The sequence below is a fragment of the Butyrivibrio sp. XPD2002 genome, from assembly GCF_000423945.1.
GTDB lineage: Bacteria > Bacillota > Clostridia > Lachnospirales > Lachnospiraceae > Butyrivibrio.
In genome coordinates this window covers 1-97,524 of sequence record NZ_AUIY01000024.1, presented here as the reverse complement: position 1 = coordinate 97,524, position 97,524 = coordinate 1, and the positions used below count along the sequence as shown (strand labels likewise).

Here is a 97,524-nt window from a genome sequence, read left to right as displayed (position 1 = left end):
TGTGCAGATACAATCCGTTTGAAACTGATCAAGATTGCCGTTAAGGTAGTCAGATCAGGTAGATATATTTATTTCAAGCTGTGTAGCAGCTGCCCTTACATATCTGAGTTCTATGAAACACTTACAAATATAAGCAGCTTAAATCCACAGTTGGAATAGCAACTATTGATGTACCTTGATAACTTAAAAGTCTGTATTTCTGATTCATAGGGACAGTCTACCCATTTTTAAGACTGATTCCCGCTTATTCTAGGCATCCATTTCAAAAAATCGGATTATGAGTCTGATTTCAGAGGTTTAAGTTGTCATGAATAATTCAGGTATAGTATAGATATCTTATCCAAAAATATATGTACTGACAAGAAATATGGCTGCAATATGAATTGTTATTTATTTTCCGGTACTTCCGTTTCTGTTCTGGGTAATCCATTTAGTGGCAAAATCCACTAGTTTTCTCTGACTCATAAGGCGAAGCTGCGCATTACCCAAAATACATTTATTTACGTCCGTTTCCTGCTCGAAAGCAGCACCTATGTCTACAAAATCCTCTCCGTCAACAAAAAGGGTCTCATAGGCCTTCCAGACGCGTTTTCCGCCCTCCATAACCGCACTGTGTTCAACGCAGTTATGCTTTCCGGGATATGTGGCACGGACATCAGCAAGATGAATTGATGTGTTTTTATCATAGTCTACGCCTATAAGCAGCACATCTCCGTCCAGCTCATAGAGCTTACCTATTGGAGAGCCCTCCCCGAAAATATTGGAAAGATCATGATCTTTAGTGAGATATTCTGCATTTTTGCCCCAGGCTGCCACGGATCTTGCCGGATGATCACTTCTAAGAGCCCCCGGCCAGCTTCTGAACATCTCTGCCACGGCTCCCATGGTATTTGTAGGGGTTATATTCTTGTCATAGGCAGGCCAGTTGTCGCGGATAATCTGCCAGTATTCCTCGGGAACAGTCCAGTGAACGCCATCCTCGGGATCTAAGTTTTTCCAGGACTGAGTGGGCATCATGATAGTGCCCTCAGGCCCTACTGTCTCAGTAAGCGCCTCGATGACTGTCTGAGCGCCGCCGCATACATACCCGATAGAGCTGAGGGATGTGTGTACCATAAGAGTCTGCCCCTTATGAAGGCCAATCTCTGAAAATGCAGCCAAAATCTCGTCTTTTGTAATTGGTTTCATTGTGTTCTCTCCGCTTACTGTTTAACCGCTCCATCCGACACTCCTGCCACAAGGAATCTCGATAATGAGAAATATAAAATAACAATTGGTACCGCTATAAATATGGCTCCTGCTGCGAATCTTGAGAATTCTGTCTCGCCAAGATGTGTAAGTCCAACCGCCACAGTCCACAGATCACGGTTTTTAAGCAGCATGTTAGGTAAAATGAAGTCACTCCAGGGCCATGCAAAGGAGGTAAGTGCCGTATACACCAGTATTGGCTTGGAAAGCGGCATTGTAACCTTCCAGAAAATCGTCGGATTCGAAGCTCCGTCAATTCTTGCAGCCTCATAGATAGAGTTACTTATAGTGTCAAAATAGCCCTTTTGCACAAGATATCCCATGGGTGCACCGGCTGAATAAACAAGTATAAGGCTCCAAAGGTTATTTATCAGATTGAAATTGATCATAATGAGGTAAACAGCCGTCATTCCCATAAAGCTGGGGAACATGCTGAGCACAAGGGTTGTTTTCATCAGCGGTTTTCTCATCTTAAATCTGAATCTGCTCATGGTATAGGCAGTAAGTATGACAAGAACCGTGGACAGCACACAGGAAAACACTGCAACAAACAGCGTATTCCTGAGCCAGCTGGGATAGTCATACATCTGTGTATCCGAAAAGAGCTTTATATACGTACCAAGGCTATAGCTCTGGGGGAAGAATCCCTCATAGTCATATATTGAACCTGAAGCTGAAAATGACGCAAGTACAAGCCATAACACCGGGAAGAAGAATACAAAGGAGACAATAATCAGGACTATATGCGTTATTACTGCCTCTGAGAGTCGTTCCTTTCTCATCTGAATGTATCCTCCTTTTTAAATGCTGATGAATTCACGTATGCTGTTAATGATATAACAGATGTTATTATGAAAATAATGAGACTTACTGCGGCTCCTATCCCATAGTAGTTATTATCAATTGAGAGATTGTAGAGCCAGTTAATGAGCAGATCCGTATCGCTGGCAAGGAAATAATCGTCCAGATACAGTCCGCCTCTCAGGAAATAGAACACTCCAAAGTTATTGAAGTTACCTACGAAGCTGGTTATTAGCGTAGGGGTAGTAGAAAATACCACAAAGGGAAGTGTAAGCTTTGTAAACTGCTTCCATCTTCCTGCTCCATCAAGACTTGCGGCTTCATAGAGCTCATTATTCATATTTGACAGTATTCCTGTCGCAAGGAGCATGGATGTAGGAATTGATATCCATGCATTTACCAAAAGTCCTATTATTCTGGCCTTCCAGCCCGCATCAATGTCCAGAAATCCCACGGCCTGCAGCCCAAAAGCCTTAAGATAGTAGTTTATGGGGCCGCCATAGGAAAACATGAACTTGAAGCCAAGAAGCGTGATAAATCCCGGTACAGCATAGGCAAGAATAGGAAACGCCCTCCAGAAGGTTTTTCCCTTTACACACTTTTTATTTAAAAGAAGCGCCAGGAAAAGCCCGCCAAAATAGTTAATTATTGTAGCGCTTACCGCCCAAATAATGTTCCAGCCAAGTATCCTTACGAAGGTGTCCTTGATTCCGGAAAGAGACAGTATCTGAGCAAAATTGCTTAGTCCCACCCAGTCAACAAGCTTAGGCGGAACGATATCTCCGCCATAGTTGGTGAAGGCTATAAGAATCATGAAAATGATCGGAAGAATGTTGAATACTGCAACCCCCACCACCGGCAAAAACAGCGCAACAACATAGAATTTCTTATCCACAAAGGACAGAAGTGAAGCGTAGAAGCCGGGAACAGGCTTACCCTGTTCCACCAGCTTTTCCGTATTTTTAATGTCTCTTATATTGGAAAAATAGAAAACAATTACTGCTATCAGAATGAGAAACGACAGTATTCCCTTAAGCATCATGATGATGGAGTCATCACCGGCAACGCCCAGCCAGGGATCGCCCTCCACGGTACCGAGGGTGAAAAATCCCACAATATCAGTGATTCCCGCACTAAACAGGTACCAAATATACAACCCAAGGACCGCCATATACAAAAGGCCTTTGATCCTCTGCCCGTACAGGAACTGTCCAAGTCCCATTACCACATAGGAGCACTTGGTTTTAACGTTAGTAGATTTCATTTCATGGCTCCCTTATTTTGACAAAGTAAAAATTGCATCATAGATGCTCTGTGATGCCTTATCCAGGGCTTCCTGCATAGCAGCTTCGTCGCTGTACTTCACCTCTTCGCCCTTAATCTCTCTGAATGCATCCTTAGCCACATCACTAAGAAGTGTGCGCATGGGATCCCAGATCTGATCAACGGCCTTCACTGAAGGCATAAGACTGATATGTCCGGCATTAAGGCTCTCAAAAATCATACCTGTTACGCCGCCGATCTCCTCAGCCACATCGGATCTTGTAGGTGCTATTCCGAGGATTTCAGCTCTTTTCTTGATCATCTCTCTGCTGGTTGCAAAGTTAACAAACTCTATGCACGCTTCCTTGTGTTCAGTGTAGGCACTGATTCCGTAGCCGTTGACACCACCCATGACAACTGTGTCAACTTCTGTGTCATTACCTGAAAGATTGCCGTCTGCAGGCATTTTTCCGGGAAGCTCTATCATTCCAAGATTTTCAGTTGCCTTATCGGAAGCCTCTGCGTCGCTAAGCCCCTCTGCCTTATATACATCAGCAAGTCTGTCGTGGAAAAGAACATAGGTATCCGGCGTTGATATAGAGCAGAAATATGTGCCATCCGCAACCTTGGAGTATCTGTTCTGACCGATGGAGTCATCGATACACTCCTCGCTCATAACTCCCGCAAACTGCCTGAGTCCCATCATTCCCTTTGCAGCGTCAGCCTTGCCAAATCCCACATCCTCGGGGTTTGAGATGCCGTTTTCATCCTTCCCGAATACATAACCGCCGTAAGAGAACATAAACTCTGCCATCATATAAAGGTCATTGCAGGCTGCCACAAGGCCGTAATTCTCGCCGTCAGAGTCATCCTGAATCTGCTCGGAATACTGATATAAGCTGCTCCAGTTCTGGAAGAAATCCGGAGTCTTGTCGCCATCCTTATCCCAGTCGGTTTCCCAGTTTTCCGGAAGCTTATCCTTTCTGTAAAAAAGCATGGGCTCCTGAACGTTTACAGGAATCGCGCAGGTGTACTGTTTTCCGTCGACCACGATGGTAAATGCATCCCAGGCCTCCTCCGGAATGAGCTTTGCACACTCGAAATCATCCCTGTTAAGGGCCAGAATATGCTTATCCTCAGCATAGGTCATAAGCTTGTCATTTGCCTGATACAATACGTCAGGACCATAGCCATAAGGGCCGTTTTCCGCAAGATTACTGTACTCATCCATGTTTGCATCAACCGCAACGATTCCCTTATCCTTGTAGGCTTCGTTAAACTCATTAAGGAGTTCATCAAGATAACCCTCTGATTTTGCTGTATCATTCTCAAGTATTCTTAAGGTTATGACTCCATCCTCGGATTTCTCACCTGAAGCCTTGCCGCTGCTGCTTCCGCAGGCTGTAGCACCGGCCGCCAGTGATGATATTAATAACAGGCTAAGCGCCTTCTTCATATACTTCATATTACTTCTCCTCCGTCTACGAACAGTCTGTATTTACCGGGTTCCACCTGGATTTCTCCGTCTTGACCCATACAGTCAGTCTGATTTATATATAGTGCCATATCAGCATTTTCGCCGTGTCTTTTCATACACAGCAGCTTCTTGTCTTCAGATGGATATATTGATGTCCCACTGAATGAAAATCTGCCCTTTTTCCTGATATCCGAGAGCCGCCTGATGAGCTCTCCAAGGCTCTTTTCAGGGGTATTCTCCCAATCCATGCATCTTCTGCAATCTGGGTCGTAGCCACCAACAGTATAGCACTCCGTACCATAAAAAATCGATGGCGCTCCCGGGAACAGATACAGCAGCGTAAGTGCGGCCTTCAGTCTGTCCTTGTCCTCATGAACCTCGCTGAAAAACCTATCAGTATCATGGCTATCCAGGAGGTTCAACATCATATCGTTCACCGTATCAGAGTTTCTTGCAAGGATATCATTTAGTTTAAACGCCATGCCTTCGGCGTCGAACTTATCATACGCGAAATAATCAAGAGCCGCCTTGGTAAACGCGTAATTCATAATGCTGTCGTACTGATCGCCCTTTAGGTAATTGCTGGCATCGTGCCAGTTTTCACCGATTATCACCGCTTCCTTCTTGGCAGCCTTCACCTTTTTCCTGAACCTCCTCCAGAAATCGTGGCTTATCTCATCGGATACATCAAGCCTCCAGCCGTCTATGTCAAACTCATTTATGTAATAGGTGGCGATGGATATGAGATAATCCTGCACATCCGGGTTGGAGGTGTTCCACTTTGGCATATATTTGCAGCCGGCGAAAACCTCGTAGTTGAGCGGTTCCTTGTTGGGATAATCCTCCCTTATCACAAACCAGTCATAATACTGCGATTTTCTGCCGTTTTTGACGACATCCTGGAACTTATCGTTTTTCTCACTCACATGGTTAAATACCGCGTCGAGAATTATCCTCATTCCTCGTCCATGGAGGTCCTTTACCAGCTCTTGCAGGTCTTCCTTAGTTCCAAACTCCCTGTCTATCTCGAAATAGTCCACAATATCGTACTTGTGATTGGAGGGAGACTTGAAAATCGGCGTAAGATACAGGGCATCACACCCGAGCCTTTGTATATAATCGAGTTTATTTATGATGCCCCTTATATCGCCGCCTGCAAAGCTCCTGGGATTGGGGATATCGCCCCATTTGAGGTTTATGTAGTCCTTGTCCTTCTCTTCATCCCCGATGCAGAATCTGTCTATGAATATCTGATAAAAACAGGCCTGTGACAGCCACTCCTCCTTATCAAAGACATCTGCATTATTTATGTATGGATACTGGAAAAAGTTGTAATATCCCTTGGTAAAATCATAATCAGCGGTAGCTCCGTCCTCTGAGAAATAGTAGTAATCCTCTCCGTCATACAGGTAAAATACGTAAGCAAGCCTCGTATCCTGAAGATCAAGTGTTATTGAATAATAATCGTATAATTCCCCGCGAAGCTCCCTTTTCATCAGAGCCTTCCTCTGACTCTCACCGATCACATATTTACTCTCATATACGATCCACGCCTTCTTGATGTCGTCCCTTGCTGTTCTTAGTCGTATTACAATTTCATGCTCAGATATCGGAAAACAGTACGCCGAATCCGTTATATGCAACAGTGCAAATTGGTTCATTTATACTGCCCCTTTACTCTGAAACTTCTTCAGTAGCTACCGGATCAGAGTTTCTGACTATTGAAAGTGTATCCTGAGCCTGATTATCGGGATTTGTTATTAATGTAATGGTGTAATTTCCATCAACTACAACCTCAACATTAGCTGTATCATCTGTTCCGCCAAGGCCTCCGGCATTTTTCATCTGAGTCTCATCAATATCTGTAAACTTACCAAAGCCCTTCTGTCCATCCCATGACCAGTCATGAATAACCTGGAACTGATCGCCTTCAAACAGGTCGATTGTAAGTGAAAACTCATTTGCATTTACGCCTGTGGGAACAAGCTCAAATTCTGCCTTTTCCTCATCGCTAAGATCAGCTGCCCAGTTGTTAACCTGTAGAGAACCCTTTGTTGAAGTTCCTGCTATATACCAGTGTCTTGTGTCCTCTGCCGCTGCTTCAGCTCTGAAATCTCCGTACAGGGTTGTGTCCTTATCAAAAGTATCTGTTGAAGGATCCTTCTTACTGGCTTCAACAAATGAAGGTGTTTCGAACCATCCGTTAAACTCTGCGCCATCTGCCTGCTCATAAGCTTCGTATGTGGCCTTATCAAGAGCTTCACCAGCCGTTCCTGTCACAGTACCAAGGGTTTCATCCTGGTTCATGAAGGTAACTGTGATCTCTTCTGCCGGCTTACCTGCAGCCTTGGAGCTGCCACAGCCTGACAGACTTCCTATAACCAGCATTGTTGTCATTGATCCAGCCAGCATTTTTGTGAAAAATGATCTCTTTCCCATAATTTTAATCCTCCGCGTTTTGTTTTGTTAAACTTGTTAACTTAACTGTTAAACTAGTAATAGCACTTTAAATTTCTCTTGTCAACACCGAGATGCTTTGCTATCATTAGGTTAACTTGTTAACCCAAATATAAAATGTAAAGGACGGAGCAAAATGGCTAACGAAAAAAAAGCAACTGTCCGCGATATAGCCGCAAAGGCAGGCGTTTCAGTTGCTACTGTCTCCTATGTACTTAACGATAAAAAGGATACAAAAATAAGTGACGCAACCAGGAAGAAGGTTCTTCAGGTTGCAAATTTGTTAAACTACAGTATTCCTGAAAAATATAGGAATATAGACGTAAGAAAGAGTACCTACACCATCGGCGTTATGTATCAGCTCAAGGCAGATACTCCCTCCAGAAATATGGAGATTATGACTCTTATTAATCTTCTGGCAGAGAGATTTATAAGGATAGGCTTTAACTGCCAGCTTATTCCTATCGAATCTGAGGCTGAATACAATAAACCGGTACAGGGACTTGATGGAATAATCGCGATCGACCTCGAAAACAGCATCTTCAAGCAGATGTCCGGTCATTACTTCATCCCCATCCTCTGCCTCGACATGATCATCAACGATTTCCTTTTCTATCAGATCCATACTGACATGGAGATCCTGGTATCTCAGGCAAAGGAGCACCTTGGTGATGATTTCTACCTCGTTACTGATAAGTACAATAATGAAGGCTACAGAAATTACATCTCCTCTGTAGTCCCGGATGAGAAAACTTTATATTTCTCCGATCTGGAAAGAGAGGGCTTTTCCAAATTAAAAGGCAAAAAAGCCCTGGTTTTCGGCTCACACCTTGGCATGATCCTCATGCAGTATGCAAATTGTAAGGAAATAGCCATCATTTCCAGCAGCGATGCCCCAAATAGCTATTTTAAAGCCAAAAACATCCACCACGATATCGAGAGAAAAGCCAATCTCGCCATGAATATCATGATGAATGCGCTCGAGAAAAAATTCGATGTAAAGCACGAATATAAAGTATAAACGGTAAAAATTTAAAGCAGATAATATCCTCGCAAAATTGCCTAAAGCTTTCCTTACATCTCTGATGGCAGGGTTTCTGCTCTATTAGCGATATTCTGCTTGAAATTGATGATGTCATGGTTATATTCCTCGTCCATATAAGTTGAATGAAGAAGGAAATCAGCTGTAGCTTTATTATTGGCGAATGGAATATCATAAACCTGTGCAATTCTCATAAGCGCCTTTACATCAGGATCATGAGGTGCTGCTGTAAGCGGATCGGAAAAGAAAATTACGAAATCAACCTTTCCCTCTACTATCTTGGCACCAATCTGCTGGTCGCCTCCAAGCGGGCCGGAGTTGTAGCCTCTTACAGGAAGTCCTGTGGCATCTGTAATCATGCGGGCTGTTGTCCCTGTTCCGCACAGGAAATGATTCTTAAGTGTCTCCGCATTATCCTTACACCACTTTATAAGCTCTGCTTTCTTACCATCATGGGCGATAAGTGCAATATTTTTCTGTTTTCCAATTGTAAGTGTAATTGTATCTGTCATATCTGTCCTCCCAAGTTGTTTTTTAATGCTAAATTAGTCTTTATCGAAAAAATCTGTAGCGGTAAAAACGCCGCTAATGTGGATTATTATACCATTTCTGGCTGTTTTGGGTAGACTTTATCATATTCATTTCGCCTTATACATCATGACATCATTACATCATGATGTTGTATCATCAAATTGTTTTGTCTTGCAAAGTCCTTCAAAAAAGAGGCTTGCTACTCCCCTGAAACATAGCTATTATCATAGTATTGGCTGTAAACCCGACACAATTATATTGCATATCTTTTTTAGAAAGTGAAAACAAAATGAGAAAAAAAATATCCTTTTCAAGTGATTACACAAAAGGCGCTCATCCTAACATATTGAAGCGCCTCCAGGAAACCAATTTTGAACAGTTAGATGGCTACGGCACCGACGAATACTGCAAAAGCGCAGCTGATAAGATAAGAGAAGCCTGCGATGCAAAGGACGCAGATGTGTTCTTTCTGGTGGGCGGAACCCAGACCAATCAGATCATTATCGATATGCTTCTTGAGCCCTATGAGGGCGTTGTGGCTGCTCAGACAGGACATGTGGCAGCTCACGAAGCAGGTGCCATCGAGTTTTCCGGCCATAAGGTGCTTACTATCCCCGGATTTGTAGAGCCCAAAGAGTTATCTGGCGAAGGTACTTCAAAAAAACCGGTTTATTCCGATCAGATCGGTAAGATCAGAGCCTGTGACCTCAAAAAGCTCCTCTCTGATTTTTACGCAGATGATAACCATGAGCACATGGTATTCCCAGGAGCAGTGTACATTTCACATCCGACAGAGTATGGCACTCTTTATTCCAGGTCAGAGCTTGAAGAGCTCTCAGCCATCTGTAAGGAATATGAGATACCGCTTTTCCTTGATGGTGCGAGACTTGGCTATGGTCTCATGAGCCGCAGAACAGATGTGACTCTTCAGGATATAGCAAGGCTCGTTGATGCATTTTATATCGGCGGAACCAAGGTTGGCGCACTGTTTGGAGAGGCTGTCGTATTTCCGAAAAAAGTGCCCACAAAGCACCCTGTTCCCATCATCAAGCAGCATGGTGCCCTTCTTGCAAAGGGATGGCTCCTTGGACTTATGTTTGATACTCTTTTTACTGATGATCTTTACATGAACATCAGCCGCAATGCCATTGATATGGCAGAGGAGCTTCGCGCAGAGCTCGTTAAAAAGGGCTATCAGTTATTCATCGATTCTCCCACCAATCAGCAATTCATTTTGATGGATGATGAGAAATTAAAGGAATTATCAGAGCATGTAAGATACGGCTTCTGGGAGAAATATGACGATACCCACACCGTAATAAGGCTTGCCACGGACTGGGCGACCACTAAAGAAGACATCGATGAGCTTATGAAGTTTTTATGATATACAGGCGCTGATCATTGATAAATACAGCATGAAAAATCCCCGATTCAGATACCTGAACCGGGGATTATCTTTAATTATTCAGTTTTAATTTACCTCGTCAGAAGTGCCATCCTTTTTAACTACGATGAGCTTGCATCCAAGACCGAATGCTGCAACTGATCCGGCGATGAGTGCCCAGGGAGCTGCTGCAAGTCCAACGATACCGCCGATGATACCTACATTAACAGGTACGCTAAGGACAATCTCATCATCCTTTTTAATCTGGATACGATCAACATTTCCCTCTTCAACAATCTTTTTAAGCTTGTCAATGAGGTTCTTAATGTCATCCCCGATGTCCTTTGTAGCGGGCTGTATAAGCTTTACTGCCTCATCAACATCTCCGTTAGTCTTTTCAAGTGCTTCTTTAGCTGTCTTATACTCTACCCCTGTAAGTTCCATTACTTTTTCAATAGCTTCAAGTGTTATATTCATTGTCTCTCCTTTCTGTTCTTATGCGTTTTGCAATAAGACTGGCAATGCCAACAACAATTGTTTTGTTTATGCTATTACTATAATGTGTCTAATCTATCTGTTACATATCATATAGAGCAAAACCTGATATTCTATTTCTCTATTTTAGCAAAAAAATTATCAGAATTCAGCGTTGATTCTGATAAAAAAATGCAAAAAAAGCTGGTTCTCCGAAGAAAACCAGCTATATTCTAATCTTCTCTTGCCATCTTGCTCTCAAGCTTGTTTTTATACATGAGATCATCGGCACGTTTAAATACATCATTCATTGAGGTGTCTATATACTGATCGTATACCGCAAGTCCAAGGGCTGCTGAATATCGCTCCCATGGCTCTTTACTCTTATCCAGGGCACTCTTATCGAATTCCTCTTTTAGCTTGGCAACCAGCTTATCTCTGTTGCGATAGTCGATATTTTCAAGCAGTACAACAAATTCATCACCGCCAATTCGGAATACGGGAGAATGGTTGAAAACTCTACAAATAATGCGACAGGCTCCCAGAAGAAAATCATTTCCATGCTCATGACCATAATGGTCATTTATCTTCTTCAGATTGTTTACATCAGCCATCAAAATGGCAAAGCTGGCAGTATTATTTGCGATATTTTCGTTAATACGCTCCTGCGTCTTGTCATACCAGGCCTTGTTCTTAACGTTTGTGAGAGCATCCTGATATGCAATCATATCCATACGATTGACCTTGCTCTTCATATCCTCGACCATGCCTTCGGCTTCAAGGATGTTATTTACATACATGCGCATATCCATCGCCATCTGCGTTATGGCTTTCGATAAGGATTCCACTTCGTTTTTGGTGTGAATATCCGGCGCCTTGTAATTTAACAGGTTCGGATCCTTTTCTTCCTTTGAATGACTAACCTTTGCAAACACACCAACACTTTTTTCAAGCTGCCCTATAGGTTCGGTGACATTACTGCTCATCCACATGGTAAATACTGTAATGAAAACCATACCCATAACCATAATAAGTACGACTGTAATGGCTGTATGGGCTGTTATTGCGAACTGAATATCTTCGACATTGATATCAACGCACAAAAGTGCAATATGCTCTCCGGCATCATTGATAAGTGGCTGTGCTGCCGTATAATCATATCCCCAGGTTGAAAAATTTTTGAAATGAGATATAGTATTCCTCTCCAGAGCGGCCTGATAGGTCTGTAAATCCTCTTCTGTGTATACATCATACATCATATAATTCAGATAATAACCATCCGGATCTGTTGCTCTGCCCTCAGCAGTATCTGCTGAAAAAATATTCATCATCCCATGCTCAGCATCGCCCAAAACAGGTTTTACTATATATAAATAATGGATGTCAAAATCTTCCATAATGGAGTCCATAAGGAGCCCCATTTCTTTGAATTTTTCTGTTTCAACACCTGTTTCTATACACTTGGTAAGATCCTCGATATCGATATGGCCTTCTACATACTCAATGATGTCTGAAGTCCTCTTGTCATAAGCACGATAAAGGGAACTGGAAAATGTAGAATATGCCAGAATACTAAGTGTCACGCATAACAAAGCTATGAATGCAATTGTAAATATTAAGATGCTTCGTTTTAAGGGTTTCTCAATAGTTTTCACGCTTTTCTCCTGTTCGTCCCAGAATCGTAAAAAAGCATAGTTATATACATAATTTTATCATTATACTTAGTCAAATAATTATAATAACTTAGTAAATTTGTATAAAATAATAATAACCTGACCTTGGCGAGATCAGGTTATCATCACATATTATAGGAGGACTAAAAAAAGGAAAAAAACTTTTTTAACTTACTATTCTTAATACATCCTCTGAAAGCTCGGGCTTTCTCGGGAGGTGCCCATACAGAAACCGGAGGCTTGTCGCGTTCCCTGTATGTTCTTCTTTCTGATATATATTTCGGTGAATTCTTAGGTCAGATAACACATTTTTCTCAAAAAATCCCTGATATTGAACTTTTATTCCAATAAAAGAGTCAGAACATGAAAATACATTACAAAATTAATCTCAATTCTAAAAAAATGATTAAATTTGTCATCTTGCAATAACGCGTCAAAGTGATAAAGTGTTCGGTAAGTTGATTTTGCATAGTATTATTTGATTATTTTTAAGGAGTAGTCCATGAGTTTTACTGATTCATATTTGAAAGAGCTTCTTCGTCGTTACCAGGCGAACTTCGATATAACAGAAAACTTCAAATTAGGCGATAAACTCTATCCCGCATACGCGTGGTTTTACTCGCTTAGTGAAAAGTATGTCCTTAAGAAGGAAGCAAAGCTCTGGGCTATAAGAGCTTATGAACACGTTCTTTTTATAGAAGAGGACCAGCTTACACAGGAAAAGCTCTTAGATCTGATGGATGTCATTAAGGATTACGCAGAGCCTGAGCTTGTAAGGAAAAACAACAAATATCCTGAAAAAGATCACATGTGTTCCTATATCACCTTTGTTGTACTTACATCCAGAGATACTGATGCCCAAACCGCTAAGGCTATAAAAAAATTCAACTATGATAAGGGATATCTGTTTAATTTCAGAGGACACTGCGAGGCAAGGCTTGCGGCAGTATCCATGGAGAGCGGTCAGGTAATAACCAATCGTTCCGGAAAGGATATGAAATCCCTTCTGGAGGACGCACATATCAAAACAGTTGATATTGTAAAAACTCAGACAGAGGCTGCGACTGACGATTCCTACGAATTTGTCAGTTGATATATACCCTATGGGGAAAAAAGGAGGAGAAAAGTATGAATGCAGCATTATTACTTATTGTAAGTATTGCAATCCTTGCTGTCGGATATGTTTTCTATGGCGGCTGGCTTGCAAAGCAGTGGGGAATCGATCCCAGCAGAAAGACTCCCGCTCACGAATTAGAGGACGGTATGGACTATGTTCCTGCAAAGACACCTGTCCTTATGGGTCACCATTTTTCATCTATCGCTGGTGCTGGCCCTATTAACGGACCTATCCAGGCCGCAGTATTCGGTTGGGTACCGGTACTTCTTTGGGTTCTTATTGGAGGTATTTTCTTTGGAGGCGTGCATGATTTTGGCGCACTTTTTGCTTCCCTTCGTCACAAGGGACAGTCAATCGGCGAAATCATAGACGATTCCATGGGAAGAACAGCTAAGAAGCTTTTCCTTACCTTCGGTTATCTTACACTTCTTCTGGTAGTAGCTGCTTTTAGTTCAATTGTTGCAAGTACATTTGGTACAACTACTGCTGCAGGTGTTGCTGTAGAAGGTGCTACACTGGCTGCAAACGAGTCTACAGCTATGATTTCACTTCTTTTCATAGCGCTTGCTATTATTTTTGGTTATTTTGTTTATAGAAAGAATGCAAATATTGCACTGGCATCTGTACTTGGTTGTGCAGGCATTGCTGCTATCGTAGCAATCGGTCTTAACTTCCATCCCGTTGCTCTTTCTTACAACACATGGATGTGGGTACTTGGTGCATATATCCTTGTGGCTTCAGTTACTCCTGTATGGATTCTTCTGCAGCCCAGAGATTATCTCAGCTCATTCCTGCTTTATTTCATGATCGCTGCAGGTGTTATTGCAGTAATCGGTGCAGTTGTAACAGGTAATGGACAGTTCGCTGTACCAGCAATGGGAGATGCTTCACTTAAGGGAACAGGCGTATTTACAACAGGCACAGCCTTCCCTGCATTGTTTGTCACAATAGCTTGTGGTGCTATTTCAGGCTTCCACTCACTTGTTTCATCAGGAACAACAGCTAAGCAGCTTGATAACGAGAAAAATGCCCGTCCTGTTGCTTACGGTTCAATGCTTATCGAGTGTATTGTTGCTGTTATCTCACTTTGTGCAATCGGTTTTGTATGGTCAGCAGCTTCAGACGGAACTTATGCAAGTCCTACACAGGTATTTGCAGGCGGCCTTTCAGCTATGATCGGAAGCTTCGCTCCCTCTGTACAGAACACAATGTATCAAATGCTTATCCTTGCTGTTTCAGTATTCTGCCTTACATCACTTGATACAGCTACACGTCTTGCAAGATACATGTTCCAGGAGTTTTTCCTTGAGCAGGGTCAGACAGCAAAGGATGCAACAGGTTACAAGAAGGTTCTCGCTAATCCTTACGTAGCAACAGCAATCACAGTTGTTCTCGGTGTAAGCCTTGGTATGACAGGTTACACCAAGATCTGGCCTCTCTTCGGTGCTGCAAACCAGCTCCTCGCTGCTGTAGGTCTCATCGCTGTTTGCACATGGCTTGGCGCAGTTGGTAAGAACAACAAGATGTTCTATATTCCCATGGTATTCATGCTTGTAGTAACCATCTGCTCACTGTTCCAGACAATCACAGCTAAGCTTAACGCTTACACATCAGGTGCTGCCGATGTATGGGCACTTATCCAGGCTGGTATTGCTATTCTGCTTGTAGTATTATCACTTGTTTTATCAGCTATTGCAGCTAAGGTTCTTGTTAATCAGTACAAGGAAAACAAGAAAAAAGCAACCAAAGAAGATGCAGCTTAATTCAAGCTTCATTATAGCCATTAAAAAAGGTCCGATACTGTTAACAGTATCGGACCTCACTTTTTATCAGCGTTTATAAAATATCAAGCGTTCTGCATAGCCTGCTCGATCGCATACGATAACTGATCGGGACATGATGTGTTCTTAAAGCCGCATTTTATTCCTCTAAGCTTACTGATAGCGTCCTCAGCCTTCATTCCTTCAACAAGTCTTGAAACTCCCTGAAGATTACCGTTACAGCCATTTGTAAACGCCACGCTCTTTATAATTCCATCCTCAACCTCAATATCTATCTGTGTTGAGCAGGTGCCCTTTGTCTTGTAAATCATTGTGTATACTCTCCTATCCCTGATATTTCTCAGGTATTCCACGTATTTATGTTTCAGAGACATAGTATACCACATAAAATCAGATTGTATAATAGTTGTTAATGTACAAAATTCGCCGGATTTTTACTGTACAAGTATAGTTATTACCCTTGTAAATGAAGGAATATAGGGTAAAATAAAGCGATAGCATTTTTAAAGGAGATAAATATACTATGAACATTAATCCTATGGCCATTATGGCACTTCAGCAGAAATTAGGCACCTTTAAGCAGGAACACCCCCGTGTTCTTCCCTTTTTAGGCGCAGTTAAGGATAGCGCTATGGATATAGGCACTATCATCGATATGAAGGTCACAACTACAGATGGTGTTGAGAAGCAGTGCAATATAAAAATCACTCAGAATGATATAGACATCTTCCAGACTCTTATGAATATAAATAACGCACAGTAAAATTGACTTTTTGGGGAGAATCGGTATGAAAAACTATGACATGACAGAAAAACTTGCAGCTATTGATAAAGTTATTAGCAATGGTCCTTACGCTGACACATGGGAGTCCCTGTCAGCCTACAATGTTCCGAAGTGGTACAACGGTATGCGCTTTGGAATCTTCATTCACTACGGTGTATTTGCGGTTCCCGCTTATGATAACGAGTGGTATTCACGCAACATGTATGAAAAGGACTCTGTAGCCTACAAGCACCACATCGAAACCTATGGAAAGCACACAGATTTTGGCTATAAGGATTTCATTCCTATGTTTAAAGCCGAGAATTTTGACCCGGACAAGTGGGTGCACAGCTTCAAGGATGCAGGTGCACAATATGTTGTGCCGGTCGCAGAGCATCACGACGGTTTTCAGATGTATGATTCCGATTTATCCTCATTTAATGCCAAGGATATGGGTCCTCACAGGGATATACTCGGCAGCCTGAAGAAAAGCTGCGAGGATGAAGGTCTTATTTTCGGTACATCTTCCCACAGAATTGAGCATTTCTTCTTCCAGAGCGGCGGAAGGGAATTTGAGAGCGATATAACAGGTGAATTCCACAGAGGAGACCTCTATTGGCCTTCCATAAAGGGTCCCAGGGACTTTGATGCAATTGATGGTGAATGTGTTCCCACAGAGGAATTCATGCAGGATTGGCTCGTAAGAACCTGTGAGATCATAGATAAATATCAGCCTAATATTCTTTACTTTGACTGGTGGATCCAGCGCGTGGAGCTTAAGCCCTATTTGAGAAAACTTCTTGCATATTTCTACAACCGTGCTGCATCCTGGGGCAAGGAGGTTGTAGTCAATTACAAGCACGATGCAATACCTTTTGGCATTGCTGTACCGGACATTGAACGTGGTCAGCTTGCGGCTCAGAAGCCTTACCGCTGGCAGAGTGATACCGCTATGTGCTTTAATTCCTGGTGCTACACCGAGCAAAATAAGTACAAGGAAGCAAAAGATATCCTCTGTGATCTTATAGATATCATATCCAAGAATGGTACAATGCTTTTGAACATAGGTCCCAAGGCAGATGGTACCTTCTCTGATGAAGAAACCGCTATCCTTAAGGAGATCGGATCCTGGCTTAAGACCAATCATGAGGCTGTTTTTGACGCAGCACCCTATCGCACCTACGGTGAGGGTAATGTATCCATCGTTGAAGGAGCCTTCCAGGATGGTAATGTAAAGGCATTTTCATCTGAGGATTTCCGTTTTCTTGCAGGAAACGGCCATATATACGTAATAGCAATGCGTCCCTCCAAGGACGGTAATTATGCTGTTAAATCCTTCGCAAAAAAACAGGGGTTATTTAATAGCCCCATCGCAGAAATAGTGCGTCTTGGGGATAATTCACCCTTAGAATTTACTCACGATGGTGATGCACTCCGCATTAAATGTAACAGCTCAGATTCAGATGATCTTCCTGTGGTATTCAGGCTCAGCATCTAAAAGTGTGCTATACTGACAAAAAACAATGAAGAAGGCACCGGATTTTGAAGAAATTTAAGAAGTTTTTAAAATGGCTGATAATACTTATAGTTGCTATTGTAGTAATCTCCGTGGTGGGCTTTAAAATATACACCAGCAGTTACTACAGAGCAGATATCGGTATTATCGATAATATTGAAAAGCTCCTATCGGGTGAAGTTATGTCCTTTTCAGACAAAAACTGTACAGTTTTTATCCCTGCTAAGCAGGAACGAAAGGCTGTAATCGTTTTTTATCCCGGGGGAAAGGTTGAATATACTTCTTACAACGGGCTTATGTACGAGCTTGCTGCAAGGGGATATGTATGTCTTTTGACCAGAATGCCGGAAAATCTTGCTGTTCTTAACATAAATGCCGTGGACAAGCTGACATCAAAATATCCTGAGTTCACTAAAGAAGCTGAGCATCTGGACTGGTATCTTGCAGGTCATTCCCTTGGCGGCGTGGCCGCCAGCGTACACCTTGAAAAGACCTTATCTTTAGCAAAAAGCGGCGAAAATTCAACAATCCCGTCTGAATATAAGGGAATCATTCTCTGTGCCTCATATCCGTCTGTAGATTTTTCCGACGCAGATATTCGTCTTCTTTCGATTTACGGATCAAATGACGGGGTTTTGGACATGAAACAGTATGAAGCCAGCAAAAAGCTCTGGCCTGAGAATTCTGAAGAATATGTAATCCAGGGCGGAATACATTCATATTTTGGAAGCTATGGAATCCAGGATAAGGACGGAAAGCCCCAGATAACCAACTTTGAACAAATAACCCAGACAGCAGATATAATTGCCGACTGGGTTAGTCATTAAAATTTCTATTATTTTTTAAGAATACCTGAGAACGCGGAAAGCAGAGCAATACTGATGAATATTCCACCCATAATGTCGGTGAACCAGTGAACTCCGCAGATCAGTCTTCCCAATACAGTAATAACCATAATTATTGCACAAGCGACTTGTAGGATAGATGCAAGTCGTTTGTTTTTTATGTACTGGTTTAACACCATTATTGTGCTACCCATAACAACACAGATAAGCATTGTGTGTGATGATGGGAAGGAAGCCTCAGGCTCTGAAGAATCATACATTATCATCGGTCTGTAATTTATTATTACCTTCTCGAACAAAGCATAGAGCCCAAGCACTACTGCATATAAGCAGCCCAATTTGATTATTGTAGCATCAACCTTAAAAACACTTTTTCTCTGCACAAGCTGGATAAGACCTACCAGTGCAAATATTGCACAAACAAGTAATGCAAGTATTCCGAACACCTCAGTTATTGTATACCAAATGATATTTACTCCAAAAAAGTCGTGAACACCGCCGTTTATATGCGAAAAACCAATGGATGTATCCATGGGTCCTATCTGTGCAACATCATAGGTTTTGACCAGGATGATCAACAACACTGTAAGTATGGCAAAAATGCCTGAAACAACAAAACTTTTCTTATTATTCATAACTTTGTACTTCTCCTATCTAAATTAACAGCATTAACGATCGCTGTTGGCTTCTCTTAGTTCAGCAGCCGTAACGTTTATGAAGTTCGCAAGTCTTCTGACCATGGATATCTGTCCATGAATCTTCTGCTCCTCGGGAACCTCTATCGCCTTATCTCCTATTCCGGTGGGCTGAGAAAGCGCCTGTCCGCCCTCTCTCATACCAATGGCAATAAGAGTCACATGATGCTCTATTATATAGTCGCCCATATTCATGATCTCACCGCTTGAGTAGAAACCGCTCACCGGCGCGATAAAGCTAAAAGGCCCAGTTTCTTTATTTATAAGATATTTCCAATACAGTCTTCTGACTCCGCAGGAATAAAGAAACACCGCCTGAGGCGCGAAGCTTCTGACATTCCAGACCAGATCCTCCACGTCTGACTTTATCACATCAGGATCACCGTATGAGAGGTTCACGGTTGTACCCTGTCTGATATTTGCCGCAAGATTGATGGAATCATCCTTTGTATCACAGGAAAACGGCAGTCTCAAAACATCATAACCGTGCTGCTTTGACAACAGCGGGAATTCAAGCATGTTTGCAAAGAAATTCTCATCTGCCTGAATATCAAGATATTTACTGTAAATTTTGCCTGCAGGAACACCATCAAGCTCATACAGCTTCTTTCCTACAATTTTTGTAACCTCAAGGTCTTTACCAAGAGGCTTCCAGCCGGTAGCGTGATGTACATCTACATGCAGATCGTCTCCCGCATAAGTAATAAGTACTACTCCGGAGCTACATATTTTATCTCTATCAATAACTTTTGTTTCTGTATTTTCTATTTCACAGCCTGCACTTCCGGCTCCAAAGATTTTGATTTTTTTCTCGAGCTTTTCAACTTCATCCAATATAGCAGTAGAATTAATGGATTTTAAAGTAAGCAATATCTCCGCAGCACAGACCTTATCCGTAGTATCAATTGTGCGCCTTATCCGGGCTCCAATCTCGCTCTCTTCCCCCGGCTTGCACTCAAACAGATACGCCTTTACATCGGAAGTATCAAAAACGGAAACTGCCATTACAAGGCCGTCTTCTGCCAGATGACCATCGCAAATATCACCATTTGAGCTGGTTCCTGCTATTGCTGCCTTGGGATACATCTCCAGGATCTCGCTCTGAACGGCTTTGATATCCTCATCATTAAACTTCATAGTATACAGATGGAAAAGAATTGCGCTGTATGGCTGTCTCTGAGTATAAGCATAAATATCTGTCAGAGCCTTTTGCACATCTGTTACTGCTGTTAATTCAAAATTAAACTGTTTCAATAATATTCCCTCATTAGCATATTTTTACAACATTTTAATAATATATCAAAACAAGTATCTATTAAATAGGCAATTTTCAATTCCCGATATATAGGAGCAAAATACTATATCTAGTATTTTATATGATACCCCTATCTATATATTGACCACCAATATGTTCTGTGATAACTTATAGATATGGGTGTATAAGTTTTATGGGGGTATTCTTATGTATGAAGTTGTAAAACGTGATGGCAGTATCGCCAAGTTCGACATTTCCAAAATTTCTTCAGCTATAATCAAAGCTTTTGTGGCATTAGAGAAGCCCTATCACACAAGTGTGATAGATTTAGTTGCTCTGCGTGTTGCATCTGACTTTGAGAGTAAGATCTCTGACGACAAAATAACAGTCGAGCAGATTCAGGATAGCGTGGAGAAGGTGCTTTCAGAGTCTGGCTACTCTGATGTTGCAAAAACCTATATCTTGTATAGAAAACAGCGAGAGAAGGTTCGTAACGTTAATTCTGCACTTCTTAACTATAAGGATCTTGTCAATGATTACCTGAAAATAAACGACTGGCGTGTAAAGGAGAACTCTACCGTTACATATTCTATCGGTGGTCTTATTCTCTCCAATTCCGGCGCTATAACTGCCAATTACTGGCTTTCAGAGGTTTATGATGATGAGATCGCCAAGGCTCACAGAAGCGCAGCTCTGCATATCCACGATCTTGCCATGCTTTCAGGCTATTGTGCAGGATGGAGTCTTAAGCAGCTGATCCAGGAAGGTCTCGGCGGTATTCCGGGTAAAATAACATCTGCTCCGGCTAATCACCTCTCTACTCTTTGCAATCAGATGGTCAATTTCCTTGGCATCATGCAGAATGAGTGGGCAGGCGCACAGGCCTTTTCTTCCTTTGATACCTATCTTGCTCCTTTTGTTAAGATAGACAATCTGTCACAGGATGAAGTGAAGCAGTGCATACAGTCCTTTGTATACGGCGTTAACACGCCCAGCAGATGGGGAACTCAGGCTCCCTTCTCTAATATTACTCTTGATTGGACAGTTCCCAATGACCTTAAGAATCTCAATGCCATCGTAGGCGGCAAAGAGGTTGATTTCACATACGGTGATTGTCAGCATGAGATGGATATGGTAAACAAGGCCTTCATCGAGATTATGATCGAAGGTGATGCTAACGGCAGAGGTTTCCAGTATCCTATACCCACATATTCAATAACTAGTGATTTTGATTGGAGCGAGACAGAGAACAACAAGCTTCTCTTTGAGATGACCGCAAAGTACGGCACTCCTTACTTCTCAAACTATATCAATTCTGACATGGAACCCAGCGATGTTCGCTCCATGTGCTGCAGACTTCGTCTTGATCTTAGAGAACTCCGCAAAAAATCCGGTGGATTCTTCGGTTCAGGTGAGTCAACAGGTTCTATCGGCGTAGTAACTATTAATATGCCCAGAATTGCATACCAGGCGAAGGATCAGCAGGATTTCTACAACCGTCTTGATCACCTTATGGATATAGCTGCACGAAGCCTTAATACCAAGAGACAGGTTATCAGCAAGCTCCTTGATCAGGGTCTGTATCCTTATACAAAGAGATACCTCGGATCCTTTAGCAACCACTTTTCAACAATCGGTCTTATCGGCATGAACGAGGTTGGTCTTAACGCAAACTGGCTCCGTGCTGATATGACAGATATAAAGGTTCAGGAGTTTACCAAGGAAGTGCTTACACACATGAGAGACCGTCTCTCTGATTATCAGGAGCAGTACGGTGATCTCTATAACCTTGAGGCTACACCTGCTGAATCAACAACATATCGTTTTGCTAAGCATGACAAAGAGCTTTATCCCGATATAATAACAGCCAATATGGATGGAACGCCCTATTATACTAACTCTTCACACCTTCCTGTTGGTTATACTGAGGACATTTTCTCAGCTCTTGATATCCAGGATGAGCTTCAGACATTATATACATCCGGAACTGTATTCCATGCATTCCTTGGAGAGAAGCTTCCTGATTGGAAGGCTGCAGCTAATCTTGTTCGCAAGATCGCGCAGAACTACAAGCTTCCTTATTACACCATGTCTCCTACCTATTCAGTTTGTAAGGAACATGGATATCTTGCAGGTGAGCAGGCTGTTTGTCCTCACTGCGGCAAGAAAACCGAGGTTTATAGCCGTATAACAGGCTATTATCGTCCGGTAGCTAACTGGAACGACGGAAAAGCTCAGGAATACAAGGATAGAAAGGTTTATGACATCGCTCATTCAACCTTAAACCACAAGCGCGGCATTGGTAACCCTACAGGCGAGCCGGTTCAGTCTCCTACCATGGAAACAGTTGTTAAAACCACAGCCGAGCTTGAAAATAATTTAATAAAAGCAACCGATCACTCAGAAAAGTCTATTCTTTTATTCAAGACAGCAACCTGTCCTAATTGTCAGATCGCAGGAGCACTTTTGGATAAAGCAGGAATAAGCTATGAACTGATAGATGCTAATGAAAATGCAGATCTGGCTGAAAAATTCGGAATAATGCAGGCTCCTACATTGGTAGTTGCCAATAATGACAGTTTCGAAGCACATCCCGGCGTTTCCGATATCAAGGAATGGCTGAATTTAGCAAAAAATTCCGTTACTGCATAAAAAAATTCCAATAAACAGTAGGCATATCACATGATATTGTATTAGAATTATTCGCATCATAGTCTTATGGTATGCTTTAAAGTAACGGAGGAACACAAATGGGGAAGAAATCCATCAAAGAGAACAAGAATATTTATTTTGAAAGCCGAGAGGAAGCAGGATTAACAAGAGCTCAGGCCAGTGAACGTATAGGATTCATAAGCGAAAGCCGTCTTGAGAAAATCGAATCCGAAAAGACAGCTATTCAGCCTGAGGACGTAGTTGCTATGGCAGAGGCATACAAAAAGCCTGAATTATGCAATTTTTATTGCACACATGAATGCAGAATCGGTCAGGATTCCGTACCTGTTGCAAAGGAATCTACTTTATCTGAAATCGTACTTGCCATGCTGTCTTCACTTAACTCTCTTGACGAGCAGCGCAACAGACTGATCGACATCACTGCTGATGGAGTTATCTCTGATGATGAGCTTCCTGATTTTGTTAATATTCAGAAACAGCTTGCTATGATAGACCAGACTGTAGAATCCCTTAAGATCTGGATGGCTAATACAGTTGCCAACGGTCAGATCAACAAAGAAAAGCTTGAATCACTTATGAAAAAATAATCATCAATATTTTCGCGTATTTCGCAAGAAAACAGGGATGCACATATAAAAGTGCATCCCATTATTATTGCCCTTATTTCGGTCAAATATTAACTTTTTCGGCCATGTCCTTTGCAAGGCTTTCAATAGTGCCATCTTTGAAGGGACTCTTAAGGCCAACCTCTGCCAGCATGTCCTCATAGAACTCGCTTGCAGATATTTTGCAAAGCTGTAAATAATGTTTCCATGCATCTTTGTAGTCCTTATCCATCCATACCTTGAACTGCATTGCAATAACGCTGGCAAGAACATAATCAATGTAATAGAAAGGACTCCAGAAAATGTGTCCCTGCTTCTGCCAGAAACCACCCTCGTCAAAGAACGGATCTCCATCAAAATCAAGCCAGGGTCTGTAGGTCTTCTCAAGTTCCTTCCATACCTGCTTTCTTTCAGCCGGTGTCATCTCAGGCTTCTCATATACAATATGCTGGAATTCATCGACCATACATCCATAAGGAATAAATGTTACTGAATCCTCAAGATGCATCTTAAAATAATCATCTGCTCTGTCACCGAAGAATTTGTCCATCCATCCGTATGTGAAGAATTCCATGGACATTGAATGAATCTCGGCTGTTTCCATTGTTATGTCATTATGCTCGATTATTTCATCATCTTTAGTTACATAACCCTGGAAAGCATGTCCGCACTCATGGGTTACAACGTCGACATCTCCGCTTGTACCGTTGAAATTCGCAAAAATGAAAGGCACTTTATACTTTGGCAGGAAATCCATATATCCTCCCTGCTTTTTGTTCTTTCTTCCAAGAACATCAAAAAGCTCATTTTCCATCATAACATCGATAAACTCAGCAGTTTCGGGAGACAGCTCTCTATACATTGTCTGTCCAGCCTTCATGATTTCCTCAGGAGTGCCTATCGGTGCGGGATTTCCGTTCTTAAAATAAACCTCGTTATCATAATATTTCAGTTCATCAACACCTATTTCCTGGCGACGCTTTTCCTGAATCCTTGTTACAAAAGGAACAAATGACTCCTTTACCTGCTTTCTGAAGCTCTCAACCTCAGGCCTTCTGTATGAATTTCTAGTCATACGGTTGTAGCCAAGCTCGATATAATTGTCAAATCCCAGCTCCTTTGCCTGCTGTGTCCTGTTTTTGACCAGCTTGTCATAGATATCGTCAATTTCATCGGTTACAGACATAAAATAGTCTGAAAGAGCCTTCCAGGCACGTTTTCTTGTATCTCTGTCGTTACCTGTAAGGAATTTACGAAGAAGTGAGATATTGTACTCCTCTCCGTCAAAAGGAATTCTTGCTGAAGCTATGATATTGTCATATTTATTGATAAGCGCGTTTTCCTCCTGCATAAGAGGCAGTATCTTCTCATCAATTGATGCAAAGTTAAGCTCCATGTTTTTGAAAGCCACCTTGCCGATTTTCTCCTCAAGATATGACTTATAAGGAGAAGCGTACAGTACCTTCTGATAATCATTCTTGTACTGTTCTATTACAGGACTGATCTCATCCAAATACTCCTGCTCTTTTGCGTAGAATTCCTCTTTTGTATCCACATCATGGCGGAATGAGGCAATTCTCATGTTAGTATAGAGGTCATTGTTAAATTCATAGAATTTTTTATGAAGCTCAAACTGCTCCTCTCCACTTTTTGCATTTTTTGAATCCTCTATCAGCTTTTCAAAGAAGCTTTTTACTTCATCCATATCTATATGCTTATATGGCATTTCAGAAAATTTCATCGATTTTTCCCATCCTTTCTCAAACAATCTGCCTTCCAATTATATTCTCTGAAATATGGTTTAACAATATATTTTTTATACATCATGATGTCATGATATATTGATGTGCCGCATTGCATTTTGCTCAATTTTTCTTTTTTAGTCTATTATTTATCATTATTTTATACTTATTTAATCAAATTCCTACGTACTTCCACATATAATTATAAATGGATAAATATCAAAACTATTGTGGAAAGGAAGGTTTTTAAAGGTATGCAAAAAAGGCGCTTTATTTCTTTAATAACGGCACTTGCGCTGATGCTTCTTACTTTTGGTTGTAATAAAGCAACAACAGAAAGTGTCGAAGAAACTGATGCCGGTACCACTGGTTCAATTACCCTGCTAAACATTAAGGGTGAGGTTACAAGCCAGATTGAGGCTCTCGCCAAGCAATATACGCAGGAAACCGGTGTCCCTGTAACTGTAGTAAGCGTTCCTGCTGGTGTTGACGTACAGGCAACCATAAAAGGTTATTATCTTTCAGATCAGATGCCGGACATTATTGCCTGCGAGGCATCCGGATTTGGTAGCTGGGATGGACTTCTTGTAGATCTCAGCGATCAAAACTGGGCTACCAGAACAGATGCTGAGTATATCGATCCCACATATGGCACCTTAGGCTTCCCTTATACTACTGAGGCTATCGGCCTTGCATATAATGGAGATATCCTCGCCAAATGTGGCATAGATCCTGCCTCTATAACAAGTCCTTCCGCATTACAGAGCGCTTTCGAAACCATTGATGCTAAAAAAGACGAACTCGGACTGACAGCTGTTATTGGCTACTGCGCAGAGCCCAATGATGTAGGCTGGTCTAGCGGAAACCATGTCTTTGGAACGTATCTCGATTCTGGTCTTGATCGCTCAGATACCAAATACATCGATATGTTGAATGATGGTGGAAAATTCGATGACGAAAGACTATCAGCCTTTGCTGACATGATCGAGCTATTCAATCAGTATTCAGATCCTGCTGTGCTTACAGAAAGCGCTTATGACGCTCAGGTAGCAGGCTTTGCATCAGGCAAATATGCTTTTGTTACACAGGGTTCCTGGATCGGTGCAACAATGACAGGCGCTGAAGCAGACGCTTATGCTGCAGCCGGCAATTTTGACGTAGGTATGCTTCCTTATTGCTTCATGGATGGTCAGGATACAATCCTTACAAGTGCTCCTTCCTGGTGGGCAATTCCCAAGGAAGGTAACGTCGAAGCTGCAAAGGCATTCCTGCAGTGGTGTTCAGAGGATACCGCACAGAAAATCCTTGTAGAAGATGCTGGATTTATCAGTCCATTTACTGATTGCAAATATGTAGCTACAGATCCCTTTGCTAAGGTTATTTCCAGTTATGTATCTTCCGGAAAAACCTCAAACTGGCACTGGCAGAGCATGCCTGAAGGCTTAGGACAAAAGGGTCTTTCCTTCGGATTCTACAAATTCGCAAGCGGTGAAATCGACAAAGCCGGATTTATTAACGAATTAAAATCAATCGCTTCCGATTGGTATTCAAAACTTTAAGGAGGTGACTAAATTGGCCAATAACACAAGTTATGAAAATCCAGGCAGTGCCGGTATTACCGTAAAAAAGGTTAATTCCATACTTTTTCAGATTATGACACTTAACCTTTTTATGCTCATTGCCTTCGTACTCGTTATGATGCTGGTTATGTCCTCGATGCAGAAAACGACAAATACCAGTATACAGATGTTTGACTCCATGATGAGCCTGACTCAGCATGAAGCGAACCTAAAATCCGATGTAATGTCACTGTATGACCAGACCACCGGATATATCGCAGCTGACGCTGTAGAGACCAAGGAAGCTCTGCTTCCCCAGATTGAAGTGGCAAAGTCAACTATACAGGCTGATATCAATCAGTTAAATCAGGATTTTGCATCCTTTAATGATGAAGAAGCTACGGCTCAGCTTAAGGAAATATCAGACCAATATTCCAGACTTTCCGCACTTATTGATAATGCAATCTCACGCTGTGATTCAGGTGATCAGGCCGGCGCCTATACTACTCTTTTTGATAAGGCAGAAATCCAGAAGATCGCTATCTTCCATTCAACAAAGGCTCTGGATAACGCAATTACAAACGCTGCAAGCGACACAACCAATATGATGAATGAGCTTCTCAAATCAGGACGTGTAATTGTTATCCTTGGTATGGTAGCTATCCTCGTACTTATCATCATTAACTTCCTGATAAGCTATAACAACATCGTTAAGAAGATCAGAAGTATCAGTGATGAGGTTAATGAGATCATTTCCAATATTGAAAAGGGACAGGGAGATCTTACTGCAAGAATCAAGACAAAGACTAAATCTGAGCTCCTATTCATAACATCTGGTATCAATCATTTCATTGAGACATTGCAGGGAATTATGCGTGATGTCAAGAATGGTTCTATCATTCTTACATCCTCATCCGAAGAAGTTGTATCACAGCTACGGTTGGCAGATGACAACGTAACAAACACTTCTGCAGCTCTTCAGGAGCTCTCTGCAAATATGGAGACACTGGCTGACACAGTATCCTCTATTAACGGAAAAGTTGATGATGTTAAATCTGCAGCTCAGGCCATTACTGATGAAGCCTCTAACGGTACTACTACCGCCCTTTCAATCAAGGAAGAAGCAAATACCTTAAAGGCTCGTGTAACCCACAAAAAGGCCGATGCCGGCAATCAGATGGCTACATTGTCAGATACACTTGCCAAATCTGTTAAGGATTCCGAAAAGGTTGGACAGATCAACGAGCTTACCAATGTTATTCTTGATATCGCATCACAGACCAATCTTCTTGCTCTTAATGCATCAATCGAGGCTGCAAGAGCAGGTGAAGCAGGAAAAGGCTTCGCAGTCGTTGCTACTGAGATCAGCGCCCTTGCTGACAACAGTAGAAAAACAGCTGGTACAATTCAGGAGATCAGTAATGAGGTTACTGAGGCCGTTAATGCACTTGCTAAAAACGCTCAGGATGCCCTTGATTTCATCAATGGTACAGTTCTTGGTGATTATGATGAATTCGTTGATACAGGCGAAAAATACGAGCATACAGCCGATTTAATGGACGATATGCTTAATTCCTTCACCGAGAAGGCTGATCACCTAAACGATATCATGCAGGAAATGGTTGAATCCATTCAGATGATCACTACATCAATCCAGGAAAGTTCTTCAGCAATTTCAATGTCTGCTGAGAGTTCTACCGAGATTGTAGGTGGTATCAAAAAGATATCAGTTGCTATTGATAAGAATACAGATGTTACCGAACAGCTCAGTGAAACCACTGAAAGATTCACTTCTCTTTGATTATTTAAATATAATTATATATATTCTTATCAAAATAACCCGTCGCGAAAGCGACGGGTTATTTGTTTTTATATTTTTACGGTTTTATTTTACTGCATCTATCAGTTCTTTTGCCAATTCAGGCTTATTCATTATATAAAAATGAATACCCTCAGCTCCTTTTTCTTTTAGATCCATTGCCTGTCTTATAGCATAATCTATGCCATATTTACGCATTTCCTCCGGATTATCTCCGTGTTTTGATATTATAGAGGATAATTCCTCAGGAACCGTCGTTCCGGATAACGTAACTGTTGTACCTAATTGTTTTGCACTCGTAACAGGCATTATTCCGGCCGAAATAGGCACTTTTTCCCCTAAACCATATAATTTATCCTTAAGACGATAAAAGTACTCATTTTCGAAGAATAATTGCGAAATAAGCACATCACAACCACTCTCAACCTTTATCTTTGTATTAAGAACATCTTCTTCCTCTGTAACAGCCTCCGGATGCTTATGAGGATAACACGCACCAAGCAGGGTGAAATCCATGCCTTTTTCCCTGATAAAGGCCGCCATATCGCTGGCATGAAGGAAATCTCTGGAATTAAACTGTTCGTCTGTCATAGCCTTTGGTCTGTCGCCTCTAAGCACCAGAATGTTATCTATTCCTATTTCCTTAAATTTATCCAGCCCTTCGATTAGTTTTTCTTTGCTGAATCCGACACTTGTTATGTGTGAAACAACTTCTAATCCTGCTTTATTTTTAGCATAATCTGCTATTTCTACGGCTTTTCCTGCATTGGATCCGCCTGCTCCGTAGGTTACACTTACAAAATCTGGTTTTATCTCTGATAAACGCTCCAGCTTTGCATATATGTTTGCAAACTCATCTTCCTTTTTAGGCGGATAAATCTCGCATGAAAGTACAGTTTTACCGCGATTGTAAAGCTCTTTTATGCTCCCCACTTCTTCGTCCTCCTTTTTCGTTTTTATGTATTATAACACGTGAAAGCTGCCAGGGGGCAGCCTGGCAGCTTTCTATATGGTTATCAAGCTTGCGATCCATCCTTTGATCACCGCAACGGGCCTAAAAAAAGGCATAAAAAACCTGTTTCCATGTCGTTTCCCTTCCATGGAAACAGGTTGCTTTCCGTTGCTAATAAATATATCGGTGCATCTGTTAAAAAATATTAGTGCAAATCGGTTGATTTATTTTATTATTTATCCAATCGCCTTCTTAACAGCTTCCAGAACACGATCTGCCTGGAACGGCTTAACGATAAAGTCTTTTGCACCAGCCTGAATTGATTCAATAACCATTGCCTGCTGACCCATGGCAGAGCACATAATACAACAAGCGTTAGGATCTGCAGCCTTAATACCCTTAAGAGCACCAATACCATCAAGCTCCGGCATGGTAATATCTAGAGTTACAAGATCAGGCTTAAGTTCGTTATACTTGTCGATTGCGATCTTTCCATTTTCGGCCTCACCGGCAATCTCATAACCACCCTTTGTCAGAATGTCTTTCAACATCATGCGCATAAAAGCGGCATCATCTGTAATAAGTACTCTCTTAGCCATTATGAACCTCCATATTTTTAATTCCGGACTTATATTTGCGCTCCGGTGTATCTCTCAAATTCAATTTCTATTTTATCATAAATTTATCAAAAAAAACCCTAAATCGTCGCTCAAACAATTAAAAAATGATAAAATTTCGTTCCGTTTCGAAATTATTTCTAAATTTCCTATGTATAATGACATCATCACATCATTATACATATTCATATTGTTGTATCGACAACTAGGATTGTACTTTTTGTATATAATTTATCGGTTTTTTTGTAATTATTTTTCAGATTATTCTTCGATTTCTATGCTTCTGATCTGGATTCCTTTTCCTTTTAAAAGCTTCCCTTTCCTTTCATTACATTTTGGACATCTGTATTTATTATTTTTATCCGGGTGATAAATTGTTTTACAGGCTTCACATTCAATTTCTACTTCAACTTCATTCGTTTCCAGTAAGGTATCCTTTAACTTTGTATCTTTCACCACTTCTGGATAGTATTTGTGCAGATAATATGGTACTACTCCGCTCATTTCGCCAACATCCACTATTATCTTGTTTACACGATCTATTTTTTGTGTTTCCATTTCCTGCACTACTGTATTAACAATATCTATAATATAACTCAATTCATGCAAAATTGTGTATTCTCCTCATATTGTACATATAATATAAACAATTGAAAATTGACCTTTTTAGTCAATTATATACTTAACATTAAGTTGTTATATTTAAACATAATGCATGTTGTTCTATATTTATTTAAATCTATGGATTTCTTGAATAGATAACATATGCTATTTATTTTTATTGACTACAATAGTCTATATTTTTTTATTTTATGATTTTATATATTTATATCTTGTTAGATTATGATATTTATGCTGAATATCGCATTCATAACATCCGAAATATATTAATTGTATGTGTATTTCGTTAAATATCTGTTTATTTAAATATATCCCATATATATACAGACTATTATGAATATTCTATATATGAGCATTATATATTGAAATGTATATTTAAATGAAATAATTTTAGTTTTGCTTTTCTATGCAAATTCAGGCAAAAATCACGGATTTTTTTCAGGATTTTTTCTCGGATTTTATCCTGGATCCAGTCCTCTTTCAACCCTTACTCAATCATGAGTATCAATATGTAAAAGTACACATATATATTATCATCTTTTTCAACTTTTATCAATATATTTTGCTCACTATACATAAATATATAAATATATTTTGCTAATTATATATAAATATATTTATATATTTTACTCTCATTTTATATAAATATATTTATTCTATTTTATCATTACCTAGTTATAATTATATATATTTATATCATATTCCTTTTATATTTATATATTTCGATATATTATTATTCTTCTATTTTTGTATTATATCATCATTATTATAATATATCAATTTATCAACTTCTAATTACATCATCTATCTATATCAACATGTTACATTTATACTATGATGTTATACATAACAATATCAATACATCATGACATCATGATATTCTTATGTATTTTTATCTTTATTATATACATCATGACATCATGTGATAATTATACTTATACATTTAAATATCACATCTTCAAAATATCGTGATACTATGATACTTTATCATTTCAATGTCGCTTTATACAATGACATCATTATACATTTGTACACAAACATCAGCACCTCTAAATACACTTATGTCCACATATCATTATATATCATAATTATTGATTCTTTATGCCAGATCAGATAACAGCATAATACAATTATATATTCACATCTATTAAATTTACGCCCTATATATAGATTTTTATTTCTTCTAACCACAATATATAGAGTATATAATGATGTCATGACATCATTATATACTAGTTTATAGTTGAAATTATATTAATATCCTTGTTCCAACTGGCGTAATTTATGATAGGAATTTTTATAGATATTTCTATCATATCTTCAGTATAATTTATGAGATTATTATATTTATATATTTTTATATTATATTCATGATTTATTAATATATTTATATATTGATGTATTTGTATCATCGTGATGTATTGATGTATAATTATATATGCATCGACATAAATACATCATGTTGTTATGATATAATATATCATGTTGTATTAGCATCATTACATTGTTGATGTATATATATCGTTTACTATTTATATTTTGTTTACATTACATCTTTGTATTTTATTATCTATATATCATTATTACTTTATATTTTATTATTTAGATACATTTATATTATGTTATTCTAATATATATGTATCAGATTATATTATTATATCTATACAATAATATATTGATATTAGATTACATTAATATAGTATTATCACTATACATATATATTCATATATCATGAAACTCTTATATCAATGTATAAAAATCTTTACACATCGAAACATCAATGATAATATAAATAAGAAATAACACGGAAAAAATGGGAGGAAAAAATGAAGACAATCGCATTTTGCAACCAAAAGGGTGGCGTTGCAAAAACAACATCAACTTATGCATTAGCGTCCGGTTTAGCAAAGAAGAAGTATTCTGTGCTTATGATTGACTCAGATCCACAGGAAAACCTTAGCCAGGCCGCAGGAATCGATTTATACAATATACCGGCAGCAACCTTATCAGATGTATTTAAGACAGAAAAAGGTGAGCCTGGAGCTGATATAAATGAAGCACTAATACCTATTAGTGACCATATTGACCTTATTATCGGTGGAATTGAGTTTACATCAGCAGATCTTGATTATTCTGGCGTTACATCCAGAGAATTTATGCTGAAAAGAGCACTTAAAAAACTGAAAAAAAGCTACGATTTTTGCATAATTGATTGCAGCCCTACATTAGCTTTAATTACACAGAATGTACTTGCAATCACAGATAAGATAGTTGTTCCTATGACACCTGAAGCTTTTGCTACAAACGGTGCAAATATGCTGTTTTCATGGATTTCAGTTATGTCAGAGCGTTTAAATAACCCTGATCTTGATGTAGCAGGTATTCTGGTCACAAATTGCAGAAATACCAATAATGCTAACATCTGGCTTGAAGGTATTGAAATGCTCGCAAAAGAGTATGAAATTAAGGTTTATGACACAAAAATACATCAGAATGTAGCTGTAGAAGAGTCGCAGACCTTAAACCAGTCATTATTTGATTATGCTCCAAATGCACGTGCAACTAAGGATTATGAAGCATTTGTAAAGGAATTTTTGAAAGGAGAGTCCAAATGAAGAAGGATCTGAAAACCGCAATGGCAAAAAATTTCCAGAAAATGGTTAATGAGCAGCCTGCGCAGGACACACCTAGTAAAAAATCCGAAACAGTGACAGCAAAAAAAGAAGAGAAGAAAGCTGCAACACTAGAGCCTGAGAAGGTTAAAGAGGTTACGCCTGTTATGAATGAACCCGTTGAAGTAGTTCCTGAACCGGTTCCTCCGGTACAGGTTCAAGCAACAGTAGAGCTTCCTCAGCAGCCTGTTCAACAGCCTATTCTTCAGCCTGTAGTACAGCCAGTTCAACAGCCCGTTGTTCAGCAGATTCCTGAGCCTGTTGCACCAGTTCAGCCTCAGCCTATGCCAGTACAGCAGCCTGTTCCTGTATATGTTCAGACACCTGTTCAGCCTGTAGCTCCTACTTATTTTGAAACTCCTGTAGTTAATCCTACAGTTCAGTCTAATGTAACGCCTGTTATTGATGAACCTCAGACATTTTCAAAGGTTTCATCAAAGAAATCTATTCCTCTTGTTCCAGAAGAAAAGAGTAGTGGAGTATTACATATCCGTTTAGGTGAACTTAGATCCTACGTTGATTTTATGACTCAGTCAGGTAAGATATCTTATCAGCAATATATCAGTAATCTTATTGAACAGGATTATGAGAAAAATAAAGATTTATATCTTAAATATAAGTCTTTCATGGAACAGTTAAATATGTAACAACACCTTGTTGTAACAATATATTAATTAACAACAAATTTCTTATTAATTAGAACTCTCAGAGAAGCAGTAAATAAGCGCTTCCTGGGAGTTTTTTATATAGTTTAATGGGAGAAGAATGATAGAAAAAGGGTCAATGTTTGTTAGAAATATGGATAAAGATGATAGATATAAGGGGCGTATTTTGCGATATTTTTTTAGATATAAAGTATAAGTTAGTAGTTATTAGGGAAAATCGAGCAATTTTATTAGTAGTTTTTGGGATGGTAAATAAGAAATAGGGTTTTTTATCGTAGTTTTTGGGTAGATATAATACGGATAGTACCAGATCCAGAGCCATTAAGCAGTAGATGGTATATTTCAGGTAGAAAAAAGGGTATTATCCATCCTTTATTAGTAGTTAAAGGGGATATATATAGCTTTTTAAGTAGTTATTGGGGATGTTTTTGAATAACATAGTAGTTTTTAGGGATAATAATACGTAAAATACATTAGAAAAGACGATATTAGGGAAAAAATACGAATTCTTATTGACCGGAAAAAGATTAATAATGGCGTACTTAGTAGCAAATGGGTAGATAAATAAGCTTTATTAGTAGTTTTAAGGTATAATTTGAGTGTTTCTTAGTAGTAATTAGGTATATAAATATATAATTTAGTAGTAAAAAGGTACGTAAAAAAAAAATACTTGTTTGGTCAATATAGACGCTGACCGTATCAGTCAACTTAATTATCGCCAAATAGTTTTAATAACAAACAATATCACGTAAGTTATTAGTTAAGGGGTATATAATAGATGTAATTAGGTATAACTTTAATAAAATGAGGGATTTTTGTTTACAGTGTGCTATAATAGCACTATAATAAATTAGTACTAAAAAGGTATGAAAATAGACCTTATGGGGTAAAGGAGGTTGTTTTGGGGAGAAAATCCAAAAAACAGATAGAAGAAGAAACAACTGCTATCGAAAGCTTTTTATCTAATCAACATTACAAAAAAGCAAATACACTTATAAATTCTAAAGGTAGATCTACACTTCTAGTCCAGAAGCTCTTCGCAGTTAGTATTGCAAAGGCAGAGCTTAATCCGGGCGATAACACATTAGAAGCTAATATATATGGAACAGATCTTAAGAAAATCTTTGGTGTAAAGGGTGGCTCCTTCTATGAGCATATCAAATCAGCCATAGAACCGGCTAAATCCAAGCCATCCATATTGGATTGGAGAATTATCTATTCTAATGATGATACCAAGGAAATTGAGGCTATAAATGTTATTACAGACGCTTCTTTTAAGAATGGAGTCCTCAATGTAAGGTATAACAGTAAGATTACTCCGTACCTGGCTAATTTGCAGAACAATTACACGGTATTGAGCCTTGCGGAAGCAGTTCAGCTTAATAGTGTTTATTCCTTCAGACTTTATGAGATTTTGAAGGCTGAGATGGATAAACAGAGGGCTATAACCAAGAAGGAAGGCCCATATTACATACAATATCACCTTACAGACTTAAAGCTCCGCCTGGGAATCATTGACTCACAGGCAGATCCTGCTATTATAAGTGCACTTAAGAAGGGTAATCCTGATTATGATGCTATTGAGAGACAGGCCGATAAGTCAGATGGAGCCGGTAAACTTAAGACCTTTGGTAACTTTAAGAAGTTCGCATTGGATAAAGCTCAGAAAGAATTAAATGAGACCACAAGCATCTGGTTTGATTATGAACCGGTTAAAGCCGGAAGAGGTGGGAAGGTAGTAAGCATCAGGTTTAAGATAGATGTTAACCCTAAGATAAAGAATAAAAATAACACCTATAATGATTTAAATCTCAAGGATAGAAAGGTAAATCCTGCTGAAGAGCTTGAGTATATGGATCAGGTTCAGGATATTATCGATGAGAGAGTTAAACCCTCTGAGATAAGATCAATATTGAAGGCTGCTGATTATAATATAGATAAGATAAAACAGGCTTATGATTTATACAGCAGACAGAGCAATCAGGTTGAGAATTTTGTTGGTTGGATGATATCAGCGATAAGAAATAACTATACTACAGCCGGTTATTCAGCTAAACCCATAGTTGGAGAGTATGTTCAGGGGTCCTTTTCATATGATGATATGGAATCTGAATTACTGGATAACTTCTAATTATCAGTATTAATTCATTAAGAAAAGCACAAATTCCGATAAATCCTCGGAATTTGTGCTTTTTTAGCAAAAATAAAAGAGCTCAGATGAGCTCTTTTTTCATACATTTCAGCCAGTCACTAAATGACATTCCTGATAGCCACTGATAAGATCTGAGATTTTATTAGAATCTCCAATTACAGATACATATAAAGGTTTGAAAAGATTGAGTGAGAGAAGACCAATAATTGACTTACCGTCGATATAGCTGTGGCCGCTTCTTACATCAACCTGGCAAGATGACTTAGAGTTCATCTGCACAAACTTCATAATCTGTTTCTCGTTTTCAAGACTAATAGTTACATCTTTTGTCATGATCTTATTCGCGTATCTTCTACGCATCCCCCTATAAATTATTTTGTATAAAAAAATACAGACACAAAGATATCACAAAGTCATTTAAAATGCAATACCTATATGTAGATATGATAACTATATGAGTACAAAATATCGACATTGTTAGTTCAATATTGCATCAATATGTGTGTTAATTGCGACAAATTCAGAAAAAAAAGGCTGAATTTCATAAAAAATCTATAAAAACACAGATTATTCATAATCTGTGTGGTATATTGTTTTTGTAAACGTAGAAAAATGTTGAAAGGGCTGGGTGACGCAAATGAAAAAGGTTCTTTTTTACGGTGATTCCAATGTTTACGGATTTGATCCCAGAGGAATGATGGGTGGTCGGCTTCCGGAATCTGAGAGATGGACCGATATTCTGGCAAAAAAAATGTACGGTGAATGGCGTGTTTTTGCTGACGGAATGAACGGAAGAGTAATTCCTGATAATGCATACTCGCTTCTTTCACTTGATAAGACTGTACTTGAGAATAGTCCCCTTGATCTATTTGCGGTAATGCTGGGTACAAATGATCTTATAAATATGTCAGTTCCTGATGCAGAGACAGTTGCTTCTAAAATGAGAGATTTTGTTGAGCGTCAGCTGGAGCGTCAGGAATTTATAGATAATAAGACCGGTTTTCTTCTCATTTCTCCGCCAAGAATACTTCCTCATATGGATGAAAATCTTGAAGAAGCCGAGGCTCAGAGGAAGAGATTTTCCGCAGAGCTTGATATTATCGCCCAGGAAGTAGGCATTTTCTTTGCTGATGCCAGTGAATGGGATCTTGAGATGTCATTTGATGGGGTACATATGTCTGCTGAGGGACACGCATTATTTGCAGAAAAAATGGCTGATATTTTATCAAAAATTGATCTTACAGCTGAGAGACATGAAGCAGATGATTATGTTTGTGCATATCTCGCATAAAGCGTTTAGGAATAATTATGGTAATATTTAATTTCAAGAAAATCCACGAAGTTATCGACTTTGTGGATTTTTTATTGCATAATAGATGTATGAAAAATATTCAAATTAATGACTGAGTGAGTCATTAATTTACTTAAATATAGCAAATGATATGTATTTATATTTAGTAGTTTTTGGGGATCAAAATGAAGATAGAAGAGAGAAAAGTAACAACAAAAAGGGGAGAAGAATTCCAGCTTAGAACACCTACAAGGGACGATGCTGAGAAAGTCCTGGCCTTCAGGCGTGATGTGGCCGGTGAGACGATTTATCTGACCAGATATCCCTATGAAATAGAGAATTCAGTAGAAAAAGAGGCAGAAATCCTCGGGAATTATAATAGAGCAGAGCATTTGGGCATGATAGCCATTTTTGATAAGAACAGGATAATAGGAATAACATCAGTCAGTCCTGTAGGAATTACCTTCAAAATGAGACACAGGGCCTCTGCAGAGCTTGTAGTGAGGAAAGAGTACTGGAATCTTGGTTTAGGGGCTCATTTGCTTGATCAGGCCATAGAGCTCGCCGGAATCTGTGGATATGAGCGTCTGGAGCTTAGCGTATTTGCCGATAATGCACGGGCACTGCGATTATATAAGAAAAAGGGATTCATAGAGTGTGGACAGGTTCCGCAGGCATTTAAGATGATGGATGGAACCTATCACGATGAAATCCTTATGTCCAAGAATTTGTGGAGATATTAGAACTATGAGAAACACTTTTGCACCGATGGAAGGCATAACAATTTATTGTTATAGGAATACCCATCATAAATACTTTGGCGAGGGGCTGGATTATTATTACACGCCCTTTTTATCAGTTTATAAGCATCATTCCATTAAAAAGCGCGATATGCGTGAAATACTTCCGGAAAACAATGCAGATAACGGGTTACGAATAATCCCGCAGATTATGGCCAATGATTCCGATGAAATCATATGGGCCTTAAATTACCTTCATGAGCGTGGATATGACGAAATAAATTTAAATATGGGATGTCCTGTCGGAACGGTAGTTAGTAAAAATAAGGGATCGGGCATGCTGTCGGATCCGGACAGGCTCTATGAGATATTTAGCAGAGTTTTTGAAGATAAAATAACAAACGAAATCAAATTTACGGCTAAAACACGCCTTGGATTAACAGATCCTCACGAGTTTGAAAACATACTTCCGGTCCTTAATAAGTTCCCTTTTGCAGCGGTTATTATTCACCCAAGGGTACGGACACAGATGTATAAAGGAACTCCGGATATGGAGATGTTTAAATGGGCATACGATAACAGTACTAATCCCGTGGGCTACAATGGGAATATTTTCGTGCCACAGGACTATGACAATATCATAAATAATTACCCTGATCTATATGAGATTATGATGGGAAGAGGTCTTGTTGCAAATCCTGCTCTTGCACGGGAGATAATTGGCGGTAAAGAGATGTCTCTGGACGAATTAAAGGGATTTATGACGGATCTTGAGAAAAATTATAAGATAGAGATTCCTGCAGACGAATCCATAATGCATAAAATGAAGGAGATATGGTTTTATGTAGGGAATCTTTTGGTAACAAAGGATGGAGCTGAATCAGAACCGCTGATTCATAAGATAAGGACCGCAAAAAATATAGCTGAATACAGAAATGCAGTCAGGAATGTGTACAGAGAATGCGTTATGAAGGGCCACGACAACAAAACATCATGATACTATGATGTCAAAACGGATATAGCTTATTCGGCCCCGGAGTCTTTCATAAGCATCTCATGGATGGCCTTAGCCAATACTTCATCGGGAGCGGCCTTAAGCTTTTTCGCTTTTTCACCCTCCTCAGGCTTGCTAGGAATATCCTGTAATTCAGTATCTTTTTGATTTTCAGCGCCCATAATCCCCCTCCAATTCAGATTATTTGCTATATAAATAATAATAACACTAATCTGTGAAATAGGACATAAATTCATCTAAATGCGAAAAACCGTATAAAAGCGTTGATTTAGATGATAGTTAGTGTTAGAATTGCTTTAGTTTCAAAAAACCTAAAAGGGGGAATAAAAATGAATAAAACAGAACTTGTAGAAGCTATTGCAAAGGAAACAGGCCTTTCCAAGAAGGATTCAGAGAAGGCTGTAAAGGCTTTCATCGATGTAGTTTCCAAAACACTTAAGAAGAAGGATAAGGTTCAGCTCGTTGGCTTTGGTACTTTCGAGACCACAAAGAGAGCAGCTAGAACTGGTAAGAACCCTCAGACTGGTGATACCATCAAGATTCCTGCTTCTATCGCTCCGAAGTTCAAGGCTGGTAAAGCCCTGAAGGATCTTGTAAACAAGAAGTAATTTAGATCATGAACTTAGACCCCGGAGTACTACGGTATTCCGGGGTTTTTCAATGTAAAAGAGGAAGTATTATGAAAAAAATTGTTAAATCTTTTGTAGTTACACTTGTAGTAGTATTGGCAATCGGTGCTATTTATCTTTATAGCAAGGATTCACTTTTTAAAAGTGAAAATGCAGACAGTACAGAGGAAGCAGCTGCTGAAAACACTGATGATTCCAAGAGTGGTGGAATAACGGGTGCTATAGAAGATGCAAAAAAGGAAGTAATCAAGAGTGTAGCCAAGACAGTTGTTGATAAGGCTGTAGAGCAGTATGCAGGCGAGTCCAGTTCAGAGGTTAAGGAGATGCTTGATTCTGTATCTGAGGAAGATAAGGATAAGGTTACTGATATTATTGTAGATAATATGTCAATTGAGGACATGTCAGATGTTCAGGAATACATCAGCAATAAGGATGTTGACGGACTTAAGGACTATGCGAAGGATAAGCTTACAGAGGAAGATTATTCCGAGCTTACTGATATTCTGGAGAAGTACTCAAACGAAGCTGCAGATAAATTGGATGGAGTTTCAAATTAAATTATGAAAAAAAGCGATATGACAGTCGAGGAAGCTTTAAAGATTAAGCTTCCCCTGAAGGAATGTCTTATCGGCGAACCGCATTTTTACAGAAAAGTGGCAATGGTAGTATTGCCAATGATCATACAGAATACATTATCTAACGTGGTGGGTCTGCTTGATAACATTATGGTAGGTCAGGTAGGAACACTGGCTATGTCAGCTGTCGCAATTGTCAATCAGCTGATGTTCGTTTTTATGTTATGTGTCTGGGGCGCGCTTGCGGGTGCCGGGATATTCGGAACACAATTTTTTGGAAAAAGAGATTATGATGGAGTGAGGATCACCATGCGTTTTAAACTGATAGTAGCGCTGGTGATTTCTGTTTCTGCAGTAATTATTTTCAGTATTGCAGGAAAAAGCCTCATTGAACTATATATAGCTGCGGATACACCTGCTAAGGAAGCAGAGGAGACGCTGAGACTTGCTAAGAATTATCTTGATATTATGCTGATTTCGCTGGTTCCCTTTGGACTGACTCAGGTTTATTCCGGAACAATACGAGAATCAGGAAAAACTACGCTGCCCATGGCTGCAAGTATGACCGCGATGGTAATTAACTTTGTGTTTAATTTCATCCTTATTTTCGGTCATTTCGGCTTTCCCAAGATGGGTGTGGCCGGAGCAGCAATTGCAACTGTTATTTCAAGATTCGTAGAAGTGGGAATAGTAGTAATACGAGGCCATTTATGTTCAGATGAATACCCGTTCCTGGTTGGTGTTTATAAGAATTTCCATGTACCGACTAATATGATATGGCCAATAATGTCCAAGAGCTTACCGCTTCTTGCCAATGAGTTTTTATGGAGTCTTGGCCAGGCAGTACTTCTGCAGAGCTACTCCATACGTGGAATAGAAGTAATAGCAGCAATGAATATTGCTAATACCATAGCGCAGATATTCAACGAAGTGTTTATATCTCTTGGTAACTCTACGTCGATAGTTGTAGGACAGGAGCTTGGTGCAGAGCATTTTGTGCAGGCAAGAGTATATGCATGGAGAATGGCTGCACTTAGCATAACAAGCTGCTTTGTGATGGGTGCGCTTCTGTATTCGGTATCACCTGTTATCCCTCAAATATACAATACAGAGCCTGAAATCAGGAATCTTGCTATGGAATTTATCAGAGTAGTAGCAGTGGTAATGCCGGTAAATGCCTTCGCAAATGTAGCATATTTTACGCTAAGATCCGGCGGAAAGACCCTTGTGACCTTCCTGTTTGACAGCTGCTTTACATGGGCTGTGAGCGTTCCTGTTTCAAGAATACTTGCAGGATATGTGATAATGCCTGTTGTGATGGTTTATTTCTGTGTATGCTCGCTTGAGCTTATAAAGAGTACAATAGGATTTATACTGGTGAAAAAGGGCGTCTGGGTTCGTAATATAGTTAACAGACAATAAAATAATAAAGATTTAATAAAAGGATACCTCACAAAGATTCATTGATGTGGTATCCTTTTTTTATACCGCAACGATAAAGTCTTTTGTTGGCAACCCTTAAATGGAGAGAGCTATGGATTCAGAAAAACCATCATGGATCCTTAATGAAAAGATTTTTTCAGAGGATCACATGTTTACACGTCTAATGGGATATGCGTTAGAGGAGAATCTTTCAGAGACATATCAGGCATTGTATTATGCCAGGGATAAGCATGAAGGACAGGAGAGGAAGAAGAATCCGATCACGCAGGATGATATTCCATACATAACACATCCTTTGATGATGGCGTGTCATGCGCATGCTATGGGAATAAAGGATGACCAGGTTCTGGCTACGATTTTACTGCATGATGTATGCGAGGATTGTGGTGTAAAACCGGAAAAATTGCCGTTTTCAGCGCCGGTAAAGCGTGCAGTGGCATTATTGACCAAGCCGGACGATTTTTCTGATACTGAGGAAGCAAGGAAGCGATATTTTGACGGTATTGCTACCAACAGCACAGCATCGATAGTAAAAGCTCTCGACAGATGCAACAATGTATGTCTGATGTCACTGGCTTTTTCCAAAGAAAAAATCATAGAATATGTTGAGGAGACTCAGGACTATGTATATCCGCTTCTGGAAAAGATGAAATATGATAATCCGGAATACAATGATGCGGTTTTCCTGATCAAATATCAGCTTAGAAGTGCAATAGAGACAATAAAGGCATTTATATTAAAAGAATAACATGTGTTACAAATGAAAACCCACAGACCGTCTGGCCTGTGGGTTTTTGGAGGTTTGAAAAATAGAAAGTATATTAGCCCATGATTGCTTCAACGTTGTATTCAGAAACTGAAGGATCGTGAGGTATAACGGTTCCTTCGATTTCCTTACCGTTTACTATGAGCTTTTTAATACCTTTTTCTGTTCCGTTTGTCTTTACAGAGATATTGTATGTTGCGCCTCTGTACTTTCTTGTGAGCTCGAAATCACCGAAATCAGCAGGAACGCAAGGATTTACTGATAAGCCCTTGTGTGTAGGATAGATTCCGAGGATATACTGTGAAATATTAACAAATGTCCAAGCTGCTGTACCTGTGAGCCAGCTGTTCTTACCCTGACCGTGGAACTTAGCATCTCTTCCTGCAACCATCTGTGAATATACATAAGGCTCTGTGCAGTGGATATCACTGATCTCCTCTACATAAGCAGGGCATGTCTTCTGATAGATCTCAAATGCTCTGTTGCCATGTCCGAGAACTGTCTCTGCGATGGAAACCCAAGGGTTATTGTGGCAGAAGATACCAGCATTTTCTTTGTATCCCGGAGGATATGAGCTAACCTCACCAAGCTCGAGGTGATACTCTGTATAAGCGGGCTGAAGGATCATTACACCATACTTTGTATCAAGGCGCTCTTTTACGCTCTTAAGAGCCTTCTCTGCGAGACCTTCCTTAACACCGATACCTGCAAGTACGCAGAAGCCCTGGGGCTCGATGTAGATCTGACCTTCCTTACACTCGTGTGAACCAACCTTGTTGGAGTGTGCATCATAAGCACGAACGAACCATTCGCCGTCCCAACCAGCTGTGCAAACAGCGTCATACATCTTCTTAACTTCAGCACGAGCTCTCTCAGCTTCAGCGTTGTCGCCCTTAAGCTCGCATAACTGAGCGTATTCTTCACCATATTTAACGAACATACCTGCGATAAATACTGACTCAGCAACAGGGCCTTCGCTGGGACCAAAGGTCTGGAAGGATTCACCGGGATGAGCTGAGAAGCAGTTGAGGTTCAGGCAGTCATTCCAGTCTGCACGTCCGATAAGAGGCAGATCATGAGGACCCTTGTGGTTAACGATGTAATCGAAGCTTCTCTTTAAGTGGTTCATAAGAGGTGTAGCAACGCTCATATCGTTATCAAAAGGTACAGACTCATCAAGGATTGACATATCACCTGTTTCTCTAATATATGCGCTGGTACCTGCGATCAGCCACAGCGGATCATCATTAAATCCTGAACCGATGTCTGAGTTACCCTTCTTTGTAAGGGGCTGGTACTGGTGGTATGCGCTACCATCCTGGAACTGAGTAGAAGCGATATCGATGATACGCTCTCTTGCTCTGTCGGGAATGAGATGAACGAAACCAAGAAGATCCTGACAAGAATCTCTAAAGCCCATTCCACGGCCGATTCCGGACTCATAGTAGGAAGCAGAACGTGACATGTTGAAGGTAACCATGCACTGATACTGGTTCCAGATATTAACCATACGGTCAACCTTTTCATTACCTGACTTGATGTGGTAGATGGAAAGGAGGTTATCCCAATAGCTGTTAAGCTCAGCAAGAGCCTTCTCAACATCAGCATCTGACTGATACTTTGCAAGGAGCTCATTAGCAGGCTTCTTATTGATAATTCCGTGTGATTCCCACTTCTGATCTTCAGGATTCTCAACATAGCCGAGAACGAAGTTGAAGGTCTTGGTCTCACCGGGAGAAAGTGTTACATCGATCTGGTGAGCTGCGATGGGTGACCAGCCGCTTGCTACAGAGTTTGTAAGCTTTCCTGCAAATACAGCGTCCGGATGATCAGGACCATTATATAAACCGAGGAATGCATCACGGCTTGTGTCGATGGCATCAACCTTAGTATTTACTGAATATACAGCGTAGTGGTTTCTTCTCTCACGATACTCTGTCTTATGGAAAATAGTAGAATCTACTATCTCAACTTCACCGGTACTTAAGTTACGCTGGAAGTTCTTCATATCGTCATCTGCGTTCCACAGACACCACTCAACATAAGAGAAAAGCTGAATCTTCTTCTCTGAAGAGCCGTTATTTGTAAGCTCTACATGAGATACTTCGCAGGTATCATTCATGGGAACGAAGGAAAGAACAGAAGCCTTAACACTGTTCTTCTCAGATGTAAACTTACTATATCCTAAACCATGACGGCACTCGTAGGAATCAAGCTCAGTCTTAACAGGCTGCCAGCCGGGATTCCAAACTGTCTCGCCATCCTTAATATAGAAGTATTTACCATTGTTATCATAAGGTACGTTGTTATAACGATATCTTGTAAGACGAAGAAGCTTTGCATCCTTATAAAAAGAATAGCCACCACATGTATTGGAAATAAGCGAAAAGAAATCCTTATTGCCAAGGTAGTTAATCCAGGGCAGGGGAGTCTTTGGTGTAGTGATGACATATTCACGATTCTTGTCATCGAAAAATCCGTATTTCATCGATATTCCTCCTAAAAAAATCTTAAACGATTAAGAATTGTTTGCTAAAGTGATTATATAGTGTAAACTCCTACATTTCAAGACATTTTTAAATGTAGCAGAGAAGCCTAAAAACGGGAAAATTTTCGCTGCGTTTAAGGAAATAAGCGGTGTTAACCGAAAATTTATGAAAAATATAAAATTAATTAAGTTTAAATTTGTAAATTAATCACAAAAAGATACAATATGCACAACAAAATCAAAATAATATATTGATTTCATGGAAAATGTGATGTATATTCAAGTTACGAAAACGTTTTAGGAAAATTAAGGGGGACAGATGTCAGCACGTAAAAGAGTTTCATTGAAAGATATTGCAGCCGCGTGCAAGGTATCTGTCGCAACAGTTTCAAAAGCATTAAATGACCAGGCCGACATCGGCCAGGAAACAAAAGATCTTGTTCGCGAAACAGCAGAGGCAATGGGATATTTTCCCAATTTTGCAGCTAAAGCGTTAAAAACTAATCGTACATATAATATAGGACTTTTGTTCATGGATGACTCACAGAGCGGATTGACACATAACTATTTCGCCAGAGTGATCGAAAGCTTCAAAAAGAAGATTGAGGAGAAAGGTTACGACCTTACCTTTATAAGTAATAACAGAAGTTCTCAGGGGTATATGTCATATCTTGCACATGCGAGATACAGAAACTTCGATGGCGTGGCAATAGCCTGCGTTGACTTCTACAAGCCTGAAGTTGAGGAGCTTGTAAGAGGAAACATACCAGTTGTTACCATTGACCATGTGTTCAATGACAGATCCGCTATTATATCGGATAACGTCATGGGCATTAAGGATCTGCTTACATATATCTATGGAATGGGACATAGGAAAATCGCCTATATCCATGGTTCGGATTCAGCAGTTACTCAGAGCCGTATAAAGAGCTTTTACAAAACCGCGATGGACTTTGGCCTGGAGATTCCGGATGAGTATGTACTTGAGGTTGAATATCGCGACACTGTAGGTGCTCAGAGGGCAACAGAGAAACTTTTGGAATTAAGTGACAGACCAACTTGCATATTATATCCCGATGATTTTGCCACCTTTGGAGGCATAAATGCTATTAAACAGAAGGGATTAAGAATACCAGATGATATTTCAATTGCCGGATATGACGGAATTGATATAGCAATGAAGTACAGTCCACAATTTACAACAATTGTTCAGGATACAGATCTTATTGGTAGGAAAGCAGCTGAGAAGCTTATTGATTCCATAGAGAATCCACGAACGACTCTCAGTGAACAGGTTATTGTTCCTGGTCACCTCAATGAGGGCGAAACAGTCAAAAGACTTATTTCATAACGGTTTAAGACAGCAGAAGCTGTTTTAAATATACAACTAATCATTTTTCATTATTAAATGAAACGGGAGGTACAATTTCATGAAAAGAAAGTTACTTGGTGTATTACTTTCAACAACAATGGTAGCTGGCATGATCGCTGGTTGTGGCGGAAACAATGCTGCACCTGCAACAGAAGCACCTGCTGAGGAAACAGCAACAGAAGATGCTGCAGAGGCACCTGCTGAAGAGACAGCAACAGAGGATGCTGCAGAGGCACCTGCTGAGACAACAGAAGAGGCAACAGAGGATGCTGCTGAGTCAACTGAGGAAGCTACAGCAGAGGTTGCAGCTGACGAGGGTAAGGTTCTTAACATCTATGCTTGGAACGAAGAGTTCAAGTCAAGACTTACAGACCACTATAAGGGATATGAAGAGGTTGACGCTACTCACGGTAAGATCGGTGATGTTGATGTAGTTTGGAACATCACTCCCAGTGAGAACAATGCTTATCAGAACAACCTTGATGAGACACTTCTTAAGCAGGATAGCGCAGCTGCAGATGACAAGATTGATCTTTTCCTTGTTGAGGCTGACTACGCTCTTAAATATGTAGATACAGATTACACAATGCCTATGGCTGATCTTGGCATCACAGATGCTGACCTTGCTGATCAGTATTCTTACACACAGGCAATTGTTACAGATAGCAACGGTAAGCTTAAGGGCTCATCATGGCAGGCTTGCTCAGCAGGTCTTATCTACAACCGTGATGCTGCTAAGGATGTTCTTGGAACAGACGATCCTGATGAAGTACAGGCTGCTGTAGCAGATTGGGATAAGTATGTAGAGACAGCTAAGGCTGCTGAGGAAAAAGGCTACACAATGTGTTCTGTAAACGACACATATCGTACATATTCAAACAACGTATCCGGTAAGTGGGTACAGGATGGCAAGCTTACTATCGATGATAACCTTATGAACTGGATCAACGATTCTAAGGAACTTGTAGACGCTAAGGCTGAGAACACATATGACCTTTGGGGCGATGACTGGGCAAAGGGTAAGACTCCCGATGGAAAGATCTTCTGCTACTTTGGACCCGCTTGGTTCTTCAACTTCTGCCTTGACGCTGATCAGGACGGCACAATCGCTAACAACGGTGGTTGGGGATACTGTGTAGGACCGCAGTCATACTACTGGGGCGGCACATGGATCTGCGCAGCAACAGGTACAGACAACGCTGGTCTTGTTAAGGATATCATCCTTACAATGACAACTGACAAGGACGTTCTTAAAGAGATCGCACAGAAGGATGCTGACTGTGTAAACAGCAAGTCAGTTCTTGCAGAGCTCGCTTCTGATGATTCAGGTAACCTTGCACTTCTTGGTGGACAGAACCCGTACAAGCAGCTTGCAGAAGGTGCTGAGAAGGTTGATCTTTCAAACCTTTCCGCATACGATCAGGGATGTAACGAAGAGTTCCAGAAGGCTGCAAAGAACTACTTCGAAGGCAATGCTACTCTTGACGAGGCACTTGATATGTTCAAGAAGGCTGTAGTTGAGAAGTATCCTGAGGTTACAGCTGACTGATTTAATAACTAAAAAATATAGGCTAAAGCCTGTAGGTTAGATTATTAGGGGAATTTAAGCAGGGCGCATGGAATTATCCACTGCGCCCTGTATAATGAAAAATTTTAACTATTTAAAGACTAAACACCCAATTTTTTGGAAAAGATAGAAAGAGGATGCTTATGAAAAAAAAGAGTAAAGTAGTAAGCTACAATAAGTGGGGATACATTTTTCTTATACCTTTTGTTGTTGTTTACCTTGTTTTCCAGATGATACCGCTTGTATCAACAATCTATAATTCATTTTTTGAAAATTACCGTTCAGGTCTTACACAGGTTGGACCTAACTTCGTAGGATTACAGAACTACTTAACAATTATCACAAACGGCGATCTGCCGACTTACACAGTCAATACACTCATTATGTGGGTTATGGGCTTTGTACCTCAGATCATTCTTTCACTTCTTCTTGGTGCATGGTTCACAGATCCTTCACTGAGACTTAAGGCACAGGGATTTTTCAAAACAGTTATTTATATGCCTAACCTTATCATGGCATCAGCATTCTCAATGCTGTTCTTCACACTGTTTGCAAACACTGGCCCGATCAACTCACTTCTTTTACAGCTTGGAGTAATTAAAGAAGCATATCAGTTCATGTCACACGTATGGTCAGTTCGTTCACTTGTAGCATTCATGAACTGTGTTATGTGGTTTGGAAATACGACGATTCTTCTGATGGCAGGAATGATGGGTATCGACCCTTCACTCTTCGAGGCAGCTCAGGTTGACGGAGCTACAGCTACTCAGATTTTCTATAAAATTACATTACCGCTGCTCAAGCCTATTCTTATCTTTGTTATGATTACATCACTTATCGGTGGACTTCAGATGTTCGATGTTCCTCAGATTCTTACAAACGGAACCGGAGATCCGATGCGTTCATCAATGACACTGATCATGTATCTGAATAAGCATCTGTTCAGCAAGAACTATGGTCTTGGTGGCGCGCTTTCAGTATTCATGTTCATCATAACAGGTATACTCAGCCTTATAGTATTTAAGTTTACAGCTTCACCTGAAAAGAAATAAGACTGATACAGATTAACAACATCTGTTATCGTTAGTATAAGAAAGGATTATAATATGTCAGCATCTACAACAGCAGTAATGGCGAATACAAGCTTAATGGCAGGACAGAAGGAAAATGGTGCTTCTGTCCGTGTCAGAAGAATAATTGCATATATCGTGCTGGGCCTTGTAACTTTCCTCTGCCTGTTCTGGTTTTATGTTCTTTTTATCAATGCAACCAGATCTCATCAGGAGCTTAGTGGAGGATTTACAGCGATACCCAGTACTCATCTTATTGAAAACTGGACTAACCTTAAAAATGGTACATTACCTATATTTAATGGTATTTTTAACTCACTTTTGATTGCAGTTGTTACTGCAGTACTTTCAACATATTTCTCAACTATGACAGCTTATGCAATCCATGCATACGACTTCAAGTTTAAGAAATTTATGTTCACCTTCATTCTTATGGTCATGATGATTCCTGCACAGGTTACTGCGCTTGGTTTCCTTCAATTGATCGGCAAGATGGGACTTGATGATTCATTTATCCCGCTTACAATTCCTGCAATTGCAGCACCTTCTGTATTCTTCTATATGAAGCAGTACATGGATTCAACACTTCCTCTTTCACTTATCGAGGCAGCAAGAATTGATGGATCAGGTGAGTTCAGAACCTTTAACAGCATTGTAGTACCGCTTATGAAACCCGCTATCGCTGTTCAGGCTATCTTCACATTTGTAAGCAGCTGGAATAACTACTTCACACCTGCACTTGTACTTCACACAGATACAAAGAAGACACTTCCTATTCTGATCGCACAGCTTCGTGCAGCAGACTGGTTGAAGTTCGATATGGGACAGGTTTATGTAATGATCGCATTCTCAATCTTCCCTGTAATTGTTGTATATCTTCTCCTTTCAAGATACATCGTTGGTGGTGTTACACTTGGTGGTGTAAAGGGTTGATATAGTATAGGTTATACTTACTCTTTTTAAATAAGCGTTAGTAAGAGAATACCCGCGGCATTCCCCAATGCCGCGGGTTTTTTATTTAAAATACGATTCCGACCCACTAAATGCGGGCCGGAATTTTTATTAGTGTATAAACTCAAAGCTCTTAAGGGAGCAGCTTCCGCTTCCTACGAAGGTGAGATAAAGGGCATTTACGCCTGATATCGGAGCAAAGCTGCAGGTACCCTCTGTCCAGATGTTCTGAGAATTAACATCAATTTCTCCGAGAACCTCGCCGTCCCACTTGGTCTTAACCTGAACCTTACCGTTGAAATATCCTCTGGTTTTGATCTTAAGACCACTGACAGCCTTCATATCGAAGTATTTATAGCCTGCTGTTGAGTTATTTCCAAGCTGTCTGATATATCCGATCTCACGATCACCATCACCGCCATCCTGAACAACTCTGGGGCCTTCCTTACCTACATATATCTCATGTGCCTCTGTAAACAGGTTACAAGCGATGTATGAAGGATATTCACCTATATCTGTTAAAGGACCGTTATTTAGGCCACAAGAGGTGATTTCAGCCTGTATTATGCTTCCGTCAGGTCTGAATTCAAGCTTCTCTGCACAGCCCTGTCTGCTATACCAGGTGTTATTTGTATGTCTGTGATAGAAGATATACCAGGAATCGCCTATCTGAACCATACTTCCGTGGTTATTTGCGCCGCAGGCCATGGACATTGAAGCATCTTTATAGGAATCAATGTGAAGGTCACAGTTACTTACGATAACTCCGCCATAGGAGAAGGGACCTTCCGGGCTGTCGGAGGTAGCATAGCAGAGCTCATGCATAACCTCTGAGGAGTAGATAAAGAAGTATTTTCCGTCCTTTTTGCGGATGGAAGGAGCTTCAAAGAAGGCATGTCCTTCATATTCTGTGCCCTTGCTGTAGCAGCTGCCGGGAGCAACGATCACAGGAGCCTTTTCAACTGTGAGCATATCGGGACCAAGCACAGTCAGCATAGCGCCGTGTCTTGAGGTATCGCCCTGTCCGCAGAAGCCCGTGAACAGATAAGTCTTATCGCCTTCTGTGAGAACACCGGGATCAAACTGAGGCTCATCACCCTCTTTTTCACCAAGCTTTGTTCCGTCCGGATAGTGAACGTATCCAAGGAACTCGTATCTTCCTGCAGGAGTATCGCATACTGCAACGGAAACGATTGATATTTTATCGAGTACATAATAAAGATAATATCTGCCATCCGGACCTACTGTGACGTCAGGTGCATAGAGGCACATATGACCATCCTTGTTAAGCGGATCTGCTGTCTTGGGATAAATAACGCCCTCATAATGCCAGTCTCCAAGACTGTTTAAAGGAGCGGACCAGCATACATAGTCGCCAAGGCAGAAGGTTTCGCCGTTGTAAAGGTCGTGTGAACCGTATACATAAACTCTGTCACCGAATACATAGGGCTCTCCGTCCGGAATGTATTCCCAGGAAGGGAGATAGGGGTTAAGAGCCTGCTTTTTACCTGTGATTCCAAGTCTTATGCCGCCTTCCTTCTGAGGAACAGCGCCTCTACCGTCAAATACCATCTCGGCGCGGTTTTTGTCTGTATAGGGTTCCCAAACGGGAAGATCTTCGCCGTCCCAGCCTTTTCCGTTAGGATCGCCTGTTTTAATGAAGTTGGCGAACATATCGCACATCTGCCTTGCAAGCTTGAAATGGCGGCCTTCCATAGGTCTCCAGCACTTACCAAGTGTCTCAAAGAAGAACCAGAGGTCAACTGAATGGAAGGTTCCGGGTGTATCCTCGCCCGGGATATCGGGATCGAATCTATAATAGTAGTGGTTCTGATTTCTGCCGTTCTTTTCAGCGTCAAGAAAAACAGTCTTAACTGAGGATTCAACGCTGCTTTCACCATCAATCTGGAATTCATCGGAAGTATTTCCCGAGATAACAGGAACAGGTGCATTTCGTCCTTCAAGGAATTTGACTGCAGGATCCTCCTTGCAGAATACACCATCCTGGAAGGGGAACATTCTGCGATGATTCTGGGCAAATTCACCATATTTCTCTCTAAGTGTAAATACATCAATGCTTCTTGCTTCTTCAAGAGATTTTACACCGATAAATTCAAAGAATTCCTCGCCAAGCTTCTCAGCCTCAGTTAAATTCAGGGGTCTAAAAATATCTTCTGTCATTTTTGGATTGTGGATCATACCGCTTATAACAACAGCACCCTTGATCTTATCAAAGTTATCATCGCATGCAAGCTGATGCATTGTGCTGCCGCCACCTGCGGACTGTCCTGAAATAGTGATCTGGTCGGGATTTCCGCCAAATGCTGCTATATTTCTGTAAACCCATTCAAGACCGGCCTTCTGGTCAAGGAGACCGAAGTTTCCGGGTGCCTGGGGTGCTTCCTTGGTAATTTCTGGATGTGCTAAGAAGCCCAGGTGATTTAAGCGGTAATTTACGCTTACAACGACGATTCCGCGTCTTGCGAGCTTTTCACCGTCAAATTCCATCTCTGCTGTGTAGCCCCACTGGAATCCGCCACCAAAGTACCATACAAGTACGGGAAGCTTCTCGTCGGTCTTCTTTGCAGGTGTCCATACATTGAGGTAGAGGCAGTCCTCATCCATGGGAATCTCAGGATCTACGTGCCATTCCTTGCAGTAAATATCGGTTCCGAGACCGGGAGTATCCTGCACGGAAATAGGTCCAAATTCATAGGCTTCTAACACGCCGTCCCAGTTTTCACAGGGCTGGGGTGCACGCCATCTGTTTTTGCCTACAGGCGGAGCTGCAAAGGGAATACCTTTATATACGGTAATTCTCGGGTCTGAGCCGGGAAGGCCTCTGACCTCGCCGTTCTCTACTTTTGTCTGTCTTAACATACCTTGTATCCTCCATATAGAAAAAGTTTCTTAATATACCTAATCTCTACTCTGATTTTAGCTACATAGGTTTTTGAAGGTCTATGCGAATCTTGCTATTTAGCTTCTAAAGATTGCTATGTACTACGCAATTAATGCAAAAAAATCAGCAATTACTTTGTGGAAAGATGTTCCCTATAACAATAAAATTACATTAAATTGGGATAAACATAGGGCTTTGCGTCATTCGCAAGATTCGGGAGGTAATAATGCAAGTTTTAGAAGTAAGTACAATGGAAGAAATGTTTAAGGGCGTAAAGCTCAGCCCTGCTTATAAAAAGTATTCAGATCACAATCCTGTAATGACACAGAGATATGGTGCAGACCCATATGTTCTTGTATATGATGGCAGGGTTTATCTTTATATGACCGGTGATGATCCGATGTATGACGAGAATGGTGAGCTTAAGGAGAATACCTACGGAAATATCAATAAGATCAACGTAGTATCCTCAGCAGATCTCGTTAACTGGACAGATCACGGAACAATCTACGCTGCATCAGAAACAGGCGCTGCAAAGTGGGGAGCTAATTCATGGGCTCCGGCTGCAGCTTATAAGAATATTGATGGAAAGGACAAGTTTTTCCTCTATTTTGCCAATAATGGTAACGGAATAGCTGTTTTGACAGCTGACAGCCCGGTAGGGCCTTTCACAGATCCTATTAACGGACCTCTTATTTCAAGAGAGACTCCTAACTGCGCTGAGGTTACATGGCTTTTCGATCCGGCAGTTCTTATGGATGATGATGGAAGTGCATACCTGTATGTTGGTGGCGGCGTTCCCTGCCCGGAAAAGGCTTCAAATCCCGGCACAGCCAGAGTTGTAAAGCTTGGAGCGGACATGATAAGCCTTGATGGCGATCCGCAGCCTATAGAGAATGTTGCTTATCTGTTTGAGGATTCAGGCATCAATAAGATGGGCGGAAAGTATTACTATTCATATTGCTCAAACTTCAGCATGACTCCTGAAGCAGAGAAAGAGCGAGGATTTGAGCAGGGCGAAATAATAACACTTGTTTCAGATTCGCCCATGGGACCTTTTAAGCACTATAAGCCTGTACTTAAGAATCCTGAGTTCTTCTTTGGTCTAGGCGGTAACAATCATCACTGCATGTTTGAGTTCAAAAATCAGTGGTACATCACATACCATTCCAGAATTCTTGAGGAAGCTAAGGGCAAGCTCGGCGGATATAGAAGCACTAATATAGATGTTCTGCAGATAGAGGACAATGCGCCTTCTGTTTCAAAGGGAACAAAAGCAGGCGTAAAGCAGCTATCATACCTGAATCCCTATGAAGAGGTTAAGGCTGTAACAATGTCCAACTGCTCAGGAATTGATACTGTTCAGTATGGCGATACAGCTGAGGAGTGCGGATCCGGTGATATGATCGTGACCGGAATAGAGGATGGAAGCTGGCTTAGCGTTACAGGCGCAGATTTCGGTAACGGCGGAGCCTTCGAGGTCAGCCTCGAATATAAGGGCAGAGGTACCGGAGCAGTGAGAGTCAGCCTTGATTCACCTGAGGGACCGGTTCTTGCATACGTTCCGGTTGAAGATACAGATGGCGAGGTTGAGAATACCTTCGTCTCACTTGAGATGAATCCTGACGGAGTGCATGATCTTTTCTTCACCTTTGTAGGAAAAGATTACGATATGATTTCTTGGAGATTTATAAAATGATTAAAGAAAAAGTTTCTATGGGGACAATTAATCCGATAATTCCATCGGATTATCCGGATCCAGACGTGATCCGTGTGGGGGATGTGTACTATCTTGCTTCAACAACCATGCATTTTTTTCCGGGATGTGAGATCTTAAGGTCTTACGATCTTCTCCATTGGGAGCATGCTGCCTATGTGTATGATAAACTCGATAGCACAGAGGGACAATGTCTTACCGATGGGGTAGGCATTTACGGAAAAGGTATGTGGGCGCCGTGTCTTAGATACCATAACAACTGCTTTTATTTGATGTTTGTGGCTAATGACACACAAAAAACGTATTTATATAAAGCCGATTCAATTACAGGACCTTGGAAAAAACAGTATATTGAGGGCTTTTATCATGATGGCAGCATTCTGTTCGATGAGGACAGGGTATTTGTTGCCTTTGGCAATACCGAGATTAAGCTTGTGGAGCTGGACAGCGACCTGAAGGGTCCTAAGGAGGGCGGACTTCAGAGAACGCTTGTGAAGGACGTGGGCAATAAACGTCTTGGCTATGAGGGTTGCCATTTTTACAAGATAAATGATAAGTACTATCTGTTCCTTATTCATTCTTTGCCGGACAGATGGATGCGAACACAGAACTATTTCGTTGCTTCTTCTTTGGAAGGTGAATTCCATGGCGGCGAGATTTTCTGTGATGATATGGGATATTTCGGACAGGGCGTTGCTCAGGGCGGTATTGTGGATACACCCGACGGGCACTGGTTTACCATGCTCTTCCAGGACAGAGGCGGAGTTGGAAGAACACCATTTTTACTTCCGCTTAGATGGAAGGGAGCTATTCCTTATATAGATGAGAATGGGAAGCTTCCTGCAGAGATTGAAATCTGCAATACGAATCCGGATCATGAGTATATTCCTCTTGCTGGAAGTGATGATTTCAGCGAGGGAGCTAAGATTTCAGACGTAGCAGAAGGCAGAAAAACCGATAATGCCGAGTTTGACAGCTTCGGAATGAGGAGTTTCTGGCAGTTCAATCATCAGCCGGAGGTATCTCTTGTTAAGCAGGACACTAAAAAGAAGAGATTGCTCATTAAAACAGACAGACTTTGCGATAAGTTCGATCAGGTCATAAACACGCTAACCCAGCGTATGACGCTTCCTAGAAGCAGAGCGAGTGTTATTGTAAACGTTGAAGATCTGAAGGTTGGTGATAGAGCAGGCCTTGGGATTTTATTTGAAGAGTACTGTTATCTGGCTATTGAGAAGACTGTTGATGGGAATGACCTTATTCTTATTTCCAATGAAGAGGGAAAAGAGGTTGAGAAATTCAGACAGTCGCTTGGAAATGAGAAGGCATATGCGTTAAGATTTGATGCGAATACATTTGCGCCTGTAGGAAATGCAACAGTATTCTACAGGAAGCTTTCTGAAAAGGAGTTCAATCCGGTTCCGTTTTCAAAGAGTTTAAAATTTACACTGGCTCATTTTGTTGGCTGCCGTTTTGCATTGTTTATGTTTAGTACGAAGGAATCCGGTGGCGAAGCAGCATTTTCTGAATTTAAATATGAAATTTATTAAAGCTTCGTATGCAACTACACAAGTAAGAAATCGAATTAATATTTTTACCTGAATTTTTAACACCGTTTTGGCAATCGCCGAGACGGTGTTTTTTATTTCCGCAACGATACATTTTACGTTTTAATGACTAAAAAACGTCATAGGAAGAGAAACACGTGTTATCGAATTGAAAAAGCCCGGAAAACACCAGGTTTTCCGGGCTTGTGATATTTTAAATGATTCTTGTAGCTACTGCATCCTCTTCTGATACAGCTCCATCAGCGGAACCTTCCTTGCCATGTCTGAACAGAGCTCGATATTCACCCGGGGTGCAGCCCTTCTTCGTCTTGAAGGTACGGTTGAAGGTTGAAATACTTGAAAAGCCTGCCTGCAGGGCTACGTCTGTTATTGACAGTTCGTGCTGTGAGAGCAGGATCTCGGAAGCCTTGATTCGGCGGCCGATCAAATAATCATAGAAGGTACAGTTCATATATTCCTTGAACAGTCTTGTGAAGTGGAACTTGGAGAAACCACTGAAGTCCGCAACTTCATCAAGTGTAAGATCCTCAGTATAGTGCTCGTCGATGTACTCAAGAACGCCGTTAAGTCTTGTGAAGTAGTCTCTGCGCTTGTTAGGGCTGCTCTCTGTAAATAGATGGATCTGGTTGAGCTGACATCTGGTGAGCAGAGTAAACGCCTGCAGAAGGTTGGCATATATTGAGAACTCGTAGAACTCAGTATTCTGGAAATATTCATTCCAAATCTGTGTAAAGAGGTCGTAAATCTCGCTGTAAACAGGTGCATAGGTCTCAGGAGTGATGTGAATGCAGCTATTTTTAACAAAGAGCATACCTGTATAATCTTTTACCTGTGAAAAGAAATCTACATTAAAGAGACAGATAAAACGTGCGCCGTTCTCAGGAGCATGCAGGTGATGCATCTTTCTGGGAGATATCATGAGGATCTCTCCGGGAAGCACATGATGAGGCTCGTTATCTATATCAACATCATAATAATTCTCAATAGGAATAATTACTTCCATAGCATCATGCCAATGGGGCAGATAATCGCTGGTCTGCACATTGTACCATATGCGGACAGAAGCATCCTTAGGGAAGATACTGTTCTCCTTCTCTGCAACCATAACTCTGTTACGGAAGTCAGTATTCTGCTGATAAAAATTCAGATTAAGGTTCTCTCTCTTGTTCTTCATGACATCCTCTTAAAATCTCAAAATCTGATAAACAGATATTTGCATTACCTATGCAATAATTGCGAAACGCAATCTTATATTTCCGTACTTTAGCATATATTGCGGGGAATAGTAAATAGAAAACGCCCTATTTTAGCAACTTTGTGAAATGCATACAAGAAATTGCTCAAATTTTCGTACCGTAAAGAGCAATAATTGAGAAGCATTTAGCAATAAAATGGAAGATTAATGTAGGGAATAGTGATTCTCAAATTTTGCGATTATGAATGAATTATGTATCATTTATAAAGTAATTATAAACAAAACTTGATAGCAGAAATACTGCGTTGTACAATATTCACAAATGGAGAGTGGATTTTTTGGAAAGTATATAGCAATAAGCGCGTATGGAAAAGCAAAATGTGATAAGCACAATATGCCGTAAACGTCTATGCTTTAGTAACAGCACAGCTTTAAAGACTTTTAGCAAATTTTGAGAAGTAGAAAGGAATATTTCATGAAGAAATATGATCTTATAAAGCGCCGGAAGATTGGCGCGGCGGTATTGCTGGCAACAGCAGCAATAATCGGCGCAGGATGCGGACAATCTTCAACAGGTGGTACTACTGAAACAAATATAGCGGATGAAAATACCGCAACATCTGAAGAGTCAGATAAAAAAGATGAATCTTTGGAAGAATTTGCTGAAAATGCCTCAAATATGGAAGAAGGCACGACAGAAGATGCAGATAATATAGAAGGCTCTGCAGAAACAGATAATAAAGAAGAAACTGAAGAGGCAGACACTGCCGATACAGAGGAAACTGATACAGAAAGCGAGGAAGACACCATTCCTGCACTAAAAGACAGCGTAGAAAAAACAATGGGTTGCAGATTTGGTTGTGCGATCACCGGACAGGAACCCTGGGACATTGAAAACTGGAATATAGTAACAAAGCATTTCAATTGCGTAACGCTTGGAAATGAATTAAAACCGGATTCACTTTTCGGATACAGCAATGCAAAGTGTCCGGGGACTGAAGAAGTAGAGCTTAACGGCGAGACAATAACAGTTCCGGTTCTGAGTTTTAAGAATCCGGAAAAGATCCTGGATAAAATCCTCAAATGGAATGAGACTCATCCGGATCAGTCATTACAGGTCAGAGGACATGTACTTCTGTGGCATTCACAGACACCTGAGTGGTTCTTCCATGAAGACTACGATAAGGAAAAGCCTTATGTAACTGCTGAGGTGATGGATAAGCGCCAGGAATGGTACATAAAGTCAGTACTTGAGCATTTTGTAGGTGAGGATAGCAAGTACAAGGATCTCTTCTATGGATGGGATGTTGTAAACGAAGCAATATCTGATTCAACAGGAACCTACAGAACAGATACTGAGAGACCTGACGAAGACCTTTCACAGGACACCCACGGAGGCAACTCAAGCTGGTGGCACGTATATCAGGATGAAAGCTTCATTATAAATGCATTTAAATATGCAAATAAATATGCACCTGAAAGCCTTGAGCTTTATTACAACGACTATAACGAGTGTGATACTAAAAAGCGAGGCGGAATCATAAAGCTTCTCGAAGCAGTAAAAGCTGAGGAGGGGGCTCCCGGAGAAGGAACCAGACTTACAGCGATGGGAATGCAGGGACACTACAGTGTAAGCGGTCCTTCAAGCACAGAGTTCGAGAATGCGATCAAGGCCTATGGTGAGGTCGCCCAGAACATACAGATTACAGAGTGGGATTTATCAGCAAGTGATCAGTATGACAGCTCGGATCCTGAATCTGTGGATGCTGAATATGAGAAGATGAGAAAACAGTACAATCTTCTATATTATGCACTTAAGTCAGCACAGAACTCCGGCGCAGCCAAGGTTACCGGAATGACCTTCTGGGGAACGATAGATAAGTATTCATGGCTTCAGTTCCGATCCAATGTGGGCGGCGGTAACAAAACGGGACAGTCACAGTGCCCGCTTCTATTTGACAGTAAATATGAACCCAAACCGTGTTTCTGGGTATTTGCAGAAACAGATGCGGAATAAAAGATTTTGGTGGATAACATGAAAAAGACTTCCAGAACATTATTAATAGTAGTTGGTGTGGTAGCAGCCATCGCAGTGATATGTGTGCTGTTATCCATGAGAGGGATAGAAACCTTCCATGATAAATACGAAGGTACAGATCTTACAAAAGATGTCGAGGGTATGGAGCGAACAGGTACTTATACCAATTACCTGAACGGACATGCTGATACAGACAGACCAAGCGAGTCAATCGACGTAGACGTTTTAAATGTCGAGAGCGAGGGAGAGGTTCACGAAGAGGGCAATCCTGAGGGAGATGTAGAAAAAGCTCTTTACACAGGAACAGGTTCTAAGGTGACTTGGAAAGTCAATGTTCCTAAAGCAGGAATGTATTATCTCTATATGAAGTACTATCTTCCCGAGTCAAGAGGTGTTGCAGCTGAGAGATCAGTTTTCATAAATGGTGAAGCTCCTTTCGAAGATGCAAAGAACATCACATTCACAAGAATCTGGGCAGATGGCGGAGATGTTAAGGTCGACAATCAGGGTAATGAGATAAGACCTACACAGAAAGAGGTATTTGACTGGCAGACAGCTTACTTCAGAGATGACATGGGATTCATCACAGATCCCTACCAGTTCTACTTCGAACAGGGTGAGAACATCCTTACATTTGAAGCTGAGAACGAGCCGATGCTTATCGCAGAGCTTCAGGTAAAGGCAATTGAGAAGGCTAAGACCTATGAAGAGTATTCTGCAGAGGTTGCCGGAAAAGAAGGCTCAGATGCAGCTAAGACTTACATTCAGACAATCCAGGGTGAAAATTCAACATTAAGATCAGAATCTTCACTTTATGCAAAATATGACAGATCTTCACCAACAACTGTTCCTAACAGTGTTACACACACAGTTCTGAACTACGTAGGAGGAGATACCTGGAGAAGTTCAGGACAGTGGATTGAGTGGGATATGGAAGTTCCCGAAGATGGTCTTTATAACATAATGATCAAGGGACGCCAGAACTACTCACGAGGCGTTGTATCAAGTAGAAAGGTTCTTATCGACGGAGAGGTTCCTTTTGATGAACTTAATGAAGTATCCTTCCCGTTTGAAAACGATTGGAACTGCCTTGAACTTGCAGATGAAAACGGAACACCCTACAACATATATCTGACAAAGGGTACACACACATTAAGACTTGAAGCTACTCTTGGTGGTGTTGGTCATATCCTTCAGGAACTTGAGGATTCAACCTTCAGACTTAATCAGATATACAGAAGAATCCTGGTTTACACAGGTGTTAACCCGGATATCTACAGAGATTATCACATTGATAAAACCTATCCTGAGATCATGGAAGCTATGGATCTTGAATCAAAACGTCTTTACAGGATAGTTGATGAAATGACAGAGTTTACCGGTCAGAAAGCAGATCAGATTGCTTCTGCACAGACAGTAGCTCAGCAGCTTGAGAGATTTGTTGAAAAGCCTCAGAAAATAACAACTGAGTTCGTATCCTTCAAGGATAACATCACAGCTCTTGGTACAGCATCACTTAACATGAGTGATACAAAGCTTGATGTAGACTACCTGGTAGTAAGCGGAACAGGTGTTACACCTAAGAAGGATAAGGCTAACTTCTTTAGTAAAGCCGGACATGAGGTCGCATCTTTCGTTGCATCATTCTTCGTGGACTATAACTCAGTCGGTGACGTATATGATGCAAATGGTTCAGATAAGGTAGTAAAGGTTTGGATCCTTACAGGTCGTGACCAGGGTACAATCCTTAAGTCAATGGTAGATGATTCCTTCACACCTGAGACCGGAGTTAAGGTTAACGTAGAAATCGTTGCTCCTGATGCACTTCTTAATGCAGTACTTGCAGGAAGAGGACCGAACGTAGTTCTTTCCGTAGGTGCAGATCAGCCTGTAAACTACGCGCTCCGTGGTGCAGCTGAGGATATTACTCAGTTCGATGGCTGGCAGGATGTAATGGCTCACTATTCAGAGAGTTCATACGAGCAGTACCGTCTCGACGGACACATTTACGGTGTTCCTGAGACACAGACCTTCAACGTTATGTTCTATAGAAAGGACGTACTTGAAGAGCTTGGACTTGAGCCTCCTAAGACATGGCAGGAACTTATAGAGATGATGCCCACAATTCAGGGTCACAACCTCTCAGTTGGTATTCCTACCGCAGCAGGTAACAGTTCAACAGCAACAGCTTCAACATCAATCATGTCGAACGCTCCTGACCTTTCAATGTACTTCTCACTTCTCTATCAGAACGGTGGAGATATGTACAACGAGGCAGGCACCAAGACAACGGTTAATACCGAGGCAGGTGTTAAGGCATTCGATGAGTATGTAAGATACTTTAATGACTATGGTCTTCCTGTAATTTATGACTTCGTCAGCAGATTCAGATCCGGTGAGATGCCGATAGGTGTAGCTCCTTATTCAACCTATAACACACTTATGGTATCAGCGCCTGAGATCAGAGGCCTCTGGGATTTCACACTGATTCCCGGAACAGAGCAGGCAGACGGAACAATAGATTGTTCAGACTTCATCACAGGTAGTGCAACCATGATGATCAGAGAAGAGGATGAAGAGCTTCGCAATAAGTCATGGGAATTCATGAAGTGGTGGGCAGAGCCTGATACACAGGTAAGATTTGGTAGAGAGATCGAGGCACTCCTTGGTTCATCTGCAAGATATGCTACAGCGAACAGAGATGCATTCAGAAATCTCTCCTGGAGCACAAATGATATAGAAGTACTTGATAAGCAGTGGGATCAGACCGTTGGAATCAGAGAGGTTCCCGGCGGATACTTCACCGGACGACACATTGCAAACGCAATTCGAAAGGTTATAAACGACAAAGTTGATTCCCGTGAAGCGATAATTGACTACTCGATCTTCATTGATGAAGAGATCATTAAGAAGAGGAAAGAGTTTGGAATGCCACTGGAATAACAAATGGCATGAGCACAATATCCCGAGAAATTTAGGAGAGAAAGAATGAAAGAGTATCTTCAAAAATATATCACCTTGCGAAAGCACGAAGCAAAGGTGGCATATAAAAAGGCTAAAAATCGAAAAATGTGCTATCTCTTTCTGGCACCCTACGCGATTTTGTTCACAATGTTTTATGTTTTTCCGGTTTTGGCATCCATATACTTTAGTTTTACATATTACAACGTATTGGAAGCACCGCGATTTATTGGACTGCAGAATTACATCAGCCTGATTCTGCAGGACGATATCTTCCTAATCGGTGTGAAGAACACTTTATTGATTGCTGTGATTACCGGACCCCTTGGCTATATAATGTCCTTCCTTTTTGCCTGGCTGATAAATGAATTGCCGAGATGGGTACGAAGTATAGCGGTCATGGTGTTTTACGCACCGTCAATCGCGGGAAACTGTTTCGTAATCTTCGCCGTACTGTTCAGAGGTGATGCTTACGGACATGTAAATGCTCTTTTAATGAAATGGGGAATAATTGATACACCGATCCTCTGGCTCGTAAATCCTCAGTATATGCTTCCTATCTGTATGCTGGTTATCCTCTGGATGAGCTTGGGATCAGGATTCCTTTCATTCGTAGCTGGTCTTCAGGGTGTAGACAGATCCCAGTTCGAAGCCGGTTACATGGATGGCGTAAAGAACCGCTGGCAGGAGCTTTGGTTCATAACACTTCCCAACATGAAGCCTATGCTTATGTTCGGTGCGGTTATGTCAATCACACAGGCATTTAACGTAGCTGATGTAACAATGCAGCTCTGCGGATTCCCCAGTACGGATTACGCAGCAAGAACAATCGTAGCGCATCTTATCGACTACGGTTCACAGAGATATGAAATGGGATATGCATGTGCAATCGCAACTATCCTGTTCCTGATGATGATCTTATGTAATAAAGCAATTCAAAGTCTCTTGAGGAGAGTGGGAACCTGACATGAGTAAAGATAATAACAAGAAGAAAATTGAAAAAGCGGAGAAGGAACAGGTTTACCGTAAGAAACTGATCAAAAAGAGGAAGCCTAACAGATCCATATGGGGTGACTTTTTCCTCTACTTGTTCCTGATTCTGGTAGCTGTGATCATGGCATTCCCGATCGTATACGCGGTGAGCAGTGCCTTGAAGCCTTTGGATGAACTGTTTAAGTTCCCTCCGACGATTTTCCCTAAACATCCGACACTTGATAACTTCTCGGATCTGTTTGTAACAATGGGTAAATCCTGGGTAACTTTCTCAAGATACCTGTTCAATACAGTATTTATCACATTTGTAGGAACTTTTGGACATCTGATTATTTCCTCCATGGCGGCATTCGTACTTGCTAAGTATGAGTTCCCCGGAAATCAGACATTCTTCAAAATCGTTACTGTAGCAATGATGTTCACCGGATATGTAACAGCTATCCCGAACTACATCATATTAAACAAGCTGGGATGGATCGATACCCACTGGGCAATCATAGTACCTGCTTTCGCAGCACCGATGGGACTCTTCCTTATGAAGCAGTTCATGGAAGGTCTTCCGACATCACTTATTGAAGCTGCTAAGATTGATGGTGCTAATGAGTGGAAGGTATTCGCAGGAATCGTAATGCCGAACGTTAAGCCCGCATGGATGACACTTATCATCTTCTCGGTGCAGAGACTCTGGAACGACAGAGCAGCAACCTTTATCTACTCAGAGGAGAAGAAGACTCTGGTATTTGCCCTTCAGCAGATTCAGAGTGGTGGTATCGCAAGAACAGGTCAGGGTGCAGCCGTACTGGTTGTAGTAATGATCGTTCCGATTATCATCTTTGTATTCTCACAGAGCCAGATCCTCGAGACAATGGCTAGTTCAGGTCTTAAGGATTGATGAAATACATTACCATACCACATTTGGAAAGGTGTTAGTTATGCAGACTATGAAAAAAATCGTAAAGGGAGCAGCTGCAATATTTGCAGGACTGATGGTGATCACTGCCACTCCTTTAACGGCATATGCAGGTGAATATGGATACACCTATAATTACGACTGGTGGGGAGATGTTCAGGAAAGCCCTGATTTCTACGGAGTTTGTAAGGTATTTACCGGTGCAGACCTGGGACTTGATACTAATCTGAATAACCCTGACGGAATCTTCACATACGGAGATCTGATCTACCTTTGTGATAGCGGAAATAACAGAATTCTGGAGCTTAAGAGAGATTCAGCTGAAAAACTTGAGGTTTTAAGAATAATCGATTCCTTCGAGGGAGATACAGAGGTTAAGACATTTTCAAACCCTACAGACGTAGCGGTTTCGAAAGAAGGCGATTTCTATATAGCAGATCAGGGAAATGCCAGAGTATTAAAGCTTGATAAGGATCTGAACTACGTAATGGAGTTTACAAAGCCTGTTGATAATACTCTTGATCCCAGCCTTGTATTCCAGCCTAAAAAGCTCGCAATCGATACTGCAGGCCGTGTGTACTGCATAGCTACAGGAATTAACAAAGGTCTCATCAAGTATGAGGCTGACGGAACATTCTCAGGATTTGTAGGAGCTACCAAGGTTAAATTCGATTGGACAGATTATATCTGGAAGAAGTTCGCTTCTCAGGAACAGAGAGCAAAGATGGAATCCTTCGTTCCTACAGAGTATGAGAACATCTACATGGATTATGAAGGCTTCATATATGCGACAATGGCCCTTAACAAGGATAAGGCTTCCGATACAGATTGTGCAGTAAGAAAGCTTAATCTTCTTGGTAACGACATTCTCGTCAACAACGGAGAATGGGGCGTACTCGGAGATCTTTACTGGGGATCCGGCGGTGGTTATGAAGGACTTTCAATCTTCACTGACGTAACTGTCATGGACAATGACATCTATGTATGTCTCGACAGAAACCGCGGAAGATGCTTCGGATATGACGATCAGGGTCACATAGTATTCTGCTACGGCGGAAACGGTAACATGAACGGTTACTTCAGAAGACCTACAGCAATTGACCACATAGGTCATGACCTCTATGTAGTAGATGCACTTGATAATTCAATCACTGTTTTCGTACCTACAGAGTTCGGACAGTTGGTATACGATGCAATAGAACAGTTTGACCAGGGACAGTACGCTGAGTCAGGTGAGTCCTGGGAAAACGTAATGAAGCAGAATGGTAACTACGATCTTGCTTATATAGGAATCGGAAGATCACTTCTTCGCCAGAAGCAGTATAAAGAGGCAATGGAGTACTTTGAGCTCAAGTATGACAGAGAGAACTACTCAAAGGCATATAAGCAGTATCGAAAGATATGGGTTGAAGATCATATTGTTTTGATTGTAGTGGTTATTCTGGCACTGTTCCTTATTCCTTTGGGAATCGGAAGAGTCAAGAAGATAAAACATGAGATTGACACTGCAGATATTTTCATGAATGTACAGGACGGAGAAAAATAATGGCAGCTATCGCAAAAGATAAATATGATCGATATATAGACTCGCTGAAGTTCGCTTTATACTGTATCACCCATCCGCTTGACGGATTTTGGGATCTGACACATGAAAAAAGAGGAACCTACGCAGCAGCCAACACTATTCTTATAGCAACAATACTTATAAGAATACTCAAGCTTAGATACACGAGCTTCATTTTCCTGGTAGTTTACTGGGAAGACTTGAATATATTCCTATATGTAGCAAGTATACTGTTTCCGCTGGCTCTCTGGGTTGTAGGAAACTGGGGGCTTACCACTCTATTCGATGGTAAGGGGCGACTAGGACAGGTTTATATGGCAACGTGCTATGCGCTTACGCCGTATCCGCTGATCCAGTTCCCGCTGATGTTATTCAGTAACTTCGTTACCGTAGATGAAGCTGAGTTTTACGCCATGGTAAGTGCGATATCACTTGTGTGGGCAGCACTCCTGGTTATAGCAGCAATGGGACAGATTCATGAGTACTCAGCTGGAAAGAACCTTTTATTCACGGTTGCAACACTTTTTGCAATGCTTGTTATGATCTTCATACTGATGATCTTCTTCAGTATGATATCTCAGGGAGTTTCCTACTTTATCTCTCTGGGTAAGGAATTTTTGTTCCGACTATAGGAATTACGGATGGGAGCAGACATGAAAGATATGAAGAAAGAGAAAATATGGCAGTTTTTAAAAGGCTTAATAGCACCTGTTATCATATGCGTTTTAATACTGATTGCCGTACTTTTCATAATAAATCATAAAAATGCCAGTGATACACAGGAAGCTGTCGTACCGTATTCTTATGAAGGCGGAGAGGACACAGTAGTCCTTGAGAACGACAAGTTAAAGCTTGAGATGGATCCGGTTACAACACAGTTTACATTAACTGTTAAAGAGACCGGAAAGGTGTGGAAGTCAAATCCTGACAACGCAGCAAATGATGCGGTTGCACTTCCTGAGGAGAAAGCAAATCTTCAGTCACCTCTGATCATGTCATATTCAGTGGTTACAGGACTTGAAACAACATATAACACCTTTGCATACAGTACTTCAAATCAGATTTACAACATTACACAGGATGGTGATTCCATCAGAGTAGATTACTCACTCGGTGATGTAATCAAGGAATATGTAATACCACCTGTAATTACAAAGGATGCCCTTGATGGCTGGCTTGATAAGATGGATAAGGAAGCAGTTAACTTTATCCAGCAGTACTACAAAAAGTACGATATCAACAAGCTTGGTAAAAAGGATGAGGCCAACAAGGATGAGCTCCTTGCAAACTATCCTCTTCTTGCAGACAACGTAATCTATGTTCTTCGTGATAAGACAAAGGAAAACGTTAGAAAGAAGATGGAAAAGGCATTTGAAGAAGCCGGATATACATACGATGATTTCCAGGCTGATAAAGCAAATGACCTTTCAGTAAAGGATTCAGACAAGCCGGTATTCAACGTAAGCGTTATTTACAAGCTTGATGGAAATGATCTTGTTGTTGAGGTTCCCATGAAGGACCTTCAGTATAAATCAGATTCACCGATCTATACACTTACTCCTCTCCCTTATTTCGGAGCAGGCGGACAGGATGAAGAAGGTTACATGCTCGTACCCGAAGGCGGCGGAGCAACAATCAACTTCAACAACGGCAAGGTATCACAGAGCAGCTACTATACAAATGTATATGGATGGGATATGTGTCTTAGCAGAGATGCGGTAGTACATAACACCAGAGCATATTACGGAGTATTCGGTGTAGCTGAGGGAAATGATTCCTTCATCTGTGTACTTGAAGATGGTAGCCCTTATGCTTCCATTCAGGCAGACATAAGTGGTAAAAACAACAGTTACAACTATGTAAATGCAGTCTACAGCATTTGCCAGAGAGAAAAGTATGATGTAGGTGATATCGCAAACAGTGAAGTATACGAGTATGTTCCTTCACTTCCGGATGAGACACTTACAAGAAGATACACATTCATCAACTCAGGCAGCTATGTAGACATGGCAAAAGAGTATGGCACATATTTACAGGATAAATACGGCGATTCTCTTTCAATGAATTCAGACACAAGCGCTCCCGTAGCAATTGAAATTGTCGGAGCTATTGATAAGGTAAAGCAGATCCTTGGCTTACCTGTAAAGAGACCTTTAAAGCTTACAAGCTACAATGAAGCAAGTAACATTGTTAAGGAGCTTAGCGATAGCGGCGTAGAGAATATGTCAGTTAAGCTCACCGGTTGGTGTAACGGCGGTGTTGATCAGAAGTTACTTAAATCCGCTAAGACAATCGGAGCACTTGGAAGCAAGAAGGATCTTAAGAACCTTGTAAAAACCGGAGAGGAGACAGGTTCAAAGGTTTACCTCGATGGAATAACACAGTATGCGAATGATTCTAATCTGCTTGACGGATTCTTCTCCTACAGAGATGCCGCTAAGTTTATCAGTAAGGAACAGGCAAAGCTCTATGAGTACAGCCACATAACCTATGCACAGAGAGAAAATTCAGATCATCTGTATTACCTCTTACATACAAAGCTGGCAATGAGCATCGCTGATAAGTTCGCTGGTACAGCAGCTTCCTATGGAGCAGGCGTTTCTTACCAGGATATCGGTAAAGATCTTTCATCAGATTTTTACAGAAAGAACATCCAGAGCAGACAGAGTGTTAAGGGCCTTCAGGAAGAAGAGCTTAAGAAGGTTCAGAGCGAAGGCACTCCGATAATGATCAACATGGGTAATGACTATGCAGTTCCTTATGCAAGCATGGTTACAGGAATGGATTTAAGAGGAAGTGAGTATACAATCCTTGATCAGTGTGTTCCTTTCTACCAGATAGCTGTTCACGGCAGAGTTAATTACACAGGTGATTCAATCAACATCGGTGGAAATCAGGAAAACGAAGTTCTCTACAGTGCTGAATACGGCGCAGGATTGCACTTCACATTCATGAATGAGTCTTCCTTCGCAACACAGAAGACACTTTACACAGATTATTACGGAGCAACCTACTCAGCATGGAAGGATAAGATGGTTGATATCTACACCAGATACAACAAAGAGCTCGGCCACACCTTCAATCAGGAAATGGTTGACCACGAGAATATCACAGAAGATTTATCCCGCACACAGTATGCGGATGGAACAAATGTCTATGTGAATTACGGTTACAGTGATGCACAGACACCCGACGGAAAGACAGTTCCTGCCAGAGATTATCTGGTTGTCAGATGAGAGGAAATGGTTTTATGGAAAAGCAGAAGCAAAAGAAGAAAATTGTAGGACTGCAAAAGAGAAAAGCGAAGGCCGGATATGTATTCATAGCACCTTTTATCATCGGCTTTCTGGTATTTATGATAAAGCCCCTTTGGCAGTCACTTCATATGAGTTTTTGCAGCGTTGAGCTTGGAGCCGGAGACTTTAAGGAGACATGGGTTGGAATTACCAATTTCGTATATGCCTTCAGAGTAGATCCCGAGTTTACAAGACTGCTGGTAGAAGAACTCTCCAGAATGATTGTATATTCACTGGCAATCATTGTATTTAGTTTCTTTGTAGCTCTGGTTCTCAACCAGAAGTTCAAGGGACGTGCACTGGTAAGAGCAATATTCTTCCTTCCGGTTATCCTTTCATCAGGTGTAATCGTAGGACTTGAGTCAAACAACCAGCTTATGGCATCCCTTGCACAGACAATTGAGCAGACAACACAGGGAGTCAGCGTTACAGCAGCTCTTGAGAGCATCCTCCGTACAGCCGGAGTCGGTGTAAGAGCCTATGAAAAGGTATTCGAGGTTATTGATAACATCTATGATGTAGCAATAGCATCAGGTATCCAGATCATCATCTTTCTTTCAGGTCTTCAGAGCATATCATCTAGTATGTACGAAGCAGCTGATATCGAGGGATGTACAAAGTGGGAGAGCCTTTGGAAGATCACTTTCCCCATGATCAGTTCACTGTTCCTTGTTAACTGGCTTTACACAGTAGTTGATTTCTGTATGCGTTCTGATAACGGCGTTATCGAGAAGATTCAGAAGGTTATGGTTGAGCAGATGCAGTACGGTAATGCTTCAGCAATGTCCTGGATTTATTTCTTAGTCGTACTTGCATTTGTCGGAATCACATCTCTTGTTATCTCGAAGGGAGTTTATTACTATGACTGATATGGCATTAGCACAGAAAATGAGTGCCAAGAAAAACAAAAAGAATACAAACGTCCACGCAGACAGAGATTTTTGGGAAAGAAACAGACTTTCAGGTGGATATCTCTTACAAAAGCGTATAATGGATATTGGCGTGAGCATCGTAAGATTCATTCTTCTCTTTGGAATGTGCTTCATGATTCTCCAGCCCATCTTAAACAAAATATCCGTCAGCTTCATGACAGAGCAGGATTTGTACAATCCTATCGTTATAGCAATACCGGAGCACTTCACAACTGCGAACTACAAGCTTGCTGCTGAGCTCATGAGCTACAGCCAGGCACTTGTTAATTCAATAATTGTAGCTCTTACAATCGCTATACTGCAGATTACAGTCTGCACACTTGTTGGATATGGATTTGCAAGATTTGATTTCCCGCTGAAAAAGTTCTGGTTTGCAGCAGTAATCCTTGTAATTCTGATTCCGCCGCAGACAATCGCAAGTTCACTTCATCTGCACTTCAGATTCTTTGATATCTTAGGTCTGGTGAAGCTTACAACAGGCAGCACATTGAACCTCAGAGGTTCAGCAATTCCTTATTACCTTATGAGTGCCGGTTGTATGGGACTTAAGAACGGACTGTACATCTTCATCATCAGACAGTTCTTCAGAGGACTTCCTGTTGACCTTGAAGAAGCAGCATACGTTGATGGATGCGGAATGCTTAAGACCTTCGTAAGTATCATGCTTCCTCAGGCTAAGCCGCCGATCACATCATGCTTCCTGTTCGCTTTCGTATGGCAGTGGACAGACGGATTCTACTCAAGATTGTTCCTTGGAAATACAAAGCTTGTAAGTACAAGCCTTTCAAGAATTATTGATAGTCTTGGTGCTTATATCCAGCGTATCAACGGTGTTAAGACAACTGTTTCAGTTGCTTATTCAAACTGTATCCTTGCAACAGGTACACTTATGATCATCATGCCTTTGATCATCCTGTATCTCTTCGCACAGAGAGCATTTGTTGAGAGTATTGCTAATACAGGTATTAAGATGTAAAAAATCTTCTTGCGCTAATAGGGAGGCGAAGAAGTAAATAAATATTTTTTTCTTATCAGGGAATGCCCATTTGCCCTGGTTGCACCCGGGAATGCGCCGGGGCAGATGGCTTCTATATAACAAAAAACAGAGATGAAAAATCTCAATCAAAGGAGGACAAAAATGAAAAGGGCATTAACCAAAAAAGTTACAGCTGCTATCACACTTGCAGCAATGACTATGAGTGCTGTTGGTTGTGGCGCTACTACAAATGGTACAGACGCTTCAACAGCAACATCCACAGAGACAACTGAAGAAACAACTACTACAGAAGAGACAACTGATGCTGCTGAGACAACAGAGGAGTCAGCTGACGCTGATGCTGAGTCTGCTGATACAGAAGAAGCTGGGGATGAGGAAGCAGATGCTTCCGAGAGCAGTGATCTCTATGAAGTAAAGACAGATGCAGATGGTAACCCTATCGATCTCGGCGGTATGGAAATCATTATCCGTGACTGGTGGTCAGGCGATCCGACAGAACCCGCTAACGATTATGAGGAAGCTCTTCAGGAGTATAGAGATTGGGCTCAGGAGACATACAACTTCACAATCAAGCAGCAGGCTATTTCTGACTGGGGTTCAACACCTGCAGATTTCGTAGACTACGCTACAACAGGCGGCGACGAGAACTACATCTGGATTCTCCGTGCTGATCCGGCTATCACATCAGCTATGGCAAATGGTCTTATGTATGATCTTTCATCACTTGACTGCCTTGACTTCAGCAAAGAAAAGTTCCAGAGAAACCTTCTCCACGAGCAGTTCTCTAAGGATGGCAAGGTTTACGCTATGTACGCTGGCTATTCAGAGCCCAGAACTGGTGTATATTTCAATAAGAGACTTCTTACAGAAGCTGGTATCGATCCTGAGTCAATCTATGACATGCAGGCAGATGGTACATGGACATGGGATGCATTCGCAGATCTCCTTTCCAAGGTACAGAGAGATACAGATAACGACGGTGTTATCGATGTTTACGGTATGACACTTAACGAAGGTAACATGACAACACAGGCAATCTTCTCTAACGGCGGAGACCTTGTTGGTAAGGATGCAAGCGGCAAGTACACATATGACCTTGAGAATCCTGAGACAGTTGAAGCTCTTGAGTGGACTGTAGATATGTTTACAAAGTATGATGCAGAAGTTGCTAACCCTGAGGGTGCTGAGTGGGATTACTACAAAGAGCAGTTCCTTAACGGTCAGGCAGCATTCATGCCTGAGGATGAGTACGCAGGATGCCCTGGTAACTTCCTTGAGGATATGAGCGATGAAGTTGGTTTCGTAATGTTTCCTAAGGGACCTAAGGGTAAGGATTACGTAAACGTTTGGACAAACAACCCGGTTGCTATTCCTGCTTGCTACGATGCAGACAAGGCTTGGAAGCTTGCATTCGCTTGGGATCTTTGGACAAACCAGCCTGAGGGCTACGAGGATTACAACGGAAATATCTCAACTGCACGTAACGGTATCTTCGATTCAAGATCTGTAGATGAGACCATCACAATGATGACTCAGCCTGAGCACGGCACAATTGCTTACCACGGCATGATTCCTAACATGGATGTTGGAGCAGACTTCATCTGGAACATCACACCTGGTTGTGTTGTATCTGAGCAGATCGAAGCTATTGCTGATACATGGAAGTCATACGTTGACGAAGCAAATAAATAATTTCTGCTTAACTCGATAAGTAGAGAATCTGAGGGGCGGCTTTTAACAGGTCGCCCCTTATTATTTCTAGAGGTAAAAAATATGGACAAGGTAAAATTTCATCTTCCCGGATTGCGCTACAACTATCCGCTTAATATGTTTTGGATCAGTCTTATGGAGCAGCATCCTGAATATTTTAGAGAAGGAGTGGAGATAGCATCATTTTTCGGAGCTTTCCCGCTGGCATTGTGGAACGGAGGACGTTTCTTGGGAAATGACCAGTGCGATGCAGCATTTGTTAAAAATGTCGTAAAAAGCATAAATTCCAAGGGAATTCCGATTAGATATACATTCACAAACCCCCTTCTTACAGAGGAAGACTTAGACGATCCCTTCTGTAATTTCTGTATGGAGGTTGCAGACAATGGAATGAATGAAGTTCTTGTCTTTTCAGAGGTTTTAGAGAAATATCTTAGGGAAAAATATCCTTCATATCACTTTAACAGTACAACCTGCAAAGAGATTCGCGATGTTGAATCGCTTAATGAAGAAATGAAAAAGGACTACAAGTATGTAGTTCTCGATTACAACCTTAATAACAAATGGGATCTTTTAGAGAAGATCGAACACAAGGAAAAGCTTGAGGTGCTTATAAATGCCTGCTGCGTACCGGATTGCAAGCGCAGAGGAGATCACTATAGAAATATAGCAATAAATCAGAGAACAACTCTTGAGAACAGAAAGCTTCCCAAGGATAAACAGAAGCCCATTAAGCCCTGGACCTGTGAATACGGTGATAAAAACTGCATTTACACAATTCAGGAATACTCCACATTTGTTTCCCCCGAGATGATCTGGGAGAAATATGTGCCAATGGGTATAAATAATTTCAAGATCGAAGGAAGAACAGGCAACCTGTTTTCACTTATAGAGACCTATAGTTTTTATATGCTTAAGCCTGAAAAGGTGGGAGAAGCAAGATTACTTCTTCTTAGAAACCTTGAAAGCTCAGGAATCATTACTGTAAATAAGCCAAGACCGGGCAGATGGCCGTAATCAGAACGGACGGTAAATGGCAGATTAATTAGCGCAAAAGAGTTTATATAATGGCTCTGGGAAAGAGGAGAACATGAGTACCGAAGAGAGAAAGGGGCCTGTAGCCCCCAAAGACCCGACAAAGAAAAGACCTTTTTTTTACATAATGCAGGATAAGCAGATCTTTGCAGCTCCGCAGCCTGACGGAAGGGGAATCCAGTTCATATATGAGGATATGGGCAGACTTCAGGATTCTGCAAAGCTTCAGGGCAACGTGACAGATGAAAAGATCCTTCAGATGCTCGGAACAGCAGAGGGCTTCAGAAAGCTCGTTCACAGCATCGGTGTATACGTTACTGAGGAAACAAGAAAAGAGACTGTAACCTTCGTTTTACAGATGTACGGCGATAATCAGGGCGATCCTGCAACTATAGTAAGCAAGAGCTTTGTGGCAGACGGATCAGAGCAGATAATAGACCTTACAGAGGTTGACTGGTGCGAGAACGACAAGGTTCCCGGACAGATCAGATTTGAATATGACAGATCAGGCATTCAGTCCATGGTTGATGTGTGCCTCTACTTAAATGACGGCTTCGAAGCTCCCGAGCAGATCACAGACAGCGCTGTGGACTTCGAGTCAGACGCATACAAGGAGATGATTCACAGATCTCTTATGCAGAAGGGCAACCTCGAGAGACTTCACAAGGTTACTGAGAAGGCTAAAAACGGTGAGGACGTAACTCTTTCCTTCATCGGAGGTTCAATAACACAGGGTGCAGGAGCCATTCCGATCCATAAGAAGTGCTATGCACGCATTTACGCTGATGCTTTTGAAGAGAAGTATGGCAATGGCGGCAAGGTTAATCTCATTAAGGCCGGCGTAGGTGGAACACCTTCAGAGCTTGGAATGATCCGCTTTGAGAGAGATGTACTTCGCGACGGCAAGGAGAAGCCCGACCTTATCGTTATCGAGTTTGCGGTAAATGACGAGGGTGATGAGACACAGGGCGTATGCTACGAGAGTCTTGTAAGAAAATGTCTTGCACTTCCCTGGAAGCCGGCAGTAGTTCTGCTGTTTGCAGTATTTTCATACGACTGGAACCTTCAGGACAGACTTGGTCCTGTCGGAGTAAAATACGACATTCCAATGGTAAGCGTACTTGATGCAGTAACTCCTCAGTTTGGTCTTATGCCTGGCGAGGGCAGAGTGATATCCAAGAAGCAGTTTTTCTATGATATCTATCATCCCAGCAACTATGGACACATGGTTATGCGCGACTGCCTGATGGAGATGACTGCTGAAGCAGATAAGTGCACAGAGTTCGAGGCTGAGGGAGACCTCCTCGGAAGAGAGCCTGCAATCGGAGCAGATTTCGAGAAGGTATATCTCGTAGACCGCAAGGATATCAGCAGCGCAGAGGTATCAGAGGGTGCTTTTGCAGGAACAGACAAGGTACTTCAGATGGTTGAGATGGACAGCGAGGTTGTACCTGTGGCTGAGTTCCCCAATAACTGGTACTACGATGGAAGCTCAGATGATCCGGAGCCCTTCCGCATGAAAATCAGCTGCCAGAAGCTGCTCATTATCAATAAAGACTCAGGAGAGCCTGATTTTGGAACAGCAGAGGTGTTCGTTGATGGAAGAAAGGTACTGGATGTTGATCCTCACGTTAATGGCTGGACACACTGCAATCCTTTAATCGCCTTAAACGGCGCAGAGGTTGGACTTCACGAGGTAGAGGTTCGCATGGCTAAGGGCGATGAGAGAAAGAAGTTCACTATTCTGGGATTCGGAGTAGTTTAATAAAATCGACATAATACACATCAATACATCATGATGTCATGATGTATTGAGCAGCACAGGGGAATAAACTGGAGAATACAGATGAATAAAACCACATGGAGCCAGCTCTGGCTCGACTATGGAAAAAAGAAGGGTCACGTAAGCTGTGACAAGGAGAGCATTGCAGTTGTTTTAGACGGCTTCTCAGCAGAGAACCGCGTTATAAAGAGCCTTAAGAGCGAGCTTGAAAAGGCTTTTGATGGTCTTTTTGATAAGAAAATCACCTTTGCAGATGATGCAAAGAGCACTGATGAGAATGCCTACATAATAACCATTGCGAAAAACGATTCTATGGCTGCTGAGAGCTACAAAATTGAAGCGGACAGCAAAACCATCAAGGTAGAGTCTTCAGACGAAAATGGAGCCTTATATGGCGTTTTCCACGTGATCCGTGAACTCATGCGCGGAACAGCCATTGATGCTATCAAGGCTGAGTGCAAACCGTCTAATCCCCTTAGAATGATGAACCACTGGGATAACATGGACGGAAGCATCGAGCGTGGATATTCCGGAGAGTCATTTTTCTATGAGAACAACGACATCGTAATCAACGACAGAACCAGAGACTATGTGCGTTTCATGGCAAGCGTCGCAGTAAACGGTATCGTTATCAACAACGTTAATGTTAAGGATGCGGCTTCATACCTCATCACAGACAGATTTTTTGACAAGGTAAGAGAGCTCACAGAAATCTTTGCTGATTACGGTATTAAGTTATATCTTTCACTTAATTTCGCATCACCTATCGAGCTTGGTAATCTCCCTGTCTGCGATCCTCTTGATAAGGACGTAATCAAGTGGTGGGATGACAAGTTCGCAGAAGTATATAAAAAGCTGCCCCTTCTTGGAGGCTTCCTTGTGAAGGCAGATTCCGAGGGAAGACCCGGACCCTTCACCTATGGAAGAAATCAGGCAGACGGTGCAAATATGCTTGGAAAAGCTATCGCACCCTATGGTGGAATCATTATCTGGAGATGCTTTGTTTACAACTGCACTCAGGATTGGAGAGACCGCAAAACAGACCGTGCAAGAGCAGGATATGACTACTTCAAGGAGCTGGATGGCAAGTTCCTTGATAACGTCATTTTGCAGATAAAGAACGGACCCATGGATTTCCAGATAAGAGAGCCCATTTCTCCTCTTATCGGTGGTCTCACCAAGACCAACCAGATGCTGGAGGTTCAGATAGCGCAGGAGTACACAGGACATCAGATCGATCTGTGCTACCTCATGCCTATGTTCAAGGAGGTTCTGAACTTTAAGACCTACTGTCAAAAGGATAACGACACAGTCGCAGATATTGTCAGTGGTAGATCCTTTGGCAACAAGCTTGCCGGAATGGCTGCTGTAATTAATACAGGAGATAACGCCAACTGGACAGGCAATTACCTTGCTGCAGCTAATCTCTATGGATTTGGAAGACTTGCCTATGATACAGAGCTTTCTTCAGAGGAGATTGCCAAGGAATGGGCTGAGATGTCCTTCAACCTTGAAGGCGAGGAGACGAACAAGCTTGTTTCCATGCTCATGAATTCCAGAGAGATCTATGAAAAGTACACAAGCCCTCTGGGAATCGGCTGGATGGTAACACCTCACGAGCACTACGGACCGAGCATTGACGGCTATGAGTACTCAAGATGGGGCACCTATCACAGAGCTGACCACCTTGGAATCGGTGTGGACAGAACTGACAAGGGCACCGGCTATGCACAGCAGTATTATCCGGAAAATGCTGAGAACTACAACGATCCTGATAAATGTCCTGAGGAGCTTTTGCTGTTTTTCCATCACATAGCCTACAACAGAAAGCTTAAGGACGAAAGAACTCTTATTCAGTACATATATGACAGCCATTTCGAGGGAGAGGCTGAGGCAGAGAAGCTTTTCGAGACATGGAAAGGACTTGAAGCTCATGTTGAGCCCGAGGTTTTTGCATCTGTCTGTCACAGATTTGAAATGCAGATAGCAAACGCCAAGGAATGGAGAGATCAGGTAAACTCCTATTTCTACAGAAAGAGCGGAATACCTGATGAAAAGGGAAGAGAAATTTACTAATTATGGGGTAAAAAACAAGTAATCTTGTAGAAAGGTGTGTTATGAACAGACAACAGGCTAGAGAAAAGGCTAGGGAACTCGTTAGCAAGATGACTGTGGAGGAAAAGGCTTCACAGCTCAAATTCGATGCTCCCGCAATAGACAGATTAGGAATACCTGCATATAACTGGTGGAACGAGGCCCTTCACGGTGTTGCCCGTGCAGGCACTGCAACAATGTTCCCGCAGGCTATAGGACTTGCTGCTGCATTTGATGAGGAGCTCATGGAGTGCATCGGTGAGATCATCGCAATAGAGGGTCGCGCTAAGTACAACGAGCAGTCAAAGCGCGGAGACAGAGACATTTATAAGGGCCTTACATTCTGGGCTCCTAACGTAAATATATTCCGTGATCCCAGATGGGGAAGAGGTCATGAGACCTACGGTGAGGATCCGTTCCTTACAAGCAGACTTGCAGTTCCCTTCGTAAAGGGAATGCAGGGCGATGGTGAGTACTTAAAGGCAGCTGCCTGCGCTAAGCATTTTGCTGTACATTCAGGTCCCGAGGGTGAGCGTCATCACTTCAACGCTATTGCTTCCAAGAAGGATCTGGAGGAGACTTACCTTCCTGCATTCGAAGCCTGCGTAAAGGAGGCTGATGTCGAGGCAGTGATGGGTGCCTATAACAGAACAAATGACGAACCCTGCTGTGCAAACGAGGAGCTCATGAACGGATATCTCCGTAAAAAATGGGGCTTTGAGGGCCACTATGTATCAGACTGCTGGGCTGTCCGTGATTTCCATGAAAATCACCATGTTACAGGTGCACCTGAGGAGTCAGTAAAGCTTGCTCTTGAGACAGGCTGTGACCTTAACTGCGGATGTACCTACCAGAAGGTTATGAACGCTTATAGAGCAGGAATGCTTGATGAGAGCGTGATAACAGCTTCCTGTGAGCGTCTTTTCACAACAAGATACTTACTTGGAATGTTCGACGAGACAGAATACGATAAGATTCCCTACACAGTAGTTGAGTGCAAGGAGCACCTTGACGTTGCTCACAGAGCAGCTGCTGAGAGTATGGTTCTTCTTAAGAATAATGGTCTTTTACCTCTTAACAAGGATAAGATCGGAACAATCGGTGTGATCGGACCTAACGCTAATTCCAGATCAGCACTTGTTGGTAACTACCACGGAACATCCTCAAGATATGTAACTGTTCTCGAGGGAATTCAGGACTATGTGGGTGATGATATGCGCGTAATGTATTCAGAGGGCTGCGATCTCTGGAAGGAGAACGTGAGCGGTCTTGCTGACCCCAACAAGCCTGACAGACTTTCAGAAGCTCTTACGGTTGCTGATTACTCAGACGTAGTAGTTGTAGTTGTAGGACTTGATGAGACACTTGAGGGCGAAGAGGGCGATACAGGTAACCAGTTTGCATCAGGAGATAAGATCGACCTTAACCTTCCTCTGTCACAGAGACAGCTCCTTAAGGCTGTTCTTGACTGCGGAAAGCCCACAGTTGTTGTGAACATGTCAGGAAGTGCTATTAACCTTGCAGCAGCACAGGATAAGGCAGGCGCTGTTCTTCAGACCTGGTATCCCGGAGCAAGAGGCGGCGAAGAGGTAGCAAAGGTGCTCTTTGGTGAGCTTTCACCTTCAGGAAAACTGCCTGTAACCTTCTACAAGTCATCTGCAGACCTTCCGGATTTCAAGGATTACTCCATGAAAAACCGCACCTACAGATACTTCATGGGCGAGGTTCTCTATCCCTTCGGATATGGTCTTACATATGGCGATTGCAGCGTAAAGAGCATGGCTGTAGAGAACGTTGATAACGGAGATGTTAAGAGCGAGTTCACTAAGCCCGACGGAAGTGAATTTAACGGAGTTAACGTTAAAGTTACCGTTGCTAATAGTGGCAGCGTAGCAACAGATGATGTTGTTCAGCTTTATGTAAAGGATACAGAATATCAGGATGCAATCCCGAATCCCTGCCTCTGCGGATTTAAGAGAGTACACTTAGGGGCCGGTGAGGAGAAGGAGATAACAGTAACTGTTAATGCAAGAGCCTTCACATCAGTTGATGAAGACGGAAACAGAAAGATCTTTTCAAAGGCATTCCGTCTCTACGCAGGTGTATCCCAGCCGGATAGCCGTTCTGAGGAGCTTACGGGACACAAATGTGTTGCTGAGGATGTGAATATCTAAAATAAATTATCGGAAATATCATGAAGGTGCCATTTTTGCCATGAAAATGGTACCTTTTTTATCTGAAGAAGGGTATATTGGATAGGATGAAATTATAGTTAGAAAGGGAGTTCGTTATGAAAAAGAAAGCAATGGCATTATTACTGGCAGCTACACTTGTAGCATCAGTAGGTTGTGGAGGAGCAGGCGCAAATAACGCAGCCGACACAGCAAATAATGCAGAAACTACAGAGACAGCAACAGGGGCAGAGTCTTCTGAAGAGGCATCTACAGAGGAAGAAGCTGCTGAGGATAGTGCAGAAGAAGCTTCTACTGAAGAAGTGAAAGAAGAAGCTGCCGTAGAATCTTCAGAGGCTGAGGAAACAGAAGAGAAGTCCGAGGATACCGAAGAGGCTGGCACAGAGGAGACAACAGAGTCAGAGGACAGCGAGGAGGAGGACGTGACACAGACACCGGCATGGGAGATTGTAAGCCAGATGAAAATTGGCTGGAATCTTGGAAATACACTTGATGCACATGAACCCAGTATAAAAATTACAGATGCTCCGTCTAAACAGGAGACCTGCTGGGGAAATCCTGAGACAACCCAGGAAATGATCGATGCAGTTCTGGATCTTGGTTTTAATACCATAAGAATCCCGATCACCTGGAAGGCACACATCGACGAGAACAACCAGATAGATTCAGCATGGATGGATCGCGTTCAGGAGGTTGTGGACTATGCTTACGGAAGAGGAGCATACGTCATCATAAACGTACATCACGAGGACTGGAACTATCCTTATTACGACAATCAGGACGCAGCTTCAGAGCGTCTGGCAGCAATATGGACACAGGTATCAGAGAGATTTAAGGACTACGATACACACCTTGTTTTCGAGCTTCAGAATGAGCCCAGAAAGGTCGGAACAGACCTTGAGTGGAACGGTGGCGATAAGGAAGGCAGAGAGGTAGTAAATGCCGTAAATATGGCCGGATACGAGGCAATAAGAGCATCTGAGGGCTATAACAAGGAGCGCCTTATCATGTTCCCCGGATATGCAGCAAGTAACCAGACAAACTGTCTTATGGCTATAAAGCTTCCGGAGAATGACGACTGCGTAGCGGTTTCAGTTCACTCCTACACACCTTATTCATTTGCACTTGAGATGCCCGGTCGCAGCACCTATGACAACGACCATGGCGATCTGGACAGACTTTTAAAGGATATAAACAGACTCTTCCACTTCAAGAATGTTCCTGTTATCATCGGCGAGTTCGGTGCCATGAACAAGGATAACGAGGCAGAGAGAGTAGAGTGGGTAAGCTACTACTTAAGGAAGGCAAGAGAGATGAACGTTCCCTGCATCTGGTGGGATAACGGAATCTTCGAGGGCAGCGGTGAAAAGTTCGGAATTATCGACAGAAGAACACTTGAAACACCTTATCCTGATCTCATTAAGGCCATTCAGGAGTACAGATAAAAACCAGTGTATAAAGAGAATAGTAAAAATATAAAGCGTATCTCAGCAATCTATTAAAAAAGCATTAAATATGTATTTCCTCGTTAGCAATATGATAGAATACATGTATTCACATAATATCGTGTTTCTAATGAGGGGGAAGCTAAGATGCGTGAAATAAAAAGATTTTTATCAGTTGCAGTTTTTGCATTTCTGTTGTTAACGGTTTTACGAATGCCTGCTAAAGCAGACGGATTTGATGCGAATTTCTACGCACAGAAGTATCCGGATGTAGTAGCTGTCTTTGGTAACGACCCTGCAGCATTATACAATCATTACGTTACATACGGAGCCAAAGAGGGCAGATCCCAGAATCAGGCTGAGGATACCGCAAAATACCAGGCTATGCTGTCAGGCGAATCAGCACCTCAGGCAGCGGCAGCTCCTGCGGCTGTTGCCGGATTACCGTACAACACCTACATTGATGTGGATATCGATGCTCAGACCATGACCTATTATGAAAATGGACAGGTAGCATTGCAGTCACCTATAGTATCCGGTAATCCCAATCGTGGAAACGGAACACCCAGAGGAACCTACACCATCCAGTCCCATATTGCAGGAAAGCGCCTTATCGGACCTACCTGGAATGTATGGGTTGACAGATGGATGCAGTTTACTCCTAATCCCTGCCACATCGGTCTTCATGATGCAACCTGGAGAAGCTCATTTGGTGGCGAGATTTATAAGTCAAACGGCTCACATGGCTGCGTAAATCTTCCGCATGACATAGCTGTAGCTCTTTTTGACAGAGTAAATGTTGGAACACCGGTAGTTGTTCATTGATAACGGATTAAAATTTTAAAAGTCGCGGGCAAAGTGTAGAAATACATTTTGCCTGCTTTTTATATGTTTTACAGAGGAAAGTAGTAGGCGAAAGACCTTCTTTTTATGTATAATAGAAAGAGCTGATTTGAATACAGTTGACTAAATAAGAGAAAAAGAGTATAAAATGTTTTATGCAAATGAGTTGTGCAAAACAGAAAATATACTCACATGGAAGAAATATGTTTGATCAGAATACAATAGAACTATTATTAAGCTCTTTTCCCAAGATACTGGAGTATGGAATAAGAGTTACCCTGCCACTCGCAGCCATTGCATTTGTTTTATCCACTGTTTTGTCAGTGTTTGTAGCGATGGTGCAGTACGCGAATCTCCCCGTTTTAAGGCAGATTTGCAGATTTTATATATGGATAATCCGCGGTACGCCGCTTTTGGTACAGCTTATGGTGGCATTTTACGGGCTTCCGCTTTTAGGGATACATTCCAATCCCTTCCTGATGGCAATAATCGTATTTACCATAAATGAGGGCGCATACAGCGCTGAGACCATGAGAGCAGCTATGGAGGCTGTTCCTGCAGGACAGCTTGAGGCCGGTTACTGCGTGGGAATGAACTACATGCAGATCATGTGGCATATCATATTGCCCCAGGCCTTCAGAACCGCGTTCCCGTCGCTGTTTAACGCACTTATAAGCATGGTTAAGGATACATCTCTTGCATCCAGCATCACGGTGGTTGAGATGTTTACCAGAACCAAACAGATTGCCGGACAATCATATAATTACCTCCCGCTGTACCTTGAGGTTGCAGTAGTTTACCTGCTTTTCTGTACGGTTTTGACCTATATGCAGAAAAAGGGCGAGCTGGTGCTCGGAAGCTACGGCGTGAGAAAGTAACAGAGGTTTATTATGGCATTACTTGAGATAAAGAATATACATAAAGCTTTTTCCGGCAATATGGTGCTTAAGGGGATAAATCTGCAGGTGGACAGAGGCGATGTGGTGTCAATTCTTGGTCCTTCGGGATCAGGTAAGACGACGCTTCTTAGATGCATCAATTTCCTTGAAAAGCCCGATGACGGAGAGATGTTTTTTAAGGGAAAAAGCCACAACCTTACAGGGATAAACGGCGCAGAGATATCTGCTATAAGAAAAAGAACAGGCTTTGTTTTCCAGAATTATAATCTGTTTGCAAATAAGACAGTTCTTCAGAACGTGACACTGGGACTTACTTCGGCAAGACACATCTCTAAGCATGACGCTGAAAAGAAGGCTATGAGCGTTCTTGAGAAGGTTGGGATGAAGGACAAGGCATCTTCATATCCCAGTCAGCTTTCAGGCGGACAGCAGCAGAGAGTAGCTATAGCAAGGGCTCTCGCGACAGATCCTGACATCATATATTTTGACGAACCCACTTCAGCGCTGGATCCCCAGCTTACTGCGGAGGTTCTGGACGTAATGAGAGAGCTGGCATCCGAGGGAATGACAATGATAGTTGTCACCCATGAGATAGGCTTTGCCAAAGAAGTATCTTCAAAGGTTGTTTTCATGGCAGACGGAGTTATCGTGGAGGAGGGAACTCCCCAGGAGATCTTCGTAAATCCTAAGCAGGCAAGAACCCGGGAGTTTTTGCGACTCACCGATTTCTGATAAATGTAACTATAGATGTTTTACAGGAGGATGATATTTGATGAAAAGAAGACTTATTGCAACTATGATGCTTGTCGCAACAACAGCAATGGCCATAGCTGGCTGTGGCGCTAAGAGTAGCTCCAATGACCACCTTGCAAGAATAAAGAGTGCAGGAAAGATAACAATTGCTACAGAAGGCGTATGGGCGCCCTTTACCTATCACGACGAGACTACAGATGAGCTTGTGGGCTTCGATGTAGAGGTTGCTGCTGCAATCGCTGAAAAGCTTGGAGTTGAGGCTGATTTCCAGGAGGTTGCCTTTGATGGCGGACTTACCGGAGTTACAACCGGCGCTTTCGATATGATGGCTAACGGCGTAGATGTTACTGAGGAGCGTGGAAACACCTATGATTTCACAGATCCTTACGCTTACGATCACGCAGTAGTTGTTACACTTGCTTCTAACGATACCATCAGCTCATTTGAGGACTTAAAGGGCCTTACAACAGCTAATTCAGCAGGTTCAACCTATGAGGCTATGGGAGTTCAGTATGGTGCTACAGTATCAAACGTAGACACTATCGGTGAGACAATGACCCTTGTGCAGAATGGCACAGTTGATGCAACTATCAATGCTAACACATCAGCTCAGGATTACTTCAAGACAACAGGAGCAACAGACCTTAAGGTTGCTGCAGTTGACGCAGAGGTAACAAAGTACGCTATTCCTCTTAAGAAGGGCGAGGACAACGACTCCCTCAGAGAGGCTATAAATAAGGCTATCAAGGAGCTTAGAGAAGAGGGTAAGCTCACAGAGATATCTAACAAGTATTTCGGTGCTGATATTACTGCAGAATGATGAAAAAAGAAAAAGCATGGCGGTATGATAACTGCCATGCTTTTTTTAGGAATGCTGTTCTAGCTCACTATTTGTTTTTTGTCTTCGGAAAGCTTTCTAACCTGCTTGGGTGTTATACCTTTTAGCTTTTTATAACACCTTATAAAATAACTACTGTCAGTAAATCCTACTTCCTGCGCGATGAAGGCTATATCGTAGTTGGAGAAGTGTAGCATATTCTCGGCGATGTTGATCCTGGTGGAGGTAATATACTCCTTGCAGGACATGCCGAATCTCTTCTGGAAATTTCTGGAAAAAGTAGCATGTGAGACATTGCACATAGCTGCCAGCTTTTCCACGGTAAGAGGCTCGAAGTAGTGAGAATCAATATATTCGGAGATCATATCAAAATGAAGCTCATAAGAAGGGTGGACGCCTTTTCCGGAAGGTGTCAGCCCTTCTTTTTTCCATATTCGGACAAAATATCCCAGTATTTTCAGAAGGTCTGAGGAGATCATCAGGGAGTAGGCATAATCCCTGGATTGATTTTCCTTAATGATACTCTCAAACAAGGAGCGCATCTTCCACTGCGACAGGTCCTTGGGCGAAATAAGGAGGCTTGCTCCGGTATTATCGAGGCCGTGAAGAATAGTCCGGATGTCGGTCTCATCCAGCTTGCTGGTTGGAAGGTTGGCAGGATCGAATTTTATGACGTCGTATTTAGTTTTAGTGCAACCGTTGGCAAAATCTATGCCATGCACGCTCTTTGGCGGGAAAAGCACCACAGAACCGGTTTCAGCGGTGAGAACCCTGCCATTAATGGCCACATCAACTTCTCCTTCAAGGATGTAGAGGAGCTCCACATAGTAGTGCCAGTGGGTGGGAACAGGGAGTTCAGCGAACTTTGTATCCACTACAAATGCTTCGTAGGGAGATGTGATCGGATCTATATATTCGTATAAGCTATTATTCATAAATGCTCCGTTTTTAATATAAATATCTGCCTATAAAGTATAGGAAAATAGAGATAATTTTGCAATATGAGAGATTTGTCCTATTTTTATAGAGCTTATTTATATTATTTGAACAGGGAGTCCTTATAATAAAATACGTGGCCACGTCCATTAGTACTTTTCCTGAGGAGGAAGAAATAAATGAAGACAGTTTTATTAAATGACAACTGGAAACTTACTGTTCTTGGAAAAAACGTGTATGACATACCCGAAGAGGCTATAGATACTGTTGTTCCTTCCACAGTTTATTCAACGCTTTTAGAGAAGGGCCTTATGCCTGACCCTTTCTATAGAGATAATGAGCTTGATGCGCTTAAGCTCATGGAAAATGATTTTAAGTATGAGACTACATTTACTGTAGATAAAGAGCAGAGAGATGCTGACAGAGTCATCGTCAGATTTGAAGGAATCGATACTTTGGCAGATGTATATATTAACGATCAGAAGCTTGGCTCTACAGATAATATGAATCGTGTATGGGAATTTGACATTACACATGTTATCGATGGAGATGCTGAAAATACTGAATATACACTAAAGGTGGTTTTACATTCTCCTACAAAGTTCATCGCAGAAGAGGATGAGAAATGCCCCGTAGGAGCATCAAGTGACGCTATGCCGGGATTCCCTCACATTCGTAAGGCAGCCTGCATGTTCGGATGGGATTGGGGCCCGAGACTCCCTGATGCCGGAATTTTCCGCGAGGTTAAGCTGATAAGTGTAAACAGTGCAAGACTTACAGATGTATATCTCGAGCAGGAGCATAAGGTTAAGGAAAAGACCATTCGCGGCAACGTGGTTGAATCAGTAGAGGTTTCTGTAGATGCAGAGATAGAGTGGATGCCCGGAATTACTGAAGGCAACGTAAACATCAGACTTAGCGTGGTATCTCCTGACGGCCAGACAGAGGTTACAAGCGAGAGCATCTGCATCGATCCGGTTACAGGCTCTGCACCTTCATCCAATCTGACAGGACTTAAATGCCTTGTGAGATCCAATCATTTAAAAACACATGTTACCGTTGAAAACCCGCAGCTGTGGTGGCCTAACGGCTATGGAGATCAGCCTCTTTACAAGGTAAAGGTTGAGCTTATCTCCAAGGAGGACGAGTCTGTTCTCGATGTTTGGGAGAAGAAGATCGGTCTTCGCACAGCAACCGTCAACACAGATCCCATGCCGGGAGAAGAGTTTGACGAGCACATGAAGGATCAGGTTCCTGACCTTGATGATGGCAACAATATGGTTATTTCTGACGGAGGCCGCAAGGTTTTCGTAACTGATAAAGAGGCTAAAAGGGTTGAGGGCAGAAACTTTGCCTTTGAAGTTAACGGACTTCAGTTCTTCGCAATGGGTGCTGATTACATCCCTGAGGACAACCTTATTACAAGACAGAACAGAGAGCGTACGGATATGCTCCTTTCATCCGCTAAGGAAGCGAACCACAACTGCATCCGTATCTGGGGTGGTGGCTACTATCTGGACGATTTCTTCTATGATGTGTGTGATGAGAAGGGACTTCTTATCTGGCATGACTTTATGTTCTCATGTGCATCATACGAGCTTTCAGATGCCTTTGAGGAGAATATCTCTGTCGAGATAAGACAGAATATCAGAAGACTGCGCTCACATCCGTCAATCGGACTCTGGTGCGGTAATAATGAGATGGAGACCCAGTATGAGGCGCTTGTTTGGCAGAAGAGCAAAAAGCAGACCTACGACTATATCCATCTCTATGAATACATTATTCCCAAGCTTGTGAAGGAAGAGGATCCCAAGGCATTTTACTGGCCTTCATCACCTTCTTCAGGCGGTAATTATGAGAACAGTAACGCTGAAAACGTGGGAGATGTTCACTATTGGGGAGTTTGGCACGGCAATGAACCTTTTACAGCATACAGAAAGCACCATTATCGCTTCCTGTCAGAGTTCGGATTCCAGTCATTCCCTGCGCTTCAGACAGTTAAGAGATTTGCAGAGGAGGGTGACTTCAACGTATATTCCCGCGTCATGGAGATGCACCAGAGGAATACAGCTGCAAACGGTAAGATAATGAACTACATGTCACAGACATACCTCTATCCGAAGAGCTTTGATGAGCTTTTATACTGCTCACAGCTTCTTCAGGCAGATGCTATCCGCTACGGAGTTGAGCACTTCAGAAGATTCCGCGGAACCTGCATGGGTACTGTGGTTTGGCAGCTTAATGACATCTGGCCTGTTGCATCCTGGGCAAGCCTTGATTACTACGGCAACTGGAAGGCGCTTCATTATGCTGAAAAGAAGATGTTTGCACCTGTCCTGTTGTCCTGCGAGGAGCATGGCGAAATAGACCAGAAGCCCTATGTTAATACGCTTCCTCAGCCCGTAGATGTCAGCGCTAATCTTCACGTAGCGAATGAGACAGCTGAGCCTGTAAGCGGAGTTGTAAGATGGTCCCTTAGAAATCCTGATTCTTCCATTGTGAAGGAAGGCAGCTTCGACTTTACTGCACCTGCCTTTGGTGGCACATGGCTTCCTCACCTTGATTTCAACGATCAGGACAGACTTAAGGTTCATCTGTACTATGAGCTTGTGATAGGCGGAGAGGTAGTATCCTCAGGTTCTACGCTGTTCTGCGCACCCAAGCACTACCAATTCATGGATCCCGGACTGGAAGTATCCAGAAATGGTGATATAATAACCGTTACAGCAAAGAACTATGCAAAATCTGTCAGCATTGAGACAGAGGAAGGCGTTCTGAGACTGGACGACAACTTTGTAGACATGGAGAAGGGCGAAAAGACCTTCAGAGTTCTTCCTTCCCGCGATTTTACTGCGGATGGAAAAACAGCAGAGGGAAGTCTCCGCGTGAGAAGCGTTTACGAGGTTGCTGAAAACTAATATTATGCCTTCCCCCTGGGGGCGCACAACGTCCGGGGAACGTTGGCTATGCGCGGACCGAAGTGGAACGGAGACAGGTGTCAGCGAAGCTGACGGATGAGGGGAATTGGGAAAGAAATAGAAAGGATTATTACAATACATGGCAATACTTAAGTTACAGGCCCCTACTAAGGATTATCTTTGGGGCGGAACCCGTCTGGTAGAGGAATATGGTAAAAAATCTGCCGGCGAGGTAACTGCCGAAAGCTGGGAATTATCTTGCTTCCCCGGCAGTGAATCAATCATTGAAAGTGGTGAATTTGTAGGAAAAACTCTTACAGAATATATAGAGGCAAAGGGAAAGTCCGTACTTGGCACAAACTGCGAAAAGTTCCAGGATTTTCCGGTGCTTATCAAGTTTATTGATGCGAGAAAGGACTTATCTCTTCAGGTACATCCTTCCGATGAATATGCGAGAGAGCACGAGAACCAGTTTGGTAAAACCGAGATGTGGTACATCATCGATGCTGAAAAGGATGCATTTTTGTACTACGGCTTTAACAGAGAGGTTTCCAAGGAAGAGTTCGAGAAGCGCATAGAGGATCAGACCCTCACAGAGGTGCTTAATGCTTGTCCTGTACAGAAGGGCGATGTGATTTTCATTGAATCCGGCACTCTTCACGCTATAGGTGCAGGTATTCTCCTTGCTGAGATACAGCAGAATTCCAACGTCACCTACAGAGTATATGACTACGGAAGACGTGATAAGGACGGCAATCTCAGAGAGCTTCATGTTGAGAAGGCGCTTGATGTTACAACTCTGGCACCGGTTAAGAGACCTGCAAGTCCTACTCCTCACATTGGAGTGAGCAAGTACTTCACAGTTGATAAGATCAGCCTTTCAGGACATATTACAAACAAGCTCACCGGAAGTGTTGATCAGACATCTTTCCTCCATGTACTTATTCTCGATGGAGTAGGAGAGCTCAAGAACGGCTGCGGTGGAATGCACTTCAAGAAGGGCGACAGCTTCTTCCTTCCCGCAGGTAGCGGAAATTATGAGATTTGCGGAACGTGTGAAGCAATTCTGACATACGAGAGCTAATGAAAAGGCAGTAGATCGGTTGGTCTACTGCCTTGTTTAAAAACATCTGTTATCTCATAATGCTCATGGCGCTGCCATATAAATCACCGCATTGTTCCTGAATTTGGGAGTACAGATTTCTGTACTCATCATTGTCAGCGCAGATAAGATAGTCGTAGGATTCCATTTCCTTAATAAGCTTTTTGGCATTGTAATAATCGTTAACAGGATCTTTCGTCCTTAAGGATAAGGTTTTTAGCGAATCCTTCAATAAATCATAATAATCTCTGTCTGCTTCTAATGCTCTGCACTTATCCTTTACGGCACAATAATCAGCTTTTATATCTGCTGCAGTAAGATTAAATTCATTGTTTAAGCGGAAAAATCTCTTATATTTCCTGTATAAAACTCCCCAGGATAATTCCGGTCTTCCAAAATCATCCCATTTACCAAGCATTTTACCATCTGTACATTCAGTTATATGGCGAAGTATCGCATCATTGGTATCCAAATCAAAAACCGATGTCCGTGAAACCCAGTAATGATAATTGTTGTCATGCTCTGCCATGATAATGACATTTTCGCTATTATCAAGGATGTAATACATGGCCCTGTTCGATGGATCAGGATCATAATTGGGAATTTCATTGGGAAAATCTTTTGCAAGATTATAATCTGTAATATTCATGGCGCTCCTTTGTGATAGACAGGATAAATCGCTGTTGTAGTATATACTGATTGTAGCTCAATATAGACTATTATCAAAGCCTGTATTCTGGCGCCTATTGATATCGAATTATTTTTTTGTTTCCTTATGGATACTCCTCAAGACCAAATTTTCATGCACAATATAAAAAAATTAACGAAAAACGTTAAAAAATAGTTGACACACATTAACTACGTGTGATATATAATATTTAACGACAAACGTTAACACTTTTACAAGAAATATAAAACAAATTACAAGCGAGGGAAAAGACTTATGAGTATGGTATTAGTAAACGAAGCGATCAGTTCTGTAATGCAAACATTATTATTCACACTTATTCCTTTCATCGTATGGCTGATAACAGCCAGGAAGAAGGAGTCATTCTTCAGCTGGATAGGCCTTAAGGGAGTTGGCGAAGATAAAAAGCAGTGCCTTAAATATACTTTAATAGCTTTTGCAATCTGTGAGGTTGCAGGATTCATTGTAAATAATATGTTCATGAAAGAGTGGAATATATCACAGTATGCAGGAATGGGCGCTGAGGGAATCCCGTGCATAATATTATTCTCATATGTACATACAGCTTTTTCTGAGGAGATTTTATTCAGAGGATTTATCCAGAAGAGACTGCAGAGTAAATTCGGTTTTAGGATAGCAGTTGTTATCCAGGCTATAATCTTTGGATTGGCTCACTTATTACCTGCTCTTGGGCAGATAAATTTCGCGCAGGGAATGGTACTTATGTTTTATCCTATGATACCCGCAGTTTCAATTGCTTTTGTTGATGAGAAGAAGGCAAATGGTTCCATCCTTCCTGGATGGTTGATCCATGGAACATTGAACATTATTGTACATGCTTCACAGTTATAACAATAGATTCAGTAACAACGTATAGATTATATGAAAAGAGAGGTAAGGGAAAATGAAAGATTCAAAGCTTAGAAAAGTAACAGCATTTTTAGCAAAGTTTATTGAGGTTATAGGTTGGCTTGGCGCTGCAATGATGATCATTGCCACAGTAGCTCTGACATTGGGCAAGGAACAGATAATGGCAGCATATCAGAGCGGTACTTTAACAGCAGGTAATATAACATTAACCGGAACAGTGAATAATTCACCTGAGTGGGCGATGGATGTCGTAGGCCGCGGTGGTGCTGTGTTTATATTCATTCCGCTTGCTATTTTATGTGTGCTGACTGCACTTATTTTCAGAAATGTGTACATGATTTTTAAGGCATCAAATGTGGCATCACCTTTCTCAATGGAGAATGTTAAGAGAATCAGAAACATCGGTATCTACGCAATTGCATTACCTATAGTAAAGGTTGTAGCAGGACTGATCTCCTTCATAGCGATGAAAAACGGCGATTATGCGCTCTCAGTTGAACTTTCAGAAGTAGTATTTGGCCTTGTAGCACTTTGTCTGTCACAGTACTTTGCTTACGGTGCTGAGCTTCAGAGCGATGTTGATGGATTGCTGTAAGGAGGTGCCCTATGGGAAAAATCATGCTTGAACTGGATGTAATGATGGCGAGAAGACACATGTCTCTTAATGATCTTTCAGATAAGGTAGGCATCGCCAACGTAAATATGTCGAAGATAAAAAATAATAAGGTAAATGCCATTAGATTCTCAACCCTGGCAGGAATATGTGAAGCCCTTGAGTGCGATCCGGGAGACATCTTAAAATACGATCCGGACGGAGAGAACGACGAAACTGAATAATAGTAAAAGGCCTGCTGCACTAATGATGTCGTGCAGCAGGCATTTTTGTTGCACAAGACCGGCAAGCGAATGGATGCTTGCATACAAATTCATTTGCCGGTTGTAAGAACATGGAGCACGAAGTGCGGAATGTTCGTGTGCGAAATCGAGTAGGAGTCAGCCTACTCGATCTGGAGTATGAAGGTATGAACGATTTTTAATAGTTATTTAATGGAATAGTACATTTATATGGTATATCGTTAATTAATAAGAGAACCGGGGGAAACATTATGAGTGATAAAAAGAAGGTAAGAATAGAATTAATCGATATAGCAAAGGCTATTACCATCATACTGGTAATACTCGGGCATACTACGGGCAATCTGGAAACACCAATGTATAGGCGCCTGTTGTACGCTTTTCATATGCCGCTATTCTTCTTTCTTGCCGGTATGTCCATTAAAGCGAAAGAACTTAAGTCATTCAGGGAATGGATGAGTTTTATTGAGAAGAATCTTCTTGCTCTCATTGTTCCCTACCTGATTTTTGCGTTTATCTATGCACCCTTCAGTTTCGAAAACGTACCAAAGTTCCTGTACGGCTCCTGGCAGATGCTGGGCAAGACCGGCACCCTGACATCATTGTGGTATCTGACATGCTTCTTTGTGGCCAGAATCTACTGTCAGGCACTTATGAATCTTCTTAGTATTGCAAAGTGTAAGAACATGAATTTATGGCTTGGGATTCTGGCAGTTCCGATGTTTACCATTGGTTTTGTGCTCCCGAAGATCGAGATTGGGTATCCGTGGTGTTTGAATGTCAGCTTTGTAGCAACAGGCTTTATCCTGCTGGGCATTGCACTCCGTCAGCAGATACTTATTCTGGCACAGTCAACAGGATGGATACTGTTTATTATCACCGTGGTTTCAGGAGTAATGCTTGCGTTCGGAACCATCTTACGAGGTGATGCCCTGGAGCTGAGCCTTATGTGTGGCGGCGATTACGGCAATGTCTTTTGGTTTATGTATAATTCTATTTCAGGTACAGTTCTGATATTGGGCATATCCATGCTGATCTTCCGCGTTTCGCGTGAAGGTGCCAGACCGTTCAGCACAGCAGCCATTACATATGTCGGACAGCATACGCTGGGCATATTCCTTCTTCATAAAAACATACAGCTTGATCTGATTATTCCATGGATTCGAACCTGGCTGGAAGGACCGCAGCTGCTGGTGGCCTGTATCGCAACGTGCATTTCCTTCGCAGCTGCCCTGCTTCTTTGCGCAATCATAGAAAAGTTTGTGCCACAGCTTCTGGGACAGTTCCCGATTTATCCGCAAAAGGAAGCATGAATGTTATGTTGGTAGAAAACAAGTGAGAATTATGTAAAGCTTCTTAAGATGATTGTTAAGAAAATAGGTAATGAAGAACAGTAACAACAAAAGCTTGCTGTACGTATGATTACGTACAGCAGGCTTTTTTCCAAAATGTGAAAATAAAGTACAAAAAATAGCCAAAAAAGTGATATATTTATTCAGTGCGGATTGATAATATTAAACCGTAAACAAACAACATTATTATTAAAGAGGGAAGGTGAAAACCATGTTGACAAACACAACACTCGCAATTCTTATCGCAGCCATTATTATTCTGGCAATCATCATCATGGCCGCTGGCTATGTGAAGGCTCCGCCGGATAAGGCTTATATTATATCCGGTATGAGAAAAGTTCCACGTATCCTCATTGGTAGAGCAGGAGTTAAGATCCCGTTCCTTGAGAGAGTCGACAGACTTTATCTTGGACAGATGACAGTTGATATTAAAACAGAGCAGTCAGTTCCTACCAATGACTTCATCAACGTAAATGTTGACGCTGTTGCTAAGGTAAGAATCGGCACAACACCTGAAGCTATTCAGCTTGCTGCCAAGAACTTCCTTAACAAGTCTCCCGAGCAGATCACACTTGATCTTCAGGATTCCTTACAGGGTAACATGCGTGAGATTATCGGTACACTTGCTCTTAAGACCATCAACACTGACAGAGACAGCTTCTCAGATCAGGTTATGGAGAAGGCATCTAAGGACATGAACAAGCTCGGTATCGAGATCCTGTCCTGTAACATCCAGAACGTAACTGATGAAAATGGCCTTATTAGTGACCTTGGTATGGATAATACCGCTAAGATCAAGAAGGATGCCGCTATCGCAAAGGCTCAGGCTGACAGAGACGTGGCAATTGCTAAAGCTGAGGCTGACAAGGCAGCTAACGATGCAAGAGTACTTGCACAGACAGAGATTGCTGAGAAGAACAACGCTCTTGCAATCAAGCAGGCAGAACTTAAGAGAGAAGCTGATACAGCAAGCGCTGTAGCAGACGCAGCTTATGAGATTCAGACACAGGAACAGCAGAAATCAATCCAGACAGCAACCGTTAATGCTCAGATCGCTAAGGCTGAGCGTGAAGCAGAACTGAAGCAGAAGGAAGTTCTCGTAAAACAGCAGGAACTTGCTGCTGAGATTGAGAAGAGAGCAGATGCTGAGAAGTATCAGGCTGAGAAGAAGGCTGAGGCTGAGCTCCTTCAGAGACAGAAAAAGGCTGAGGCTGCACAGTTCGAGCAGGAGCGTGAGGCTGATGCTCAGAAGGCAAAGGCTGAGGCTCAGAAGTTCGCAGCAGAGCAGGAAGCTGCAGGTATCAAGGCTAAATATGATGCTGAGGCTGCCGGTATCGCTGCAAAAGGTAAGGCAGAAGCTGAGGCTATCAAGGCAAAGGGTATTGCGGAAGCTGAAGCAATGGAGAAGAAGGCAGAAGCCTACAAGAAGTACAACGGCGCTGCTATGGCTGAGATGATGATCAAGATCATGCCTCAGATGGCTGCTGAGATCGCTAAGCCTCTTTCACAGATCGACAAGATCAACATTTATGGAACAGGCGATGGATCAAATGGTGCAAGCCAGATTTCAGGAAACATGCCTATCGTTATGAAACAGGTATTTGATACAATGTCAGAGGCTACAGGCGTTGATTTCACAGAGATCATGAGAGCCGGCACATATGATGCCAAGGTTAACAAGAACATTAACCTTAGCGGTGACAATGTAAATGTCACAGTTGATAAATCTGAGAAATAATCAGTAAATAAGTAGTACAAGTGCCGCCCTATTGAGAAATCAGTAGGGCGGTTTTTTCATATATTAATATACGATAAAAAAGTAGTTTCTTTATCCCTTTAATGTGGTAAAATGATAAAGTCTATTCATTTTATATTTTTAAAGGGAGGAAAAATGAGTACAGCGCATATCGGTATAATCATTTCAATTCTGGTATATCTGGCTATGATGCTTCTTGTAGGCTTTGTAAGCTCAAAGGATACCAACGATGTAAGCGATTTTTATCTTGGGGGAAGAAAACTTGGTCCGTTTGTTACTGCCATGAGTGCAGAGGCATCGGATATGAGTTCATATCTTCTGATGGGACTTCCGGGACTTGCATATTTTTCAGGTGTTGCAGATGCCGGATGGACTGCAATAGGTCTTATTGTAGGAACCTATCTCAACTGGCTCTTCACAGCCAGAAGACTTCGTAATTATACGGAGAGGCTCGATGCCATCACTATTCCGGATTATTTCAAAAAGAGATTCCGTGATAACAGTAATGTAATCCTTTGTATTGGAGCATTATTCATTCTGATATTCTTCGTGCCCTATACAGCTTCAGGATTCTCAGCATGCGGCAAGCTGTTTTCATCGCTTTTCGGAGTTAAGTATCAGTTGGCAATGATCGCTTCTGCAGTAATAATCATCGGTTATACAACAACAGGTGGTTTCCTTGCTGCTTCCAAAACTGACTTTATCCAGTCAATCGTAATGACAATGGCACTGTTTTTCGTTGTGGGATATGGAATCGTATCTGCAGGCGGAATGTCAGCTGTAATTGAAAACACCAGGAATCTGCCTGGATTCCTTGATTTCAACGCTACTCACAGTAACGTGACAGGAGAGGGACTTCCTTATGGCATTTTCAATAAGGTGACGATGTTCTGCTGGGGACTTGGCTACTTCGGAATGCCCCATATTCTTCTTAGATTTATGGCAGCAAGAAAAGCGTCTGAGATTAAGCTTTCAAGAAGAATAGCATCTGTATGGGTTGTATTCTCACTTGCTATTGCAGTTTTCCTTGGTGTTGTAGGTAGAGCTATGACAGAGGCAGATGCGCTTGCTTCACTGATTGATCCTGCAGACCTCACAAGCTCATCTATGGCAGAGACATTGATAGTAGTAATTGCTGAGCAGATAAGCAGGCATAATTTTGTATTTGCACTTATTGCAGGACTTGTTATTGCAGGAATTCTGGCATCAACAATGTCCACAGCGGATTCACAGCTTATCGCAGCTTCCTCTGCAGTTTCTGAGAATATCATTCAGGAAACCTTCAAGATCAAGCTGACAGAGAGATATGCGATGTTTACAGCAAGACTTACACTTATCATTGTTGCCGTATTTGGTATCATTATCGCATGGAATCCCAACAGTTCGGTATTCGGCATTGTATCCTTTGCCTGGGCCGGATTTGGTGCGGTTTTCGGACCTGCAATGATAATGTCACTGTATTGGAAGCGTACTAATAAGTTCGGAGCCATCGCAGGAATGATATCCGGCGGCCTTATGGTATTCTTATGGAAATATACTGTAAGACCTATGGGCGGTGTCTGGGATCTGTACGAACTTGCGCCTGCGTTCCTGGTTGCAATAATAATGATCGTTATTGTAAGCCTTCTTACAAAGGAACCTGAGCAGGAAATTGTTGATGAATTCGAACATGTATCCAAGATGTCATAAATAAAGATAAGCGTAGCAGTTTGATGGCTGCTACGCTTTTTTTTATTTAATAGGAAATTTCGCCTTGCGGCGAAAACTTGAATTAAAAGGCCCGGACAAGACCGGGCCACGCAAAGCGGAGGTATGTTGGTTTTAAATTACCAATCTACCTCGTCAAAGAATTCATCATCTTCATGCATAAAGTAATCCATGTCGAGAAGGTCTTCATCATCCATCTCGCGGATTTCATTCGCCGTCATGCCTTCCGGCGGATTTTGGATGTATTTCTCTCTAAGCTTTGCAATTAGTTCTTTACTGGCCATGGCTGTTCCTCCTGTAGCATGATTTTATCATGCACAGGAATACGAGGGAACATTGCTGATTTTTGAAGATGGAGCTCTGCTCTTG

79 protein-coding genes are annotated in these 97,524 nt (G+C 41.7%); 55 read left to right on the top strand and 24 right to left on the bottom strand.

Annotated features, from left to right (window positions below; genetic code table 11):
* The coding region (locus G587_RS25155) for a transposase (protein ID WP_196812575.1) at positions 1-159 on the top strand (159 nt) is incomplete at its 5' end.
* Between the two features lie 231 nt (positions 160-390).
* Here G587_RS25155 and G587_RS0112710 read toward each other — a convergent pair.
* Genes G587_RS0112710 through G587_RS24535 form a run of 6 tightly spaced genes read right to left on the bottom strand, consistent with a single transcriptional unit; the run spans position 391 to position 7,228 of the window.
* Positions 391-1,188 (bottom strand): aminoglycoside N(3)-acetyltransferase, encoded by a 798-nt coding sequence (locus G587_RS0112710; RefSeq protein WP_026492563.1) that lies wholly within the window; start codon positions 1,186-1,188, stop codon positions 391-393.
* A 14-nt stretch (positions 1,189-1,202) separates the two neighbouring features.
* Positions 1,203-2,030 carry a sugar ABC transporter permease gene (locus tag G587_RS0112705; protein ID WP_026492562.1) on the bottom strand — a complete coding sequence of 276 codons (828 nt, stop codon included), beginning with the start codon at positions 2,028-2,030 and terminating at the stop codon, positions 1,203-1,205.
* Positions 2,027-3,313, bottom strand: a complete 1,287-nt coding sequence (locus G587_RS0112700; protein ID WP_026492561.1) for a carbohydrate ABC transporter permease — start codon at positions 3,311-3,313, stop codon at positions 2,027-2,029. Before G587_RS0112700 ends, G587_RS0112705 begins: the two co-directional genes overlap by 4 nt.
* Positions 3,314-3,325: 12 nt before the next feature.
* Positions 3,326-4,777: a sugar ABC transporter substrate-binding protein gene (locus G587_RS0112695; protein ID WP_026492560.1), complete on the bottom strand. Its 1,452-nt coding sequence runs from the start codon at positions 4,775-4,777 to the stop codon at positions 3,326-3,328.
* Entirely contained in the window at positions 4,774-6,450 is a 1,677-nt protein-coding gene (locus G587_RS0112690) for a glycoside hydrolase family 13 protein (protein WP_026492559.1), read from the bottom strand. Before G587_RS0112690 ends, G587_RS0112695 begins: the two co-directional genes overlap by 4 nt.
* A gap of 13 nt (positions 6,451-6,463) precedes the next feature.
* Positions 6,464-7,228, bottom strand: coding sequence for a hypothetical protein (locus G587_RS24535; RefSeq protein ID WP_051201014.1), 765 nt, complete (start codon positions 7,226-7,228; stop codon positions 6,464-6,466).
* Positions 7,229-7,382: 154 nt separating this feature from the next.
* On the opposite strand from G587_RS24535, the gene G587_RS0112680 reads away from it, so the two are divergent.
* Positions 7,383-8,267, top strand: coding sequence for a LacI family DNA-binding transcriptional regulator (locus G587_RS0112680; protein ID WP_026492558.1), 885 nt, complete (start codon positions 7,383-7,385; stop codon positions 8,265-8,267).
* Between the two features lie 53 nt (positions 8,268-8,320).
* On the opposite strand, the gene G587_RS0112675 is transcribed toward G587_RS0112680, so the two are convergent.
* Positions 8,321-8,800 (bottom strand): methylglyoxal synthase, encoded by a 480-nt coding sequence (locus G587_RS0112675; RefSeq protein WP_026492557.1) that lies wholly within the window; start codon positions 8,798-8,800, stop codon positions 8,321-8,323.
* Between the two features lie 308 nt (positions 8,801-9,108).
* On the opposite strand from G587_RS0112675, the gene G587_RS0112670 reads away from it, so the two are divergent.
* Positions 9,109-10,203, top strand: a complete 1,095-nt coding sequence (locus G587_RS0112670; protein ID WP_026492556.1) for a threonine aldolase family protein — start codon at positions 9,109-9,111, stop codon at positions 10,201-10,203.
* 87 nt (positions 10,204-10,290) lie between these two features.
* Here the strand turns inward: G587_RS0112670 and G587_RS22665 are convergent, their stop codons facing one another.
* Both G587_RS22665 and G587_RS22660 read right to left on the bottom strand, forming a co-directional pair.
* A complete protein-coding gene (locus G587_RS22665) occupies positions 10,291-10,680 on the bottom strand; it encodes a DUF4342 domain-containing protein (RefSeq protein ID WP_035786627.1) in 390 nt (129 codons plus the stop codon).
* 230 nt (positions 10,681-10,910) lie between these two features.
* On the bottom strand, positions 10,911-12,332 hold the full coding sequence (locus tag G587_RS22660) for a GGDEF domain-containing protein (RefSeq protein ID WP_035786607.1): 1,422 nt from the start codon (positions 12,330-12,332) through the stop codon (positions 10,911-10,913).
* A 520-nt stretch (positions 12,333-12,852) separates the two neighbouring features.
* On the opposite strand from G587_RS22660, the gene G587_RS22655 reads away from it, so the two are divergent.
* Positions 12,853-13,443, top strand: a complete 591-nt coding sequence (locus tag G587_RS22655) for a hypothetical protein (protein ID WP_051201013.1) — start codon at positions 12,853-12,855, stop codon at positions 13,441-13,443.
* Between the two features lie 35 nt (positions 13,444-13,478).
* Entirely contained in the window at positions 13,479-15,230 is a 1,752-nt protein-coding gene (locus tag G587_RS0112650) for a carbon starvation CstA family protein (protein ID WP_026492555.1), read from the top strand.
* Positions 15,231-15,313: 83 nt separating this feature from the next.
* On the opposite strand, the gene G587_RS0112645 is transcribed toward G587_RS0112650, so the two are convergent.
* A complete protein-coding gene (locus G587_RS0112645) occupies positions 15,314-15,559 on the bottom strand; it encodes a TIGR03905 family TSCPD domain-containing protein (protein ID WP_026492554.1) in 246 nt (81 codons plus the stop codon).
* A 212-nt stretch (positions 15,560-15,771) separates the two neighbouring features.
* Between G587_RS0112645 and G587_RS0112640 the strand changes: the two genes are divergently transcribed.
* The 3 genes from G587_RS0112640 to G587_RS0112630 are packed head-to-tail and all read left to right on the top strand — an operon-like array spanning position 15,772 to position 18,354.
* Entirely contained in the window at positions 15,772-16,011 is a 240-nt protein-coding gene (locus G587_RS0112640) for a hypothetical protein (protein WP_035786605.1), read from the top strand.
* A 25-nt stretch (positions 16,012-16,036) separates the two neighbouring features.
* Positions 16,037-17,509 carry an alpha-L-fucosidase gene (locus G587_RS0112635; protein ID WP_081679438.1) on the top strand — a complete coding sequence of 491 codons (1,473 nt, stop codon included), beginning with the start codon at positions 16,037-16,039 and terminating at the stop codon, positions 17,507-17,509.
* A 44-nt stretch (positions 17,510-17,553) separates the two neighbouring features.
* The gene (locus G587_RS0112630) at positions 17,554-18,354 is read left to right on the top strand and encodes an alpha/beta hydrolase (RefSeq protein ID WP_051201012.1); all 801 of its coding nucleotides are present in this window, start codon (positions 17,554-17,556) and stop codon (positions 18,352-18,354) included.
* 8 nt (positions 18,355-18,362) lie between these two features.
* Here the strand turns inward: G587_RS0112630 and G587_RS0112625 are convergent, their stop codons facing one another.
* Together G587_RS0112625 and G587_RS0112620 are read right to left on the bottom strand one after the other, a co-directional pair.
* Positions 18,363-19,007, bottom strand: a complete 645-nt coding sequence (locus tag G587_RS0112625) for a phosphatase PAP2 family protein (protein WP_026492550.1) — start codon at positions 19,005-19,007, stop codon at positions 18,363-18,365.
* A gap of 33 nt (positions 19,008-19,040) precedes the next feature.
* Positions 19,041-20,321, bottom strand: a complete 1,281-nt coding sequence (locus G587_RS0112620; RefSeq protein ID WP_026492549.1) for an FIST signal transduction protein — start codon at positions 20,319-20,321, stop codon at positions 19,041-19,043.
* Between the two features lie 208 nt (positions 20,322-20,529).
* On the opposite strand from G587_RS0112620, the gene G587_RS0112615 reads away from it, so the two are divergent.
* A complete protein-coding gene (locus G587_RS0112615; RefSeq protein ID WP_026492548.1) occupies positions 20,530-22,974 on the top strand; it encodes a ribonucleoside triphosphate reductase in 2,445 nt (814 codons plus the stop codon).
* A 98-nt stretch (positions 22,975-23,072) separates the two neighbouring features.
* Positions 23,073-23,582, top strand: a complete 510-nt coding sequence (locus G587_RS0112610) for a helix-turn-helix domain-containing protein (RefSeq protein WP_026492547.1) — start codon at positions 23,073-23,075, stop codon at positions 23,580-23,582.
* A gap of 82 nt (positions 23,583-23,664) precedes the next feature.
* Here the strand turns inward: G587_RS0112610 and G587_RS0112605 are convergent, their stop codons facing one another.
* Positions 23,665-25,341 (bottom strand): M3 family oligoendopeptidase, encoded by a 1,677-nt coding sequence (locus G587_RS0112605; RefSeq protein WP_026492546.1) that lies wholly within the window; start codon positions 25,339-25,341, stop codon positions 23,665-23,667.
* A 255-nt stretch (positions 25,342-25,596) separates the two neighbouring features.
* Here G587_RS0112605 and G587_RS0112600 point away from each other — a divergent pair, with 255 nt between their 5' ends.
* Complete coding sequence (locus G587_RS0112600) at positions 25,597-26,901, top strand: ABC transporter substrate-binding protein (protein WP_026492545.1); 1,305 nt, start codon at positions 25,597-25,599, stop codon at positions 26,899-26,901.
* Positions 26,902-26,914: 13 nt separating this feature from the next.
* On the top strand, positions 26,915-28,702 hold the full coding sequence (locus G587_RS0112595) for a methyl-accepting chemotaxis protein (RefSeq protein WP_026492544.1): 1,788 nt from the start codon (positions 26,915-26,917) through the stop codon (positions 28,700-28,702).
* 84 nt (positions 28,703-28,786) lie between these two features.
* Here G587_RS0112595 and G587_RS0112590 read toward each other — a convergent pair whose 3' ends face one another.
* The 3 genes from G587_RS0112590 to G587_RS0112580 all read right to left on the bottom strand — a co-directional run bounded on the left by G587_RS0112590 (position 28,787) and on the right by G587_RS0112580 (position 30,898).
* Positions 28,787-29,653 carry a methylenetetrahydrofolate reductase gene (locus G587_RS0112590; protein WP_051201011.1) on the bottom strand — a complete coding sequence of 289 codons (867 nt, stop codon included), beginning with the start codon at positions 29,651-29,653 and terminating at the stop codon, positions 28,787-28,789.
* A gap of 255 nt (positions 29,654-29,908) precedes the next feature.
* Positions 29,909-30,271 carry a response regulator gene (locus tag G587_RS0112585; RefSeq protein ID WP_022761203.1) on the bottom strand — a complete coding sequence of 121 codons (363 nt, stop codon included), beginning with the start codon at positions 30,269-30,271 and terminating at the stop codon, positions 29,909-29,911.
* A 279-nt stretch (positions 30,272-30,550) separates the two neighbouring features.
* The gene (locus tag G587_RS0112580) at positions 30,551-30,898 is read right to left on the bottom strand and encodes a hydrogenase maturation nickel metallochaperone HypA/HybF (RefSeq protein WP_035786602.1); all 348 of its coding nucleotides are present in this window, start codon (positions 30,896-30,898) and stop codon (positions 30,551-30,553) included.
* A 1,838-nt stretch (positions 30,899-32,736) separates the two neighbouring features.
* Here G587_RS0112580 and G587_RS0112575 point away from each other — a divergent pair.
* The 3 genes from G587_RS0112575 (at position 32,737) to G587_RS0112560 (ending at position 36,378) form a co-directional block, all read left to right on the top strand.
* Positions 32,737-33,525, top strand: a complete 789-nt coding sequence (locus tag G587_RS0112575; RefSeq protein ID WP_026492541.1) for a ParA family protein — start codon at positions 32,737-32,739, stop codon at positions 33,523-33,525.
* Positions 33,522-34,229 (top strand): hypothetical protein, encoded by a 708-nt coding sequence (locus G587_RS0112570; RefSeq protein ID WP_026492540.1) that lies wholly within the window; start codon positions 33,522-33,524, stop codon positions 34,227-34,229. The genes G587_RS0112575 and G587_RS0112570 overlap by 4 nt, the downstream gene beginning before the upstream one ends.
* A 919-nt stretch (positions 34,230-35,148) precedes the next feature.
* Positions 35,149-36,378 carry a replication initiation protein gene (locus tag G587_RS0112560; RefSeq protein WP_026492539.1) on the top strand — a complete coding sequence of 410 codons (1,230 nt, stop codon included), beginning with the start codon at positions 35,149-35,151 and terminating at the stop codon, positions 36,376-36,378.
* A gap of 108 nt (positions 36,379-36,486) precedes the next feature.
* On the opposite strand, the gene G587_RS22650 is transcribed toward G587_RS0112560, so the two are convergent.
* On the bottom strand, positions 36,487-36,759 hold the full coding sequence (locus tag G587_RS22650) for an HPr family phosphocarrier protein (protein ID WP_155829537.1): 273 nt from the start codon (positions 36,757-36,759) through the stop codon (positions 36,487-36,489).
* A 277-nt stretch (positions 36,760-37,036) separates the two neighbouring features.
* On the opposite strand from G587_RS22650, the gene G587_RS0112550 reads away from it, so the two are divergent.
* From G587_RS0112550 to G587_RS0112540, 3 genes are all read left to right on the top strand, one after another.
* Positions 37,037-37,690 carry a GDSL-type esterase/lipase family protein gene (locus tag G587_RS0112550; protein WP_026492538.1) on the top strand — a complete coding sequence of 218 codons (654 nt, stop codon included), beginning with the start codon at positions 37,037-37,039 and terminating at the stop codon, positions 37,688-37,690.
* A 185-nt stretch (positions 37,691-37,875) separates the two neighbouring features.
* The gene (locus G587_RS0112545; protein ID WP_026492537.1) at positions 37,876-38,433 is read left to right on the top strand and encodes a GNAT family N-acetyltransferase; all 558 of its coding nucleotides are present in this window, start codon (positions 37,876-37,878) and stop codon (positions 38,431-38,433) included.
* A gap of 4 nt (positions 38,434-38,437) precedes the next feature.
* The gene (locus tag G587_RS0112540; RefSeq protein ID WP_026492536.1) at positions 38,438-39,427 is read left to right on the top strand and encodes a tRNA dihydrouridine synthase; all 990 of its coding nucleotides are present in this window, start codon (positions 38,438-38,440) and stop codon (positions 39,425-39,427) included.
* Positions 39,428-39,453: 26 nt separating this feature from the next.
* On the opposite strand, the gene G587_RS25510 is transcribed toward G587_RS0112540, so the two are convergent.
* Positions 39,454-39,606 carry a hypothetical protein gene (locus G587_RS25510; RefSeq protein WP_155829535.1) on the bottom strand — a complete coding sequence of 51 codons (153 nt, stop codon included), beginning with the start codon at positions 39,604-39,606 and terminating at the stop codon, positions 39,454-39,456.
* A 168-nt stretch (positions 39,607-39,774) separates the two neighbouring features.
* Between G587_RS25510 and G587_RS0112530 the strand changes: the two genes are divergently transcribed.
* The 4 genes from G587_RS0112530 (at position 39,775) to G587_RS0112515 (ending at position 42,840) form a co-directional block, all read left to right on the top strand.
* The gene (locus tag G587_RS0112530; protein ID WP_026492535.1) at positions 39,775-40,053 is read left to right on the top strand and encodes an HU family DNA-binding protein; all 279 of its coding nucleotides are present in this window, start codon (positions 39,775-39,777) and stop codon (positions 40,051-40,053) included.
* A gap of 71 nt (positions 40,054-40,124) precedes the next feature.
* Positions 40,125-40,631, top strand: a complete 507-nt coding sequence (locus tag G587_RS0112525) for a hypothetical protein (protein WP_026492534.1) — start codon at positions 40,125-40,127, stop codon at positions 40,629-40,631.
* A gap of 3 nt (positions 40,632-40,634) precedes the next feature.
* Positions 40,635-42,071: an MATE family efflux transporter gene (locus G587_RS0112520; protein ID WP_051201010.1), complete on the top strand. Its 1,437-nt coding sequence runs from the start codon at positions 40,635-40,637 to the stop codon at positions 42,069-42,071.
* 112 nt (positions 42,072-42,183) lie between these two features.
* Positions 42,184-42,840 (top strand): bifunctional (p)ppGpp synthetase/guanosine-3',5'-bis(diphosphate) 3'-pyrophosphohydrolase, encoded by a 657-nt coding sequence (locus G587_RS0112515; RefSeq protein ID WP_026492532.1) that lies wholly within the window; start codon positions 42,184-42,186, stop codon positions 42,838-42,840.
* 73 nt (positions 42,841-42,913) lie between these two features.
* On the opposite strand, the gene G587_RS0112510 is transcribed toward G587_RS0112515, so the two are convergent.
* Complete coding sequence (locus tag G587_RS0112510) at positions 42,914-45,346, bottom strand: GH36-type glycosyl hydrolase domain-containing protein (RefSeq protein ID WP_026492531.1); 2,433 nt, start codon at positions 45,344-45,346, stop codon at positions 42,914-42,916.
* Between the two features lie 319 nt (positions 45,347-45,665).
* Between G587_RS0112510 and G587_RS0112505 the strand changes: the two genes are divergently transcribed.
* The 4 genes from G587_RS0112505 (at position 45,666) to G587_RS0112490 (ending at position 50,288) form a co-directional block, all read left to right on the top strand.
* Positions 45,666-46,697 carry a LacI family DNA-binding transcriptional regulator gene (locus G587_RS0112505; protein WP_035786597.1) on the top strand — a complete coding sequence of 344 codons (1,032 nt, stop codon included), beginning with the start codon at positions 45,666-45,668 and terminating at the stop codon, positions 46,695-46,697.
* Between the two features lie 79 nt (positions 46,698-46,776).
* Complete coding sequence (locus tag G587_RS0112500) at positions 46,777-48,267, top strand: ABC transporter substrate-binding protein (protein ID WP_026492529.1); 1,491 nt, start codon at positions 46,777-46,779, stop codon at positions 48,265-48,267.
* Positions 48,268-48,428: 161 nt separating this feature from the next.
* Positions 48,429-49,337, top strand: a complete 909-nt coding sequence (locus G587_RS0112495; protein WP_026492528.1) for a carbohydrate ABC transporter permease — start codon at positions 48,429-48,431, stop codon at positions 49,335-49,337.
* A 96-nt stretch (positions 49,338-49,433) separates the two neighbouring features.
* On the top strand, positions 49,434-50,288 hold the full coding sequence (locus G587_RS0112490) for a carbohydrate ABC transporter permease (RefSeq protein WP_026492527.1): 855 nt from the start codon (positions 49,434-49,436) through the stop codon (positions 50,286-50,288).
* 129 nt (positions 50,289-50,417) lie between these two features.
* Here the strand turns inward: G587_RS0112490 and G587_RS26645 are convergent, their stop codons facing one another.
* Positions 50,418-53,186, bottom strand: coding sequence for a carboxylesterase family protein (locus G587_RS26645; protein ID WP_330364472.1), 2,769 nt, complete (start codon positions 53,184-53,186; stop codon positions 50,418-50,420).
* Between the two features lie 248 nt (positions 53,187-53,434).
* Here G587_RS26645 and G587_RS0112480 point away from each other — a divergent pair, with 248 nt between their 5' ends.
* Positions 53,435-54,907 (top strand): glycoside hydrolase family 43 protein, encoded by a 1,473-nt coding sequence (locus tag G587_RS0112480; RefSeq protein ID WP_081673346.1) that lies wholly within the window; start codon positions 53,435-53,437, stop codon positions 54,905-54,907.
* A complete protein-coding gene (locus G587_RS0112475) occupies positions 54,904-56,475 on the top strand; it encodes a glycoside hydrolase family 43 protein (RefSeq protein ID WP_051201009.1) in 1,572 nt (523 codons plus the stop codon). The genes G587_RS0112480 and G587_RS0112475 overlap by 4 nt, the downstream gene beginning before the upstream one ends.
* Positions 56,476-56,686: 211 nt before the next feature.
* On the opposite strand, the gene G587_RS22645 is transcribed toward G587_RS0112475, so the two are convergent.
* A complete protein-coding gene (locus G587_RS22645; RefSeq protein WP_081673345.1) occupies positions 56,687-57,667 on the bottom strand; it encodes a helix-turn-helix transcriptional regulator in 981 nt (326 codons plus the stop codon).
* Positions 57,668-58,163: 496 nt separating this feature from the next.
* Between G587_RS22645 and G587_RS24530 the strand changes: the two genes are divergently transcribed.
* The 19 genes from G587_RS24530 (at position 58,164) to G587_RS0112375 (ending at position 84,953) form a co-directional block, all read left to right on the top strand.
* Positions 58,164-59,705 carry an endo-1,4-beta-xylanase gene (locus G587_RS24530; RefSeq protein ID WP_026492523.1) on the top strand — a complete coding sequence of 514 codons (1,542 nt, stop codon included), beginning with the start codon at positions 58,164-58,166 and terminating at the stop codon, positions 59,703-59,705.
* A gap of 18 nt (positions 59,706-59,723) precedes the next feature.
* Positions 59,724-62,669, top strand: coding sequence for an extracellular solute-binding protein (locus G587_RS0112460; protein ID WP_026492522.1), 2,946 nt, complete (start codon positions 59,724-59,726; stop codon positions 62,667-62,669).
* A 45-nt stretch (positions 62,670-62,714) separates the two neighbouring features.
* A complete protein-coding gene (locus G587_RS0112455; protein WP_026492521.1) occupies positions 62,715-63,653 on the top strand; it encodes a carbohydrate ABC transporter permease in 939 nt (312 codons plus the stop codon).
* Position 63,654: 1 nt separating this feature from the next.
* Positions 63,655-64,572 carry a carbohydrate ABC transporter permease gene (locus G587_RS0112450; protein ID WP_081673344.1) on the top strand — a complete coding sequence of 306 codons (918 nt, stop codon included), beginning with the start codon at positions 63,655-63,657 and terminating at the stop codon, positions 64,570-64,572.
* A 49-nt stretch (positions 64,573-64,621) separates the two neighbouring features.
* Entirely contained in the window at positions 64,622-66,136 is a 1,515-nt protein-coding gene (locus G587_RS0112445) for a hypothetical protein (RefSeq protein WP_196812574.1), read from the top strand.
* Positions 66,136-66,786 carry a YIP1 family protein gene (locus G587_RS0112440; protein WP_026492518.1) on the top strand — a complete coding sequence of 217 codons (651 nt, stop codon included), beginning with the start codon at positions 66,136-66,138 and terminating at the stop codon, positions 66,784-66,786. The genes G587_RS0112445 and G587_RS0112440 overlap by 1 nt, the downstream gene beginning before the upstream one ends.
* A 30-nt stretch (positions 66,787-66,816) precedes the next feature.
* Entirely contained in the window at positions 66,817-69,390 is a 2,574-nt protein-coding gene (locus G587_RS0112435) for a DUF5696 domain-containing protein (protein ID WP_196812573.1), read from the top strand.
* 14 nt (positions 69,391-69,404) lie between these two features.
* Positions 69,405-70,319 carry a carbohydrate ABC transporter permease gene (locus tag G587_RS0112430; protein WP_026492516.1) on the top strand — a complete coding sequence of 305 codons (915 nt, stop codon included), beginning with the start codon at positions 69,405-69,407 and terminating at the stop codon, positions 70,317-70,319.
* Position 70,320: 1 nt separating this feature from the next.
* Positions 70,321-71,358 (top strand): carbohydrate ABC transporter permease, encoded by a 1,038-nt coding sequence (locus G587_RS0112425; RefSeq protein WP_242830082.1) that lies wholly within the window; start codon positions 70,321-70,323, stop codon positions 71,356-71,358.
* Between the two features lie 162 nt (positions 71,359-71,520).
* Positions 71,521-73,071, top strand: coding sequence for an ABC transporter substrate-binding protein (locus G587_RS0112420; protein WP_026492514.1), 1,551 nt, complete (start codon positions 71,521-71,523; stop codon positions 73,069-73,071).
* Between the two features lie 81 nt (positions 73,072-73,152).
* Positions 73,153-74,106, top strand: coding sequence for a hypothetical protein (locus tag G587_RS0112415; RefSeq protein WP_026492513.1), 954 nt, complete (start codon positions 73,153-73,155; stop codon positions 74,104-74,106).
* Positions 74,107-74,179: 73 nt separating this feature from the next.
* A complete protein-coding gene (locus G587_RS0112410) occupies positions 74,180-75,889 on the top strand; it encodes an SGNH/GDSL hydrolase family protein (protein WP_026492512.1) in 1,710 nt (569 codons plus the stop codon).
* Positions 75,890-75,970: 81 nt separating this feature from the next.
* Entirely contained in the window at positions 75,971-77,983 is a 2,013-nt protein-coding gene (locus tag G587_RS0112405; protein ID WP_026492511.1) for an alpha-glucuronidase family glycosyl hydrolase, read from the top strand.
* Positions 77,984-78,024: 41 nt separating this feature from the next.
* The gene (locus G587_RS0112400) at positions 78,025-80,175 is read left to right on the top strand and encodes a glycoside hydrolase family 3 C-terminal domain-containing protein (RefSeq protein WP_026492510.1); all 2,151 of its coding nucleotides are present in this window, start codon (positions 78,025-78,027) and stop codon (positions 80,173-80,175) included.
* 116 nt (positions 80,176-80,291) lie between these two features.
* Entirely contained in the window at positions 80,292-81,638 is a 1,347-nt protein-coding gene (locus tag G587_RS22635) for a glycoside hydrolase family 5 protein (RefSeq protein WP_035786593.1), read from the top strand.
* 147 nt (positions 81,639-81,785) lie between these two features.
* A complete protein-coding gene (locus G587_RS0112390; protein ID WP_026492509.1) occupies positions 81,786-82,463 on the top strand; it encodes a L,D-transpeptidase in 678 nt (225 codons plus the stop codon).
* A 179-nt stretch (positions 82,464-82,642) separates the two neighbouring features.
* On the top strand, positions 82,643-83,359 hold the full coding sequence (locus tag G587_RS0112385; protein ID WP_242830081.1) for an amino acid ABC transporter permease: 717 nt from the start codon (positions 82,643-82,645) through the stop codon (positions 83,357-83,359).
* A 12-nt stretch (positions 83,360-83,371) separates the two neighbouring features.
* Positions 83,372-84,112 carry an amino acid ABC transporter ATP-binding protein gene (locus G587_RS0112380; protein WP_026492507.1) on the top strand — a complete coding sequence of 247 codons (741 nt, stop codon included), beginning with the start codon at positions 83,372-83,374 and terminating at the stop codon, positions 84,110-84,112.
* Positions 84,113-84,152: 40 nt separating this feature from the next.
* Entirely contained in the window at positions 84,153-84,953 is an 801-nt protein-coding gene (locus tag G587_RS0112375; RefSeq protein WP_026492506.1) for a transporter substrate-binding domain-containing protein, read from the top strand.
* Positions 84,954-85,012: 59 nt separating this feature from the next.
* Here the strand turns inward: G587_RS0112375 and G587_RS0112370 are convergent, their stop codons facing one another.
* Positions 85,013-85,906 (bottom strand): AraC family transcriptional regulator, encoded by an 894-nt coding sequence (locus G587_RS0112370; protein WP_026492505.1) that lies wholly within the window; start codon positions 85,904-85,906, stop codon positions 85,013-85,015.
* A 180-nt stretch (positions 85,907-86,086) separates the two neighbouring features.
* On the opposite strand from G587_RS0112370, the gene G587_RS0112365 reads away from it, so the two are divergent.
* Positions 86,087-88,825, top strand: coding sequence for a beta-mannosidase (locus G587_RS0112365; protein WP_026492504.1), 2,739 nt, complete (start codon positions 86,087-86,089; stop codon positions 88,823-88,825).
* Between the two features lie 139 nt (positions 88,826-88,964).
* Complete coding sequence (locus G587_RS0112360; RefSeq protein WP_026492503.1) at positions 88,965-89,909, top strand: type I phosphomannose isomerase catalytic subunit; 945 nt, start codon at positions 88,965-88,967, stop codon at positions 89,907-89,909.
* A 49-nt stretch (positions 89,910-89,958) separates the two neighbouring features.
* On the opposite strand, the gene G587_RS0112355 is transcribed toward G587_RS0112360, so the two are convergent.
* A complete protein-coding gene (locus G587_RS0112355; RefSeq protein WP_026492502.1) occupies positions 89,959-90,576 on the bottom strand; it encodes a hypothetical protein in 618 nt (205 codons plus the stop codon).
* 294 nt (positions 90,577-90,870) lie between these two features.
* Here G587_RS0112355 and G587_RS0112350 point away from each other — a divergent pair, with 294 nt between their 5' ends.
* The 6 genes from G587_RS0112350 (at position 90,871) to G587_RS0112325 (ending at position 97,137) form a co-directional block, all read left to right on the top strand.
* Positions 90,871-91,467, top strand: coding sequence for a CPBP family intramembrane glutamic endopeptidase (locus G587_RS0112350; protein WP_026492501.1), 597 nt, complete (start codon positions 90,871-90,873; stop codon positions 91,465-91,467).
* A gap of 52 nt (positions 91,468-91,519) precedes the next feature.
* Complete coding sequence (locus G587_RS0112345) at positions 91,520-92,080, top strand: DUF2975 domain-containing protein (protein ID WP_026492500.1); 561 nt, start codon at positions 91,520-91,522, stop codon at positions 92,078-92,080.
* An 11-nt stretch (positions 92,081-92,091) separates the two neighbouring features.
* Positions 92,092-92,322 (top strand): helix-turn-helix domain-containing protein, encoded by a 231-nt coding sequence (locus G587_RS0112340; RefSeq protein ID WP_026492499.1) that lies wholly within the window; start codon positions 92,092-92,094, stop codon positions 92,320-92,322.
* Positions 92,323-92,591: 269 nt separating this feature from the next.
* Positions 92,592-93,653, top strand: coding sequence for an acyltransferase family protein (locus tag G587_RS0112335; protein ID WP_026492498.1), 1,062 nt, complete (start codon positions 92,592-92,594; stop codon positions 93,651-93,653).
* Between the two features lie 250 nt (positions 93,654-93,903).
* Entirely contained in the window at positions 93,904-95,430 is a 1,527-nt protein-coding gene (locus G587_RS22630; RefSeq protein ID WP_155829529.1) for a flotillin family protein, read from the top strand.
* 153 nt (positions 95,431-95,583) lie between these two features.
* Positions 95,584-97,137, top strand: a complete 1,554-nt coding sequence (locus G587_RS0112325) for a sodium/proline symporter (protein WP_026492497.1) — start codon at positions 95,584-95,586, stop codon at positions 97,135-97,137.
* Between the two features lie 137 nt (positions 97,138-97,274).
* Here G587_RS0112325 and G587_RS25880 read toward each other — a convergent pair whose 3' ends face one another.
* Positions 97,275-97,439: a hypothetical protein gene (locus G587_RS25880; protein WP_196812572.1), complete on the bottom strand. Its 165-nt coding sequence runs from the start codon at positions 97,437-97,439 to the stop codon at positions 97,275-97,277.
* Positions 97,440-97,524: the final 85 nt, after the last annotated feature.

What these genes read in the sequence shown, in the direction of transcription:
- G587_RS0112710 (WP_026492563.1), bottom strand. Translation starts at nt 1,188, where the DNA reads ATGAAACCAATTACAAAAGACGAGATTTTGGCTGCATTTTCAGAGATT.
- G587_RS0112705 (WP_026492562.1), bottom strand. Translation starts at nt 2,030, where the DNA reads ATGAGAAAGGAACGACTCTCAGAGGCAGTAATAACGCATATAGTCCTG.
- G587_RS0112700 (WP_026492561.1), bottom strand. Translation starts at nt 3,313, where the DNA reads ATGAAATCTACTAACGTTAAAACCAAGTGCTCCTATGTGGTAATGGGA.
- G587_RS0112695 (WP_026492560.1), bottom strand. Translation starts at nt 4,777, where the DNA reads ATGAAGTATATGAAGAAGGCGCTTAGCCTGTTATTAATATCATCACTG.
- G587_RS0112690 (WP_026492559.1), bottom strand. Translation starts at nt 6,450, where the DNA reads ATGAACCAATTTGCACTGTTGCATATAACGGATTCGGCGTACTGTTTT.
- G587_RS24535 (WP_051201014.1), bottom strand. Translation starts at nt 7,228, where the DNA reads ATGGGAAAGAGATCATTTTTCACAAAAATGCTGGCTGGATCAATGACA.
- G587_RS0112680 (WP_026492558.1), top strand. Translation starts at nt 7,383, where the DNA reads ATGGCTAACGAAAAAAAAGCAACTGTCCGCGATATAGCCGCAAAGGCA.
- G587_RS0112675 (WP_026492557.1), bottom strand. Translation starts at nt 8,800, where the DNA reads ATGACAGATACAATTACACTTACAATTGGAAAACAGAAAAATATTGCA.
- G587_RS0112670 (WP_026492556.1), top strand. Translation starts at nt 9,109, where the DNA reads ATGAGAAAAAAAATATCCTTTTCAAGTGATTACACAAAAGGCGCTCAT.
- G587_RS22665 (WP_035786627.1), bottom strand. Translation starts at nt 10,680, where the DNA reads ATGAATATAACACTTGAAGCTATTGAAAAAGTAATGGAACTTACAGGG.
- G587_RS22655 (WP_051201013.1), top strand. Translation starts at nt 12,853, where the DNA reads ATGAGTTTTACTGATTCATATTTGAAAGAGCTTCTTCGTCGTTACCAG.
- G587_RS0112650 (WP_026492555.1), top strand. Translation starts at nt 13,479, where the DNA reads ATGAATGCAGCATTATTACTTATTGTAAGTATTGCAATCCTTGCTGTC.
- G587_RS0112645 (WP_026492554.1), bottom strand. Translation starts at nt 15,559, where the DNA reads ATGATTTACAAGACAAAGGGCACCTGCTCAACACAGATAGATATTGAG.
- G587_RS0112640 (WP_035786605.1), top strand. Translation starts at nt 15,772, where the DNA reads ATGAACATTAATCCTATGGCCATTATGGCACTTCAGCAGAAATTAGGC.
- G587_RS0112635 (WP_081679438.1), top strand. Translation starts at nt 16,037, where the DNA reads ATGAAAAACTATGACATGACAGAAAAACTTGCAGCTATTGATAAAGTT.
- G587_RS0112625 (WP_026492550.1), bottom strand. Translation starts at nt 19,007, where the DNA reads ATGAATAATAAGAAAAGTTTTGTTGTTTCAGGCATTTTTGCCATACTT.
- G587_RS0112615 (WP_026492548.1), top strand. Translation starts at nt 20,530, where the DNA reads ATGTATGAAGTTGTAAAACGTGATGGCAGTATCGCCAAGTTCGACATT.
- G587_RS0112610 (WP_026492547.1), top strand. Translation starts at nt 23,073, where the DNA reads ATGGGGAAGAAATCCATCAAAGAGAACAAGAATATTTATTTTGAAAGC.
- G587_RS0112605 (WP_026492546.1), bottom strand. Translation starts at nt 25,341, where the DNA reads ATGAAATTTTCTGAAATGCCATATAAGCATATAGATATGGATGAAGTA.
- G587_RS0112600 (WP_026492545.1), top strand. Translation starts at nt 25,597, where the DNA reads ATGCAAAAAAGGCGCTTTATTTCTTTAATAACGGCACTTGCGCTGATG.
- G587_RS0112585 (WP_022761203.1), bottom strand. Translation starts at nt 30,271, where the DNA reads ATGGCTAAGAGAGTACTTATTACAGATGATGCCGCTTTTATGCGCATG.
- G587_RS0112575 (WP_026492541.1), top strand. Translation starts at nt 32,737, where the DNA reads ATGAAGACAATCGCATTTTGCAACCAAAAGGGTGGCGTTGCAAAAACA.
- G587_RS0112570 (WP_026492540.1), top strand. Translation starts at nt 33,522, where the DNA reads ATGAAGAAGGATCTGAAAACCGCAATGGCAAAAAATTTCCAGAAAATG.
- G587_RS22650 (WP_155829537.1), bottom strand. Translation starts at nt 36,759, where the DNA reads ATGCGTAGAAGATACGCGAATAAGATCATGACAAAAGATGTAACTATT.
- G587_RS0112550 (WP_026492538.1), top strand. Translation starts at nt 37,037, where the DNA reads ATGAAAAAGGTTCTTTTTTACGGTGATTCCAATGTTTACGGATTTGAT.
- G587_RS0112545 (WP_026492537.1), top strand. Translation starts at nt 37,876, where the DNA reads ATGAAGATAGAAGAGAGAAAAGTAACAACAAAAAGGGGAGAAGAATTC.
- G587_RS0112540 (WP_026492536.1), top strand. Translation starts at nt 38,438, where the DNA reads ATGAGAAACACTTTTGCACCGATGGAAGGCATAACAATTTATTGTTAT.
- G587_RS25510 (WP_155829535.1), bottom strand. Translation starts at nt 39,606, where the DNA reads ATGGGCGCTGAAAATCAAAAAGATACTGAATTACAGGATATTCCTAGC.
- G587_RS0112530 (WP_026492535.1), top strand. Translation starts at nt 39,775, where the DNA reads ATGAATAAAACAGAACTTGTAGAAGCTATTGCAAAGGAAACAGGCCTT.
- G587_RS0112525 (WP_026492534.1), top strand. Translation starts at nt 40,125, where the DNA reads ATGAAAAAAATTGTTAAATCTTTTGTAGTTACACTTGTAGTAGTATTG.
- G587_RS0112520 (WP_051201010.1), top strand. Translation starts at nt 40,635, where the DNA reads ATGAAAAAAAGCGATATGACAGTCGAGGAAGCTTTAAAGATTAAGCTT.
- G587_RS0112515 (WP_026492532.1), top strand. Translation starts at nt 42,184, where the DNA reads ATGGATTCAGAAAAACCATCATGGATCCTTAATGAAAAGATTTTTTCA.
- G587_RS0112510 (WP_026492531.1), bottom strand. Translation starts at nt 45,346, where the DNA reads ATGAAATACGGATTTTTCGATGACAAGAATCGTGAATATGTCATCACT.
- G587_RS0112505 (WP_035786597.1), top strand. Translation starts at nt 45,666, where the DNA reads ATGTCAGCACGTAAAAGAGTTTCATTGAAAGATATTGCAGCCGCGTGC.
- G587_RS0112500 (WP_026492529.1), top strand. Translation starts at nt 46,777, where the DNA reads ATGAAAAGAAAGTTACTTGGTGTATTACTTTCAACAACAATGGTAGCT.
- G587_RS0112495 (WP_026492528.1), top strand. Translation starts at nt 48,429, where the DNA reads ATGAAAAAAAAGAGTAAAGTAGTAAGCTACAATAAGTGGGGATACATT.
- G587_RS0112490 (WP_026492527.1), top strand. Translation starts at nt 49,434, where the DNA reads ATGGCAGGACAGAAGGAAAATGGTGCTTCTGTCCGTGTCAGAAGAATA.
- G587_RS26645 (WP_330364472.1), bottom strand. Translation starts at nt 53,186, where the DNA reads ATGTTAAGACAGACAAAAGTAGAGAACGGCGAGGTCAGAGGCCTTCCC.
- G587_RS0112480 (WP_081673346.1), top strand. Translation starts at nt 53,435, where the DNA reads ATGCAAGTTTTAGAAGTAAGTACAATGGAAGAAATGTTTAAGGGCGTA.
- G587_RS0112475 (WP_051201009.1), top strand. Translation starts at nt 54,904, where the DNA reads ATGATTAAAGAAAAAGTTTCTATGGGGACAATTAATCCGATAATTCCA.
- G587_RS22645 (WP_081673345.1), bottom strand. Translation starts at nt 57,667, where the DNA reads ATGAAGAACAAGAGAGAGAACCTTAATCTGAATTTTTATCAGCAGAAT.
- G587_RS24530 (WP_026492523.1), top strand. Translation starts at nt 58,164, where the DNA reads ATGAAGAAATATGATCTTATAAAGCGCCGGAAGATTGGCGCGGCGGTA.
- G587_RS0112460 (WP_026492522.1), top strand. Translation starts at nt 59,724, where the DNA reads ATGAAAAAGACTTCCAGAACATTATTAATAGTAGTTGGTGTGGTAGCA.
- G587_RS0112455 (WP_026492521.1), top strand. Translation starts at nt 62,715, where the DNA reads ATGAAAGAGTATCTTCAAAAATATATCACCTTGCGAAAGCACGAAGCA.
- G587_RS0112450 (WP_081673344.1), top strand. Translation starts at nt 63,655, where the DNA reads ATGAGTAAAGATAATAACAAGAAGAAAATTGAAAAAGCGGAGAAGGAA.
- G587_RS0112445 (WP_196812574.1), top strand. Translation starts at nt 64,622, where the DNA reads ATGAAAAAAATCGTAAAGGGAGCAGCTGCAATATTTGCAGGACTGATG.
- G587_RS0112440 (WP_026492518.1), top strand. Translation starts at nt 66,136, where the DNA reads ATGGCAGCTATCGCAAAAGATAAATATGATCGATATATAGACTCGCTG.
- G587_RS0112435 (WP_196812573.1), top strand. Translation starts at nt 66,817, where the DNA reads ATGAAGAAAGAGAAAATATGGCAGTTTTTAAAAGGCTTAATAGCACCT.
- G587_RS0112430 (WP_026492516.1), top strand. Translation starts at nt 69,405, where the DNA reads ATGGAAAAGCAGAAGCAAAAGAAGAAAATTGTAGGACTGCAAAAGAGA.
- G587_RS0112425 (WP_242830082.1), top strand. Translation starts at nt 70,321, where the DNA reads ATGGCATTAGCACAGAAAATGAGTGCCAAGAAAAACAAAAAGAATACA.
- G587_RS0112420 (WP_026492514.1), top strand. Translation starts at nt 71,521, where the DNA reads ATGAAAAGGGCATTAACCAAAAAAGTTACAGCTGCTATCACACTTGCA.
- G587_RS0112415 (WP_026492513.1), top strand. Translation starts at nt 73,153, where the DNA reads ATGGACAAGGTAAAATTTCATCTTCCCGGATTGCGCTACAACTATCCG.
- G587_RS0112410 (WP_026492512.1), top strand. Translation starts at nt 74,180, where the DNA reads ATGAGTACCGAAGAGAGAAAGGGGCCTGTAGCCCCCAAAGACCCGACA.
- G587_RS0112405 (WP_026492511.1), top strand. Translation starts at nt 75,971, where the DNA reads ATGAATAAAACCACATGGAGCCAGCTCTGGCTCGACTATGGAAAAAAG.
- G587_RS0112400 (WP_026492510.1), top strand. Translation starts at nt 78,025, where the DNA reads ATGAACAGACAACAGGCTAGAGAAAAGGCTAGGGAACTCGTTAGCAAG.
- G587_RS22635 (WP_035786593.1), top strand. Translation starts at nt 80,292, where the DNA reads ATGAAAAAGAAAGCAATGGCATTATTACTGGCAGCTACACTTGTAGCA.
- G587_RS0112390 (WP_026492509.1), top strand. Translation starts at nt 81,786, where the DNA reads ATGCGTGAAATAAAAAGATTTTTATCAGTTGCAGTTTTTGCATTTCTG.
- G587_RS0112385 (WP_242830081.1), top strand. Translation starts at nt 82,643, where the DNA reads ATGAGTTGTGCAAAACAGAAAATATACTCACATGGAAGAAATATGTTT.
- G587_RS0112380 (WP_026492507.1), top strand. Translation starts at nt 83,372, where the DNA reads ATGGCATTACTTGAGATAAAGAATATACATAAAGCTTTTTCCGGCAAT.
- G587_RS0112375 (WP_026492506.1), top strand. Translation starts at nt 84,153, where the DNA reads ATGAAAAGAAGACTTATTGCAACTATGATGCTTGTCGCAACAACAGCA.
- G587_RS0112370 (WP_026492505.1), bottom strand. Translation starts at nt 85,906, where the DNA reads ATGAATAATAGCTTATACGAATATATAGATCCGATCACATCTCCCTAC.
- G587_RS0112365 (WP_026492504.1), top strand. Translation starts at nt 86,087, where the DNA reads ATGAAGACAGTTTTATTAAATGACAACTGGAAACTTACTGTTCTTGGA.
- G587_RS0112360 (WP_026492503.1), top strand. Translation starts at nt 88,965, where the DNA reads ATGGCAATACTTAAGTTACAGGCCCCTACTAAGGATTATCTTTGGGGC.
- G587_RS0112355 (WP_026492502.1), bottom strand. Translation starts at nt 90,576, where the DNA reads ATGAATATTACAGATTATAATCTTGCAAAAGATTTTCCCAATGAAATT.
- G587_RS0112350 (WP_026492501.1), top strand. Translation starts at nt 90,871, where the DNA reads ATGAGTATGGTATTAGTAAACGAAGCGATCAGTTCTGTAATGCAAACA.
- G587_RS0112345 (WP_026492500.1), top strand. Translation starts at nt 91,520, where the DNA reads ATGAAAGATTCAAAGCTTAGAAAAGTAACAGCATTTTTAGCAAAGTTT.
- G587_RS0112340 (WP_026492499.1), top strand. Translation starts at nt 92,092, where the DNA reads ATGGGAAAAATCATGCTTGAACTGGATGTAATGATGGCGAGAAGACAC.
- G587_RS0112335 (WP_026492498.1), top strand. Translation starts at nt 92,592, where the DNA reads ATGAGTGATAAAAAGAAGGTAAGAATAGAATTAATCGATATAGCAAAG.
- G587_RS22630 (WP_155829529.1), top strand. Translation starts at nt 93,904, where the DNA reads ATGTTGACAAACACAACACTCGCAATTCTTATCGCAGCCATTATTATT.
- G587_RS0112325 (WP_026492497.1), top strand. Translation starts at nt 95,584, where the DNA reads ATGAGTACAGCGCATATCGGTATAATCATTTCAATTCTGGTATATCTG.
- G587_RS25880 (WP_196812572.1), bottom strand. Translation starts at nt 97,439, where the DNA reads ATGGCCAGTAAAGAACTAATTGCAAAGCTTAGAGAGAAATACATCCAA.